Source organism: Janthinobacterium sp. NFX145, from assembly GCF_049810325.1.
Classification (GTDB): Bacteria; Pseudomonadota; Gammaproteobacteria; order Burkholderiales; family Burkholderiaceae_D; genus Janthinobacterium; species Janthinobacterium rivuli.
Window position 1 is genome coordinate 2,110,593 of the sequence record NZ_CP187360.1, and the last position, 114,744, is coordinate 2,225,336.

98 protein-coding genes and 1 tRNA gene (2 of these 99 running past the window's edge) are annotated in these 114,744 nt (G+C 63.6%); 54 read left to right on the top strand and 45 right to left on the bottom strand.

The genetic code is table 11. From position 1 onward, the window contains the following. From ACPJXG_RS09475 to ACPJXG_RS09495, 5 genes are all read left to right on the top strand, one after another. Positions 1-1,561 carry the 3' portion of a hypothetical protein gene (locus tag ACPJXG_RS09475; protein WP_425254054.1) on the top strand. It extends 239 nt beyond the left edge of the window, so 1,561 of the gene's 1,800 nt are visible here — the last part of the coding sequence; its start codon lies beyond the left edge, outside the window; its stop codon occupies positions 1,559-1,561. Positions 1,562-1,570: 9 nt separating this feature from the next. Continuing rightward, positions 1,571-2,215, top strand: a complete 645-nt coding sequence (locus ACPJXG_RS09480; protein ID WP_289916286.1) for an OmpA/MotB family protein — start codon at positions 1,571-1,573, stop codon at positions 2,213-2,215. 373 nt (positions 2,216-2,588) lie between these two features. Beyond that, a complete protein-coding gene (locus tag ACPJXG_RS09485) occupies positions 2,589-4,076 on the top strand; it encodes a SulP family inorganic anion transporter (protein ID WP_425254055.1) in 1,488 nt (495 codons plus the stop codon). Between the two features lie 33 nt (positions 4,077-4,109). Next, on the top strand, positions 4,110-4,562 hold the full coding sequence (locus tag ACPJXG_RS09490; protein ID WP_425254056.1) for a hypothetical protein: 453 nt from the start codon (positions 4,110-4,112) through the stop codon (positions 4,560-4,562). 71 nt (positions 4,563-4,633) lie between these two features. After that, positions 4,634-6,355, top strand: coding sequence for a S41 family peptidase (locus ACPJXG_RS09495; RefSeq protein ID WP_425254057.1), 1,722 nt, complete (start codon positions 4,634-4,636; stop codon positions 6,353-6,355). 22 nt (positions 6,356-6,377) lie between these two features. Here the strand turns inward: ACPJXG_RS09495 and ACPJXG_RS09500 are convergent, their stop codons facing one another. After that, the gene (locus ACPJXG_RS09500) at positions 6,378-8,090 is read right to left on the bottom strand and encodes a methyl-accepting chemotaxis protein (RefSeq protein WP_425254058.1); all 1,713 of its coding nucleotides are present in this window, start codon (positions 8,088-8,090) and stop codon (positions 6,378-6,380) included. Between the two features lie 382 nt (positions 8,091-8,472). Here ACPJXG_RS09500 and ACPJXG_RS09505 point away from each other — a divergent pair, with 382 nt between their 5' ends. The 9 genes from ACPJXG_RS09505 to ACPJXG_RS09545 all read left to right on the top strand — a co-directional run bounded on the left by ACPJXG_RS09505 (position 8,473) and on the right by ACPJXG_RS09545 (position 21,086). After that, on the top strand, positions 8,473-10,608 hold the full coding sequence (locus tag ACPJXG_RS09505; protein ID WP_425254059.1) for a TonB-dependent receptor: 2,136 nt from the start codon (positions 8,473-8,475) through the stop codon (positions 10,606-10,608). 269 nt (positions 10,609-10,877) lie between these two features. Then, positions 10,878-13,949, top strand: a complete 3,072-nt coding sequence (fdnG, locus tag ACPJXG_RS09510) for a formate dehydrogenase-N subunit alpha (RefSeq protein WP_081922499.1) — start codon at positions 10,878-10,880, stop codon at positions 13,947-13,949. A gap of 13 nt (positions 13,950-13,962) precedes the next feature. After that, on the top strand, positions 13,963-14,883 hold the full coding sequence (fdxH, locus tag ACPJXG_RS09515) for a formate dehydrogenase subunit beta (RefSeq protein ID WP_035820208.1): 921 nt from the start codon (positions 13,963-13,965) through the stop codon (positions 14,881-14,883). Continuing rightward, positions 14,873-15,544, top strand: a complete 672-nt coding sequence (locus tag ACPJXG_RS09520; RefSeq protein ID WP_425254060.1) for a formate dehydrogenase subunit gamma — start codon at positions 14,873-14,875, stop codon at positions 15,542-15,544. Before fdxH ends, ACPJXG_RS09520 begins: the two co-directional genes overlap by 11 nt. A 137-nt stretch (positions 15,545-15,681) precedes the next feature. Next, positions 15,682-16,737 carry a formate dehydrogenase accessory protein FdhE gene (fdhE, locus tag ACPJXG_RS09525; RefSeq protein WP_425254061.1) on the top strand — a complete coding sequence of 352 codons (1,056 nt, stop codon included), beginning with the start codon at positions 15,682-15,684 and terminating at the stop codon, positions 16,735-16,737. Further along, a complete protein-coding gene (gene selA, locus ACPJXG_RS09530) occupies positions 16,734-18,155 on the top strand; it encodes an L-seryl-tRNA(Sec) selenium transferase (RefSeq protein ID WP_425254062.1) in 1,422 nt (473 codons plus the stop codon). The genes fdhE and selA overlap by 4 nt, the downstream gene beginning before the upstream one ends. Next, on the top strand, positions 18,152-20,107 hold the full coding sequence (gene selB / locus ACPJXG_RS09535; RefSeq protein ID WP_425254063.1) for a selenocysteine-specific translation elongation factor: 1,956 nt from the start codon (positions 18,152-18,154) through the stop codon (positions 20,105-20,107). Before selA ends, selB begins: the two co-directional genes overlap by 4 nt. A 12-nt stretch (positions 20,108-20,119) precedes the next feature. Beyond that, positions 20,120-20,215 (top strand) — tRNA-Sec (locus tag ACPJXG_RS09540). 157 nt (positions 20,216-20,372) lie between these two features. Next, entirely contained in the window at positions 20,373-21,086 is a 714-nt protein-coding gene (locus tag ACPJXG_RS09545) for a substrate-binding periplasmic protein (protein WP_255206283.1), read from the top strand. A gap of 8 nt (positions 21,087-21,094) precedes the next feature. Here the strand turns inward: ACPJXG_RS09545 and ACPJXG_RS09550 are convergent, their stop codons facing one another. The 7 genes from ACPJXG_RS09550 to fur form a co-directional block, all read right to left on the bottom strand. Next, positions 21,095-21,835 (bottom strand): GGDEF domain-containing protein, encoded by a 741-nt coding sequence (locus ACPJXG_RS09550; protein ID WP_099400506.1) that lies wholly within the window; start codon positions 21,833-21,835, stop codon positions 21,095-21,097. Between the two features lie 3 nt (positions 21,836-21,838). Then, positions 21,839-22,237 carry a DUF1987 domain-containing protein gene (locus tag ACPJXG_RS09555; protein ID WP_034779193.1) on the bottom strand — a complete coding sequence of 133 codons (399 nt, stop codon included), beginning with the start codon at positions 22,235-22,237 and terminating at the stop codon, positions 21,839-21,841. A 22-nt stretch (positions 22,238-22,259) separates the two neighbouring features. Then, positions 22,260-22,817: a SiaB family protein kinase gene (locus ACPJXG_RS09560; RefSeq protein ID WP_034756676.1), complete on the bottom strand. Its 558-nt coding sequence runs from the start codon at positions 22,815-22,817 to the stop codon at positions 22,260-22,262. A 65-nt stretch (positions 22,818-22,882) separates the two neighbouring features. Next, positions 22,883-24,097 (bottom strand): SpoIIE family protein phosphatase, encoded by a 1,215-nt coding sequence (locus tag ACPJXG_RS09565; RefSeq protein WP_425254064.1) that lies wholly within the window; start codon positions 24,095-24,097, stop codon positions 22,883-22,885. A 172-nt stretch (positions 24,098-24,269) separates the two neighbouring features. Beyond that, complete coding sequence (locus ACPJXG_RS09570; RefSeq protein ID WP_425254065.1) at positions 24,270-24,860, bottom strand: NAD(P)H-dependent oxidoreductase; 591 nt, start codon at positions 24,858-24,860, stop codon at positions 24,270-24,272. A gap of 59 nt (positions 24,861-24,919) precedes the next feature. Continuing rightward, a complete protein-coding gene (locus ACPJXG_RS09575) occupies positions 24,920-25,285 on the bottom strand; it encodes a MerR family transcriptional regulator (protein WP_099400508.1) in 366 nt (121 codons plus the stop codon). Between the two features lie 74 nt (positions 25,286-25,359). Next, positions 25,360-25,800: a ferric iron uptake transcriptional regulator gene (gene fur / locus ACPJXG_RS09580; protein WP_035820181.1), complete on the bottom strand. Its 441-nt coding sequence runs from the start codon at positions 25,798-25,800 to the stop codon at positions 25,360-25,362. A gap of 351 nt (positions 25,801-26,151) precedes the next feature. Between fur and ACPJXG_RS09585 the strand changes: the two genes are divergently transcribed. Continuing rightward, a complete protein-coding gene (locus ACPJXG_RS09585; protein ID WP_425254066.1) occupies positions 26,152-26,769 on the top strand; it encodes an OmpW/AlkL family protein in 618 nt (205 codons plus the stop codon). An 89-nt stretch (positions 26,770-26,858) separates the two neighbouring features. Here the strand turns inward: ACPJXG_RS09585 and ACPJXG_RS09590 are convergent, their stop codons facing one another. The 9 genes from ACPJXG_RS09590 to ACPJXG_RS09630 form a co-directional block, all read right to left on the bottom strand. After that, on the bottom strand, positions 26,859-27,686 hold the full coding sequence (locus ACPJXG_RS09590) for a MetQ/NlpA family ABC transporter substrate-binding protein (protein WP_425254067.1): 828 nt from the start codon (positions 27,684-27,686) through the stop codon (positions 26,859-26,861). Between the two features lie 32 nt (positions 27,687-27,718). Then, on the bottom strand, positions 27,719-28,393 hold the full coding sequence (locus ACPJXG_RS09595; protein WP_278316437.1) for a methionine ABC transporter permease: 675 nt from the start codon (positions 28,391-28,393) through the stop codon (positions 27,719-27,721). Further along, positions 28,386-29,195 (bottom strand): methionine ABC transporter ATP-binding protein, encoded by an 810-nt coding sequence (locus ACPJXG_RS09600; RefSeq protein WP_035820171.1) that lies wholly within the window; start codon positions 29,193-29,195, stop codon positions 28,386-28,388. The genes ACPJXG_RS09595 and ACPJXG_RS09600 overlap by 8 nt, the downstream gene beginning before the upstream one ends. A gap of 185 nt (positions 29,196-29,380) precedes the next feature. Then, on the bottom strand, positions 29,381-30,523 hold the full coding sequence (locus ACPJXG_RS09605; protein WP_425254068.1) for a TonB family protein: 1,143 nt from the start codon (positions 30,521-30,523) through the stop codon (positions 29,381-29,383). Then, on the bottom strand, positions 30,523-31,137 hold the full coding sequence (locus tag ACPJXG_RS09610; protein ID WP_425254069.1) for a biliverdin-producing heme oxygenase: 615 nt from the start codon (positions 31,135-31,137) through the stop codon (positions 30,523-30,525). Before ACPJXG_RS09610 ends, ACPJXG_RS09605 begins: the two co-directional genes overlap by 1 nt. A gap of 35 nt (positions 31,138-31,172) precedes the next feature. Continuing rightward, a complete protein-coding gene (locus tag ACPJXG_RS09615; RefSeq protein ID WP_425254070.1) occupies positions 31,173-34,106 on the bottom strand; it encodes a TonB-dependent receptor domain-containing protein in 2,934 nt (977 codons plus the stop codon). 100 nt (positions 34,107-34,206) lie between these two features. After that, entirely contained in the window at positions 34,207-35,202 is a 996-nt protein-coding gene (locus ACPJXG_RS09620; RefSeq protein WP_425254071.1) for a FecR family protein, read from the bottom strand. 8 nt (positions 35,203-35,210) lie between these two features. Beyond that, a complete protein-coding gene (locus ACPJXG_RS09625) occupies positions 35,211-35,726 on the bottom strand; it encodes a sigma-70 family RNA polymerase sigma factor (RefSeq protein ID WP_035820169.1) in 516 nt (171 codons plus the stop codon). A 44-nt stretch (positions 35,727-35,770) separates the two neighbouring features. Continuing rightward, positions 35,771-35,998 (bottom strand): hypothetical protein, encoded by a 228-nt coding sequence (locus ACPJXG_RS09630; protein WP_425254072.1) that lies wholly within the window; start codon positions 35,996-35,998, stop codon positions 35,771-35,773. A 61-nt stretch (positions 35,999-36,059) separates the two neighbouring features. Here ACPJXG_RS09630 and ACPJXG_RS09635 point away from each other — a divergent pair, with 61 nt between their 5' ends. Beyond that, positions 36,060-36,626 carry a YceI family protein gene (locus ACPJXG_RS09635; protein ID WP_152282492.1) on the top strand — a complete coding sequence of 189 codons (567 nt, stop codon included), beginning with the start codon at positions 36,060-36,062 and terminating at the stop codon, positions 36,624-36,626. 131 nt (positions 36,627-36,757) lie between these two features. On the opposite strand, the gene ACPJXG_RS09640 is transcribed toward ACPJXG_RS09635, so the two are convergent. Both ACPJXG_RS09640 and ACPJXG_RS09645 read right to left on the bottom strand, forming a co-directional pair. Next, positions 36,758-38,566 (bottom strand): NAD(P)-binding domain-containing protein, encoded by a 1,809-nt coding sequence (locus ACPJXG_RS09640; protein WP_425254073.1) that lies wholly within the window; start codon positions 38,564-38,566, stop codon positions 36,758-36,760. A gap of 143 nt (positions 38,567-38,709) precedes the next feature. Then, positions 38,710-39,852: a helix-turn-helix domain-containing protein gene (locus ACPJXG_RS09645; RefSeq protein ID WP_425254074.1), complete on the bottom strand. Its 1,143-nt coding sequence runs from the start codon at positions 39,850-39,852 to the stop codon at positions 38,710-38,712. Positions 39,853-40,077: 225 nt separating this feature from the next. Here ACPJXG_RS09645 and ACPJXG_RS09650 point away from each other — a divergent pair, with 225 nt between their 5' ends. From ACPJXG_RS09650 to ACPJXG_RS09660, 3 genes are all read left to right on the top strand, one after another. Further along, positions 40,078-41,406 carry a serine hydrolase domain-containing protein gene (locus ACPJXG_RS09650; protein ID WP_425254075.1) on the top strand — a complete coding sequence of 443 codons (1,329 nt, stop codon included), beginning with the start codon at positions 40,078-40,080 and terminating at the stop codon, positions 41,404-41,406. A 120-nt stretch (positions 41,407-41,526) separates the two neighbouring features. Next, positions 41,527-43,068, top strand: a complete 1,542-nt coding sequence (locus tag ACPJXG_RS09655) for a CHASE2 domain-containing protein (protein ID WP_425254076.1) — start codon at positions 41,527-41,529, stop codon at positions 43,066-43,068. Positions 43,069-43,130: 62 nt separating this feature from the next. Further along, positions 43,131-43,526 (top strand): GFA family protein, encoded by a 396-nt coding sequence (locus tag ACPJXG_RS09660; RefSeq protein WP_225241826.1) that lies wholly within the window; start codon positions 43,131-43,133, stop codon positions 43,524-43,526. A 100-nt stretch (positions 43,527-43,626) separates the two neighbouring features. On the opposite strand, the gene ACPJXG_RS09665 is transcribed toward ACPJXG_RS09660, so the two are convergent. Genes ACPJXG_RS09665 through ACPJXG_RS09675 form a run of 3 tightly spaced genes read right to left on the bottom strand, consistent with a single transcriptional unit; the run spans position 43,627 to position 48,850 of the window. Continuing rightward, positions 43,627-46,398, bottom strand: a complete 2,772-nt coding sequence (locus ACPJXG_RS09665) for an Hsp70 family protein (protein WP_425254077.1) — start codon at positions 46,396-46,398, stop codon at positions 43,627-43,629. A 2-nt stretch (positions 46,399-46,400) separates the two neighbouring features. Then, positions 46,401-48,272: an Hsp70 family protein gene (locus ACPJXG_RS09670; RefSeq protein ID WP_176388442.1), complete on the bottom strand. Its 1,872-nt coding sequence runs from the start codon at positions 48,270-48,272 to the stop codon at positions 46,401-46,403. Further along, positions 48,269-48,850: a DUF2760 domain-containing protein gene (locus tag ACPJXG_RS09675; RefSeq protein WP_425254078.1), complete on the bottom strand. Its 582-nt coding sequence runs from the start codon at positions 48,848-48,850 to the stop codon at positions 48,269-48,271. The genes ACPJXG_RS09670 and ACPJXG_RS09675 overlap by 4 nt, the downstream gene beginning before the upstream one ends. 265 nt (positions 48,851-49,115) lie before the next feature. On the opposite strand from ACPJXG_RS09675, the gene ACPJXG_RS09680 reads away from it, so the two are divergent. The 7 genes from ACPJXG_RS09680 (at position 49,116) to urtE (ending at position 56,359) form a co-directional block, all read left to right on the top strand. Next, the gene (locus tag ACPJXG_RS09680; RefSeq protein ID WP_425254079.1) at positions 49,116-49,727 is read left to right on the top strand and encodes a transglutaminase-like domain-containing protein; all 612 of its coding nucleotides are present in this window, start codon (positions 49,116-49,118) and stop codon (positions 49,725-49,727) included. Positions 49,728-49,743: 16 nt separating this feature from the next. Beyond that, positions 49,744-50,532 (top strand): DUF4349 domain-containing protein, encoded by a 789-nt coding sequence (locus ACPJXG_RS09685; protein WP_425254080.1) that lies wholly within the window; start codon positions 49,744-49,746, stop codon positions 50,530-50,532. 198 nt (positions 50,533-50,730) lie between these two features. After that, complete coding sequence (urtA, locus tag ACPJXG_RS09690) at positions 50,731-51,984, top strand: urea ABC transporter substrate-binding protein (RefSeq protein WP_402718781.1); 1,254 nt, start codon at positions 50,731-50,733, stop codon at positions 51,982-51,984. Between the two features lie 141 nt (positions 51,985-52,125). Continuing rightward, a complete protein-coding gene (gene urtB / locus ACPJXG_RS09695) occupies positions 52,126-53,709 on the top strand; it encodes an urea ABC transporter permease subunit UrtB (protein ID WP_425254081.1) in 1,584 nt (527 codons plus the stop codon). Further along, positions 53,706-54,827 (top strand): urea ABC transporter permease subunit UrtC, encoded by a 1,122-nt coding sequence (urtC, locus tag ACPJXG_RS09700; protein WP_099400526.1) that lies wholly within the window; start codon positions 53,706-53,708, stop codon positions 54,825-54,827. The genes urtB and urtC overlap by 4 nt, the downstream gene beginning before the upstream one ends. Then, the gene (urtD, locus tag ACPJXG_RS09705) at positions 54,824-55,654 is read left to right on the top strand and encodes an urea ABC transporter ATP-binding protein UrtD (RefSeq protein WP_425254082.1); all 831 of its coding nucleotides are present in this window, start codon (positions 54,824-54,826) and stop codon (positions 55,652-55,654) included. Before urtC ends, urtD begins: the two co-directional genes overlap by 4 nt. Positions 55,655-55,660: 6 nt before the next feature. After that, entirely contained in the window at positions 55,661-56,359 is a 699-nt protein-coding gene (gene urtE, locus ACPJXG_RS09710) for an urea ABC transporter ATP-binding subunit UrtE (protein WP_425254083.1), read from the top strand. A gap of 2 nt (positions 56,360-56,361) precedes the next feature. Here urtE and ACPJXG_RS09715 read toward each other — a convergent pair whose 3' ends face one another. From ACPJXG_RS09715 to ACPJXG_RS09725, 3 genes are all read right to left on the bottom strand, one after another. Continuing rightward, positions 56,362-56,946 carry a chromate transporter gene (locus ACPJXG_RS09715; protein ID WP_035820135.1) on the bottom strand — a complete coding sequence of 195 codons (585 nt, stop codon included), beginning with the start codon at positions 56,944-56,946 and terminating at the stop codon, positions 56,362-56,364. Beyond that, entirely contained in the window at positions 56,943-57,530 is a 588-nt protein-coding gene (locus tag ACPJXG_RS09720; RefSeq protein ID WP_099400529.1) for a chromate transporter, read from the bottom strand. The genes ACPJXG_RS09715 and ACPJXG_RS09720 overlap by 4 nt, the downstream gene beginning before the upstream one ends. 80 nt (positions 57,531-57,610) lie before the next feature. Further along, entirely contained in the window at positions 57,611-57,787 is a 177-nt protein-coding gene (locus tag ACPJXG_RS09725; RefSeq protein ID WP_425254084.1) for a hypothetical protein, read from the bottom strand. Between the two features lie 262 nt (positions 57,788-58,049). Here ACPJXG_RS09725 and ACPJXG_RS09730 point away from each other — a divergent pair, with 262 nt between their 5' ends. After that, positions 58,050-58,271 carry a hypothetical protein gene (locus ACPJXG_RS09730; RefSeq protein WP_425254085.1) on the top strand — a complete coding sequence of 74 codons (222 nt, stop codon included), beginning with the start codon at positions 58,050-58,052 and terminating at the stop codon, positions 58,269-58,271. Between the two features lie 418 nt (positions 58,272-58,689). Here the strand turns inward: ACPJXG_RS09730 and ACPJXG_RS09735 are convergent, their stop codons facing one another. Both ACPJXG_RS09735 and ACPJXG_RS09740 read right to left on the bottom strand, forming a co-directional pair. Next, positions 58,690-59,289, bottom strand: a complete 600-nt coding sequence (locus ACPJXG_RS09735) for a hypothetical protein (protein ID WP_235211703.1) — start codon at positions 59,287-59,289, stop codon at positions 58,690-58,692. Positions 59,290-59,651: 362 nt separating this feature from the next. After that, complete coding sequence (locus ACPJXG_RS09740; protein ID WP_425254086.1) at positions 59,652-60,200, bottom strand: phosphohydrolase; 549 nt, start codon at positions 60,198-60,200, stop codon at positions 59,652-59,654. 199 nt (positions 60,201-60,399) lie between these two features. Here ACPJXG_RS09740 and ACPJXG_RS09745 point away from each other — a divergent pair, with 199 nt between their 5' ends. Then, entirely contained in the window at positions 60,400-63,555 is a 3,156-nt protein-coding gene (locus tag ACPJXG_RS09745; protein ID WP_425254087.1) for an NAD(P)-binding protein, read from the top strand. Then, positions 63,552-64,463 (top strand): alpha/beta hydrolase, encoded by a 912-nt coding sequence (locus ACPJXG_RS09750; protein WP_425254088.1) that lies wholly within the window; start codon positions 63,552-63,554, stop codon positions 64,461-64,463. Before ACPJXG_RS09745 ends, ACPJXG_RS09750 begins: the two co-directional genes overlap by 4 nt. Here ACPJXG_RS09750 and ACPJXG_RS09755 read toward each other — a convergent pair. Next, positions 64,448-67,339: an ATP-binding protein gene (locus ACPJXG_RS09755; protein WP_425254089.1), complete on the bottom strand. Its 2,892-nt coding sequence runs from the start codon at positions 67,337-67,339 to the stop codon at positions 64,448-64,450. The two genes, ACPJXG_RS09750 and ACPJXG_RS09755, sit on opposite strands and share 16 nt — an antisense overlap. A gap of 155 nt (positions 67,340-67,494) precedes the next feature. On the opposite strand from ACPJXG_RS09755, the gene ACPJXG_RS09760 reads away from it, so the two are divergent. Continuing rightward, positions 67,495-68,124 carry a LysE family translocator gene (locus ACPJXG_RS09760; protein ID WP_034754929.1) on the top strand — a complete coding sequence of 210 codons (630 nt, stop codon included), beginning with the start codon at positions 67,495-67,497 and terminating at the stop codon, positions 68,122-68,124. Here ACPJXG_RS09760 and ACPJXG_RS09765 read toward each other — a convergent pair. Together ACPJXG_RS09765 and ACPJXG_RS09770 are read right to left on the bottom strand one after the other, a co-directional pair. Beyond that, entirely contained in the window at positions 68,087-68,815 is a 729-nt protein-coding gene (locus ACPJXG_RS09765) for a YceI family protein (RefSeq protein WP_425254090.1), read from the bottom strand. The genes ACPJXG_RS09760 and ACPJXG_RS09765 overlap by 38 nt on opposite strands. A gap of 538 nt (positions 68,816-69,353) precedes the next feature. After that, positions 69,354-72,059: a M1 family metallopeptidase gene (locus tag ACPJXG_RS09770; protein WP_425254091.1), complete on the bottom strand. Its 2,706-nt coding sequence runs from the start codon at positions 72,057-72,059 to the stop codon at positions 69,354-69,356. A gap of 253 nt (positions 72,060-72,312) precedes the next feature. Here ACPJXG_RS09770 and ACPJXG_RS09775 point away from each other — a divergent pair, with 253 nt between their 5' ends. Beyond that, positions 72,313-72,936: a glutathione S-transferase family protein gene (locus ACPJXG_RS09775; protein ID WP_425254092.1), complete on the top strand. Its 624-nt coding sequence runs from the start codon at positions 72,313-72,315 to the stop codon at positions 72,934-72,936. Positions 72,937-73,086: 150 nt separating this feature from the next. Here the strand turns inward: ACPJXG_RS09775 and ACPJXG_RS09780 are convergent, their stop codons facing one another. The 4 genes from ACPJXG_RS09780 to ACPJXG_RS09795 all read right to left on the bottom strand — a co-directional run bounded on the left by ACPJXG_RS09780 (position 73,087) and on the right by ACPJXG_RS09795 (position 77,183). Further along, the gene (locus ACPJXG_RS09780) at positions 73,087-75,195 is read right to left on the bottom strand and encodes a prolyl oligopeptidase family serine peptidase (RefSeq protein WP_425254093.1); all 2,109 of its coding nucleotides are present in this window, start codon (positions 75,193-75,195) and stop codon (positions 73,087-73,089) included. Between the two features lie 178 nt (positions 75,196-75,373). Further along, entirely contained in the window at positions 75,374-76,033 is a 660-nt protein-coding gene (locus ACPJXG_RS09785; RefSeq protein WP_425254094.1) for a hypothetical protein, read from the bottom strand. After that, positions 76,026-76,661 (bottom strand): DUF4304 domain-containing protein, encoded by a 636-nt coding sequence (locus ACPJXG_RS09790; RefSeq protein WP_099400536.1) that lies wholly within the window; start codon positions 76,659-76,661, stop codon positions 76,026-76,028. Before ACPJXG_RS09790 ends, ACPJXG_RS09785 begins: the two co-directional genes overlap by 8 nt. Positions 76,662-76,787: 126 nt before the next feature. Then, on the bottom strand, positions 76,788-77,183 hold the full coding sequence (locus tag ACPJXG_RS09795; protein ID WP_425254728.1) for a RidA family protein: 396 nt from the start codon (positions 77,181-77,183) through the stop codon (positions 76,788-76,790). Positions 77,184-77,311: 128 nt separating this feature from the next. Between ACPJXG_RS09795 and ACPJXG_RS09800 the strand changes: the two genes are divergently transcribed. Next, on the top strand, positions 77,312-78,250 hold the full coding sequence (locus ACPJXG_RS09800) for a LysR family transcriptional regulator (RefSeq protein ID WP_425254095.1): 939 nt from the start codon (positions 77,312-77,314) through the stop codon (positions 78,248-78,250). On the opposite strand, the gene ACPJXG_RS09805 is transcribed toward ACPJXG_RS09800, so the two are convergent. Further along, positions 78,234-79,862 (bottom strand): CehA/McbA family metallohydrolase, encoded by a 1,629-nt coding sequence (locus ACPJXG_RS09805; protein ID WP_425254096.1) that lies wholly within the window; start codon positions 79,860-79,862, stop codon positions 78,234-78,236. The genes ACPJXG_RS09800 and ACPJXG_RS09805 overlap by 17 nt on opposite strands. A gap of 408 nt (positions 79,863-80,270) precedes the next feature. Here ACPJXG_RS09805 and ACPJXG_RS09810 point away from each other — a divergent pair, with 408 nt between their 5' ends. The 7 genes from ACPJXG_RS09810 (at position 80,271) to ACPJXG_RS09840 (ending at position 91,008) form a co-directional block, all read left to right on the top strand. Further along, positions 80,271-81,581 carry an MFS transporter gene (locus tag ACPJXG_RS09810; RefSeq protein ID WP_425254097.1) on the top strand — a complete coding sequence of 437 codons (1,311 nt, stop codon included), beginning with the start codon at positions 80,271-80,273 and terminating at the stop codon, positions 81,579-81,581. 10 nt (positions 81,582-81,591) lie between these two features. Then, positions 81,592-84,144, top strand: coding sequence for a nitrite reductase large subunit NirB (nirB, locus tag ACPJXG_RS09815; protein ID WP_425254098.1), 2,553 nt, complete (start codon positions 81,592-81,594; stop codon positions 84,142-84,144). Between the two features lie 12 nt (positions 84,145-84,156). Continuing rightward, positions 84,157-84,510, top strand: coding sequence for a nitrite reductase small subunit NirD (gene nirD, locus ACPJXG_RS09820; RefSeq protein ID WP_425254729.1), 354 nt, complete (start codon positions 84,157-84,159; stop codon positions 84,508-84,510). After that, positions 84,507-85,733: an NAD(P)/FAD-dependent oxidoreductase gene (locus tag ACPJXG_RS09825; protein WP_425254099.1), complete on the top strand. Its 1,227-nt coding sequence runs from the start codon at positions 84,507-84,509 to the stop codon at positions 85,731-85,733. The genes nirD and ACPJXG_RS09825 overlap by 4 nt, the downstream gene beginning before the upstream one ends. Before the next feature lie 12 nt (positions 85,734-85,745). Further along, entirely contained in the window at positions 85,746-88,415 is a 2,670-nt protein-coding gene (locus ACPJXG_RS09830; RefSeq protein WP_425254100.1) for a molybdopterin-dependent oxidoreductase, read from the top strand. Between the two features lie 62 nt (positions 88,416-88,477). After that, entirely contained in the window at positions 88,478-89,008 is a 531-nt protein-coding gene (gene cysC / locus ACPJXG_RS09835; RefSeq protein WP_425254101.1) for an adenylyl-sulfate kinase, read from the top strand. Further along, a complete protein-coding gene (locus ACPJXG_RS09840; protein ID WP_425254102.1) occupies positions 89,005-91,008 on the top strand; it encodes a diguanylate cyclase domain-containing protein in 2,004 nt (667 codons plus the stop codon). Before cysC ends, ACPJXG_RS09840 begins: the two co-directional genes overlap by 4 nt. Here ACPJXG_RS09840 and ACPJXG_RS09845 read toward each other — a convergent pair whose 3' ends face one another. The 3 genes from ACPJXG_RS09845 to ACPJXG_RS09855 form a co-directional block, all read right to left on the bottom strand. Next, positions 91,009-91,926, bottom strand: coding sequence for a pyridoxal-phosphate dependent enzyme (locus ACPJXG_RS09845; RefSeq protein ID WP_425254103.1), 918 nt, complete (start codon positions 91,924-91,926; stop codon positions 91,009-91,011). It abuts the gene before it with no gap. Positions 91,927-92,004: 78 nt separating this feature from the next. Next, positions 92,005-92,508 (bottom strand): MarR family winged helix-turn-helix transcriptional regulator, encoded by a 504-nt coding sequence (locus ACPJXG_RS09850; protein WP_051958782.1) that lies wholly within the window; start codon positions 92,506-92,508, stop codon positions 92,005-92,007. Positions 92,509-92,863: 355 nt separating this feature from the next. Beyond that, complete coding sequence (locus ACPJXG_RS09855) at positions 92,864-93,622, bottom strand: DeoR/GlpR family DNA-binding transcription regulator (RefSeq protein WP_425254104.1); 759 nt, start codon at positions 93,620-93,622, stop codon at positions 92,864-92,866. A gap of 191 nt (positions 93,623-93,813) precedes the next feature. On the opposite strand from ACPJXG_RS09855, the gene glpD reads away from it, so the two are divergent. The 8 genes from glpD (at position 93,814) to glpK (ending at position 103,007) form a co-directional block, all read left to right on the top strand. Further along, positions 93,814-95,382: a glycerol-3-phosphate dehydrogenase gene (glpD, locus tag ACPJXG_RS09860; RefSeq protein WP_425254105.1), complete on the top strand. Its 1,569-nt coding sequence runs from the start codon at positions 93,814-93,816 to the stop codon at positions 95,380-95,382. Positions 95,383-95,456: 74 nt separating this feature from the next. Beyond that, a complete protein-coding gene (locus ACPJXG_RS09865; RefSeq protein WP_425254106.1) occupies positions 95,457-96,551 on the top strand; it encodes an ABC transporter ATP-binding protein in 1,095 nt (364 codons plus the stop codon). 1 nt (position 96,552) lies between these two features. Next, positions 96,553-97,653 (top strand): ABC transporter ATP-binding protein, encoded by a 1,101-nt coding sequence (locus tag ACPJXG_RS09870; RefSeq protein WP_425254107.1) that lies wholly within the window; start codon positions 96,553-96,555, stop codon positions 97,651-97,653. Next, a complete protein-coding gene (locus ACPJXG_RS09875; RefSeq protein WP_034754965.1) occupies positions 97,653-98,537 on the top strand; it encodes a carbohydrate ABC transporter permease in 885 nt (294 codons plus the stop codon). The genes ACPJXG_RS09870 and ACPJXG_RS09875 overlap by 1 nt, the downstream gene beginning before the upstream one ends. After that, positions 98,534-99,340 carry a carbohydrate ABC transporter permease gene (locus ACPJXG_RS09880; RefSeq protein WP_099400550.1) on the top strand — a complete coding sequence of 269 codons (807 nt, stop codon included), beginning with the start codon at positions 98,534-98,536 and terminating at the stop codon, positions 99,338-99,340. Before ACPJXG_RS09875 ends, ACPJXG_RS09880 begins: the two co-directional genes overlap by 4 nt. A gap of 1 nt (position 99,341) precedes the next feature. Continuing rightward, positions 99,342-99,644, top strand: a complete 303-nt coding sequence (locus tag ACPJXG_RS09885) for a DUF2160 domain-containing protein (RefSeq protein ID WP_402718758.1) — start codon at positions 99,342-99,344, stop codon at positions 99,642-99,644. 63 nt (positions 99,645-99,707) lie between these two features. Beyond that, complete coding sequence (locus ACPJXG_RS09890; protein WP_034779106.1) at positions 99,708-101,435, top strand: ABC transporter substrate-binding protein; 1,728 nt, start codon at positions 99,708-99,710, stop codon at positions 101,433-101,435. A 78-nt stretch (positions 101,436-101,513) separates the two neighbouring features. Continuing rightward, on the top strand, positions 101,514-103,007 hold the full coding sequence (glpK, locus tag ACPJXG_RS09895; protein WP_425254108.1) for a glycerol kinase GlpK: 1,494 nt from the start codon (positions 101,514-101,516) through the stop codon (positions 103,005-103,007). A 7-nt stretch (positions 103,008-103,014) separates the two neighbouring features. Here glpK and ACPJXG_RS09900 read toward each other — a convergent pair whose 3' ends face one another. The 4 genes from ACPJXG_RS09900 to ACPJXG_RS09915 all read right to left on the bottom strand — a co-directional run bounded on the left by ACPJXG_RS09900 (position 103,015) and on the right by ACPJXG_RS09915 (position 106,304). Next, positions 103,015-103,575, bottom strand: coding sequence for a YdcF family protein (locus ACPJXG_RS09900; protein ID WP_425254109.1), 561 nt, complete (start codon positions 103,573-103,575; stop codon positions 103,015-103,017). Positions 103,576-103,671: 96 nt separating this feature from the next. Further along, on the bottom strand, positions 103,672-105,285 hold the full coding sequence (locus ACPJXG_RS09905) for a restriction endonuclease (RefSeq protein WP_425254110.1): 1,614 nt from the start codon (positions 105,283-105,285) through the stop codon (positions 103,672-103,674). A gap of 121 nt (positions 105,286-105,406) precedes the next feature. Next, entirely contained in the window at positions 105,407-105,634 is a 228-nt protein-coding gene (locus tag ACPJXG_RS09910; RefSeq protein WP_425254111.1) for a hypothetical protein, read from the bottom strand. A 31-nt stretch (positions 105,635-105,665) separates the two neighbouring features. Beyond that, positions 105,666-106,304 carry a cysteine hydrolase family protein gene (locus tag ACPJXG_RS09915; RefSeq protein WP_425254112.1) on the bottom strand — a complete coding sequence of 213 codons (639 nt, stop codon included), beginning with the start codon at positions 106,302-106,304 and terminating at the stop codon, positions 105,666-105,668. A 142-nt stretch (positions 106,305-106,446) separates the two neighbouring features. Here ACPJXG_RS09915 and ACPJXG_RS09920 point away from each other — a divergent pair, with 142 nt between their 5' ends. Next, positions 106,447-107,415, top strand: coding sequence for a GlxA family transcriptional regulator (locus ACPJXG_RS09920; protein ID WP_425254730.1), 969 nt, complete (start codon positions 106,447-106,449; stop codon positions 107,413-107,415). Here the strand turns inward: ACPJXG_RS09920 and ACPJXG_RS09925 are convergent. After that, the gene (locus tag ACPJXG_RS09925; protein ID WP_425254113.1) at positions 107,392-108,252 is read right to left on the bottom strand and encodes a tetratricopeptide repeat protein; all 861 of its coding nucleotides are present in this window, start codon (positions 108,250-108,252) and stop codon (positions 107,392-107,394) included. The genes ACPJXG_RS09920 and ACPJXG_RS09925 overlap by 24 nt on opposite strands. Positions 108,253-108,376: 124 nt before the next feature. On the opposite strand from ACPJXG_RS09925, the gene ACPJXG_RS09930 reads away from it, so the two are divergent. Together ACPJXG_RS09930 and ACPJXG_RS09935 are read left to right on the top strand one after the other, a co-directional pair. Then, on the top strand, positions 108,377-109,150 hold the full coding sequence (locus ACPJXG_RS09930; RefSeq protein ID WP_425254114.1) for a helix-turn-helix domain-containing protein: 774 nt from the start codon (positions 108,377-108,379) through the stop codon (positions 109,148-109,150). 58 nt (positions 109,151-109,208) lie between these two features. Next, positions 109,209-110,153 (top strand): DMT family transporter, encoded by a 945-nt coding sequence (locus ACPJXG_RS09935; protein ID WP_425254115.1) that lies wholly within the window; start codon positions 109,209-109,211, stop codon positions 110,151-110,153. Here ACPJXG_RS09935 and ACPJXG_RS09940 read toward each other — a convergent pair. Continuing rightward, positions 110,119-110,466: a hypothetical protein gene (locus tag ACPJXG_RS09940; RefSeq protein WP_425254116.1), complete on the bottom strand. Its 348-nt coding sequence runs from the start codon at positions 110,464-110,466 to the stop codon at positions 110,119-110,121. The two genes, ACPJXG_RS09935 and ACPJXG_RS09940, sit on opposite strands and share 35 nt — an antisense overlap. A gap of 148 nt (positions 110,467-110,614) precedes the next feature. Further along, complete coding sequence (locus ACPJXG_RS09945) at positions 110,615-111,115, bottom strand: Lrp/AsnC ligand binding domain-containing protein (RefSeq protein ID WP_034754979.1); 501 nt, start codon at positions 111,113-111,115, stop codon at positions 110,615-110,617. Between the two features lie 105 nt (positions 111,116-111,220). On the opposite strand from ACPJXG_RS09945, the gene ACPJXG_RS09950 reads away from it, so the two are divergent. From ACPJXG_RS09950 to ACPJXG_RS09965, 4 genes are all read left to right on the top strand, one after another. Continuing rightward, positions 111,221-112,510, top strand: a complete 1,290-nt coding sequence (locus ACPJXG_RS09950; protein ID WP_035820079.1) for a D-amino acid dehydrogenase — start codon at positions 111,221-111,223, stop codon at positions 112,508-112,510. A gap of 13 nt (positions 112,511-112,523) precedes the next feature. Then, a complete protein-coding gene (alr, locus tag ACPJXG_RS09955) occupies positions 112,524-113,642 on the top strand; it encodes an alanine racemase (RefSeq protein ID WP_425254117.1) in 1,119 nt (372 codons plus the stop codon). Positions 113,643-113,730: 88 nt separating this feature from the next. Next, entirely contained in the window at positions 113,731-114,288 is a 558-nt protein-coding gene (locus ACPJXG_RS09960) for an NADPH-dependent FMN reductase (protein WP_425254118.1), read from the top strand. Between the two features lie 142 nt (positions 114,289-114,430). Next, positions 114,431-114,744: the 5' end (the start) of a sensor domain-containing diguanylate cyclase gene (locus ACPJXG_RS09965; protein ID WP_402718749.1), read on the top strand. Its footprint extends 1,270 nt past the window's final position; 314 of the gene's 1,584 nt are visible here — the first part of the coding sequence; its start codon is at positions 114,431-114,433; its stop codon lies off the right edge, out of view.

Sequence of the window (114,744 nt, forward strand, 5' to 3'; positions counted from 1 at the left end):
GGAACGCTGGGCGGATATGTTGCCGGGCTTGCTGCTGGTATTTGGTTTGTTGGGCACATTCATCGGCCTTGGCCTCGCTTTGGTAGAGGCTGCAGGTGCGCTGGCGCCAGGCCAGGATGCACTCAATAGCTTGACTCCGATCATGAATTCTCTGGGATCCAAGTTTAAAACGTCGACCTGGGGCATTCTTGCTTTTCTGGTCCTGAAAGTATGGTTCATGCTGAAGCCATACGAAGAGGTGCGTCACGCCTGGGCAGCAAGCGAACTGAAGCAAATTACCGGCCGTCTCGCCGAACTGCAGCGCCTGGAACGCGACAAAGAGCGTACGCAGATGATTGACGCTATCGCCCAGTCCGGCAGCACCGTGGCCGCCGAGCAGCGCACTGCGGCGCAGAGGGCGGAACAGCAGCACGCGCAGTCATTGGCTGTGCTGCAAGAGTTGCTTCTCGGCAATGAGCGCGGACTGCAAGCCGCGCAGGCAGGCAGTGCGCTGCAACTGCAAACGCTGGAACGGATCGTCGAAAGGCTCGATGCGTCACAGCAGGGCCAGCAGGCATTGCTGAGCCCTATCGAGGTCATCGCAGGCCATGCCAAGGTGCAGAGCGAACAGGCGCTGCTGCAAAGTACGCGGCTCGGTGAACTGGCGGAGCACACGCAGGCAAGCCGCGCCGCCATGGAAGGTTTCGTGCGCAGCGTCTCGGAGAATATCAGTGAAATGGCAGTGGCCGCCAAGAGCATGTCCGTGGCCGCCCAATTGGCTGGCAACGCCAGCACCGAATTGGGCAGCGTAATTGAAGAGTTCCGCAATACCATGTCGTCAGTGCTGGCCAGCCTGAGAACCGAGTTGAAGGCAACGATCGATGACATGGGGGCAACCTTTGCCACGAATATGACAACAATGGCTGCGGACCTGTCAACGGCTACCACGCAGATTGAGCGGGTAATCGGCGAATTGTCGAATGGCGTGTCGACGACTCTCAATACCTTGCACACCATGGGCGAGGACACGCGCAAACGTCAGGAATCGGCGCAGGCCACATTTGCCGCATCGGGCGATGCCTTGAACGGGAAAGTCCATGCCATGACTGAATTCGTTTCTGCAATGCAAGAAAGCATTGAGAAGGGCTTGAATGCGATATCGACCTCGAATACCCGCATGATGCAATTTGCCAAGCATTTTGAAGCCAGTGATAAACGGGCGGCAAATCTGGTGGACAAGGTCGGTGAACTTGTTGTCGCGGTGAAAGACAGTAGTGCCAGCTTGGACCGGAACGCAACACTTGGTGACGAACTGCGCCAGTTGCTGGTACTTGTTGAGCGACAAGTGAAGGTTCAGGATACCGCCGCTGCCTCCCAGCAGCAGCAAGCGCAGGCAATGGAACAAATGTGCGTCGAGTTTCATGCTGTTGCCGATGCCGTAGCCAAGCTGCTTGTCGCATCGCCTGCGGCGGATGCACTGGGTAGCACGACCTTCCACCTCCCCAATGCGGAAATGGATTTGGTGGCCATGATGCCGCCACTGGAGCACGGCACCTCCCATTCCGCAACGAAAGCGGCATAAGGATGCGTCATGAAGGATAAAGCGAGTGAGTGGATCGTGATCGCCGATCTGATGTCGGGCGTAGTTGCCGTCGTCATGCTGATGCTGGTGGTATCTGTGGTGCAGAAACAAGCCGCGGAGCAACGTCATCATGCTGAGATGAACGAGGGCAGCGAGGCAAAGCGACGCCAGGTGGCAGTCGTGCTCGAACAGATGAAAATTGCTTTTGCGCGCGAGGGCGCTGCCAATTTTGTTGCCATCGATGCGGCGGCCGGCAAAGTGACGCTAAGCGAGAGCGTATTCAAGAGTGGTAGTGCCTGTATCGAGCCCAAAGCCCGTGCGGTCTTCGCCCAGGTCGAAGACAGTATTGCGGCCTATCTGATGCGAGTGGAGGGCGGACAGATTTATGTCGAGGGTCATACGGATAACAAACCGGTCAAGGCGCCTGTGACCGATATTCGTGAGTTTTGCACTGTGTACGACGATAATTTTACCTTGTCGGCTGCACGCGCCAGGGAGGCACGCCGCCTGATCATTGGGCAGAGTGGCGTTGATGCGGCAAGGCGCGTGGTCGTCGCCGGTTTTGGCGATTCGCATCCACTGCCAGGACTGGCACCGAGTGATCAGCGCAATCGCCGCGTGGAGCTGCGGTTTGGAAGCGAACCTGCCCACTAAGCATGTCGTGAAGACAAGGCTTCCGTCAAGACGCACGCTTGCTGCGCCTTGACGGGTAGCCGATCATTACATCATTACGCGCTGAATTGCGTGGCACCGGCTGCCGTACAAAAACAGCAGACAACCGGCAGAAAAGGCTGGCCATGCCTGGCTGCGCCGCTATTGGACGTTCTTGTATAATGCCGGCAAGCTCAGCCGCGCCGCCTGGCGCCTTGATGATTCTTCCCCTTTCCGCCATACCGATGTAGTCACTGACGACTTTCCTGCTCCGTTCGACCTCAGCGCAGCTTTTCTGTGACGCCCGCTGCATGGCTGCGCCTGATGATTGCCCATCAGGCCGGCATTTTCCTGTTCCGACTTTGGATACGACTCGATGATCAACGCAACTTTTCGGGATGAGTGGTTCTCGAACATACAAAAAAATGTCCTGGCCGGCCTGACCACCTCGTTTGCCCTGGTGCCTGAATGCATCGCCTTCGCTCTGGTGGCGCAATTGAATCCCCTGATGGGCCTGTACGGCGCCTTCATCATTTGCGCCTTCACGGCCATCTTTGGCGGGCGCCCCGGCATGATTTCGGGCGCCGCCGGTTCCATGGCCGTCGTCATCGTGGCGCTGGTGGCCCAGCATGGCGTGCAATACCTGCTGGCGACCGTGGTGCTGAGCGGCATCATCATGGCGCTGTTCGGCATCTTGCGTCTTGGGAAATTGATCCGCATGGTGCCCTACCCGGTGATGCTGGGCTTTGTGAATGGCCTGGCCATCGTCATCGCCATGGCCCAACTGGAGCATTTTCGGCAAGCCACGCCGCAAGGAGAAACATGGCTGCAAGGCACGCCCTTGCTTGTGATGGCTGGGCTGGTGCTGCTCACCATGGCCATCGTGTACGTGCTGCCGCGCCTGACAAAAGCCGTGCCGCCCGCGCTGGTGGCCATCCTGGGAGTGGGCGTGCTCAGCCATTTCCTGCACCTGCCCACGCGCACCCTGGGCGACCTCGCACATATCGCCGGCGGCTTGCCGGCCCTGCATTGGCCCACCGTGCCGCTGGACATGGCCACCTTGCACATCATCTTCCCGTATGCGGCGCTGATGGCCATGGTGGGCTTGCTGGAAACTTTGCTCACTTTTAATCTCACCGATGAGATGACTGAAACACGGGGCCAGCCTAACCGCGAATGCATCGCCCTGGGCGCGTCGAACGTGGTTTCGGGCCTGTTTGGCGGCATGGGCGGCTGCGCCATGATCGGGCAGACGATGATCAACCTGAGCTCGGGCGGCCGTTCGCGCCTGTCGGGCGTGACGGCCGGCGTGATGATTTTATTGTTCATCCTGTTTCTGTCGCCGCTGATCGAACGCATCCCGCTGGCCGCTCTGGTCGGCGTGATGTTCGTCGTGGCGCAGCAGACGTTTGCCTGGGGTTCCTTGCGCGTGCTGGGCAAGGTGCCGTTGCACGATGCGCTGGTGATCGTTGCCGTGACGGTGATCACGGTGTTCACGGACCTGGCGATGGCCGTGCTGTGCGGCATCGTCATCGCCGCCCTGAATTTTGCCTGGCAGCATGCACGCGACATGCGTGCCGACATCGATGACAGCAGTACTGGCGTGCGCGTCTACCTGCCGCACGGCACCCTGTTTTTTGCCTCCACCACGCATTTTCAGGAACTGTTCCAGTTGGCGTCGGACCCGGCCCGCGTCATCCTCGATTGCCGGCACCTGCACATGGCCGACCACTCGGCCATCGCCGCCATCGAATCCTTGTATGAACGCTATGACAAGGCCGGCAAGCACCTGCAGGTGACGCATCTGTCCGCTCGCAACCAGGCCTTGCTGCAGCGGGCCGGAGTCGATGTGGGCGTGGCGTAAAATAGGGGATTGTTGAATGTCTGTGGAGTGTGAATGCTGTCGAACGAACAAGAAAAATTACTGCAACAAAGCCAGGCGGATTTCGATGCCTACTATGACGCGCTGGGCGCCTCGCTGGTGAATTTCGTCGAGCGCCTGGGCATTCAGCCGGCGCACGAAGTGCTGACCAACGCGGCCGAATACCTGCCGTACATTGATGCTGCCATGCGCACCATCGTCATCCGCGACGAGAGCTGGCAGTGGGTGAAAACCATGCTGGGCTACTTTATCGGCGAATACTTCGTGCAGGGCCATGCGGGCTGCTGGTATGTGGAAACGTGGGCGGAATCGCCGCATTTTTGCCGTATCATGGTGGGCGGCTTCGAGCATGGCTTGCCGCTGGACGCGGCCATCGATCCGGAACAACTGGCGCTCGATTTCCTGGCGCAAGCGGTGCCGCGCGAGCTGGCCACCCTGGTCGCGGATGCGCAAGCGCGCCTGAGCTGAATGGCTGTCGTAACCCCTGTCAAGGAAGCTGGATGAAATGGATACCCTGTCTGAGACTGGCGCGCTGGTGCATGCCAGCCATTGCCTTTCTGTTCGTCGCTACGGCGCCGCCGGCTTTTTCGCAGGATGGCCGCCACACCGCGTTTGAAACGGATCACGCCTTCGATGCCGGCTCGCGCATCGCGCTCGATGCCGTGACGCCGGCACAAGTCGACAATCTCGCCGTGCTCGGCAAGGTATGGGGCTTCCTGAAATACCATCACCCCTTGATCACCGCAGGCGGGCGGCAGTGGGACTATGAACTCCTGCGTGTCATGCCGAAAATGCTGGACGCGCCCGACAGGGCGGCGGGCGATGCCGTGCTGCGGGACTGGATCGCCGGTCTGGGGCCGCTTGCCGGCTGCGACCCTTGTGCCGTCCCGGCACAGGGTGAGCTGCATTTGCGTCCCGCGCTGCAATGGATGGATGATGCGAGCTTGCTGGGTGCGGGCTTGCGCGCCGATCTGCGGCACATTTATCTGCACCGGCCGGCGTCGGCCAGCCAATTTTATCTGCGCATGCAGGAGCAGGTGGGCAATCCCGTTTTTGAACATGAACCAGCCTATCCGGACCTGGCGCTGCCCGATGCCGGCTTTCAGTTGCTGGCCTTGTTTCGCTTCTGGAATATCATCGAATACTGGGCGCCCTACCGCGATCTGACAGGGGAAAACTGGGATGACGTTTTGCACCAGTCGCTGCCGCGCATCGCGCTGGCCAGGGACCGCGCCAGCTATCAGCTGGAAATGATGGCGGTGATCGCGCGCCTGCACGATACCCATACTAATCTGTGGAGTTCGATGCACGTGCGTCCGCCTGTGGGGCAATGCCGGCTGCCAGTCAAGCTCCGCTTCATCGACACCAGCGCGGTGGTGGTGGGTTACCGGGAAGCCGAAGCCGGGGCGGCGACGCGCTTGCAGGTCGGCGATGTCATTGACAGCGTCGATGGCGTGCCGGTGGCGCAACTGGTCGCCACCTGGCGGCCCCACTATGCGGCATCGAATGAGGCGGCGCGCTTGCGCGACATGGCGGGCAGGCTGACGGCTGGCGCCTGCGGTGCAATCCGGCTGCAGGTGCGCCGCGGCCAGGAGACTGTGGAATTGACGGCGCAGCGCGTGCCAGCCGGGCGGCAAGCGGGCCAGGACACGCATGACAGGGAAGGGGAAACGTTTCAGCGCCTGGGCGACGATATCGCCTACCTCAAGCTGTCGAGCCTCAAGCGGGCCGACGTGGCGGCGCATATGGCAGCGGCGGCAGGCAGCCGCGGCCTGATTATCGATCTACGCAATTACCCGCGCGAGTTTGTCGTCTTTGCCCTGGGTGCTTACCTGGTCGAGCGGCCCACGGCGTTTGCCCGCTTTACCAAGGGCGACCTTGTCAACCCCGGCGCCTTCCACTGGACCCAGCCTGTGGCCTTGTACCCGCAAGCGCCGCGCTATGCGGGCAAGGTCATGCTGCTGGTCGATGAAGTGAGCCAGAGCCAGGCCGAATACACGGCCATGGCCTTGCGCGTGGCGCCGCGCGCGAAGGTGGTCGGCAGCACCACGGCTGGCGCGGATGGCAATATTTCGACGTTTTCGCTGCCTGGCGGCTTGAGCACCCTGATCAGCGGCATCGGCGTGTTTTATCCGGACCGGCGCCCCACGCAGCGCGTGGGCATCATTCCCGATATCGAGGTCAGGCCCACGCTTGCCGGCATACGGGCCGGGCGCGACGAGGTGCTGGAGGCAGCCATTGCCGAGATACGCCGGCAATAGCTGTTCTTGCTGTTGACGCGGATTAAAACTCTTCCCACTCGCCTTCGGCCGGCGCCGCCGCCTTGCCGCTGTTGCGCATCACGGGCAGGCGCAGGGCGGGGGTGGAGGCCTTGCGGGCTGGCGCGGCAGGGGCTGTCGCCACCGGCGCGCTGCGCTGTGCGGTTTTCACGCTGAAACGGTCGGTGGCCGCCGCATTGGCGTCGAGGCGGAAGACGCTGACCACTTGCGCCAGTTCACTCGCCTGTTCCTGCATCGCTTCGGCCGCTGCCGACGCTTCTTCCACCAGGGCCGCATTCTGCTGGGTCACTTGATCCATTTCGGAAATGGCCTGGTTGACTTGCTCGATGCCCGCGCTCTGTTCTTCGCTGGCGTTGCTGATCTCGCTCATGATGGACGTCACGAAGCCGATGCTTTGCACGATTTCTTCCATCGTCTTGCCGGCCTTGTCGACCAGGTCCGTGCCCACGTCGACTTTTTGCACGGAGTCGTCGATCAAGCCCTTGATCTCTTTTGCCGCCGCTGCCGAACGCTGCGCCAGGTTGCGCACTTCCGTGGCGACCACGGCAAAGCCGCGGCCCTGTTCGCCGGCGCGTGCCGCTTCCACGGCCGCGTTCAGGGCCAGGATGTTGGTCTGGAAGGCGATGCCGTCGATGACGGAAATGATGTCGACGATTTTCTTCGACGAGGTATTGATCTCGCCCATGGTGGCGACCACTTCGGCCACCACGGCGCCGCCGCGGCTGGCGATGCCGGCTGCGTCGCCGGCCAGTTTATTCGCCTGGCGCGCGTTGTCGGCATTCTGTTTCACGGTCGAGGTCAGTTCTTCCATCGACGAGGCCGTTTCTTCCAGCGAACTGGCTTGCTGCTCCGTGCGCGACGACAGGTCCTGGTTGCCGGCGGCGATTTCCGCGGACGCCGTGGCGATGGTGTCGGTGCCGCTGCGTACTTGTCCCACGATGCCGACGAGGCTGTCGTTCATGGTTTTCAGGGCGTGCATCAGCTGGCCCGTTTCATCGCGGCCTTGCGCCGTGATGACGCTGCTCAGGTCGCCCGCTGCCACGGTTTCCGCCACTTTCACGGCGGCGCGGATGGGGCCGGTGATCGAACGCGTGATCCACCAGGCGAAACCGATGCCCATCAGCACAGCCAGCACGCCCATGGTGATCAGGAAAACGCGGGTGCTGCTGTAGGCTTCGATGATGCTGTTGCCGACGCCGTCGGCGGCCTTGATCTGCATGCCGGCAAAGCGTTTCACTTCGGCCAGATAAGCCACGGTGATCGGCGCGACTTCCTTGTCGAACACGACCTTGGCGCCTGCCACGTCGCCGTCGGCCTTCATCTTGAAGGCGCGCGCGCGCGTCGTCACGTAGTCGGTGCGCACCTTGCGCACGACCTTGAATTGCTCGATCACGGCCGGGTTGAGCAGGGACGCGATGATGTCATCCTGCAGCTTGCTGGAACGCTCCGCATCGACTTTCAAGTCTTCCTCGATCTTGGCGCGCACGACGGGATCGGTGATTTCAAACGAGGCGACGCCGCGCACGCTGTTGAGTTCAATGATCTTCGACCATTCGGCCACCATGCGCTGGTTCTTGATGCTGGTATTGATGAGGCGGTAAGTCAGGTCGCTGGCCGTTTGCATGCGCACGAGGGCGGTGACGGTCAAGGCGGCAAGCAACAACAATACGACAGCAAAGCCGACGCCAAGGCGGCTGCCGATGTTCAGGTTTTTCATGTAATTCCTAACAGTTTAATAGTCATGATCGCCGCCGCCAGCAGGGGCGGACAGGCGCCGCAAGGCGCAGGGGATCGGGGTCTTCGGGTGCCGCGTGATGGCTGTGCGGCGCGCCACGCTGAGCGTGGCGATGGAGGTAAAGCAAGGGGCATGTCGGTCAGGCTGACCGTTGCCCAGCAAGCCGCAAGTATAGCATTGACGCAGGGAAATAGTTTTTCAAAGCAATTTTAATTGTTTTTTGATATTGATTTCCTGTTGTGTTTTTACATCAAGTACCTAGTCCATAAGTACTATCACTTACAGAAGTGCTTACTTTGCGCCGCACTGGCTGATAAAATACTAATGATAATCATTCGTATTAAAACATCGACCAGGGAATTGTATGCAGCAACAGCGCAAGCCAGGATGTAAACCGATCACCATCGCCGTACTGGGCGCCTTGACCTTCGGCGCCACGCCATTGGCAAGCTGGGCACAGGAAAGTTTGCCCGCCGTCACCGTGACGGCGTCGAAGGACAAGGAGGGCTATGTCGCCGCCACCTCGGCCAGCGGCACCAAGACGGAAATGGCCTTGCGCGACGTGCCGCAGACGATCAACGTGGTGCCGGCCGCCGTCATCCGCGACCAGAACGCCATGTCGATCCAGGACATCATGAAGAATATCCCCGGCGTGGGCTTGTCCACGGGCGACGGCCAGCGCGACCAGGTGTTCATCCGCGGCTTCACGGCCATCGGCGACCAGTTCGTCGACGGCTTCCGCGATGACGCCCTGTATTTCCGCGACCTGTCGAACGTGGAGCGTCTGGAAGTGATCAAGGGACCGGCCGCCGTGCTGTACGGCCGCGGTTCCTCGGGTGGCCTGGTGAACCGCATCACGAAGAAGCCAGGTATCGATATCACGGATCTGGCCCTGAGCCTGACGAATACAAAAGGGCGCCGTGGCGAAGTCGACGTGGGCCGCGTCGGCGAGACGGTGGACTGGCGTTTCACGGGCGCGCGCGAGTTGTCGGACAGCTACCGCGATCAGCAATTCATCAACCGCACGGCGCTGTCGCCTTCCGTGGCCATCCGCCTGTCCAGCGCCACCAAACTGTTGCTGCAGGGCGAGTACCTGGAAGACCGCCGCCTGACGGACTTCGGCATCCCGTCCTACCACGGCCGCCCGGTCGCTGTCGACGCGCGCACCTATTTTGGCGCCGCCAATGCGCGCGATGCGGACTTCAGCCAGTCGCGCGTGGTCTCCACGGCAGCCACCCTGACGCACAAGTTCAGCGATAGCTTGTCGCTGCGCAATGCCTTCCGCTATTACGATTACCACCTGGACCGCAACAACACGAATATTTCCGGCAACGTCAACGAGGTCAAAGGCACGATGAACCTCGGTCACGCCAAGCTGAACCGCGACGAGAGCGGCTGGTTCAACCAGACGGAACTGACGCAAAAGCTGGTCACAGGCACCTTGCGCCATGAAGTGCTGTACGGCGCCGAGTTCGGCAAGCAAAACAAGGATGCGTCGAGCTGGGCCTCGACCGCGGTGGCGTCGAACGTATCGATCTTCCATCCCGTCCTGCCGCAGGTCAGCCGCAGCAAGCTGGGCGCGCGCGGCGATACCTTCGGTACCTACGACACGGCCGCCGCCTACGTGCAGGACGCCATCAGCTTCAGCGACGAGTGGAAGGCGCTGGCCGGCCTGCGCTACGACCGCTACAAGCAGCAGTCGCGCCTGGCCAATGCGCTGGGCGCGACGACGGCGGACCTGTCGCGCACGGATTCGGCCTACAGCCCCCGCGCCGGCCTCGTCTGGCAACCGAGCGCCGTGCAATCGTACTACGCGTCGTGGAGCCGCTCGTTCCAGCCGAGCGGCGAAAACTTCGCCCTGGCCGCCAACAATGCCGACCTGGCGCCGGAAACCACGCGTAACACGGAAGTGGGCGCCAAGTACGACCTGTGGGGCGGCCGCGCCAACGCCACCGTGTCGCTGTTCCGCCTGGAGCGCGACAATATCAAGAGCAGCGAACCGATCACGAACCGTATCGTGCCCATCGGCACGCAGCGCACGGATGGGCTGGAACTGACCTTCAATGCGGACTTGCACGATGGCTGGAAAATGATGGCCGGCTACGCTTGGCTGGACGCCACCATCACGGACTCCATCGCCAAGGACACGAGCGTGAATGCGGCTGGCTCCGTTGACGTCAAAGGCAAGCGCGCCACCCTGACGGCACGCAACATGGCCAATGTGTGGCTGACGAAAGACCTGGGCCACGGCTTCACCGTGGGCGGCGGCGCGAATGCCGTCGGCAGCCGTTTCGCCAATGCCGGCAACACGGTGGTCTTGCCCGGCTACGTGACGGCCGACGCCATGGCCGCGTACCGCACGGGCCGCTATGAAGTGCAGCTGAACATCAACAATATCGGCGACACGCGCTACATCGTGTCGGGCCACGGTTCCAGCCCGAACCTGAGCTTGCCGGGCGCGCCGCGCAATGTGGCGCTGACCTTGCGCTACAGCCTGTAATTTTTATCGTTTCCTCACAACCCGCTCGCGAGCGGGTTTTTTTCATGGACGGGCGCTGCGCCGGGCAGGCTCGTATTGATTAGAGGAACTGTTCGGTACTGATAAAATAATGTTGACTATGTGCAATTTTTTAGGGCGGACTGAGCCTTGACTGAGTTTGAGGGGTAAAATAGTGTCATACGGCACAGGCATGGTGCTTATATCTTAGTGATATGACACGACCACGACGCCGTATGACTTTTATTTACTCACATCATAGAGGCCTGAATATGGTTCAGATGTCCAGGCGCCAGTTCCTTCGGGTAACTGGCGCGACCATTGCTGGTTCCAGCCTCGCCCTGCTCGGTTTCGCACCGGGCCAGGCGATGGCGGAAGTGCGGCAATACAAGCTGTCTCGCACCACCGAGACACGCAATACCTGTCCCTACTGTTCGGTAGGATGCGGCGTCCTGCTGTATGGACTGGGCGACGGCGCGAAAAATGCCGTCTCCAGCATCATCCACGTGGAAGGCGATGCCGATCACCCGGTGAACCGCGGCACCCTGTGCCCGAAAGGCGCCAGCCTGGTCGACTTCATCCACAGCCCGAACCGCCTGAAAGTGCCCGAATACCGCGCGCCGGGCGGCACGGAATGGCAACCGATCTCCTGGGATGTGGCGCTCGACAAGATCGCGCGCCTGATGAAGGATGACCGCGACGCCAACCTGATCGAAAAGAATGCCGACGGCAAGACCGTCAACCGCTGGCTCTCCACCGGCATGCTTGCCGCGTCCGCCGGCAGCAACGAGGTCGGTTACCTGACCCACAAGACAGTGCGCAGCATGGGGATGCTGACCTTTGATAATCAGGCGCGTGTATGACACGGACCGACGGTGGCAGGTCTTGCCCCGACGTTTGGCCGTGGCGCGATGACGAATCATTGGGTCGATATCAAGAATGCCGACGTGATCCTGGTCATGGGCGGCAATGCAGCAGAAGCACATCCTTGCGGATTCAAATGGGTAACGGAAGCGAAGGCGCATAACAAGGCCAAGCTGATCGTTGTCGATCCGCGTTTTACCCGTACCGCATCCGTGGCAGATTACTACTGCGCCACGCGTACCGGCACGGACATCGTCTTCCTCGGCGCGATCATCAATTATCTGCTGACGAACGACAAGATCCAGCATGAGTACGTGCGCAACTACACGGACATGCCCTTCATCGTGCGCGAAGACTATGCGTTCGAAGACGGCCTGTTCTCGGGTTTCGACAAGGAAAAAGGCAAGTACACCAACAAGGCCACCTGGGATTACGAGATCGGCGAAGACGGCTATGCCAAGGTCGACCCGACCCTGGAACACCCGCGCTGCGTCTACCAGATGATGAAGAAGCACTACGCGCGCTACACGACCGAAATGGTCGAACGTACGTGCGGCGTGTCGGCCGACAAGTTCCACAAAGTGGCGGAAGCCCTGGCTTCGACCGCCGTGCCGGGACGCGCCGGTACCATCCTATACGCGCTGGGCTGGACGCACCACTCGACGGGTGCGCAGACCATCCGCACGGGCGCCATGGTGCAACTGTTGCTGGGCAATATGGGCATCGCGGGCGGCGGCATGAACGCCTTGCGCGGCCACTCGAACATCCAGGGCTTGACCGATCTGGGCCTGATGTCGAACCTGTTGCCAGGTTACATGACCTTGCCGAACGAGGCCGAGCAGGATTTCGATGGCTATATCGCCGCGCGCGCCACCAAGCCGCTGCGGCCGAACCAGCTCAGCTACTGGAGCAATTACCGCAAATTCCACGTCAGCTTCATGAAGACGTGGTGGGGCGACTTTGCCACGGCGGAAAACAACTACGCCTTCGACTACCTGCCAAAGCTCGACAAGCCGTATGACTTGATGCAAGCCATCGAGAATATGCACCAAGGTAAGATGACGGGTTATATCTGCCAGGGCTTCAATGTGCTGGCGTCCGCGCCGAACAAGCAGAAGGTGACGGAAGCGCTGTCGAAGCTGAAGTTCCTCGTCATCATGGATCCGCTGGCCGTGGAAACGGGCGAATTCTGGAAGGCGCACGGGCAGTATCACGAAGTCGATCCCACCAAGATCATGACGGAAGTGTTCCGCCTGCCGACCAGCTGCTTCGCCGAAGAACGCGGTTCGCTCGTGAGTTCCTCGCGCGTGCTGCAATGGCACTGGCAGGCGGCCGAACCGCCGGGCCAGGCGCGCAGCGACCTGGAGATCATGTCGGGCCTGTTCCTGCGCATGCGCAGCATGTACCAGAAAGAGGGCGGCAAGTTCCCCGATCCGATTCTCAACCTGACGTGGAATTATGCGCAGCCGCATAACCCGCAGCCGGAAGAAATCGCCCGCGAATTCAACGGCAAGGCGCTGGTTGACTTGTACGATCTCAAGGATCCGACCAAGCTGCTGGTGAAAAAGGGCGAGCAGCTGGCCTCGTTTGCGCAATTGCGCGACGACGGCACGACCACCAGCGGTTGCTGGATTTTCGCCGGCAGCTGGACGCAGGCGGGCAACCAGATGGGACGGCGCGACAACAGCGACCCGACCGGCATCGGCCAGACGCTGGGCTGGGCCTGGGCGTGGCCGGCGAACCGCCGCGTGCTGTACAACCGCGCTTCGTGCGACTTGAAGGGCAAGCCTTTCGATCCGACCCGTAAGCTCATCGAGTGGAATGGCACGAACTGGAGCGGGGCCGATATTCCCGACTTCAAGGTCGACGAACCGCCGGAAAACGGCATGGGTCCGTTCATCATGCTGGGCGAGGGCGTGGCGCGCTTCTTTGCGCGCGGCGCCATGGCCGAAGGTCCGTTCCCCGAGCATTACGAGCCGTTCGAAAATCCGCTGGGCTACAACCCCATGCATCCGAAAAACCCGCAGGCGACCAGCAATCCGGCCGCGCGCGTGTTCGCCGATGACCGGAAAATGTTCGGCACGCATGAGGAGTATCCGCATGTGGCGACCAGCTACCGCCTGACCGAGCATTTCCATTACTGGACCAAGCATGCACGCCTGAATGCCATCATCCAGCCGCAGCAATTCGTTGAAATCGGCGAAGAGCTGGCCAAGAGCATCGGCGTCGTCGCCGGTGGCGAAGTGCGCGTCAGTTCCAAGCGGGGCCACATCATCGCCAAGGCCGTCGTCACCAAGCGCATCAAGGCCTTGACGATCGAGGGCAAGCAGGTGCATACCGTCGGCCTGCCGCTGCACTGGGGCTTTACGGGCGTGGCCAAGCCAGGGTATCTGATCAATACCCTGACGCCGGGCGTGGGGGATGCGAATTCGCAAACGCCGGAATTCAAGTCCTTCCTCGTGAAGGTGGAAAAAGCATGATGGGAGCTCAATAATGGCACTGCAATCCTTAGATATCCGGCGCCTGTCGGCGACCACGGTGACCCCGCCGCAAGCGCGCAGCCCGGTGACGGGCACCGTGGCCAAGCTGATCGATGTGTCGAAATGCATCGGCTGCAAGGCTTGCCAGACGGCGTGCATGGAATGGAACGACTTGCGCGATGAAGTCGGCGAAAACCATGGCACCTATGACAATCCGACGGACCTGACGCCGCAATCGTGGACGGTGATGCGTTTTGCCGAACACGAAAACAACGACGGCAACCTCGAATGGCTGATCCGCAAGGATGGCTGCATGCACTGCGAGGACCCGGGCTGCCTGAAAGCCTGTCCGGCGCCGGGCGCCATCGTGCAGTACACGAACGGCATCGTGGATTTCCACCAGGAAAACTGCATCGGCTGCGGCTACTGCGTGGCCGGCTGTCCTTTCGACGTGCCCCGCATTTCGAAAAAGGACGACCGCGCCTACAAGTGCACCCTGTGTTCGGACCGCGTCGCCGTGGGCCAGGAACCGGCCTGCGTGAAAACGTGCCCGACGGGCGCCATCGTGTTCGGCACCAAGGAAGACATGAAGGTGCATGCGGAAGAGCGCATCGTCGACCTGAAGTCGCGCGGTTTCGAGAACGCGGGCCTGTACGATCCGCTGGGCGTGGGCGGCACGCACGTGATGTACGTGCTGCACCATGCCGACAAGCCGAAGCTGTATTCGAACTTGCCGGAACGCCCGCGCATCAGCCCGATGGTGGGCTTCTGGAAGGGCTGGTCCAAGCCGCTGGCGGTGGCCGGCATGGCTGCCACGGCGCTGGCGGGCCTGTTCCACTACACGCGTGTCGGTCCGAACGAAGTGAGCAAGGATGAAGAGCACGAAGCGCTGGAAGAGGCCAAGCGCATCCGGGAGGAACAGCATGAAGCATAGTGAACTTCACGATGGCAAGCTGCGCGACAAGGATGGCAATCCCTTGATCGAACGCTACAACCCCAACGAGCGCACGAATCACTGGGTCACGGCCATCACCTTCGTCATGCTGGCCCTGTCCGGGCTGGCCATGTTCCATCCGTCGATGGCGTGGCTGGCGAATCTGTTTGGCGGCGGGCAATGGACGCGCATTTTGCATCCGTTTGCCGGCCTGGTGATGTTTGTCTCGTTCGCGATCCTCGTGGTGCGCTTCTGGCACCACAACAAGTTCGAGGACGGCGACAAGCAGTGGCTGAAACAGATGGACGACGTGCTCAACAACCGCGAAGAAAAGCTTCCGAAGATCGGCAAATACAATGCCGGCCAGAAGATCCTGTTCTTCGTGCTGCTGGTCAGCATGATCGGCTTGCTGCTGTCGGGCGTCGTGATCTGGCGCGCGTATTTCGCGTTCTATTTCCCGATCGACGTCGTGCGCTTTGCCGCCTTGCTGCATGCCGGTTGCGCGTTTGCCATCATCTGCGCCATCATCGTGCACATCTACGCGGCTATCTGGGTCAAGGGCTCGATCGGCGCCATGGTGCGCGGCACCGTCACCTACGGCTGGGCGCGCAAGCACCATCCGAAGTGGTTTGAGGCGGTTATTCGCAATACGAAGGACTAAGGCTCTTCGTAATCGTAATTAAACCCAACTGCAACTGCTGGGGTCAGACCCGAAGGGACTGACCCCTTTCTTTGCGGCTTGCCGCGACCGTATCGATTAAAATACTTTACATCCCCTTTTTTGATGGGAAAACTCCATTGGTACAACGCATACTCCAGCCAGGCGAAATCGAAGGCCTGGACCACAACGCGATTCCGCGCCTGCTGCTGCCGCAGCCTGACAGCCTGTTTACGGCGCGCGCCTTGCGCTTGCGCGAACTGGCGCAGGGTAAGATCAAGGGCATCCCCGTCGACGCGGGCATGCAGGGCTACCTGGTGCTGATGGCCGCGCTGGCCGATGCGCAAGCGGCCGTGGTGGGAAAACTGGCGCCCGGCGCCGTGCCTGCCGCCGACCCGGACGCGCTGCGCCGCGCCATCCAGCACCGCATGCCGGTGCTGCCCGTCAGCGGCGCCCGTCCGCCCGTCTGGCGCGACATCTTTGCCAGCCTGCTCGATGAACTGGCCGCCACGGCGGCAAGCCAGCCGGCATTGTCCGGTGGCCTGACGCAGGTGCTGGCGCAATTGCGCGCCCTCGACGCGCCAGCGCTGGACGCCTGCGCCGACGCCGTGCTCGATGAAAACGGCGACAACCTCAATCCCATGCATGCGCCATTCGTCGCGGCCGCCCTGCAAATCCTGTGGTCGGTGTCGGCCAGCGAACTGCGCGCCGCGCGCGTGCCGGACCTGGAAACGGGCACCCTGTGTCCCGTCTGCGGTTCGCACCCCGTCGCCAGCGTGATCCGCATCGGCGGCCAGTCGCAGGGTTACCGCTACCTGCACTGCGGCATTTGCGAAAGCGAATGGCATATGGTGCGCGTCAAGTGCTCGACCTGCGAACAGAATGGCAAGATCGCCTACCAGGGCCTGGACGCGGCCGACGCAAAGCCGTTCGACCCGGTGACGGCGAAGGACGACAAATTGCCCAACAAGGCGAACGATCCGAAAAAAGTGGCGCGCGCGGAAACCTGCGACGATTGCCATACCTATCGAAAAGTCTTCAACCAGGAACACGATTACAACGTCGAACCGCTGGCCGACGACCTGGCCAGCCTGATGCTCGACTTGCTGGTGGGCGAAGCGGGCTACCAGCGCGCCAGCGGCAACCCGCTGCTGTGGCTGGGGAAGAATGAAAACAGCGAGGGCCAGCAGTCATGACGACGGGGCAAACCGTGCGCCTGCCGTCGGTCGACCGCATCCTGGGCGACGCGGCTTGCCTGGCCCTGATCGCGCGCTACGGCCGCGTGCAGACTCTGGCCTGCGCGCGCGCCGTGCTGACCGAACTGCGCACGGCCATGCTGGCCGGCGCAGGGTTTGGTGAATGCGGCGAGGAGGGCGCATCGATTGCCGCCATCGCCGCGCAAATGGATGAACGGCTGCAGGCGCAAGCGCGCTCGCAGCTGCGCGCCGTGTTCAACCTGACGGGCACCGTGCTGCACACGAACCTGGGCCGCGCGCTGCTGCCAGATACGGCCGTGCAAGCCGTGGTGGAAGCGCTGCAGTGGCCGATGAATCTGGAATTCGACCTGGAGACGGGCAAGCGCGGCGACCGCGACGACCTGGTCGAGGAACTGCTGCGCGAACTGACGGGGGCCGAAGCGGCCACCATCGTCAACAACAATGCGGCCGCCGTGCTGCTGATGCTCAATACCCTGGCGCAGAACAAGGAGGTCGTCGTCTCGCGCGGCGAGCTGGTGGAAATCGGCGGCGCTTTCCGCATCCCCGACGTCATGACGCGCGCGGGCGCCGTACTGCGCGAAGTGGGCAGCACGAATCGCACGCACCTGGCCGATTACGCGAACGGGATCAACGAGAACACTGCCTTGCTGATGAAGGTCCACTGCAGCAATTACGCGATCACCGGTTTCACGAAAAGCGTGGAGCTGGACGAACTGGTGCCGCTGGCAGCAAAACATGCCATTCCCACGGCCGTCGACCTGGGTAGCGGCACCCTGGTCGACCTGGCGCAGTATGGTCTACCGCATGAAACGACGGTGCGCGAAACCATCGAAGCGGGCGCCGACCTGGTGACCTTCAGCGGCGATAAACTGCTGGGCGGCCCGCAATGCGGCGTCATCGTCGGGCGCGCCGATCTGATCGCGAAGATCAAGCGCAACCCGCTGAAACGCGCACTGCGGGTCGGCAAGCTGACCCTGGCCGCCTTGGCGCCGGTGCTGCAGCTGTATCGCGCGCCGGATTTGCTGGCCGAACGTCTGACCACTTTGCGCCTGTTGACGCGTCCCGCTTGCGCCATGCGCGCGCAGGCGCAAACCCTGCTGCCGCTGCTGCAAGGCGTTCTTGGTGCCGCCTATGTAGTCACCGCCGAAGCCATGAAAAGCCAGATCGGCAGCGGCGCCTTGCCCGTCGACCAGCTGCCCAGCTTTGGCCTGGCCATCCGCAGCGCGCCTGGCTCGCGTCTGAGCAATCCCCTGGGCGTGCTGGAACAGCGTTTGCGCGCCTTGCCGTGCCCCGTGATCGGGCGCATCGGGCAAGACACCCTGTGGCTCGATCTGCGCTGTCTGGAAGCGGCGCACGAGACGGCCTTCATCGCGCAGCTCGCCGAGTTGTCCGCATGATCGTCGGCACCGCAGGCCATATCGACCATGGCAAGACGACCCTGACGCGCGCGCTGACGGGCGTGCACACGGACCGCCTGAAGGAAGAGCAGGCGCGCGGCATTTCGATAGAACTTGGCTACGCCTATCTGCCGCTGGCAGATGGCACGGTGCTGGGCGTGATCGACGTGCCCGGTCACGAAAAATTCATCCGCACCATGGCCTCCGGCGTGACGGGCATCGATTTTGCCCTGCTCGTGGTGGCGGCCGACGACGGCATCATGCCGCAGACGCACGAACACCTGGCGATTTTGCAGCTGCTCGGCGTGACGCGCGGCGCCGTGGCGCTGACCAAGATCGACCGCGCCGATGGCGCCCGCGTGGCGCAGGTGGAGGCGGACATCGAAGCGCTGCTGGCCGGCACGCCGCTGGCGGGCAGCCCGATCTTTCCCACGGCCGCCAATCGCGACGACGATGCGGGCGTGGCCGCCTTGCTGGCGCACCTGACGCAAGTGGCGCGCAGCCTGCCGCAGCGTGACGAGCGGCGCCTGTTCCGCCTCGGCGTGGACCGCGTGTTCACCTTGTCGGGGCAGGGCACCATCGTCACCGGCACGGCGCTGGCGGGATGCGTACAGGTGGGCGACATGCTGCAGCTGGCGCCCGGCGATGCACAGGCGCGCGTGCGCAGCATCCATGCGCAGAACCGCGCAGCCGGGACGGGCATGGCGGGCCAGAGATTGGCGCTGAACCTGGCCGGCATCGACCGCGAACGCATCGAGCGGGGCAACTGGATCGTCGCGCCCGCGCTGGCGCAGTGTTCCGAACGCCTCGACGTGGAACTGACCCTGCTGCCAGACGCCGGCGTGCAGCTGAAAGCCTGGTCGCCGCTGCACGTGCACCTGGGCGCGGCGCACCAGCTGGCGCGCGCCGTCATGCTCGATGGCGAAACGCTGTCGCCGGGGCAGACGGGCAGGGTACAGCTGGTGTTCGACGCGCCGATGCACGGCGTGCCGGGCGACCGCTTCGTCGTGCGCAATGCGCAAGCGACGCAAACGGTGGGCGGCGGCATGGTGCTCGATCCCTTTGGCCCCGCGCGCAAGCGCCGCAGTCCGGCCAGGCTGGCGTGGCTCGATGCGCTGGCCGCGTTCATCGCGCAGGGCGACTATGCGGCCCTGCTGGCGCAAAGTCCGCTGGGCTTGCGCGAATCGCTGCTGGTGCGCCTGTCCCTGTTGCCGGCGGACGCCCTGGCGCTGCCGTCCGACACGCGGCGCATCGCCCTGCGCGGTGGCGACGCCCTGCTGCTGGCGCCGGCCGCGTTGCTGGCGCTGGAGGCGCGCGTGATGGCAGCATTGGAAACCTTCCATGCGCGCGCGCCCGACGAGGCGGGGCCGGAACTGTGGCGTTTGAAACGCATCGTCGACGCCGAGATGGAAGACGCCTTGTGGAGCCATCTGGTCGAAGGCTTGCTGGCACGTGGCGAGATCCTCGCGCGCGGCGCCAGCCTGCATTTGCCGGCGCACAGCGTGGAACTGACGCCGCAGGAGCAGGCGGTGGCCGAACCCTTGCTGGCCGGGTTGGAGCAGGGGCGCTTCGATCCACCGTGGACGCGCGACCTGGCGCGCGGCTTCGGCCTGGCCGAGGACGAGACGCGCAAGCTGTTACGCAAACTCGCCAAGGCAGGGCAGATCAGCCAGGTCGTGCACGACCTGTTCTACCATCCGTCGGCCCTGGCCGAGCTGGCGCAACTGGTGCGCGCCCTGGCCGAAAAAGCGGAGCTGGACGAGGGCCTGGCGCACGGTTCCGGCGCCGTGGGCGCGGCCACCTTCCGCGACGCCAGCGGCCTGGGCCGCAAGCGGGCGATCCAGGTCTTGGAATTCTTTGACCGCGTCGGTTATACTCGCCGTGTTGGCAATGGGCATCTATTACGCCCGCAAGCGCTGTGGTCCTATACGGCAGCCTTGCCCAGCAGCTAGCTCAGGCACCGCGGAAAGCACACTCATCCGGTGATGTGGCCGGGCTTCAAACCCGGTGGAGGGCGTCAGACGTTCTCCCGTAGGTTCGACTCCTACTGTTTTCCGCCAGTTACATTTCTCCCATCCCCTTCCGCATGGCGTTCTCCCGGCGTTGGCCTGTTGCCACGCTGCGGAAAATAAATGGTTTAACTGGCAATATGCGGCGATGCCAGGGTGAGCCGATGGTAACATCGGCTTCAATCCCCTGTAGCAGATGAAAGCAAGCATGAAACAAGCAAGCATGGCGTGGCTGCTGGCAGTGGCGCTGCTGATGCCGGCGCTGGCCGCGGCGGTAGACGTGCGCATCGTCGGCGAGCATTTGCCGCCGTCGAGCATGATGGAAGGCAATGTCGTCGTGGGACGGGAAACGCTCAAGGTGCGCGACATCATGGCGCGCGCCGGTCTTTCCTACCGCATCGAGCTGCTGCCGTGGAAGCGCGCGTACGCGCAGGCGCTGCGCGAGCCTGATACCTGCATCTTTTCCACCAGCCGCACGCAGGAGCGCGAAGCGCAATTTCGCTGGATCGGCCCCCTCAACGAAGCGGAATGGATACTCTACGGCCTGGCCGAGCGGCACCTGGCGCTGCGCACGCTCGATGATGCGCGCGGCCTGGTGATCGGCACGGTGCTCGGCGACGCGCGCGACGATTACCTGCGCCAGCGCGGCATGAACGTGGCGCCCGTGACGCAGGAGTGGCTCAATCCGCAAAAGCTGCTGCTCGGGCGCATCGACCTGTGGGCTGTGGGCCTGGCGGTGGGCAGCAAGCCTTTCGTCGGCAAGGAGTGGGAGGGCAAGGTGGTGCCGCTGCTGACTTTTAATCGCGTGCAGACTTACCTCGCTTGCAACAAGCAATTGCCCGAGGCGCAGGTGGCGGCCATGCAGCGCGCCGCGGCGGCCATGCGCCGCGACGGCAGCATGGCGCGCGAACATATCCGCTGAGGCCCGCTTCAGCTTTCCAGCCACTGGCGCACGCAGTTGCGTCCTTCGCGCTTGGCCTGGTACAGGGCCTGGTCGGCATGGCTATAGGCCGTTTCGAATGGCGTGCCGGCGCGGTTCCAGCTCAGGCCCACGCTGACGGTGATGGCGCGCGTGATGGGCGCCGCATGGCGCTGGCGGCCGACCGTCTCGCAGATGCGCTGCGCCACTTGCGCCGCGTCGTCGCGCGAGGAGGTGGGCCAGACGACGGAAAACTCTTCGCCGCCGACCCGGCCGATGGCCGTCTCCTGTCCCAATAGCCCCTTCAGGCAGTCCACCACGGCCTGGATCACGCCGTCGCCGGCCGGATGGCCGAAGTCGTCGTTGACCTGCTTGAACAGGTCGATGTCGAGCACGATCAGCGCCATGTCGCCCTGCGCCAGGCAGCGCGAGGCGTGGTCGATCACGGCGCCGCGGTTCAGGGCGCCCGTCAGCGGATCGTGCGTGGCGCGGTATTCGAGCTGGCCGGCCAGGGTTTGCAACTGGCGGTTCAGCAGATGCATGTCGCGCTCGGCGCGGTCGCTGCGGCCGATCAGGCGCCGCGTCTCGCGCATCAGCCGCTCGTAGTGGATGATCAGTTCACCGAGCACGCGCCGCTGTTCCGCGCCCGACGCGCTGGCGTCGGCGTGCATGCGGCGCGCGGCGGCCAGCGCCGCCGCTTCCACGGTGAACAGGTCTGGCTCCAGTCCAGCCTCGGAGATGGCGGCGCGCATGCCCTAGCTGCCCTGCACGGGATGGTCGCGGAAGTCCAGCGCCGTAAAGTCCTGCTGCAGCTCCTGGCCGAATTCCAGAATGGTGTCGTCATCCTCGTCGTGATACCAGTTCAGGCGCACCTGGTTGCCATCGACGGCCGCCTGGTTCAGGGTGTCGAACAGGGTAAACAGCATCTTCGTGCTGGAACTGTTGAAATAGGCCAGCGAGACGTTGACGGTGATGGCCGCCTCGCGGCAGCCTTCCAGGTAGGCGCGCACGGCGGCGATCAGCGGGCCATAGAAGGCGGCCGCGTTTTCCGGATACGACTCGCCCTTGATCGACAGGGTGTGCTGCTCGAAACGGAAGTCGATTTCGGGCGAACTCGGGGTCGCGGCGATGAACAGTGGTGACGGTAATTGCATATGCTTTCCTGAGTCGGCTCTTTCAAATGATGGCTTTGATGCAGAAGATGGTGTGGCCCGGTTCCTGGGGATCCTGGACGAATTCGAATTCCAGCGGCTCGCTGGCGTCGCGCGCCATGGTGAGAAACCCCAGGCCCGCGCCCTTGCTGTCGGCCGGCGCTTCCTCGCGCAAGGCCTTTTTGTAGGCGAGGCGGATTTCCTCCATCGTCATGGTGTGCAGCGGTTCCAGGCGGGCGCGGATCTGCGCCACGTTGTCCGTCGAGACGGGGTTGGCGCACAGCAGAAAAAAACTGTCGCCGCGCGTGCCGATACAGAATGAACCGCGCCGCATCTGCTGGTCCAGCTGCGCATCGGGCGTCAGGCTGTCGGCGGAATAATGCATGATGTTTTGCGACATCTCGATGAACGAGGAAAAGATGCGCCGCCGCGTGGGGCCGGCCGCGCCGGCCGTGTCGAGGCGCGCCTTGATGGTTTCGGAAATGGCGTTCACCACGTGCTGCGAGAAATAGCCCACGTAAAAAAAGATGATGTTGCGCTTGCGTGCCACATCCCAAAACTCGTTGAATTCTTCGTACAGCACGTCCGTGCTCCTGGCTAGCCGGTGACCCGGTTTCTTGTTGATAAGGTGGCTCGATGGCGCCAAAACTACAGGCGGAAACAGAAAAAGGTCAGGTCGTCGCGGCGCGGCTGTGCTCCCTGCCATGCCGCGCTGTCCTGCAGCAGGGCCGCCGCCACGTCGCCGGCGGGAGCGTCGCGCCGCGCCAGCAGCTGTTCGCGCATGCGGCGCTTGCCGTAGGCGATGTCGCGCGCGCCGCCGATCTGGTCGAGCAAGCCGTCGGTGGTGAGGAACAGCAGGCTGCCGGCGGGAATGGCGAGCGTCTCGTTGTGCCAGCAGTAGCCGGCCGGCGTGTCGACATAGCCCACGCCCATGCGCGCGCCGTCGATGGCGCGCACGCTGTCCTCGCCCGGCGCGACCACGTGCAGCGCCAGTTTCGCGCCCGCGAAACGCAGGCTGGCGCTGGCCGTGTCGTAGCACAGGAAGGCGCAATCCATGCCGTCGTTCGAGCCGGCGTGGCCAGCGTTGTCGCTGCCGGCGCCGTCCTGGCCCAGCAGGGTTTTGATGGAGCGGCTGACGGCGCCGATCAGGGCGGCCGGATCGTGCGGTCCCAGTTCGCGCAAGGCCTGGCTCAGGGCCGACGAGGCGATCAGGGTCATGAAGGCGCCCGGCACGCCGTGTCCGGTGCAGTCGGCGATGGCGGCGAACCAGCCGCCCGCATGGCGTTCGAAGAAGTAGAAGTCGCCGCCGACGACGTCGCGCGGCTGCCATTCCAGGTGCGCGTCGGGCAGGGTGGCGCGCAATTCCGCGCTTGATGTGCGCAGCAGGGCGCGCTGGATCACGCTGGCGTAATCGATGCTGTGCATGATCTGCCGGTTCTTTTCCGCCTGCATGGTGGCCACCACGTTCATCAGCTGCAAGCCGAAGCCCACGCCGGCGAGCGCGCCAGCCTCGGTGATGATGAAGCCGTCGGCCAGCGCCTTCTCGCCCGCTTCCACGGCGCGGAAGGTGAGGTCTTCGATGCTCATGGCGCCGTCGACGATCAGCGGTTCCTTGTCCATGAAGGCGATGCAGCTCTTCTTGCCGTACACCTCGTGATAAAAGGGCTTGGACATCTGCGACATGAAGATGTTGCGGCTGATTAAGCCGATAGGGCGCTGCTGCTCCGTGACGGGCAGACTCATCATGTCGCGCCGTTCCGTGAATAGTTCCAGCACGGCGAAATTGCTGGCGTCGGCCTGCACGGATTCCGTGGGGATGCACAGGTCAGCCGCCACGGACGTGCGATAACGGGGAAGATGCAATCGAGAAGCGTTGAACTCCACAGCGGCTACCTTTACATGACGATCGGACCCTTGTTGTCGCAACAGCAAGGCGACTGACAAACAGGCAATATCATCATGGTAGCCTTGGAATGTGACGGCTTGATTACCAGCTTGTCAAAACCGTATGCATGATGGCTACATGGCAAGCAACTTACAGGCGCCGGGCCAGCGCCTGTGCCTGTTCCAGCCAGCGCGCTCGCTGCGCTGCGGTGGAATCGATCATGGGACCAAAGCTGGCCACCTTGACGGGCTTGACGCCGCAAAATTCCAGGGTCGTCTTGCGCAGCTGGTGAATGCCGGGCATGTGGTAGACCCAGCGGAAATACCAGGGCGGCGTATCCATCGCCACCAGCAGCTGGGCCGTGCGGCCTTTCAGCAGCTGCGCCGGGAAAGCCTTGCCCGGGCGGTACTTGAAGGCAAAGCCGGGCAGGAAGATGCGGTCGACGAAGCCTTTCAGCAGGGCCGGCGCGCCGCCCCACCAGATCGGGTAGGCGAACACCAGGTGTTCGGCCCAGCTGATGGCTTCCTGCGCCGCCAGCAAGTCTGCTTCCAGCGGCTGCACCTGGCGGTAGCCTTCATGCAGGTTCTGGTCGAAGTCCAGCTGGCCCAGGCGCAGCTCACGCACCGTGTGGCCTGCGCTGCGGGCCGTGGCGGCGTAGGCATCGGCCAGGGTGGCGCAAAAGCTGTCGCTGGACGGGTGGCCGAGGAGTATCAAAATGCGCTTGGGTGTCGTCGTGGTCATGATGCAGGCTATCCATTAAAGAAGAGCTTGCATGCTAAAGCTTGCCCCTAGTGACAGAGTCAAGCGGCCTTTTGCAGACGCTGCTGCGCCAGGCAGTCGTGGATTTCCGTGTCGATGTCGGCCAGTTGCGCGTCGAGCTGGCGCAGGCGGGCGAACTCCTGCTGTATCTGTGTGCGCTTGTCAGCGATGTGCTGCGACAGGGCGGCCCAGTCGGTATCGTCGCCGGCCAGGATGGGCAGCAGTTCGGCCAGGCGGAAGCCCAGGGCCTGCGCCTGGCGTATCAATTTGACTTGCGCCAGGTCTTGCTGCGTGTAGACGCGATAGGCGCCCGAACGGCGCACATCGCCAAGCAAGCCCAGCGCTTCATAGTGGCGCAAGGCCTTGGGCGAGGTGCCCGCCAGGCGGGCGATTTCTCCGATGTACATGCTTCTTCCTTGTTGAACTGCGGCGCACGCAGTGTAGCGCAGGTGGCTTGCCAGGCGCTACCTTGCGCGCTGCCTCAGGAGGGCTTACGCGGCGGCACTTTTTTGGCAGTGCACTCGGCGCAGGTGCCGTACAGCGACAGCGCGTGCTCGTGCAGCACGAAGCCCCGCTCGGCGGCGATCTCGTTCTGGCGCAGTTCGATGCCTTCGTCGACGAATTCATCGACCTTGCCGCAACCCGTGCAGACCAGATGGTCGTGGTGCTGGCCTTCGTTCAGTTCGAAGACGGCGTGGCCCGATTCGAAATGGCGGCGAAACAGAATGCCCGCTTCGGCAAACTGCATCAGCACGCGGTAGATGGTGGCCAGGCCCACGTCGATTTTTTCGGCCAGCAAGAGTTTGTAGACATCGTCCGCACTCAGGTGCTTGATCGTGCCTTCTTGAAACAGCTGCAGAATCCGCAAGCGGGGGATGGTCACTTTCAAGCCCGATTCACGCAGTTCCCTCAATATATCCATGTCTCCCATTCCTTTTTGTAGTCGCCTAGCGAGGTCATTCATTATATCGCAAATGATAATCATTACTATTCTCATGTGTGAAGTGGAAGTATTATGCTGCGCAGGGAGGTGGCAATCCAGTGACATCGGCGCAAGTGGTGATTGCGTGGCGGGCAACTTGCGTCAGCATGGCGTGCCGACAAGGGGGCCGTGCATGCGGTCACGCTGCAATGCCGCATTTTCTTGATCTGGGCAAAGGAAAAAATGCCTCTAATGATGCCATCTAGCACTATTTGATGTGGATCAAAGTTTTTGTTGCACTGCACTCTTAGACTTCGCAGCGTTACTTAACGACAAAAAGAGGGAACTAGAATGAAAAAGTCCGCAACTGCAGCAGCAATCGTCCTGGCCGCCATCGGCGCATTCGCCGGCAACGCAATGGCACAGGAAAGCCCATGGCTGGTCCGTGCGCGCGCCGTGCATATCGATCCGGCCAACAAATCCACGCCGGTCTTTGGCGCTGGCGCATCGGACACGATACATGTCAGCAGCAAGACGATTCCCGAAATTGATATTTCGTATTTCTTCACCCCGAACATCGCTGCCGAGCTGATCCTGACGTATCCGCAAAAGCATGACGTCACCTTGGGTGGCCAGAATATCGGCACGTTCAAGCATTTGCCACCGACCCTGTCGCTGCAATACCACTTCATGCCTGAAAAACAGTTCAGCCCTTACGTGGGTGCCGGCGTGAACTACACGAATATCTCGGACGTGAAATTGCTGAATGGCGCCGGCCGCCTGGAGCATGACAGCTGGGGCTTCTCGCTGCAAGCCGGCGTCGACTACAAGCTGGACAAAAACTGGTCGCTGAACTTCGACATCAAGAAAGTGCAGATCCGCAGCGACGTACTGGCTGCTGGCGCCAAGATCAGCGAAGTCAAGGTTGATCCTGTCCTGATCGGTGTCGGTGTCGGCTACCGTTTCTAAGCATTGATCGACTGCGCCTCCGCGGCGCGGACAATAAAAAAGACGGCCAGGTGTGAACCTGGCCGTCTTTTTGCATTCCATGCGCCGTCTTATTTTTTCAGCGTCTTTTCCAGCGCCAGCTGGTAGTCCGTCTTTTCGTAGCCGGCCAAATACTTGTTCGTCGCGTCGAGGAAGGCGCGCGAGCGGTAGGCCGCTTCCAGGTCCTTGACCCATGGCTTGGCCTTGTCGGCCGTGCGGATGGCGACCAGGTTGATGTAGCTGTCCGAGATCTTTTCCACGCTAAGGGCCGACGTCAGCTTCATGCCGGCGGCCAGGGCGAAGTTACCGTTGACGAAAGCGTAGTCGGCATCGGCCAGCGAACGTGGCAGCTGCGCCGCTTCCAGCGGCACCAGTTTCAGCTTCTTCGGGTTGTCCAGTACGTCGCGTTCGGACGCGCGCAGCGGGTCGACGTTCGGTTTCAGCTTGATCCAGCCCATCTTGGCCAGCATCACCAGCGCGCGCGCCTGGTTGGTCGGGTCGTTCGGCATGGTGATGGTGGCGCCGTTCTTGACTTCCGCCAGCGTTTTCTGCTTGCCGCCGTACAGGCCGATCGGCATGGTCGGCACGGTGATCAGGGAGCTCAGTGGCAGCTTGTTATCGGTGGCGAACTTGGTCAGATACACGATGTGCTGGAACACGTTGGCGTCCAGCGAACCTTCGGCCAGCGCGTAGTTCGGCTGCACGTAGTCGTTGAATTCGACGATCTTGACCTTGTAGCCCTGTTTTTCCAGGATGGGTTTGATGCCCAGCTTCAGCTGGTCCGAATACGGGCCGGAGCTGGTGCCGATGACGAGTTCTTTCGGGTCCTTGGCGTGGGCGGCGGTGGCGAAGGCCAGGCTGGCGGCGGCCAGGAGCAGGTTGCGGCGAATATGGTTCATGCTTTTCCTTGTACTGAAATACTGAAGATGAATTAACGTTTGTCGAGGCGCTTGGCGATGCGCGTGCCGGCGAACTGGATGGTTTGCACCAGCACGATCAGGATGGCCACGGTGGCGACCATGATGTCCGTCTCGAAGCGGTAGTAGCCGTAGCGGATGGCCAGGTCGCCGATGCCGCCGCCGCCCACCACGCCGGCCACGGCCGAATACGACAGGAAGCTGATCGACAGCACGGTCAGGGCCAGCACGAGGCCGGAGCGCGCTTCCACCAGCAGCACGCGGAAGATGATCTGCATCTCGGACGCGCCCATGGCGTGCGCCGCCTCGATCACGCCGCGCGGCACTTCGCGCAGATTCTGTTCCACCAGGCGCGCCAGGTAGGGAATGGCGGCGAACGACAGCGGCACGGCGGCTGCCAGCGGGCCGATCGAGGTGCCCGCGATGATGCGCGTAAACGGCGTCAGGGCGACCAGCAAAATGATGAAGGGGAAGCTGCGCACGGTGTTTACCAGCCAGCCGAGGATCATCGACAGCGGACGGTTTTCCAGCGACTGGCCTTCCGAGACGAGGAACAGCAGGATGCCCAGCGGGCCGCCGATCAGGATGGCGGCCGTCAGTCCAATGCCCAGCATGGTCATGGTCTGGCCCAGCGCCACCCAGATTTCCGGCAGCAGCTTGATGACGTTATTGATCGATTCTTCAAACATGTGTTGCATCCTTCCATGCGGTGGCTTCAAACGCCTCGGTGCCGTAATACGCCAGCTCGCGCCCCAGCGCCGTCTTGCGCGGGGTGGCCGTGTCGCTCAACTCGAATTGTTCGGCGATGGCGCCGTTTTCCACGACGGCGACCCTGTTGCAGATGGCGCCCAGGACCGACAGCTCATGGCTGACGATGACGATGGTCACGCCCAGGCGCGCATTGATGTCGCGCAGGGTGTCGAGTAGGGCGCGCGTCGTTTCCGCGTCCAGCGCGGACGTCGGCTCGTCGCACAGCAGCACGTCGGGGTGGCTGGCCAGGGCGCGGGCGATTGCCACGCGCTGCTTTTGCCCGCCGGACAATTGCGCCGGGTAGCTGTGCAGCTTGTCGGACAGGCCCACCAGCGCCAGGCATTCCTCGACCCTGGCGGCGATGTCCTCGCCCTTGGTGGTGCCATGGATTTTCAGGGGGAAGGCGACGTTGTCGAAGACGCTGGCGTTTTGCAGCAGATTGAACTGCTGGAAAATCATGCCGATATTTTGGCGCGCGTCGCGCAATTCGCTCTTGCCCAGGCGCGTCAGTTCGCGTCCGGCCACGGTAATGGTGCCGCTGTCAGGGCGCTCGAGCAGGTTAATCAGGCGCAGCAAGGTCGATTTGCCGGCGCCGCTCTTGCCGATCAGGCCGAAAATATCACCGGGATAGACTTCCAGCGTGACCGATTTGACCGCGTGGAATTGTTCGCCTTTGGGCAGCGCGAAGGTCTTGTTTGCGCCATCGATGCGAATCACCGGCGTACGGTGTGGTGTGGTCATGCAGTGTTTCCTTTTTTATTGGACCGTGACAGGCGCGCTTGCAGGGGCCAAATCGCCCGGCCTGTTACGTCGGTTGCGTAGTATACCTCCGATCGTGTTATTACTCCTACGACAGAATCTTGCTTTGAATATGCAAATAATGTCTATATGGGTGTTTGGCGAGAGTAAACGCGGTTTTTGCGCGATCAGCCGATGGAAAATTCGACGGGAATCGATAATTCCAGCGGGTCCGGCCGTTCCTTGGGAATGCGTGGCAGCGGCGCCGCCCGTTGCAAAGTGTCGAGCGCGGCCTGATCCAGCGCTGCGGAACCGGAACTGCGCTCGATGGCGGCCGCCAGCACCTGGCCGTCGCGGTCGATGCGGCAGCGCAGATACACCACGCCCTGTTCCTGCTTCGCGCGCGACGCCGTCGGATAGCGGCGGAAGCGCTCCATGCGCGCCAAAACCTTGCCTTCCCAGCTAGATACGCCGCTGCGCAGCTCCTGCGGCGCGGGCGGCAGGGCAGGCGAGGGCGGCGCCGCCGCGATGGATGGCGCGGCCGCCGGTGCCGGCGTCACGGGGGCATGGCGCACCTCTACAACGGCTGCGATGCTCTCGGCTTGCGTCGCCATGGGCGCTGCCTCTGGCTGCGGCAGCACGAATTGTCTGATGGCGGGCGCTGCCTTTTTGGCAATGGCGGCGGATGGCGCGGCGGCTGCGCTGACCCGTTCAGCAAGATTCTGCTCCAAAGGTCGCGGCGGGGCAGCGGCCGGCAAGTACAGCATGGCCGGTTGCGCGGAGTCGGGCACGATGGCCAGCACGGGCGCCGCCGGCGCGCGCTGGTACAGCGCCCATCCCAGCAGGGCGCCATGCATGGCGAAGACGGTGGCGATGCTCAGCGGCTTGTGCCAGTCGGCCGGCGGCGTCTTTTCTGGCGCAGGCGCCGGGCCTTCCGGGCGGCGCAGCAGGTAGATGATGACGGCGATTTCCATCGTTGCCACGAGGACGATGACCCACCAGGGCGGATGGCCGAGGCACATGGCGACAAAGCCGATGGCCATGCCCAGGCAAGCGAGGACCTTGCCGCGGCGTGACACGGCGCGGTGTTCGCGCCACTGGCGCAGCGGCGCGCCGAAGCGCGGGTGGTGCAGCAGCCAGTGCTCCAGGCGCGGCGAGGCGCGGCTGAAGCACGCCAGCGCCAGGATCAGGAAGATCGTCGTCGGCATGACGGGCAGCATGGCGCCGATCACGCCCAGCGCCACCATCAGCATGCCGGCGCCCGTCCAGGCCCAGCGGCGCAGGCGTGCCGTATGCGCTTCCGCAGCTGCCTGGATGACTGGCTCCTCCATCAGGCGCAGGCCTCCACGTGGCCATGCATGCGCAGGAAGGCGGCGCGCGCGCCATCGATCACGCGCGCTTCACCGGCATCGTCAAGCACGGCCGTATCGAGCACGGACGTGAAATCGCGCCAGTGGCGCGCGCGTCCGTCCGGATGGCCGGCCAGGTGGCGCGCGCCATGGTGTTCATCGAGGCCGATTTTGCCGGCCAGTTTATACAGGATGGCCGCGCCCAGCTTCGAGCCTTCGCTCACGTACAGCCAGCCCAGCGCCGTGGCCAGGTCCAGTTGCGCGTCGAACGGCGGCGTGGCCACATCGGCCGGCAATGCTGTCTCGAGGTCGCGCAGGTCGGCCGCGATGCTGTCGTAACGGCGGCGCTGCTCCAGGTCCGGCAGCAGGGCGGCCAGCTGCGCGTTGTCGTACAGCGCGTCGACGTCGCGCAGGAAAGCGTACTGCGCCTGCAGGAAGCGCGCATAGTTCTCGCGGCTGGAAAACGGCGCGCTGGCCATGATGCGCTGGTCCAGCAATTCGTGGGTGGCCATGGTGTCGGCTTTCAGGCGCTGGCTGCGGGTCGGGGCCGCGTTGGTCGGAACGGCGTTCAAAGTGGTGTCGCTTGCTGCATGCATGGAATATCTGCTCTCTATTATAAGGATGAATCAAATCAGAAACGAAGGCCAAGCGTGACGCGCGCCGTGCGGCCCGGTCCCGGCATCAGGCTCAGGGTCAGCGGATCGAGGTAGTAGCGGTCCGTCAGGTTGTCCACCGCCACGTCGACGGTGGCGTTGGGCGTGATCTTGTAGCTGGCGAACAGGTCGGCCAGGGTGTAGGCCTGCGTCAGCACCTGCGGCGAGGTGCCCGTCCACGACTGCCACACGGCCTTGTCGTCCTGGCGCGCCAGCGGGTGGCCGACGTGCGTCAGGCGCGTGCCGACGGTGAGTTTTTCCTGCAGCCAGCGCGTGCCCAGGGTCAGGTTGGCGCTCAGCTTGGGCTGGATATGGTTGCTCACGTAAGAACTGCTAAAGCCGATGGGTGAGCAGTCTGGCGTGTTCCAGATCTCCGATTGCCACTTGCTGGCCTTGCGCAAATAGGCCGCCGTGGCCGCGTCGCAGATCAGGGTCTTGCGGTTCCAGGTACCGGAAAAGTCGGCAAACACGCTACCCCGGTCATATGACGACTGCAGTTCGACGCCCGAGACGCTGTATTTGTCGGTATTGGCCATCGAGAAATTCTGCGCGTGGGCCGGCAGGTCTGGAATCGGGCGGCGCGTGATGTAGCCGTGCGTGACGTTGTCGAAATACGCAAGGCGCAGGCGCAGCTTGTCGGCGGCGCTCCATACGCCATCCTTGATCACGCTCACGCCGATCTCGCGGTTGTGGCTGCGCTCGGCGTTCAGGGGCGACGAATAGGTGGCCGAGAAGCCCATCGTCGACTCGTACAGGCTGGGCATGCGCAAGCCGCGCGCGTCGCGCAAAAACACGCTGACGCTGTCGGACAGGCGCGCCGTCAGCGCAAACGTGGGCGCAAAACCGTGGTCCTTGCGGCGGATCGGCTTGCTGTAGGTGAACCGGCCGGGGATGGCGTCGCGGAAGACATAGTCGTTGCCGCTCCAGTCGGCGACCTGCGAGACGTCCAGCGGCGCCGCTTCCTCGCCATAGCGCTCCACCATGCCGCCCACCAGCGCGGGATTGGTGGCGGGCGTGAACTGGCCCTGCGCATCCTGGTACCATTTCGCGTCGCCGAGCTGATCGCCGTCCTTGTCCCACAGGGTGACCCATTGCCAGCCCTGCGGCTGGTATTGCTGTTCCGCGCGGCGGTTGCGGTCGCGCGAGTCGAAGCGCTGGAAGCGTCCGCCCGCCTCGACGGTCAGCCAGTCGCGCGCCTGCCACTGCAGCGAGGCGAATACGCTTTGCTCGTGGCGCTTGCCGTTGCGCAGGGTGTGGTTGGCATTCAGGTCGTCGTCGAGGATGGCTACGCTGTCGGCCGGACCGATATCCTCGTTCTGCAGCGACAAGCCGTAATCGAGCTTGAGCGCGCCCATGCCGGTGGCGAAGCGCGAAGTGTTCGCCAGGTCGGCGCCAACGCGGCGCGCCTGGTTCTTCGCCAGGTACAGCACTTCCACGCACTCCTTGCATTCATGGTCGCCCGGATTGGTCTTGCCTTCGAGCGGATTGCTGAAGATGTCGCCGTTGCGCGACTTGCTCTGCATGTCCGTCAGCCACAGGTTGGCCTTCAGGTCGATCAATTGCTGGCCTTCCGGTTTCCACTCGTAGCGCGCCGTCAGCGCGTTGGTGCGCACCTGGCTCGGGTCCCACTGGGGAATGCTGCCGGTGCTGTTGCGGTAGATTTGCGAGGGCATGATTTCGCCATAGCTGCTGTCGAAATAGCGGTAGCCCAGCTCCAGCTTCTGTTCGTGCGGCAGGCGCAGGCTGGCTTTCAGCAGGGCCGAGGTGGTGCGGTTGGCCGTGTTCAGCACTTCGTCGCCCTTCTTGAAGAACTGCGTCACGCCATTGTCGTCGCCCCATTCATTGAGCATCTGATAGCGTTCGAAGCCCCGTGTGCCGGAAAAATAATTGCCGATGCTGCGCTGGCTGATGGCGGCCACCAGGTCGTAGTCATCCTGGCGCGTGGCCACGGCGATGCTGCCAAAACCGCTGCGCGGGTTGCCCAGCTTGTTGCGCTGCGTGCGCGGCGTGCTGCCGAAATCGGCGGGCGCCGAGACGCTGTTGTCCTGGATGCCGCCGCGCAGGCGCACGCCCGTGCGCTGGCCTGGTCGCAAAATGTCTTCCGGCCGCAGGGTCTGCATGCTGACCATGCCGCCGATGGCGCCCGCGCCTTGCGCCGACAGGTTCGGGCCCTTGTCGATGCGGATGGCGCTGATCAGGTCCGGGTCGATGTAGCTGCGGTCGGCGATGCCCGCGTAGCCGCGGTAGACGGTCGATGATTGCAGGCTGCCGTCGATCAGCACGGGCACGCGGCCCTGGCCCTGCATGCCGCGCACGTTGACGTCGACGGCGCCGCTGTTGCGGCTGTCGCCCACCTGCACGCCGGCCACGCCCTTGAAGATGTCGGCCGGCGAGGTGCCGCGGAAGCGTTCGATCTGCTCACGGCCGATGTACACGGAGGCGGCTGGCGTGAGGTAGGGCAGGTCGGCCGGATCCGTGTCGTCCGCTTCGAACATGCCGCTGCCGCCCTGGCCATTCACGCGCAGCGTGCCGATCTGCACCGCGCCGGCAGAGACAGGCGCGGGCGCGCTGATGATGATGGTCGTGCCGCCTTGCAGCTGCGCCTGCAGGCCGCTGCCGGCCAGCAGCTGGCGCAGCGCCTCGGGCAGTGAATGCCGGCCTTGCAGCGGCGCGCTGTGGCGTCCCTGCGTCAGGCGCGCGTCGGCCAGCAGCACCATGCCGGCCTGGCGCGCCAGCTCGTTCAGCGCGCGGTTCAGCGGCTGCGCGGGAATCTGCCATTCCACCTGCGCCACCGGCGCGGCGGCGGCATGCATGGCGGGCGTGGCAAAGGCCAGGCCGATGGCCAGGAAGAGAGGGGACAGGCGGGGAGACAGGCGGGCGTGCAGGGGAGGGCGCGGTGGAGTCATATGCATGTTTTTCCTATGGTGATGTGGTGATCCTTCATAGTTAAAACGAATGAGTCTCATTTACCCTGACGTGCGGATGCATTTTATTTCGCGTCATGGGGATAAATCAGCGGGCGACGATATGCAGCTTGCCGTCCCGGCGCACCACGCGCACAGGCAAGGCCAGCGGCAGGGCGGTGGCAAATTGCGCCGGCAGCTTCGCGTCGAAGCTGCCGTTCAGGCGCAGGCCGGCCAGCGCCGGATCGCCGAGCACGAGGCCCGTATCGCCATAGCGCTCGAATTCGGCCAGCGCTTCGGCCAGGGTGGCGTCCTCGAAATCGAGGCGCCCGGCACGCCAGTTGCCCACCGCCTGCGCATTGACCCTGGCCAGCGCCTTCACGCCCTGGGGCGTGACGGTGACCGTGTCGCCCGCCTGCAGCACTTCGGCATGCGCGCCGGCTTCGCTTTCCACACGCACCGTGCCTTGCGCCACGCTCACCTGTGTCGTCGCGCCCACGTGGCGCACTGAAAAATGCGTGCCCAGCACCGTCGCCGTGGCCGCTCCCGCGATGACCTGGAACGGACGCGCAGGGTCGGCGTGGACATGGAACATGGCCTGGCCGCGCAGCAGGCGCACGCTGCGCCGGTCGCGGTACAGGGCCACGTCGACGGCGCTGCCGCTATCGAGTTCGATGCGGCTGCCGTCGGGCAGGACTTGCGTGGCGAACTGGCCGCGCGCCGTGCTGTAATCGTGCTGGAAGCCCGGTTGCTGCCAATGGCTGGCCAGCGGCCAGGCCAGCAGGCCGCACAGCAGCAGACAGCCGCCAGCCAGCGCGCCGCGTGGCGGGAAGGAGGCTGCCTGGCGCAGCCGCCGCAGCAGCGATGACGGCGTGTCCGCCGCCGGGGCAGGCTGGCTGAAGGCCGCCACGCGCTGCGCCGGCAGGCTGGCCAGCAGCGCATCGGTGCGGACCAGCGCCTGCCAGGCCTGCTGGTGGCGCGCGTCGGCGGCCAGCCATGCGTCCAGCGCCGCCAGTTCGTGCGCGGCCAGGCCCGCGTCGTGGCGCAGCAGCCATTGCGCCGCCAGGAAATCGATGTCGTCGGCCGTCGTGTCTTGTGATGTCATGCGCTGTTTCATAGCGTATCCCGCTCGGGCATGCCTTTTTTACAGGCGAGCATGCCGTTGATGATGTGTTTTTCCACCATGTTGACGGAGATGCCCATCTGGGCGGCGATCTCGATCTGGCTCAGGCCATCGAACTTGTACAGCGCGAACGCCTGGCGGCAGCGCGGCGGCAAGGCGTCGATGATGGCCAGCAGGCGCTCCATGGTTTGCCGGTCGTGCAGCCGTTGTTCGGGTTCGTCGGCGCGTGGCGCGCGCAGCTGGAAATGGGGCGTGTCGATGTCGTCGTGGGGGCGGCGCTGGTGCAAGCGCTGTTCGTCGATGGCGATGTTCTTTGCCGTCACGTACAGCAGCGCGCGCTGGCCGCTATCGGGCGCCGCGCCGCTGTGCAGGGCAGGTGCGCCGCCGAGCGGCTCGCGCGCCAGGATGCGGGCGTAGGCTTCCTGCACCACGTCCTGCGCCTTGTCGCGGCAGCCGGTGGAGCGCGAAATCAAGCGCAGCAATTCCTGGTAATAGCGTTCAAGCACCGCGCGTTTCCTCGTTGTCAAAGCCGGCAATAATAGCAAGCCCATCAAATAATAACAAGAATCATTCTCATCTGATGCCATATTCGAGGTGCTGGATAACGCTGGATATTTTTGGCAATGCAGACAATAATCGGCAGCTGAAGGCGCTGTCGCGGACCGTATTGCCCACTATTATCGATTTTTTCGATGCTAACTAGGTATATTTTCCGTTTTACATCGATCTTCATGCCATGCATAATCTGTTGCAACTGAAGCCAGACAATCAGCCGCATGGGCCCCCGCCTGCAGCTGCTTGCGGTGTTGACATCCTCCACTTTCTATCAGGAACCTACAATGAAAAAACTGCTCGCTTTTATCGCCGCCGCCGGCTTCTCGCTGTCCGCTGTTGCCGCGCCTGAAGTCTATGTCATCGATGGCAGCCACACTTTCCCCCGTTTCGAATACACCCACATGGGCTTCTCGACGCAGCAAAGCCGTTTCAATAACACCACCGGCAAGGTCACCCTGGACCGCGCCGCCAAGACGGGCGCCGTCGAAGTGCTGATCGATACCAAGTCCGTCGACACAGGTTCGACCCTGTTCAACTCGCACATCCAGGGCGAAGACTTCCTCGACACGGCCAAGTATCCTGTCGCCACCTACAAATCGACTAAGTTCAATTTCGATGGCGACAAGCTGGCCTCCGTTGAAGGCAACCTGACCCTGAAAGGCGTGACCAAGCCAGTCACCCTGACCGTCACCTCGTTCACCTGCGCACCGCACCCGATGCTGAAAAAAGACGCTTGCGGCGCCAACGCCACGGCCAAGATCAAGCGCTCGGAATTCAACGCCGGCAAATATGCGCCAGCGGTCAGCGATGATGTGACGTTGACGTTTGCGATCGAAGCCATCAAGCAGTAATTTTTAAACCCGACATCTGCACTGCCGGGGTCGGACCCTGAGGGGCCGACCCCAGTTTTTGCTCTTGGGTTGAAGCTGAAAAAAACGGCGGGCAAATAGCCCGCCGTTTTTTTTCGTCCAGGTAGTCGACATCACGCCAGGTGATGCACCTCCTGCTGCCCATACACGGGCGTGTTCAACCCTTCCATGCGCGCCTTCAGCTGCAGCGACAGGTACTGCGAATAGTGGCGCGACTGGTGCAGGTTACCGCCGTGGAACCACAGCGCTTGCTGTTGCGTGGGTTTCCACATATTGCGCTGTTCGCCCTCCCACGGGCCAGGGTCTTTCGTCGTGGACGAACCCAATCCCCATACCTTGCCCACTTTATTCGCTACTTCCGGCGAGATCAGGTCGGCCGCCCAGCCATTCATGGAGCCGTAGCCGGTGGCGTACACCACCAGGTCGGCCGGCAGTTCCGTGCCGTCGGACAGTACGATGGAACGGGCTTTCAGTTCCTGCACGCCGACGCCGCTTTTCAGCTTGATCTTGCCGTCGGCGACCAGCTCGGAGGCGCCCACGTCGATGTAGTAGCCGGAGCCGCGCCGCAGGTATTTCATGAACAGGCCGGAATCGTCGTCGCCAAAGTCCAGCATGAAGCCCCGTTCTTCCAGGCGCGCGTAAAAATCCGCATCGCGTTCGCGGATGGCCTTGAAGACGGGCTTCTGGAAGTCGGCCAATATCTTGTACGGAATCGAGGCGAACGTCAGGTCGGCCTTGGCGGTCGTCATGCCGGCCGCCAGCGCCCGTTCCGAATACAGGTCGCCCAGCGCCAGGTCCATCAGGGAATCGGACTTGACGATGTGCGTCGACGAGCGCTGCACCATGGTCACGTCCACGCCCGCTTCCCACAGTGCGGCGCAAATATCGTGCGCGGAATTGTTCGCGCCGATCACGACCACCTTCTTGCCCACATACGCGTCCGGCCCCGGATGCTGCGACGAGTGTTGCTGCTCGCCCTGGAACACGTCCATGCCCTTGAACTTCGGCATGTTCGCCTTGCCCGACATGCCGGTGGCCAGCACCAGTTGCTTGGGCTTGAGGGTAACGGGCTGGCCGTCGCGCAGCACTTGCACCGTCCACTCGCCGCTGGCTTCATCGAAGCTGGCCGATTCGCAGGACGTCGAGCCCCAGTAATTGAGTTCCATCACCTTGGTGTACATCTCCAGCCAGTCGCCGACCTTGTCCTTCGGCGTGAAGACGGGCCAGTTGTCGGGAAACGGGATGTAGGGCATGTGGTCGTACCAGACGGGGTCGTGCAGGCACAGAGACTTGTAGCGCTTGCGCCAGCTGTCGCCTGGGCGCGCATTTTTCTCGATGATGATGGTGGGGACGTTCAGCTGGCGCAGCCGCGCACCGAGCGCGATGCCGCCCTGACCGCCGCCGATGATGACGCAATAGGGCTGGCGCGTATAGCCCAGTTCCTTTGCATCCTGCTCGCGGTTTTCCAGCCAGCTGCTGCGGTTGGTGCGCGCGCCGTGTTCGGCGCCCATGGGGCGCCGGCCACCTTTGGCTTCTTCAAAACCCTTCAATTCGCTCATGGTGGTGAGCAGGGTCCAGATCTTGCCGTCGCGGATGCGGATGAAGCCCACGCCGCGCGCCACGTTCGTTTCCACCGTGATCCAGCTTTGCAGCACGCCGCCCGCTTCCACCGCATGTTCGCCATCGGCGATGCGGATGGAGACTGGCTGCACGGCGCCCAGCTGGGCGGCCAGCATGGCGGCGATCTGTTCGCGGCCCTCCAGCGTTTTCAGGTTCCAGGTAAACAGCACCAGGTCGCGCCAGTAGCCGTCCTGTTCGAACAGTTGCGCGGCGCCCGTGCCGTCGCTGGCGCGAAGACATCCTTCGAGCTGCTCCAGGATGCCGGCCACGGCCAGGTCGTGCGGGTTGTTATCGGTTTGCATCGTGTCTCCTCCAAGTCTGCTGACTTTATGATGGGATGCGGCTGTCTTGCCGCTGACGATGTTGTAACACTGGCGTTCCGGCGCCGCATTGCGCAGCGCAGCATGGCTGAATTTGAGACGGAAATCTCAGCTTTTCGGATGGCCTACTGGCGGTGCGGTGCCACGATGTGCAGCTGCTTGAGGCGCCGGTACAGGGTGGCGCGCGAGATGCCGAGCATGGCGGCCGCCTGCAGCGGGCGCCATTTGGCGGCGTTCATGGCGTGGACGATGCGTGTGCGTTCGGCCAGTTCCGGCGCCGTGTAGGCCACCACGTCTTGCGCGGCGGGCGCCTCGCGCATCGCGCGCGGACGCGCCTTGGCCGGTCGCAGCGGCGCGCGCACGCGGGCGTGCAGCCAGGTGCTGCCGCCGGCCAGGCGCAAGGACAGCAGACTGTGTCCCGCGCGCGCATCGAACAGCCGCTCGGCGCGCACTTCCAGCACTTCGCCGACAGGACGCGGCAGGGCGTCCAGGCCCCCGATGACGTCGCGCGCGCAGCGGTTGGCGGCGACGATGTCGCCATGTTCGTCGATCGCCAGCAGCATCTCCGGCTGCACTTCCACGAAGTGGCGGTTGCGGTGCGCCAGCAGGATGCAGCAATGGCTGTAGGATTTGAGAAAAAAACCGTCCTCGATCAGGGTCGCGCCTTGCCGCACCAGTTGCTTCACCAGGCGCTGGCTGTCGCGCGCGTCGGGCGAGTTCAAGGCCGACGCATCGAGCACGCCGATCAAGTCGCCGTGCGGCGAAAAAATCGGCGCCGCGCTGCAGGTCAGGCCCGTGAACGCGGCGCGAAAATGGTCGCTCTTGTGCACGGTGATGGCTTCATGGTCGAGCAGCACGGAGGCGATGCCGCACGTGCCTTCCTCTTCTTCCGACCAGCACGAGCCGGGATACAGGCCCGCCTTTTTGAAATCCTTGCGCTGGTCCGTGTCGACCATGTAATCGATCGTCACGCCGCGCGCATTGGCGAGGATGACGCAGTAGCCCGCTTCGCGCACCATGGCGTGCAGGCGCGGCAGGCACTGGCCCGTGGAGCGCAGAAAATCCTCCTCGGACTGCTGGATGGCGCGCAGTTCGGCGCCCGTCAGGATGCGCGGCCCCGTGGTGGACGCCGGATCGAGCCGGTAGTCGTCGAGCGAGCGCCGGTACGACGACGCCAGCCTGGCCGTATCGGCCCCTGGGTTGACGATGCGTCCGGCGATCATGTCGCGCACGCGGTCGATATGGCTGGTCTGGCGGACGTAGGGCATGGCGCTCTCCAGTGTCTCGTGTCTGTTTTTATGGTGTCTCCGTTTTTAGCACGAAGCGCGGGGCCGCGCATCCTGCGCTGCAGCATGGCGCGCGCGTGAGACGTTCGTCTCAGCGTGTGGTCCGCACAATAGGATGCCGCAGGACAAGATAAAAAGTTTCTCTGTTAGCATGCATCGCATGAAGCGAGCGCCGTTGCGGGCGCCAGCCATGACAGGAGAAGACGCATGAAGACATTGCCACCCATCCGCCGCCTGGCCCTGGCCGCAGCCTGCCTGGCGCTGGCCGCCGGCGCCCATGCGGCAGAGACGACGGTGCCGCTGTCGGCCTTCGCCAGCGACCCGGCCACGCTGAAATGGATGGTGGGCGCGCCGCCGCCGGCCGATAAAATCATCCGCTTCGACGATGGCAGCTATTTCAATTTTCCGCAGCTGCGCTGGAGCGTGTCGCATTTCCGCCAGCTGATGCCGACGGTGGAAGTGGCGCGCGGCTTGAAGGCGCCCGTGCCTTTGCCGCGCGCGCTGCGCAACGATATCGACAGCCTGCGCTTCACGCCCCTGGGCGCGAAGGACACGATGACGTGGGAGCAGTCGCTGGGCGCCAATTACACGGACGGCATCGTCGTGCTGCACCGGGGCCGCATCGTGTATGAACGCTATTTCGGTGTGTTGAAGGAGGGCGGCCAGCATGGCGCCATGTCGGTGACGAAGTCCGTGGTGGGCACCATCGGCGCGGCCCTGGTGGCCGAAGGCAAGCTCGATCCAGCCAAGAAAGTGGCCGAGTACGTGCCGGAACTGGCCAAATCCGCCTTTGGCGACGCCACCGTGCGCCAGGTGCTCGACATGACCACGGGCCTGAAATTCAGCGAAGATTACGCCGACCCGCAAGCGGAAGTGTGGCAGCACGCGGCTGCCGGAAGCCCGCTGCCCAAGCCCAAGGATTACACGGGGCCGCGCAGCTATTTCGAGTACCTGCAAACGGTGCGGCATGAGGGAAAACATGGCGAGGGTTTCGGCTACCGCACGGTCAACTCCGACGTGCTGGGCTGGATCATCGCCCGTGTCACGGGGCAGAGCGTCAACGACTACCTGTCCGAGCATGTGTGGCAAAAGCTGGGCGCCGAGCAGGATGCCTACATGACGGTCGATTCGACGGGCACGCCGTTTGCCGGCGGCGGCTTGAATGCGGGCTTGCGCGACCTGGCCCGCTTCGGCGAGATGCTGCGCAACGAAGGCCGCTACAACGGCCAGCAGATTTTGCCCAAGGCGGCCGTCGAGGATATCCGCCGTGGCGGCGACAAGCAGCTGTTCGCCAAGGGCGGCTACGATTTGCTCAAGGGCTGGAGCTACCGCGACATGTGGTGGGTCACGCATAACGACCATGGCGCCTACATGGCGCGCGGCGTGTACGGCCAGCGCATCTACATCGACCCGAAGGCGGAAATGGTGATCGTGCGTTTCGCCTCCACGCCGACGGCGGCCAATGCGGCCAACGACCCGACCACCACGCCAGCCTTCGAAGCGCTGGGCAAGCTGCTGCTGGCCAGGCCGCAGTAGGCTTCCAGGTTGACCCGTGCCAGTTGTGCGGCGAAACGGGCACAACTGCAATACACTATCCTTTTGTCATTATTTGTTGCCTGAGTGATAATTCATACATCGCACGCAAGGGAGCGCACCGTGGAAACCAGCCAGCCGGATCAACCGCGCCCGCCACTCTGGCGGCGCCTGCTGTGGCCGGCCGTGCAGCTTGGCTCGGCCTTCAAGCTGACGGGCACGCATCTGCTGCATCACGTGATCGGCGCCAGCCTGATCGCCGCGCTGATGCTGGCGCTGGAAGGGTTGCACGTGCTCGAATGGCTCGATGCGGCCATGCTGCGGGCCAGCGCGGCGCAGGAACAGCTGCTGGACCGTGGCAAGGACCCGGGCGCCGCTTACCGGCCCGGCATCATCGAAATCGACCAGCCCGCGTTCGAACAGGTCTTCGACGAGCGCGAACCGCTGGAACGTTCTCGCCTGGAGCAATTGATCGCCAGCGCCGCCGCGCGCGGCAGCAAGGTGCTGGCCATCGACCTGGACCTGGCGCCGGCCGTGTACGAACAGCACAAGGCGGGCGAGCGGCCGCTGGACCGCCTGCTCGACCAGCTGGCCGCCGATGGCCGGCAACTGGTGCTGATCCTGCCCGAACAATCGGACCGCAACGCCAACCTGCCGTGGATACGCGCGCGCTGCGCGGCCGGCATCCACTTTGCCAGCCCGCGCATCCGCGAACGCATGGGCGCCGTCACGCGCATCGAGCTGAAAAGCCCCGTGCTGGCGGCCGTGGCCTTCGAGCTGGCGCATGGCGCCGACGAGCAGGAGCAGAAGCAGCCCATGCCGGCCGCCCTGTCCGAGCAAAAGGAAGTGGTGGCGCTGGCCGGCCGCGTGTGCCAGCTGGCGCGGCGCACGGGTAGCGAAAAGGAATTGGCGCGCTGGGCGTTCGAACCCGTCATCCGCGGCGACGCCAAGGCGGCGGCCGAACAGAACGCCGTCACTGCGCCGTTTCACCCGGCCGCCGTGGCGCCGCAATTCCTGAACCCCACGCGCACGCGCGTCAAACTGAACGACGGCCAGGCCGGCGTGGATGCCGGGGCGCTGCGCAAGAACGTCGTGTATATCGGCAGCACGTATGACGTGCGCGACCGCTATACGACGGCCGAAGGCGAGCAGGCCGGCCTGCACCTGCATGCGGCCGCCCACACCTCGCTGGGCATCGGCACGGCCGACGTCAATAAATATGCGGTATTCGTGGCTGACATCGTCATTGGCGTGCTGCTGGGCTGCCTGTTCGGCGGCCTGTGGACCCTGTACGGCCGCGCCGAACTGGCCATCGACCAGCGCATGGAAGACCACGATGTCAGCCGCCTGCACCGCATGGGGACACTGGCGGAATTCTATGGCATCCGTTTGATACTGGTGCTGGTGTGGGCCTCGCCGTTTGCCATCGGCGCGCTGGCCATCTACCTGTCGCGCGGCTTGCTCGAGCAGGGCTGGTGGGTCAATCCCGGCCCCCTGATCGCCGGCATGTTCCTGCACGCGATGTCGCTGCGCGACGAAGCCCACCATCCGCACGAGGAAGTGCCGGGCCTGTCCGTGTGGGCACAGCTGCGCCGCACGCATCCGGGCATCGTGCTGGTGCAGGCGCCGCTGGCGGTGCTGCTGTTGATCGTCGCCCTGATCTAGCGCAAACCGTGGCGCCGCAGCGGCGCTAAACTGGGCGCCTTTTTCATTTGCAGGAGGATGCCATGCTGAGCGGAGGATGTTTATGCGGCGACGTGCGCTACGAGGCGGGCACGGGCGCCTTCCATGAAACGGCCTGCCATTGCTCGATGTGCCGCCGCGCGTCGGGCGCGCCGTTTGTCGCCTGGTTCAGTGTGCCACGGGCGAACTTTCGCTGGCTGCGGGGACAGGCCACGCCATACGCGTCCAGCGAACACTGCACGCGTAGTTTTTGCCCCCGCTGCGGCACGCAGCTGACGTTCGAGGATGCGCGCGACCCGGATGAGGTTGGCCTGACCACTGGCAGTCTCGATGAGCCAGGGCGCTTGCCGCCGCACAGCCATATTTATACGGACACGCAAGTGGAATGGGTGAAACTGGCAGATGGTTTGCCACGTTATCGCGGGGCGCGTAACGAGTAGGTCGGATTAGCGGCGGCACGCCGCGTAATCCGACAGGTGCTGCCGACGATGTTGTCGGATTACGCCCTTCGGGCTAATCCGACCTACGTGATCAATGATGTCAGTCGATCAACTTCAACCCCGGCGGCAGCGCCTCGCCCAGTATGCGGCGGGTAACAGCTTCGTCCAGCTGCGTCACTTCGCTGACCATCGCCTGCCACAGGGGCGGGGCGCCGACGGCTTTCAGGCGTGCCAGGATGGTGGCGCGCAGCGCGTCGCCGATGTCGCGCGAGCGGTCGCCCGTCATGCGTGCCAGGTGGGTGGCGGCAAACGCCGCCGGTTCCGTCTTTTTCCAGTCCAGCGCCAGCAGCACGTGCAGCCAGTCGGCCACGGTGGCGCTGTCGACCACTTCATGCGCGCTGCCGTGGAAGGGCTGGCGCGCGCCGACCCTGGCCAGCGCCCACAGCGTGTTCGTGTCCGCCACTTCGCCCTTTTTATCAGCCTTCTGCAGACGCTTGATCAGCCAGGCGCCCACTTCGGCCTTGTAGGCGCCGGGGATGCGCTCGAGCGAGGCGCCCAGGCGCAGCATGTCGTCATCGCAGCCGTTCACGAGGGTGACGGGGCGGCTGCCGCGCTGGGCCGCATCGGCTTGCAGGTTGAAGGCGAAGTCGTCGAGCAGGCGCAGTTGCTGCTCCGTGCTCAAGCCGCCGGCCACGCGGCGCCACAGGGTCCACCATTCGGCGCACACCTGATTGTCCTTGTGATGCTGCACGCCCGCGTCGAACATGGCCCACAGCTGCTCGATGCGCCACGGATCGAGCGCATCGCCATAGCCGGGACGCAAACAGTAGCCGGCCAGGTTCAGCCACACCCGCTCATGCTCGGCGGAGCGGCGCCGGCCACGGGCGCGCAGCAGCAAGGCGTCGAACAGCTGGCGCAGCAGGGGAGTGTCCCAGCTTTCGCGTCCGCCCAGCCCCCGTTCCAGGTGCTGGCGCAGCTGGCGCACTTCCTTGACGTCGACCTTTTGCGCCTTGCCGCCGAAGATGCGCTCGATCTTCTCGATGGCTTCTTTCACGCGTGGTGATACGCTGGACGTTTCGCTTGCTACGTCCTCTTCGCCTCGCAGCTGGAATTCCAGCAGCCAGCGCTGGTTCGCATCGGCTTCGGCCACGCAATGCACTTCCAAAGTCCCTACCTCGGTCATGACTGTCACCAGTTGCACGGTGATGTCGCGCTTGTCGCCACTTTCCGCTTGCAGCACGCTGGCCAGCGGCGGCAGGCGCAGATACTCGCCCGCATCCAGGTCGACGATCTCGCCCAGCTTGGGCGGCGTGCCCGCCTCAAAGAGGGACGTGGCCAGGTGGAAGCGCACGGGCCGACCCAGGCGCAGCGCGAACAGGCGCTCCGTCAGGCGGATTTCTTCGCCGCTGGCGCTGCCACGGGGCAGGATGCAGACGGCGCGCTTGTCCTTGCCCGCCTCGCCCAGCACGAGGAAGTAGCTGCGCGGCGAGCCGCCGCCGATGCGCGGCGTCTGGCCACGGCGGGCCAGCGCGTAGGCGACGGCGCCACGGGCCACGGCCACGTCGGGATTATCGTTATGCAGGATGGTCAGGGGCTGACCCCGCCAGTGCGCCAAGGTTTCTGCCAGGCGGCGCGCCAGCGCGTCGGCGCGGAACACGCCGCCATTGAGCAGTAGGGTATCGGGCAGTGCCCCTTGATGCTGTTGTAAAAAGCTGGCCAGGTGGCGCGTGATGGCCGCATCCTGCGCATACGGCAGGCCGAATTCGACGATGCCGGCGCGGCCTTTTTTCGCCGTCTCGGTGAGTTCCACCTTCGGAAAGAAGCCGTCGACCACCATGGCCGCCACTTCCTCGCGCGTGACGTCGGCGGAACGGCTGCCGCCAATCAGGCGCGAGCCTGCGCCCAGCAGGGTGACGGTAGCCTTGTCGGGTGCATCGCTGGAGAGCAGCAATTCCTTGGCGGCGCGGCAGCGTTCCATCAGCTGTGACAAGCGCGCGGCCGATAGCTTCATGCCGCCTTCGCTGCCAGCGGCCATGCGCGTTTCCACCAGGTGGGCCAGCGCCAGGTCCATATTGTCGCCGCCCAGTATCAAGTGGTTGCCCACGCTGCTGCGCGTGAGCTGCGGTTCGCCGTCGCCATCGAAGGCCACGTCGATCAGGCTGAAATCCGTAGTGCCGCCGCCCACGTCGCAGACTAAAATGCGGCGCGTGTCGGCCAGGTCTGCGCGCAGGGTAGTGCGCTGGCGCTGCAGAAAGTCATAAAAAGCCGCCTGCGGTTCTTCCACCAGCCGCAAGGTGGGTAAACCCGCCATGCGCGCCGCTTCCAGGGTGAGTGCGCGCGCACCCTCGTCGAACGAGGCGGGGATGGTCAGCACCAGTTCCTGCTCTTCGAGCGGAGCATGCGGGAAGCGGTGATGCCACGCGGCGCGTACATACGCGAGGTAGCTGGCGCTGGCAGCTACAGGCGACACCTTGGCCACGTCGGCATCGGCGCCCCACGGCAGGATGGGCGCCTGGCGGTCGACGTTCGCATGCGACAGCCAGCTCTTCGCGCTGGAAACGAGCCGGCCCGGGACCTGGGCGCCGAGCTGGCGCGCCAGGGCGCCCAGTACTGCATGGTCGACGCTCGCTGGGTCCTGCTGCGGCCACGGCAGCTGCAAGTCGCCCGCCGCCAGTTCGCCGGCGGCAGGGTGGTAGCGCAAGGAGGGCAGCAGGGGGCGTGCGCCCACTTCGCCGGGGGCGACCAGTTGCTCGATGGCGAACAGGTTTATTTCAGCCTGCGCATCATTGGCCTTGGCATAGGCGACCACCGTGTTGGTGGTGCCCAGGTCGATGCCGACCAGGAAGGCCGGCTGCACCTTCGCGCCGCGCATGCTTATGGCTGCGGCGTGCCGCGCACGTCGAATTCCACTTTCCAGCGCTCGGCGCCGTCAGGGGACACGGCCAGCAGTTCCAGCGTGCCCGCCTCCGTGACTCTGGCGTGCAGTTTCACCTGCACCACGTCGCCGGCCGACCGGCCTTCGGCGGACAAGGTCGCCTGGATTTCGCTCAGTTCCTGCAATTCATCGGGACCCCAGAAATCGAGCAAGTCGCCGATCTGGTCGTTGCGGCGCGTGGACGAGGCGAAGAAGCGGAAGTGCACGGGCTCGCCCACGACGAGGCCGAATTGCTGGCCCGGCAGTTCCAGTTCGCTGCCTTCTTCCATGCCGAACGGCGCCACGCACAGGGCCTGGATCGGCGGTTCCATGCCGGGGATGGCGGGCATGGCCGATTCGATGGCCACGTAGAACGAGCTGGCCGTGCCGCCGCGGATGCGCACGCCATGGCCACGCCGCACGTAGCTGTAATAGGCCGCGCCGCGCGCGACGGCCAGGTCCAGGTCGGCCCCGGCCAGCATGCGCGCCGGTTCCGCGCCTTCCATGTACAGCCAGTCGTTGACGGTCGCCATGATGCGCTGCACCAGCAAGTCGGACTTGAAGACGCCGCCGTTGAACAGCACGGCCGTCGGGTGCAAGAAGCTGGCGCCGTCCGCCTGGCGGCCCGCAAAGCCTTCCAGTTCGCTGGTGGCCGCCACTTGCCGGCCCAAAAACGCGGCCAGGTGGCGCGTGATGGCCGCGTCCTGCGCATACGGCAAGCCCAGTTGCGTGAGGCCCGCGCGCGTGCGCACGGCAGGGCGGCTCGATGCTTCCACCTGCGGGAAGAAGCCGTCGAGGATGAAGGTGGACACTTCCGCGCGCGTCAGTTCCGTGCGGATGGAGCCGCCGATCAATTTCGAGCCGCGGCTCGGCACGACGATCGGCGCCGTTTCCATGCCGCTGTCGGCCAGCAGGCTTTCCTTGGCGCTGCGGCAGCCATACGTGAGCGCGCGCATTTGCCAGGCGTCGAGCTGGGTGCCGTTGGCGGCCAGCTTGCGGGCCACCAGGTGGGCCAGCGCCAGGTCCATATTGTCGCCACCGAGCAGGATGTGTTCACCGACGGCGACCCTGTGCGGTTCCAGCACGCCGTCGCGCTCCAAAACGGCGATCAGCGAAAAGTCGCTGGTGCCGCCGCCCACGTCGACGACCAGGATGATGTCGCCCGGCTTGACTTCCTTGCGCCAGCGGCCTTCGCTGGTCTGGATCCAGCTGTACAGGGCCGCTTGCGGCTCTTCCAGCAAGGTCAATGAGGTGTAGCCGGCCGCCTGCGCCGCTTCCATCGTCAGCTCGCGCGCGGCCGGGTCGAACGAGGCGGGAATCGTCACGGTGATTTCCTGCTGCGCGAACGGCGCTTGCGGGTGGGCGTTGTCCCAGGCCTGGCGCAAGTGCGTCAGGTAGCGCGTGGCGGCCGTAATCGGCGAAATGCGCGCCACTTCGGCCGGCGCGTCGTTCGGCAGGATGGCTGCGCGGCGGTCCACGCCCGGGTGGCACAACCAGCTTTTCGCGCTCGACACCAGACGGATCGGCGTGGTGGCGCCGCGGCTGCGGGCCATTTCGCCGACGACGAACGGCGCTTCGGCTTCCTCGGTAACCCAGGGCAGGGCCAAGTCGCCCGCCGCCACTTCATCGGCGTGCGGCAGATAGACGAACGACGGCAGCAAGGAAAGCTCTTCGACGGTGCCCGGCGCCGACAGTTGCGGCACTTTCAGCACGCCGTGGCTGGATTGCTCGCCGTCGCTCTCGACCAGGTTCACATACGACAGGGCGCTGTGGGTGGTGCCCAGGTCGATGCCGATGGCGTAGCGCGGGGTGTTGTTCGTTGTGTCGTTCACAGTTCCACCTCGGCCGGTGCCAGGATGGCGGCGTCGTGCTGCTCGCTCAGTTTCGGCAGGCGCACGCTGGACGCGCGCCAGCCACGATGGCTCAATGTACCCGTGAATGGCGCTGAACCGACGACGTTGCCCGTCAGGCGTACTTGCGCGCTGTCAAAACCTTCCTGCAGGACGATGCGGCTGCCTTCGGCTTCCTGGCGCACGGCGTCGATGGTGAAATATTCGCGCATGACCTTGGCGCAGCCTTCATGCACGACGCGGGCGGCAGCACCGATGTCGGCATCGGCATGGCTGCCCAGGTTTTCCTGGGTGAAGTCGATCAATCGCGCTTCGCGTTGCAGCAGGGCCAGCAATTGCAGGGCGGCGTCTGGCGTCGCTTCTTTCAAAATGATGGGTGCGGCGGCTGGCGTCGGCACGGGCGCTGGCGCAGGTGCCACTGGCGCGACGGGAGCGGCCTCGGGCAGGGACAGCTTTTCCACGCGGGCCGCATAGGCGGCGTCCGACAGGGTGCTGAAGAAGGCGCCGAAAGCCAGCGGGACACGGCGCCAGAACGATGGGTGGGACGATGATGTGCTCATAGGGAACTCGTTTCTCTGATCTGTAGGGAGGCGTCGGCGGCGCGCCCGGTGACGGGGCCGCTTCGCAGGGTAGTGCTTGTGCCGGGTCTATGTGGCCGGCTGCGTTTGCCCGCATGATACCAGCTACCGGGCCGGCGCCAAAGTCGCCGCCCCCCGCGCAGAGAGCCTGACGCGTGGATTTTCTTTGTTCCTGCGCAAGGAAACGCTCGATTTCATGCTGTTTCGTCTAGAATCGCGCATTATCTTTTTGCATGACCTGGATGCCATGTCTACCGACTTTTCCCCCGACTTTTCCATATATCTAGCCAGCAGCCTGTATATCGACAGCGACCATCCGGCCGTGCGCGCCAGGGCAGCCGCATTGGCGGCAGGCGCGGTGGGCGACGCCGCCATCGCTGCCCGCTGCTTTGCCTTTGTGCGCGACGAGGTGGCCCACAGCTGGGACTACCAGCGCAATCCCGTCACTTGCCGCGCTTCCGACGTCTTGCAGCATGGCACGGGTTACTGTTATGCGAAGAGCCATTTGCTGGCCGCATTGCTGCGCGCCAACGGCATTCCTGCCGGCCTGTGCTACCAGCGCCTGGCCATCGGCGAAGTGGGGCCGCCGTTTTGCCTGCATGGCTTGAACGCCGTGTACCTGCAGGAGTTTGGCTGGTACCGCGTCGATGCGCGCGGCAACAAGCCTGGCGTCGCGGCCGCTTTCACGCCGCCACGCGAGCAGCTGGCCTTTCCCGTGCTGGCGCCCGAGGAGCGCGACTTGCCGGAAATCTGGGCGGCACCGCTGCCGCAGGTGGTGGCGTCCCTGACCGGCCATGCGACGGTGCAGGACGTGGCGGCGCACTTGCCCGATATCGAATTGTTGCCTCTGCAAAAATAATCCATAGAAAGAAATCATGAAAAAAATCTGTATTGGCCTGATCGGCCTGATGTTGCTGGCCGGTTGCGGCAGCAAGGGCGAGAGCGGCGGGCAATCGAGCGCCGCGCGCCTTGATGGCAAGGAAAAGGGCAGCGAGTTTCTTGCCTATGAACATAATGTCAGCGTCGATACGAATGAGGCGCAAGTGCGGCCCCTGTATGAAAAGGTGGTCGCCGCCTGCAAGGCCGACACGGAAAACGGCTGTCTGCTGCTCGATTCCAGCGTCGACAGCGGCCGCTACGTGCATGCGCGCATCAGCATGCGCGCCAAGCCGGCCGGCATCAAGAAGCTCGTCGCGCTGGTCGCGGCCGAAGGCGACGTCACCAGCCAAGGCACCAAGGTGGAAGACTTGGGCCGTCCTGTGCTCGATAGCAAGAAACGCCTGGAAATGCTCAAGCAATACCAGGCGCAATTGCAAGACCTTGAAAAGCGTTCAGGCACGAACGTCGATGCCCTGATCAAGGTGAGCAAGGAACTGGCCACCGTGCAAGTGGAGCTGGAGCAGGCGACGGCGGCCAATGCGCTGTTGATGCAGCGCATAGACACGGATTTGCTGAACGTCGTCATCAGTGCTGAAGGCAAGCAATCGTTCTGGCGGCCCGTCAAGCGCGCGCTGGGCAATTTCACGGAAAACCTGTCGGAAGGCGTGGCCAACGCCATCACGGCCATGGCCTATATCCTGCCGTGGCTGATTGCTTTCGTGCTGCTGTTCCCGCTGGGACGCAAGGGCTGGCGCCGCCTGCGTGGAGTTCCTCGCAAGGATTGATGCCGGGATTGTTGCGTCCGGCGCACCGTTTTACGGCAATTTGAAACCTGACTGCACAGTCCTTGTGCAGCCAGGTTTTTTTTCGTGCGGCAAAAGCCGCATGCACCACGACGGACACCTGCTGGTGCTGGCATGCATTCTGCTTTAACAACATCGTATGCCCAGCTTTGACCCCACGAACCCATCACAGGAGTCCCCATGTCACGACGCATCATCCTGAAAGCGGCCGCCGCCGGCGCCCTGGCCCTGGCCACGTCCACTTATATGCAGGCAGCCCTGGCCGCCGATACGATCAAGGTGGGCATTTTGCACTCCCTGTCGGGCACCATGGCCATTTCCGAAACGTCGCTGAAAGACGTAGCCTTGATGACGATTGCCGAGATCAATGCCAAGGGTGGCGTGCTGGGCAAGAAGCTGGAAGCCGTCGTCGTCGACCCGGCGTCGAACTGGCCTTTGTTCGCGGAAAAAGCGCGCCAGCTGGTGGCGCAGGATAAAGTAGCTGTCGTGTTTGGCTGCTGGACATCCGTGTCGCGCAAGTCGGTTTTACCCGTGTTCAAGGAACTCAACAGTCTGCTGTTTTACCCGGTGCAATACGAGGGCGAGGAACTGGAAAAGAACGTGTTTTATACGGGCGCGGCACCGAACCAGCAGGCGATCCCGGCCGTCGAATACCTGATGAGCAAGGATGGCGGCGGCGCCAAGCGCTTCGTGCTGCTGGGCACGGATTACGTGTATCCGCGCACCACCAACAAGATCCTGCGCGCCTTCCTGAAAAGCAAGGGAGTCAAGGATAGCGATATCAGCGAGGTCTACACGCCGTTCGGCCACGCCGACTATCAAACCATCGTCGCCAACATCAAGAAGTTTTCCGCGGGCGGCAAGACGGCCGTCATTTCCACCATCAATGGCGATTCGAACGTGCCGTTTTACAAGGAGCTGGGCAATGCCGGCTTGAAAGCCACGGACGTGCCCGTCGTCGCGTTTTCCGTGGGCGAGGAAGAGCTGCGCGGCATCGATACCAAGCCCTTGCTGGGGCATTTGGCGGCGTGGAATTACTTTGAATCCGTCAAGAACCCAGTGAATACGGCCTTCATCAAGCAGTGGAAAGCGTATGCCGTGGCGCAAAAGCTGCCGAACGCGGGTTCGGTCGTGACGAACGACCCGATGGAAGCGACCTATGTCGGCATCCACATGTGGGCGCAAGCTGTGGAAAAGGCGAAATCGACGGACACGGACAAGGTGATCGCCGCCATGGCCGGCCAGAGCGTCAAGGCGCCGTCGGGCTTCACCCTGACCATGGATGCGACCAATCACCACCTGCACAAGCCCGTGATGATCGGCGAGATCAAGGCCGATGGGCAATTCAATGTCGTGTGGAAAACAAAGGAACCGATACGCGCCCAGCCGTGGAGCCCGTTCATCAAGGGGAATGAGGGCAAGCAGAAGTTATGAGTTAGCGGCCAAAAGGCCGGGGTCAGTCGCTTCGCGATCGGAATTCGTCCCATTGGGACGAATTCCCCCGACGGGACTTGGTGTCCCTGTCTGACCCCAGATTTTCGCTCGGGCTGAAATAACGATGAGAGGTCTTTCCGCATGCGTCTGCTACGTCGTATTTTGTTATTACTTTGCCTGTTGCCTCTGTCTGCGCAGGCCGCCATTCCCCCCGATCTGCTGAAGCCCCTCTCCGGCGACGACCCCGACACAAGGGTCGCCGCCGTCGCCCAGATCGCCGCCCTGGCCACGCCCGAGGCTGCCAAGGTGCTGCAAGCCTTGCAGGACGATCAGTTATATGCCGCGCCCGACGGCAAGGTGTATATCGTCGATGGCGAGCAGGCGGTTGACCCGGCAAGCGGCCAGAACGTGCCGATGCCGGAAGGCATCGATGGCGTGATGGTCAACAACCGCTTGCGCTCGGCCGTGGCGGGCGCCTTGTCGGGCTTGCAGCTGCTGGCGCCGGAGCGGGCCACGCGCCTGGCCGCCGCGCAAGCTTTGCAAAAGGCGGTCGATCCCGCGCAAATCCCCCTGATCCGCACGGCGCTGGCGCGGGAAAACGATGCTGAAATTAAACAACTATTGCAAGTGCTGATCGCCAGCGCCAACCTGCATGCGCCCGATGCGGCCACGCGCAAGCAAGCCGTGCAGGAACTGGCCGGCAGCAGCGATGCGCGCTTGCTGCCCGTGCTGCAAGCCATGCTGGACAAAGGGGGCGAGCTGGACGAAGCCGTGCAACTGGCCGCCATCGAAACCATGCGCCAGATCAAGGGACGAGTATCGCGCATGGAATTGGCCGGCACTGTGTTTTACGGCATCTCGCTGGGCAGCGTGCTGCTGCTGGCCGCCTTGGGCCTGGCCATTACGTTTGGCTTGATGGGCATCATCAACATGGCACATGGCGAATTGCTGATGATAGGCGCTTACACGACGTATCTGTGCCAGCTGTTTTTTCGCAGCTACTTGCCTGGCCTGCAGGATGCGTATCTGCTGGCCGCCTTGCCGGCCGCCTTTGTTGTTGCCGGCCTGGTGGGCGTGGCGCTGGAACGCACGGTGATTCGCTGGCTATATGGTCGGCCGCTGGAAACCCTGCTGGCCACCTGGGGCATCAGCCTGATCCTGATGCAGGCCGTGCGCACGATCTTCGGCGCGCAAAACGTGGAAGTGGCCAATCCGGCCTGGATGTCGGGCGGCGTCACCGTGCTGGGCGGTCTCGTGCTGCCGTATAACCGCCTCGCCATCATCGGCTTTGCCGTCGTTGTCGTGGTGGCCGTGTGGCTGATTTTGAACAAGACACGGCTGGGCCTGTTCGTGCGGGCCGTAACACAAAACCGCCGCATGGCCGATTGCGTGGGCGTGGCCACGGGCAAGGTCGACATGCTGACCTTCGGCCTCGGTTCCGGCATCGCCGGGCTCGGCGGCGTGGCCCTGTCGCAGCTGGGCAATGTGGGGCCGGACCTGGGCCAAAGCTACATCGTCGATTCCTTCATGGTGGTGGTGCTCGGTGGCGTGGGCCAGTTGGCCGGCACCGTGATCGCCGCGCTGGGCCTGGGCGAAGTGAACAAATTTCTCGAACCGGTGGCGGGCGCCGTGCTGGCGAAGATCGCCATTCTCGTGTTCATCATCATTTTCATCCAGCGCCGGCCGCAGGGCCTGTTTGCCATGAAGGGACGCAGCGTCGAATGACTACCTCCTATCCGATAAAGCAGGGCCTGTTCACGCGGCCCGTCTGGCTGGCCATTGCCGCCTGCACGCTGCTGGCGGCGCTATTGCCGATGTTTAATCTGGCGTTTGCCGAAGGCCATGCGCTGCACGTGTCCGCCTACACGGTGGCGCTGGTGGGCAAGTTCATGTGCTACGCGCTGGCCGCGCTGGCGCTGGACCTCGTCTGGGGCTACACGGGCATCCTGTCCCTGGGGCACGGCGTGTTCTTTGCGCTGGGCGCGTATGCGCACGGCATGTATCTGATGCGCGCCATCGGCGACCAGGGCCAGTACCACAGCAGCTTGCCCGATTTCATGGTCTTTCTCGACTGGAAAACCTACCCGTGGTACTGGGCGTTCACGGAACATTTCTGGTATTGCATGGCGCTCGTCGTGCTGGTGCCCGGCGTGCTGGCGTTTGTCTTCGGTTATTTTGCGTTTCGCTCGCGCATCAAGGGCGTGTATTTTTCCATCATCACGCAAGCGATGACGTATGCCTTCATGCTCTTGTTCTTCCGCAATGACACGGGCTTTGGCGGCAACAACGGTTTCACGGATTTCAAGACCATCCTCGGCCATAGCATCACGGCGCCCGCCACCCGGGCCGTGCTGTTCCTGCTGACCCTGGCCTTCCTGCTGGCCGCCTTGATCGGCGCGCGCGCCATCGTCCGCTCGAAACTGGGCCGGGTCCTGCAGGGCGTGCGTGACAGCGAAGCGAGGCTGATGTTTCTCGGCTACAACCCGCTGTGGTTCAAGCTGTTCGTCTGGACCTTGTCGGCCGTGCTGTGCGGCATCGCTGGCGCCTTGTACGTGCCGCAAGTGGGCATCATCAACCCGTCCGAAATGTCACCGGCAAATTCCATCGAGATGGTCGTGTGGGTGGCTGTCGGTGGGCGGGGCACCTTGATCGGTCCCATCCTGGGCGCCTTCACCGTCAATGGCTTGAAAAGCTGGTTCACGGCCGCCTTGCCGGAACTGTGGCTGTTCGCGCTGGGGCTGCTGTTCATCGTCGTGACCCTGTTCATGCAGCAGGGCATGTTGGGCGTGTTGAGCAAGCTCAAACGTAAAAAGGCGGCCGTCGTGGCAGAGGAGGCCGCATGAGCATCCGCATGTTGCCCGGAATGGCCAGCACCGAGGCTGGCGCCACGTATTCGCGCGTGAAAAGCGAGGGCGTCGATACGACGCATGGCGCGATTTTGTACCTCGAAGACATCAGCGTATCGTTCGACGGCTTCAAGGCCATCAACAAGCTCAGTCTCGATATTTCTGTGGGCGAGTTGCGCTGTATCATTGGTCCGAATGGCGCGGGCAAGACGACGATGATGGATGTGATTACCGGCAAGACGCGGCCCACGTCCGGCACGGCCTGGTTCGGCCAGACCATGAACCTGGCCACCATGACGGAAGCGCAAATCGCCCACGCGGGCATTGGCCGCAAGTTCCAGCGCCCCACCGTGTTCGAGCAGCACACGGTGTTCGACAACCTGGAACTAGCGATGAAGATGGACAAGCGCGTGGCGCCCACCCTGTTTGCACGCCTCATGTCGGAGCAGGCAGGCAAGATCGAAGCGATATTGCGCTTGATCCGCCTCAACGGCCAGGAAGCGCGGCCGGCCGGCTTGCTGTCGCACGGGCAAAAGCAGTGGCTGGAAATCGGCATGCTCTTGATGCAGGAGCCGCAGCTGATTCTATTGGACGAACCGGTGGCCGGCATGTCGGATGCGGAAACGGCGCGCACGGCGGAATTGCTCAATGAATTGCGCGGCAAGCATTCCATCATGGTGGTCGAGCACGACATGGGTTTTGTCACGGAAATTGCCCAGCAAGGTATCGTTACCGTGCTGCATGAAGGGTCCGTGCTGGCGCAGGGCCGCATGGAAGAAGTGCAGGCCGACGAGCGCGTCATCGAAGTCTATCTGGGAAGGTGAATACATATGCTGGAAGTCGAGCAATTGAATCAATACTATGGTTCCTCGCACACCTTGCGCGGCATCAATCTGTCGGCGCGCAAGGGCGAATGTCTGGCTTTGCTGGGCCGCAATGGCGTGGGCAAGACGACCTTGTTGAAATGCCTGATGGGCGTGCTGCCCGTGGCGCAGGGCACGGTGGTGTTCCAGGGGCGCAACATCACGAAGCTGACGCCGCATGCGCGAGCCAAGCTGGGCATCGCTTACGTGCCGCAGGGGCGCGACATCTTTGCGCGTTTGACGGTCGAGGAAAACTTGCTGATGGGCATGGCGGTGAAGCGGGGCAGGCAAGCGTCGCGCATCGATCCCCACGTGTATGAACTGTTTCCGGTGCTCAAAGAGATGCTGCAGCGGCGCGGCGGCGATTTGTCCGGCGGACAACAGCAGCAGCTGGCGATTGCCCGCGCCCTGCTGGCCGAGCCGCAATTAATCATCTTCGACGAGCCGACGGAGGGTATTCAGCCCTCCGTCATCAAGGATATCGGCAGGGTCATTTCTTTGTTGAAACAGCGCGGCGACATGGCCATCGTGCTATGCGAACAATATTTCGATTTTGCCCGCGAGCTGGCCGACGAATTCATCGTCCTGTCGCGCGGCAGTGTCGTCGCCAGCGGACTGGCGGAACAGATGGATGGCGAGGACGTGAAGCGGCACCTGGCCGTGTAAGGTCAGACGAGCTGGAACCAGCCCAGCACGGCGCCGGCCGCCAGCAGCCACAGCAAATGGATCTTCGTGCGCCAGATGATCAGGCCAGCCACGATGGACAGGCTCCACAGGGGCCAGTCGGTGCGGATGTCATGGTTGGCGCCGCCCAAAATCATGCCGGTGGAAATCAGGAGCGCGACGACGATGGGCGCCATGCCTTGCTTGAAGGCGCGCACGGGGAGCAGGTCGCGGTTGCGGTAGCCCCATTGGGCCGCCACGTAGGTGAGGGTGGTGCTGGGCAGCATGATGCCCACCATGGTGATGAACACGCCCAGGTAGGCGGCTGTGTAGCTGCCCGCGTTCATGCCCACGTTCCAGCCCATCAGGGCGACGAACAGCACGTTCGGGCCCGGCGCGGCCTGGGCGATGGCGATCGACTCGTTGAATTGCGCCTGCGTCAGCCAGCCATGCTGTTCGACGAGGAAGCGGTGCATTTCGGAAGTGGTGGAAATGGCGCCGCCGATCGACATCAGCGACAGCATCAGGTAGTGGCCGAAGAGGTTCAGCCAGTCGCCCGTGCTCAACACCAGTTGCAAGGGCGGATTCATGGGGACAGCTTTCGATAGGTGAGCAGGCAGCCGATGCCGCCCAGGCCCAGCAGGATGTACAGCAGGGGCCAGCGCAAGATCGCCACCATCAGCACGCCCAGCACGGTGATGGACAAGGTCAGCCAAAGGGGCAGCGGATGCTTGGTCAGCGCGGTCGCCAGTTTCACGCCCGTGGCGGCGATCATGCCGGCCGACACGGCCGCCATGCCGCGCAAGGCGCCCGCCATCTGCGGATTGTCGCCAAAGCGCGTGTACAGCACACCCAGCACCAGCACGATGATGAGGGGCGCGGCCAGCATGCCGGCCAGCGCCGTCAGCGCGCCCTTCAAGCCGAAATAGCGCCCGCCCACCATCAGCGACAGGTTGACGACATTTGGCCCGGGCATGATTTGCGCCACGGCCCAGTCTTCCAGGAATTCCTCCTGCGTCAGCCAGCGCTTGCGCTCGACCATCTCGCGCTGGATCACGGCCAGCACGCCGCCAAAGCCTTGCAGGGCCAGCCAGGTGAACGAGAAGAACAGGTCGGCAAGCGAAGCGGGTTGCGGACGGGGCAGGTCGGGCGGAAGGGTGGGAGGTGCGGGCATGGCTGATTATCGCCGTGCCTGCTTTGCCTTGTCCATGCTTATGTCCGCACTTATTTCCCTTGCCCTTGTTCAGGCATGGCTCAGCCCCCACCGATGCCGGCGATAACCACGCCCGTGCCCCCGCACATGGGACAGGGCTGGCCATCGGCCCTGGCGCCCCGGCCCTGGCAATGCGTGCACACGTTTTCACCGGTGCCGGGGGTGCCGGAAGGGGCGATGTCGCCGGGATTGCTGGCCGGCTCGGGTGTTGTATTCATGTCGTGTCTCCTCGTTGATGCAACGCGAATGCCGCGTGATGGCAGAAAATCCATACTAGGCTGGCCACAGGTGCGGCGTTTGATCTGCCTTAGGCGTGCGGCCTTGTGTATCAGAAAAAAACTGCATTGGAATACCTGCCTGGCATTGACATCGCGCGTTTTTCGGCAATACTTTCGCTGTCACTCTTCCACGCAGCCATCCCGGCGCCGTTCTCCGCTGCCGTTTCCCGCCACGTCCACCTTCCCGCAGGAGTCATTCATCATGCCGAGTTCCCAAGCAACCTTGCACATGCCTGTCATACCGGTCGTGCGCCATGTGCGCGTTGACCAGAAGATGTGCGATATCGTCAATCTGGGCATTGCCGTGCAGGCCGCCTTCAGCACCTTGTGCGCGCTGGAATACCTGAAGTCATACAATGTCGCCCCCGAACTGATCGAGAGAGTGCTGCTGCACCCGGAGCAGCGCCGCCAGAGCCTGCATTGAATATCCGCACGGCAACTGTGTTGCCGGTAGCGTTAGCCTGGTGTTGTCGGTTTGATCATTACGGCTCAGTTATGCACAAATGATGGGATAACGAAATTGACGAAATAATTTTCCCGTGATTATGTGTGAGTTTATAAGTGTTTGATTTTAATGGATTTTATTTTTGCTGTTTGATTGGGCAGTTTATTGAAAGCCGCATGGGCTGTGGCTTTGAAGGCTGTCAATAGGCCCTTATCCACAAAGATATCCACAGTCCGTGTGGATATCTGAAAAAGCGCTTAACAATCCGCCACTTAGGAAATTAGCGCCGCTCAGCACACGCCATCGGCGGGAAAAAGGGGCCAAAACGGGGCATGCCGCAAGCCTGTATGCCTATCCAGTGTTCTTGTTTTTTATGACTGAAAGTAGCGGCCAATGCTCAGGGCGTGCCGCCGGCTGGCGCCGCTGGCGTGTTGCCGCACTGGGCCAGGGCGGCGGCCAGTTCGGCGACTTGCTGCTCCGCTTCGCGCAAGGTGGCGTAGGTGCGCAGCGAGGCGATCACGGTGGTAAACAACTTGCGCGTGGTGAGGTCGGTTTTGCACCAGAAATCGTTGATGTCGTAGTCGATGATGATGCGGTGCTCGAGCGCCTGGCCAGGCTGGCCCGTACGCAGGATGATGCGCACGGCGCTGTTGTGCAATTCTTCGCGGACCTGGCGCGCCACTTGCAGGCCGGCATCCTGGGTTTCCATGATCACATCGAGCAGCACGACGGCGATATCGGGCGTGCCGCGCAGCAAGCTGAGGGCCTCGGCACCCGAATACGCGTGCAAAAAGCTCAGCCGGCGCCCCTGGAAGCTGGCCTGGCTGAGGGCGAACTTGGTGACCACATGCACGTCGACATCGTCATCAACGATCAGCACGCGCCATGGCGCCGCGGTGGCAGGCTCTGCCGTCGCGTCTGTCCGTTCCAGCGGCTCATCGACCAGCCAGTCCGGTTCGTCCGCCCCCTTGGCGGCGCTATCGCTATCCATGTTCATGCGTTTATCCACCGTTGATCGTGCTCGCTACTCCACACTATGCCAGTCTGCGGGGTTTGTCAAAACAATGCGGTTCAAGCAAGACGCCGTGTCGCCAGGAATGCTTATGCACAGAAAAATATATTTTCATGGTGGCAGAGTAAGTTTGCTCAAGCGCAAATTCATGATTGCAAGTCATTGATTTCATTGGGGTAAAAAATTGCCTGTGAAATCAGCAAATTGTTGAAACCCGCATCAATACTGGTGTTGCGGCTTGTCAAGAGGGGCTTATCAACAACTTTATCCACAGTTGCTGTGGATATCTAAAAAAGCCGTGCAAAAACCGGGGCTTAGCGTCCGTTCGTGCGGCAAGGTGCCAGCATTCATGCGGCGAGGCCAAGTCCGCTCAACCGGGCAAAGGCGTGCAGGAAGCGCTGCTTGGCTTCGGCCGGACCCATGGCTTCGATTATACCGGGCAAGGGGGCGATGCCGTCAAGGTAAGCCCAGCGCTCGGCCGAGTGCGGCATCAGGTCGCGCTTTTCTGTCGCCAGCGCGATCAGGTCGGCCTGCTTGATGGGCGCGTAATCGGAAAAGTCCAGGTCATAGGTGGCGGCGATGATGGCGCTGACCTTGTCTTCCAGCACGGCAAACTCCGGCAGCAGCACTTTCAAGGGTTTCACCATGTCGCCCAGGTAGGCTTCGGCCGCGTCGTGCAGCAGGGCGGCCAGGCGCAAATGGGGCGGCACCAGTTCGGCGACGATCAGGCTGTGCTGGGCGACCGAATAAAACACTTGCGTCTGTCCATTGAAGCGGCACTGGTAAGCGAGGCCGTGGGCGATGTCCTCGATGGCGACCTTGTCGATATGCGGGCGCAAGGGGTAAAAACGGTTGCCTAAATAAGTGGAAACGTAGTCGGTGGTAATCATTGCCATGGCATGGTGCTCGTAACGCTCAAGATGCTGCATCGTACACCCGATGGCATGGACTTGCCCCGGCCGACGTGCGCAGGCAGCTTTCCGGATGAGCCTATGCATCTTGGCAAATCCTTTAATTTATTTCATATCATTCATTGATCTTTCTCAAATACACTGTAGAAATCTTGTTTGACTGAAACTTAAAGGGGACAGGGCAATGACGGCGACACCTTCGGCAAGACCTTCGTATATCTATCAGGGCGGTTCGGTGATGATGCACTCGCCGCTGCAATTGAAACAGTCGGAAATGTACGGCTATTTCGTCCGGGGCGACCTGGTGAAACTGCAAGCGACCGTGAATACCACCCTGAACCAGGTGGCGGGCAGCAAGATGACCCTGAAAGCCCTGTCGCCGTATGTGATGCTGACCTTTACGCGCGTCAACCATGCGGACTCCGCCAACCCCGTCGACCAGGCCAAGGGCTGGATCACGGAAGTCGACATCGTCACCTGGATCATGGTCGGCCAGATGGATGACGCGGGCAAGCTCGCGCATATCTATTGGTACCCGTGCCATATTTTCGTCGATGACGCGATGGCCCTGATTAACGGGCGCGAACTGTTCGGCTATCCGAAATACCTGTGCGACTACGAAATTCCCGCCGCCGGCAGCGAGCCGCTGCGCTGCTCCGTGGCCGCCAAGGGCTTCCAGCATTTTTCGCCGGAAACGAAACTGGCGCTGCACCCGTTGCTGGAAGTCAACGCCACCGTGCAGACGGGGCCGCACAAACCCATCAACAGTTTCCTGGAACTCATCGAGCAGGCATTCCAGATTTTCCTCTCCATCCCCGATTTCTTCGACATGGACCAAGCTGGCTGGGCCGATATTCTGTCCTTGCTGCGCAAGCCCCGCATCGACCAGATTTTCCTCAAACAATTCCCCGACAGCGCGGGCGTGAAAGCCGTGTACCAGGCCCTGGTGACCGCGCCGGCCGAGATCAACCGCCTGCACAGCGCGCGCCTGCTCGGCTATGAATACGAATGTACCTTGCACGCGTTCGACAGCTTCCCGCTGGACCAGACCCTGGGTTTGCAACTGGGGCCGCAGGCGGCGATCTTGCCGTTCAATGTGAACTTCGATTTCACGGCCATGCCGGGCGAGGAACTGGTCGACAATTCCCGCATCGCGCCGGAAAGGATCGCCATCCTCGGCGGCGGCGTGGCGGCCATGACCACCGCGTATTACTTGACGAACCAGCCGGGCTGGCAAAACAGGCATGCCATCACCGTCTACCAGCTGGGCTGGCGCCTGGGCGGCAAGGGCGCCAGCGGGCGCAATGCGCAAGTGGGCCAGCGCATCGAGGAGCACGGCTTGCACATCTGGTTCGGCTTCTACGCGAACGCTTTCAAGATGATCAAGGAAGCGTATGCGAGCCTGGAGCGTCCGCCGGGCGCGCCGCTGGCCACCTGGCGCGACGCTTTCAAACAGCACGATTACGTGGCCCTGTCGGAAGACGTCAAGGGCAAGTGGCGCAACTGGTCCATCGTCTTTCCCACCTTGCCGGGCGAGCCGGGCGAGGGCGGCGAAGACATCACCCTGTGGCAGATGGCCATCGCCATGGTGGGCTGGATCGAGCAGTGGCTGCGCCAGATACGCCTGGTGGCGGACGCCGACGCGCGCATAGAGCGTGCCAGTGCCAGCGCCAGCGCCTCGCAGGGAGAGGGCGTGTGGCCCGGCTGGCTGCGCCGCCTGGCCGATGAAGTGGTGGGGCAGGCCGACGAACTGGGGCTGGACGTGGGCTTGTCCGTGGGCGCCCTGGTGGCCTTGGTGGCGGACCTGGCGCCCGACTCCACGCGCCACGACCAGGCGCGCCACCAGCTGCTGGCCAGCACCCTGAACGGCATCCGCGCGTGGCTGCGCCTGCGCTACCGGGCCCTGATCGATGGCGACGATGAATTGCGCCGCCTGTTCATTTGCCTGGACCTGGGCATCACGGTCATGAAAGGCATGTTCGAGGATGGCGTGTTCAAGCACGGCTTTGACGTCATCAACGACATCGACTTCCGTGCCTGGCTGAGAAAACATGGTGGCGACGAGCAGTTCAGCGTCAACTCGGCGCCCGTGCGCGGCTTTTACGACCTCGTCTTCGCCTATGAAGGCGGCGATTTTTCGAAACCGAACATCGAGGCGGGGACGCTCTTGCGCTCGATGGCGCGCATCGGCCTGGCCTACAAGGGCGGCATCATGTTCAAGATGCAGGCCGGCATGGGCGACACGATTTTCACGCCGCTGTACCAAGTGCTCGCCAAGCGGGGCGTGGAATTCAAATTCTTCCAGCGCGTGGAAGAACTGGTGCCGGGCGCGGGCGACATAGCCAGCATCCGCATCACGCAGCAGGTGCAATTGAAAGACCCCGGCGCCGGCTACGCGCCGCTGGTGGACGTGAAGGGCCTGGCTTGCTGGCCCAGCGCGCCCGATTACGCGCAGATCGAACCGGCCCAGGCCGCGCTGCTGCAGGCGCAGGACGTCAACCTGGAATCGTACTGGAGCGGCTGGCCGCAGCAGTACCAGCAGGCGTTCGGCCGCGCGCTGCCCGCCACGGTGTTGAAGAAGGGCGTCGATTTCGACAAGGTGGTGTTCGGCATTTCCATCGGTTCGCTGCAAGCCCTGTGCCCGCAACTGCTGGCGCAAAGCCCGGCCCTGCAACTGGCGGCCGACAAGGTAAAAACCGTGGCCACGCAGGCCTATCAGGTCTGGCTCAACAAGAACCTGGCGCAGATGGGCTGGACCACGCAGCCCAAGGGCCAGCAGCCGGTGCTGTCGGCTTTTACTGAGCCGTACGACACGTGGGCGCCGATGGACCAGTTATTGGCGCACGAGGACTGGCCGGCGGGGCTGGAGCCAAAAAACGTCTCGTATTTTTGCAGCGCCTTCCCCGTCGACAGTTACCCGCCCGTCACCGACACGGATTTCCCCGCCCGCTGCGCGGCCAGGGCGAAGCAGGGCGCCGTGCACCAGTTGGAGCGCGAGATCGGCGCGCTGTGGCCCGAGGCGGGCGCGCCGGGCGCGTTTCCGTGGCAATGGCTGGTCGACGCAAAAGAGGGGGCGGGGCCGGCGCGCTTCGACAGCCAGTACTGGCGCGCCAACGTCGACCCGTCCGAGCGTTACGTGATGTCGGTGGTGGGCAGCACCCAGTACCGGCTGGCCACCGACCAGTCGGGTTTTTCCAACCTGTTCCTGACGGGCGACTGGATCAGGACGGGCCTCAACGCGGGTTGCGTGGAGGCGGCCGTGATGGCGGGCATGCAGACGTCGCGCGCCATGACCGGCTATCCGGCCGTGATCCAGGGCGAGACGGATTTCAAGGCATGAAACGCCTGATGCTGGTGTGCCTGGTCCAGCTCCACCTGCACGCGGGCGCCGCGCCGGCCGGTGCACTATTCCTGTGGCCCGGCGCGCCACCCGGTGGCGCGGCGCCGGGTCCGCAGCACGACAGCGCCAAAGGCTCCATCACGCAGGTGGAACAACCGTATCTGATCGCGCACCGCCCGGCGCAGCCGAACGGTATCGCCATGCTCGTGGTCAGCGGCGGCGGCTATGCGCATATCGAGGCGGGCAAGGAGAGCGGCCCCGCCGCCGGCTGGCTGCAGGCGCACGGCGTCACGGCGTTTGAACTCGTGTACCGCCTGCCGCAGGAGGGCGGCGGGGTGGCCGCGCCATTCCAGGATGGCCAGCGGGCCATGCGCGTGATCCGTGCGCGCGCGGCTGAATGGGGCATCGACCCGGCGCGCATCGGCATGCTGGGTTTTTCCGCCGGCGCGCACCTGGCTGGCATGACGGCCGTCCTGCCGGACGCGCCCCGCTATGCGCCCGTCGATGCGATTGATGGCATATCGGCGCGGCCCGACTTTGCCGTGCTGCTGTACCCCGTGCTGACCATGCAGCGTCCATTCGACACGACACATGCGAAAAAGCAGCTGCTGGGCGCCCATCCCGCGCAGGCGCCGCGCGACGCCTTGTCGGTGGAATTGCACGTCGATGCGCGCACGCCGCCCACCTTCATCGCGCAGGCGCTCGACGACCGCGTGTCGCCGCCCGAGAACAGTGCATTGATGGCCGCCGCCCTGCGCCGCGCGGGCGTGCCCGTCGAGCTGCACCAGTTCCAGCACGGCGGCCATGGCTGGGGCCTGGGCAAGCCGGGCAGCGAACCGGCCGCGTGGCCGCAACTGCTGCTGGCGTGGCTGCAAGCACAGGGCTGGATGGCTCAGCCGGCGGGCTGAGCTTCCAGGTCGCGCCGCGCCGAATCGAGCGCCGCCTGCAGCTGCGGCAGGAACTGCTCCACGTTGTCGAGCTGGCCGTTCGACGCCAGGGTTTCCATCTGGTGGCACAGGCCGTGCAGGGTGGGTCGGCTCAGGTAGCCGGCGCTGCCCTTCAAGGCGTGGAAGGCGGCAGCGGCGGCGCTGGCGTTGCCATCGCGTACGGCGTGGCAGGCCAGGTCCAGGCGCCGTGGCGCTTCCGTCAGGAACGCTTGCGCGATGCGCTGCAAGTGCTGCGGCGACAGGCCTGCCAGCGGCAGAATGTGCACGGGCGCCGTCATGGGATCGGCCGGTGCGGGCGGCTCGTCGTTGGCGTCGTCCAGACCGAACTGGCGCGCCAGGGCGTCATCTTCGACGGGCGCGGCCGGCGGCAGCGCTTGGCCGCGCGCCAGCAGCAGGTCGATGAGGGCGTCGATTTTTTCGAACAGCAGCGCTTCGTCGACGGGTTTGCTGAGGAAATCGTCCATGCCGCAAGCCAGATAGCGTTGCCGGTCATGTTCGCTGGCGTTGGCCGTCAGCGCGAGGATGGGGATGTGCGCGTCGGGAATGGGGAATTGCGCGTTGCCGCCGTCGCGGATCAGGCGTGCGGCCTGTTCGCCATCCATCAGCGGCATGCGGCCATCCATCAGCACGCAATCGTAGGGTTCCGTGCCCAGCGCGCGCAGCGCCTGCTCGCCGTTTTCCACGATGGTCACGGCATGCCCCATGCTTTCGAGCAGGGTGCCGATGATGATCTGGTTGGTGCGCACGTCTTCGGCGCACAGGATGCGCAGGCGGCAGGCGTGGCGCGCCTGGCGTGCCGGCCGGCGCGCGTCGGCCGCCGGCGCGCTGCCCGGCGTCAGCGGCAAGGTGAAATGGAAGCGCGAGCCGATGCCGACCCGGCTTTCCACGCCGATCGTGCCTTGCATCAGTTCGACCAGTTCCTTGCAGATGGCCAGGCCCAGGCCCGTGCCGCCGTAGCGGCGCGTGGTGGAGTGGTCGGCCTGCTCGAATTTCTGGAACAGGCGCGGCAAGGTGTCCGCGTCGATGCCGGTACCCGTATCGCTGATGATGAATTCGATCTCGCTGCGCCCGTCGTGGCGCGGCGGCGTGCGGGCGCGCCGCACTTCCAGCAGCACTTCGCCATTGGCTGTGAATTTCAGCGCATTCCCCAGCAGGTTGATGAGGATTTGCCGCAGGCGCGTCGGGTCGGCGCGCACGTAGCGCGGCAGGTCCAGCGCCAGTTCGCGGCGCAGCAGCAGGCTCTTGGCGTCGGCCTGGCCCTGCACGATGCCGGCCGCGTCGCCGATCAGCGCCAGCAAGTCGAAGTCCACGGTTTCCAGGGTCAGCTTGCCCGCGTCGATCTTCGAGAAATCGAGGATGTCGTTGAGGATGGTCAGGAGCGACACGCCATTGTGCAGGCCGATGCGCAGGTATTCCTGCGTGCGGCCACGCACGGACTGGTCGCGCAGGGCGAATTTCAGCATGCCGATCACGCCGGCCAGCGGCGTGCGGATGTCGTGGCTCATGGCGGACAGAAAATCGATGCGGTGGCGGCTGACCACTTCCGCGTGCTCCTTGGCCTTCAGCAAGGCGTCGTTGCTGAGGGTGAGCGCCAGGGTGCGTTCCTGCACCCGCTGTTCCAGGTTGTTGCGCAGCAATCGGATCTGGTCGGCCAGGGCAAAGGCCAGCAGCAAGCCATCAAACGTGCCGCCCAGCAGTGTCACCAGCTGGGCGTTGGCCACCATGGCCGGCATCAGGCCCAGGTTGGCCGGCAGGATCAGAAAGCCGGGCAGCATCAGGGCGACGAAGGCCAGCACGAAGAAGCGCGCCGGCTGGTAGCCGCGGCACCAGACGACGATGCCGCAGATCAGCGCCATCAGCATCCAGATGCTGATGGCGATGGTGGCCAGGGTGTGCGCATACGACAGGGCGAAGAAGCAGCTGGGTAGTAGCAGCAAAGGCAGCACCAGGTTGACCTTGCTGATGCGGTACAGCAGGGGCGAGTAGTCGCGCAGGCGCAGAAAATGCATGTAGAACAGGGTGCTGAAGACGGGCAGCAGGAAAAACGGCACGTAATGGAGCTGCAGCCAATGCCAGTCGAACAGGTCGGCAAAGACGTGGAAAGTCATGGCCCAGGCCAGGCCATAGGTCAGCACGTACAGCGCGTAATAGGCCGAGGCTTTTTCCAGGGTGATGGAAAAGATGAAAAAATTGAACAGGCCCAGCGCCAGCAGGGCGCCGATGGAGGCCACCATCAGGAAGTTTTCCTTGCCCACCAGCTTGCGGTAGTCCTGCTGCGTCTTGACGCCGAACAGGGGGGCGCGCGCGTAATACGGGCTGGAAAAGCGGATCAGGATGTCATACGTGGCGCCCGGCGCCAGCTGCACGTTCCTGCCGTAGTGCAACAAGTACTCGTGCGGGCGCTGGTAGCCCGTCAGCAAGGTCCGCGGCGCCGTGTGCGGTCCGGGGCCATACACGTGCAGGTCGACCAGGTCGATCAGGGTGTCGTTCGGGTCGATGACCCAGGCCGCTTCGCTGCTGTCGTTGCGCACCCGCGCATGCAGCCAGTAGGCGCCGCCGAGCAGGTCGACCTGTTCGGCTGGACGCTGGCGTGCCAGCCAGGCGGGCAGGGCGGCTGCATCGGCAGGCGCGGCGTCACCGCCGGCGAGAAACAGTTGTCCACCGTTACCCAGATGCTGGATGCCTTGCTTGCTCAGGGGCAAAGGATCCGCCTGCGCCGCGCCCGCCAGGCCCAGCAGGCCGAGCAGCAGGCCGATCAGCAGCGGCCAGCCGCCTAGCCAGGCGCTGGCGCGGAAGCTGGAAGCGCGGTGGCGCAAAAGGGGCGGGTGGGCTGGCATCGATGGGTTGGGTAATGGTCGCGCGGAAACCGGCGGCAACGCCGTTTGCTGTGGAGTACCCATTTTAATCGACTCTCGGTGACATACGGCAATTTCATGTCCTGCCGGCATGGCGTCCGCTCCGGTATCATGGCGCCTTTGCCCGCGAGATATTCATGCTCAGTCCCGACCAGTTCCTGGCCTTCCTGGCCGCCGCCGTTTTGATCACCGCCAGTCCCGGTCCCGACAACCTGATGGTGCTGGGCGTGGGCATGTCGCGCGGGCGCCGCCAGGGCATGGCGTTCGGCCTGGGCTGCGCCCTTGGCTGCCTCACGCACACGGTGCTGGCGACCATCGGCGTGTCGGCCCTGCTGGCCGCCTCGCCCACGGCATTTACGGCGCTGAAAGTGGCCGGCGGGCTATATCTGGTGTGGCTGGGCATCGGCGCCTTGCGTAGCCGCGGCGGCGCCAGAGTCGATGGCGCGGCGGCCTTGCCCGACGAATCCTTGCTGCGCCTGTTCGGCAAGGGATTGTTTGCCAACAGTATCAATCCGAAAGTCGTGCTGTTTTTCCTGTCGTTCCTGCCGCAGTTTATCGTCGCGGGCCAGGGCAATGCCAGCTGGCAGACGGCGCAGCTGGGCCTGGTCTTCACGGCGCAGGCTTGCGTGCTGTTCGGCCTGCTCGGCTACTTTTCCGGCGCCGTCGGCCTGTGGCTCAACCGCCGCCCGCGCGCCGGCCTGTGGCTCGACCGGGTGGCCGGCACGATTTTCATCGGCCTGGGCTTGCGCCTGATCCTGGCGCGCTGACCTCTTGCCGGGCGGTAATGCGAAAAGCCAGCTCCATCTGATCCTGCACGGCCATGGCGCCGCCCAGGACGGCGAAGGGCACGATGCCGAAGTCGCTCTGTTTTAATAGCAGGCTGCCGCTGGCCTGCAGGCGGCGGCCATCGACCGTTTGCTCGATGCGCACCGGCAGCCGTAGCGTGCGTGTCACGCCATGCAGGGTGATGTCGGCCTCGAACACCTCCTTGTCGCCCGTGCGCCGGGCGTCGATGCTCACCCACGGATAGCGTTCCGCCTCGAGCACGCGCACCAGCATGTTGTGGCGCGTGCCGGCGATGGCGTCGGCCGACGGCGCCGTCGTCAGGCCGGCCGCCTGGCGCAGGCTTGCTTCATCCACGCTCATTGCGTCGAGCCGGAAGCGGAACTGCGCGCGTCCCAGCGCGGGCGCCACCACGCCTTGCAGGCTGCGGCTGGCCACCACGTGGTCATGCCCGAGCCGCGCCAGCGCGCCGCCACGGCGCACGGTGATGGTCAGCAGCGATTCTTCGGGCGCGATGTGCAGCAGCTGCACGCCTTGTCGCTGCCACGCTGGCGCGGGCATGGCGGCAGGGGTAGCCGGCGTGGAAGCCGGGGCAGGGGCGGGCGGCAAGGGCGTGCAAGCGGCCAGCATGGCGCAGGCAAGCAGAAAAACGGTGCGAAGGTGCAGTCTGAACATGGGGCGGCAGGAACAAGGGCGATGGGGGAATGGTACGCGATCCACGCGGCGGCGCGCGCGCAATGTTAGAGCTACGTCATAAGGCGGTCATATGGCGCTGTTATGATGCTTTCGTTGGCACACAGCATGCGGTGCGCAAGTCACTACGTTCCGGGAGCGATAGGATGCAGGCATGACTCAACAGCTTAGCCGGTGAGCTCAACCATCGGCACCAGACAGGCTGGCGCAGCGTGAAATTGCTGCGATGGCAAGGCATGCGGGGTAAAAGCGGGAAAATACGGGGGCTTTAATGAAGTCCTAAGCCTGCCCGAGGGAAGGACTGGCATAGTGGATACATGGCGCACGGAAATCCCGGGCGCAAGGTTGCCGGACACCTCAATGACCGGCACGATTTCCACTTTTTCATGTGTTTTCCGTTTTATCCCTGCGCTCTGATACAGCGTTTCAACCGGCTACCGCACTTTGCGAAGCCGGTTTTTTTTTGCCTGCGATTTCTTCCTCCCGACGCCAGGCGCCGGGAGGTTGGTTTGCTCCCCTGTCAACCCGTTTGCTTCGCCAGCCACGCATCGACGGCAGGCAGGCGCTCGGCGCGCACCTTGATGCGGTACTTGATGCCGGCCACGGAACTGTCGGCGTCGCCGCGCGCGCCGGCCGGCAGGTTGGCCTGTGCATACGCTTCCAGCTTGGCGATCATGTCCGGCTGCGCCGAACCGGCCGCCAGGCGCGGGAAGTAGCGGCTGCGCGAGCTGGCGTCGATGCGCGCATTGACTTGCTCCAGGTGCGCCAGCGCGAAGTCGAAGGCCAGTTCCGGATGCGTGCGCGACACGCGCGAGATCATGGCGGGGCTGTTGGTCACGCCCGGTTCATCCGTCAACGCCAGCGCCAGTGCGCGCTGCGCCAGGGCCGCATCGTCGGTCGACGCCAGCAGGTCGTACAGCTGGTTCTTGACCAGCGGCGTCTTTTCCTGCTGCGCCTTGGCGTGCAGCTGCTCCCAGGTGGCGGCGTCCGCATGCTGGGCCACGACGCCCAGGATGGTGCGGCGCAGCGGCGCGGGCATGGCGGACGGATTTTGCTCACCTGCCTGTTCGCTGGCTGCGTAGCGGCGGCGCGCTTCCGCGATCACGCCCGGTTCGCCCATGTCGCCGAGGATGGCAATCAGACGCCCGCGCAGGGTTGCCACGCTCGACGCTTCGCCGGCGCGCGCTTCCCAGCCCGTCTGCGCCATCATCGGCGCCAGGCGCGCCATGGCGAAGCGGCCGAAAGCCTGCTGGCGCGCGGCATCGCCGGCGTACTGCTCATACAGGCTGTTCAGCGAAGCGGCCACCCGGCCCAGCACTTGCGGATCGGCCGACAGTGGCGTGGCTTTCACCAGTTCCAGGAAGCCGGCCGGGTCCTGCAAGCCCGCCATGCCCAGCGACTGGCTGTCTGCCAGCAAGCCCAGCTGGTCGATCGGCGCCAGGCGCGCGAAGCTGCCCGCCAGCGCGCGCGTGCCGGCTGGCGCGTACAGGGTGCGGTAGTAGCCGCTCTGGCCCGCGTTCACCAGCAGGGCGCCGCAACCGGGCACGTTCAGGGTCGCCTTGCCATCCTTGAGCACCACCTTGGCCAGCTTGCCGTTGCCGACCGTCGAGGCGATCACCGGCACTTTCCACGACAGCGGCTTCTTGTCCGGCTGATCCTTGGAAAACTCCGTCTGTGTCAAGGTCACGCGCGTACTGCCCTTGCTGCATACGGCGTCGCTCACGGTGATCATCGGCACGCCCGGCTGCAGGGTGAAATCATGGGCGATGGCGCTGACGGGCTTGCCGGCGGCCGCATCGACTTCGCGCCACAGGTCGTCCGACACCGTATTGCCGTACGCATGCTTGCGCATGTAGTTGCGCACGGCCGTGCGCCACGTGTCGGCGCCGACATACGCTTCGAGCATGCGGATCACCGCTTCGCCTTTTTGATAGGTGATGCCGTCGAAGGCCTGGCTGGCCTGTTCCACGGTGGCGATGCGCTGCACCACCGGGTGCGTGGTGCGCAGCGCATCCTGGCTCATGGCCGATTCGCGCCCGCCGACGTTGGACAGGGCCGTGTTCCACTCGGGGTGCAGACGCTCCGTCGTGCGGCTTTCCATCCACGACGCAAAGCCTTCGTTGAGCCACAGGTCGTCCCACCAGCGCATGGTGACCAGGTCGCCGAACCACTGGTGCGCCATTTCATGCGACAGGGTGGTGTAGATGTTTTCCTTGTCGGTCTGCGTCGAGATGGTCGGGTCGAGCAGCAGGCCGTATTCGAAGGTGAAGACGGCGCCCCAGTTTTCCATGGCGCCGAAGAACTGGCTGCGGCCCGGCGCGGCGATGTTGTCGAGCTTGGGCAGCGGGTAGCGCACGCCGAAATAATCGTTGTATTCGCGCAGCAGGGCGGCTGATTCGTCGAGCGCGAAGCGGCTTTGCGCCAGCGCGCCCTTCTTCGTGATGACGCCTATTTCCGTGCCGTCGCTCATGGCCGTGGCGCGCTCGAAGTCGCCCAGGCCGAAGAACAGCAGATACGTCGACATGCGCGGCGTGGTGGCGAAGCGCACGTGCTTGGTGCCATTGCCCAGGTCTTCGCTGCTGGCGACGGGCATGTTGCCGACGGCCATCTGGCTGCTCGGGACGATCACGTCCAGCGCGAAGGTGGCCTTGTAGTCCGGTTCATCCCACGACGGCAGCATGCTGCGCGCGTCCGAATTTTCGAACTGCGTGTACAGCGCGCGCTGGCGTCCTTGCGGCGTGTCGTAGTCGAGCGAGAACAGGCCCGTGGCCTGCGTGCCGATCTTGCCGCTGTAGTCGATGCGCAACAGGTACTCGCCCTTGGCCAGCGGCTGGGCGAAATGCACGGTGGCCGTCTGCTTGTCCGCATCGATATCGATCTTGCGCATCACCTGCTTGCTGCCGCCCGCGCCTTCGATGGCGGCGCCGGAAAACGCCAGGTTCAGGGCATTGAAGGTGATGCTGCTGGTCGGCGCGTCGACGGCGACCTTGATGGCGGCTGCGCCCTTGAAGGTCGAGGCGGCGGCATCCGGCGTGATCGACAGCGCATAGTGCAAGGGCGTGACGCCGCGCGGCAGCTGCGTGGTGGTGCCGAGGGCGTGGCTGGCCGAGGCGTATTTGGCGGCGGGGGCGGCGTGGCCCGTGGTAAAGGCGGTAACGGCGGTCAGTGCCAGGACGGCGGCGGCCAGTTGGCTGCGGCGGAAACGCGGAGTCGGTGTGCGATGCATGGTATGCCCTTCGTTCATGGGTAAAACGCCCGCCAGCCGGGTAGGCCGCGAGCGTGGATGGCGGTAGCGGGACATCGCTGAACTGACAGCCAGCGTTCCCGTACAGCAATCTAAGTGGAAACGGGGGCAAAGTCAACGCGCCAGAGATGCCGCACCATGGCGGTGCGCTGGTATGATGGGCGCCTGGCTGCATTGCCACAGGCTGGTGCCGCAGCCGATAGTCCAACACCATAACGAGACGAGACCCAAGCACATGAAACTGACCATCAGCCCCCGCACGCCCAATCCGCGCCGCGTCACCATGTTCATCGCCGAGAAGGGCATCACCGGCATCGAGGAAGTGGCGCTCGACCTGATGGCGGGCCAGCACCGCGATCCCGCCTTCCTGGCGAAAAACCCGCTGGGCCGCGTGCCGGTGCTGGAGTTGGCGGACGGGCGCGTGCTGACCGAGACGCGCGCCATCTGCACTTACCTGGAAGGCTTGCAGCCGCAACCGAACCTGATGGGCGAAGGCTTCGAGGAGCGCGCGTTTATCGAGATGGCCGACCGCCGCGTGGAACTGCATTTGTTCAGCGCCGCCGCCAACTGGGTGCGCCACGGCCATCCGGCCCTGGTGGCGCTGGAAAACCCGCAGTTTCCCGATTTCGCCACGGCGCAGGCGGGCAAGCTGCGCGAGACGGCGCTATGGCTGGACCAGGTGCTGGCGCAGCAGCCGTACATCGCCGGCGACCGGTTTACGATTGCCGACATCACGGCCTTCTGCGCGCTGGAATTCGCGCGCGGCCTGATGAAGTACCGGCCAGGCGCGGAAGGCTTGGCCAACCTGCAGGCCTATCGCGACCGCATCGCGGAACGCCCCAGCGCGCAGGCGAAGTAAGGATATTTTGGCACCGGCCCAAGTCAACAATGTTTGTCGGGTTACGCCCGGTGGGCTAACCCGACCTACGGCTTTGACGGCCGATATGCCGGGTAGGTCGGATTAGCGGGGCCGCCGAGGCGCGTGAGCGCGTAATCCGACACCACCACTTTACTTCAGCTGCTCCAGCAGGAAGGTGTAGGTCAGCGCCCACATCAGCGCCTGCTGGTCGTTGTTGGCCGCGCCCGCATGGCCGCCTTCCGTGTTTTCCCAGTACAGCACGTCGTGGCCTTGCTCTTCCATCTTCGCCACCATCTTGCGTGCATGGCCGGGGTGGACCCGGTCGTCACGCGTCGAGGTGGTAAACAGCACGCGCGGATATTTCTTGTCCTTGAAGACGTTCTGGTACGGCGAGTACTTGCTGATGTAGGCCCATTGCTCCGCCACGTCCGGGTCGCCGTATTCTCCCATCCACGAGGCGCCCGCCAGCATCTTGTTATAGCGGCGCATGTCAAGCAGCGGCACCTGGCTGACGACGGCGTTGAACAGGTCGGGACGCTGCACCAGCACGGCGCCCGTCAGCAGGCCGCCATTGCTGCCGCCCATGATGCCCAGGTGGCGCGGGCTGGTGACCTTGCGCTTGATCAGGTCTTGCGCCACCGAGATGAAATCGTCATACGCGCGCTGGCGGTTTTCCTTCAGCGCCGCCTGGTGCCAGCGGGGACCGAATTCGCCACCGCCGCGGATATTCGCCAGCACGTACACGCCGCCTTTTTCCAGCCACGCCACGCCCGTGGTGCCGCTGTAGCTCGGTTTCAGCGACACTTCGAAGCCGCCATAGCCATACAGCACGGTGGGGTTGCTGCCGTCGAACTTCGTTTTCTTGCCCATGATGGCGAAATACGGCACCTTGGTGCCATCCTTCGACGTCGATTCGAACTGCTCCACCTTGTATGGCGCCGCGTCGTAGTAGGCGGGCAGCGACTTGATTTTCGTGCGCTTGTCGCTTTGCGCCGTGGCCAGGTAGAGGGTGGTCGGGTTGAGGAAGTCGGTCACCGTCAGGAAGTACTGGTCCGATTCGACCGGGTCGAGCGCGCTGACGGCCAGGGTGCCCAGCTTCGGCGCATCGACGGCGCGGCGCTGCCACTTGCCGTTCACGTGGCGCAGTTCCGTCAGGCGGTTTTTCACTTTGTCCAGGGTGGTCACGAGGATGGCCGATTTCGTCGCCGTGACATTGTCCAGCGACGACGTGGCCGTGGGCGCGTACAGCACTTCCAGCGCCTGCTTGCCCTGCATGAATGCCTTGAAATCCGTGGCCAGCAAGGAGCCTTGCACATAGGTCTTGCCATTGACCTTCCAGTCCGAGCGCAGGGTGATGACCAGCTGGTCGCGCACGGTGAAGGCCGTGGAGTCGTCCGGTTTCGGCACTTTTTTCAATTCGGCGCCGTCGCGCAGGAACATTTCGCCGCTATAGAAATCGATTTGCCGCTCGATGAACTGGTGTTCGTGGCCGGGCGTGAAATCCTTGTAGGCGCCGGCGCTCAGGTCGTCGGGCTTGGCTTCATACAGCGTTTGCGCCTGCGCCAGCGGCGTGCCGCGCTGCCACTGCTTGATGATGCGCGGGTAGCCGGAGCTGGTCATCGAGCCGGGGCCGAAATCGGTGGAGACGAACAGGGTATCCTGGTCGATCCAGCTGGCGCTGCCTTTCGCTTCGGGCAGGGTGAAGCCGCCGTCGACAAAGGCGCGCTTGGCCACGTCGTATTCGCGCACCACCTTGGCGTCGCCGCCGCCGCGCGACAGGGAAATGAGGCAGCGTTCGCCCTTCGGATACAGGCAGGAGGCGCCGCCCCAGACCCAGTTTTCACTCTCGCCGGCGGCCAGCTGGTCGAGGTCGATCACGGTTTCCCAGGCGGGTTCGGCCAATTGATACTGCGCCAGGGTGGTGCGGCGCCAGATGCCGCGCACGTGCTGGGCATCGCGCCAGAAGTTGTAGTAAAACTCGCCTTCCTTGCTGACGTAGGGAATGCGTTCCTTCGAGTTGAGGATGGTCTTCAGGCGCGCCTGCAGGGCCGGGAAGCCGGGCTGGGCTTCCAGCTCTTTGGTGGCGACGGCGTTGTGTTGCCTGACCCAGGCCAGCGGCTTGTCGCCGAGGACTTCTTCCAGCCACAAATGGGGATCGGCCGGAGCAGCGGCGGCGGGGGAAGGAGCTTGCGCATGGGCAATGCCCGCTGCGGCCAGGCCGAGCAGCATGCTGCCGGCGAGAGTGCGATATGACGACATAGAGGGTTCCTGGTTGGTCCGATGGAGGCCGCGTTGCAGGCAAAACGGCGCATCCATGGTGCCATGGATTGCTGCGGGGAACCAGTGTCTATGAACGACTATTTTAAAAATAACATGTTTTTCAAATATTGTTTGCTGGAATAGAGTCAGGCCGCAGAATCTGCGGCGTGTTGCGCCCTCAAGGGGCGCCAGGCCCGAGCAATGCACTCACTGTGAGCCGCGTCCTGTCGACATCGCCGCCGTCAGGGTGATAAATCCACAATGTATCGTTGTCGCGGCTGTCGATGAACAGGATGCGGGTGGCTTCCTCGCCGATGGCCAGGCAAGCCGCCAGCTCGGCAGGACTGAATGGTGCCGCCTGCTTCGAAGCCGTTCCCGCCGCTTGCGCCAGGGCCAGCGCAAAGCCTGCCAGCTGCCGGACTGCCAGATACTTGGTTCCATCCACCTCGACGTCCTGACACAGCTGGTCCAGTCTGTACAGCGTGAAGTGATCTTCATCCGTGAAAATCGCCACATCGGAACGCGATTTTCCACTGCGCAGGTGCTCGAGATAGGCCAGGGGCAGGGCCACTTTTTCCCTTGCCAGCAATTTTTCCAGCTGCTTGCCGCTTTTCTTCGCTACCCGCGCGGCCTTCGGCGCGACGGCCTCGCAAGCCTGCGCTGTCCAGGCGACTGGATTGAACTGGAACATCCTTGCACATGCGGGGCAGTGCAGGAACATGAAGGTCATTTTTTTGGCGATGGCCGTTGTTAAAAACGCGCCATCCGCGGCATCCATTGCGCTGGGGGCGAAGCGGCGCCCGCAGTCGCCGTCGTAGGGGCACGTGATTTCAAGCATAGGCGTATTTCTCCATCCGCAAAGCGATCTCCTCTTTTTCTTGCGGATAAGATGCCTTGGGGTTTCTTTCCCAGTAGGCAATGCCTTCGTTCAAGGCCCACAAGGCTTGTTCCTGCTTGCCGGCCATCAGATAAAAATCGCAGGCTCTGGCATGCGAGTCATGCGCTTCGACCAGGGCCAGGGCGGCATTTTCCCAGTTGGAATGGTGGTCTAGCCAGGGAAGGGCCAACTCCAGCAGATTGTCCCGCAGGCAGGCCATGACTGTTGCCCGATGGGCCGGATCGACGAGCTGGTGTTCTTTGTCCTGTTTGCCATCGATGACAGGGAATTGCCAGTTTTTGATATTCCAGTCCGCCACCTCGCCAACGATATTGTTGACAGGTTCATAGCCGTAACGCGCCTTGTGCCAGCTTGTACAGGCTCTGGACGAGACCTGATAGTGGCTCCAGAATGCTGCGCAGACATCCTCTTCGTTATGGCGGTTGGCCTGGAAATGGATGGCCTGGACGAATTCGTCCTGTGCTCGCTTGAAGGTCAGCTGGCTAGGCGAGAACTTGAAGCCAGCTGCGCTCAGCGGCTCCAGCAAGTACGCTTCAATATTGGCGATGATCAGCGCTTTTGGTTTCATTCCATTTCCTGGCATGGGGCGGTTGCGCAATGTTGCCATAGATCAGTGCCAGCGCACCTTGCGGCGGGCAATCGTGCGAGCGAAAACCTGCCGCTATTTCTCCTGCGCGCCTCCGGACGCAGAGTGCTAGCCAGGCAGCTTTGCCACCACCTTGATCTCGAACTGGAAACCATACAGCCACGTCACGCCCACAGCCGTGACCGTCGGGTGCGGCGCCTGGCCCCAATACTCTGCCTGCACGACATCCCAGATGCGCTGGAAGTTAGCTTGCGGGTCGACGATAAAAATGGTCACGTCCTGCACGTCGTCGAAAGTGCAGCCGGCGGCTTGCAAGATGGCGTTCAGGTTGTCGAAGGCGCGCCGGACCTGGGCCTCGAGTCCGGGTTCGGGCGAGCCGTCTTCGCGGCTGCCGACCTGGCCGGAGACAAACAGCAGGCCGTTGGCGCGCACGGCGGGCGAATACCGGTTCTGTTCATACAGGGCTTGGCGGCCCGGAGGGAATACGACGTCGCGTTTCATCAGCTTTCCTTTGTTGATGCAGCGAAGTTGCTGCCTGGAGAACACTTTATCTGCTGCCGGCGTGCTGATAAAGCGGCCAGAATCATCTGCACTGTTTGTATAATCCAAACAATCGAATGACGGAGGTGCGGATGGGCAGGTTTGATGCGATGAAGGCGTTCGTGCGGGTGGTCGAGACGGGCAGTTTTACGCGGGCGGCCGCGACCTTGCACATGAGCCGCACCACGGTGACGCAGCTGGTGCAGCAGCTCGAGGCGCGGCTGCGCCTGAAACTGCTGAACCGCACCACGCGCAAGGTCAATGTGACGGCCGATGGCGCCGCCTACTACGAGCGCATCGTGCAGGTGCTCGATACCCTGGAAGAAATCGAAACGAGCTTGCCGCACGCCGCCGCTTTGCCGCGGGGCCAGTTGCGGGTGGACGTGCCCAGTCCGCTCGCCGCCTTGCTGCTGGTGCCGGCGCTGCCCACGTTTCATGCGCTGTATTCCGATATCGTGCTCGACATGGGCGCCAGCGACCGCATGGTCGACGTGATCGCCGACAATGTCGATTGCGTGATACGCGGCGGTGCCATCACCGACCAGTCGCTGATGGCGCGCAAGCTCGCCGACTTGCCGCTGGGCGTGTATGCGGCGCCGGCCTACCTGCAACGGGTGGGCACGCCTTTGCATCCGCTGGACTTGCAGGACAGCGCGCACCGCATCGTGCGCTTTCGCTGGGGACGCAGCGGCAACGGCAACGGCTTTCCCTACGTGATGCACCGCGAGGGCCAGAGCGTCAAGATCCATGGCCAGTACGTGCTGTCGATCGACGACGGCAACGCCTACCTGGCGGCCGGGGTGGCGGGGCTGGGCGTGCTGTGGCTGCCCGATTATATGGCGCGCGCGCACGTGGCCAGGGGCGAACTGCTGCCGCTGTTCCCGGCATGGACGGTCGATCCCATGCCGCTCTATCTTGCCTATCCGCCGAACCGCCATGTCAGCAAGAAACTGCGCGTCTTTATCGACTGGGTGGCCGAATTGATGGCCCAGCATGCCGCCCGCCCTGCCGCCATCACGGCAACTGATTGACCCACACGGGTGCCGACCAGACGATGTTGCCATCGTCTTGCGTCAGGCGCGCGTAATAGAAATGGGGGCCGGGCGCGGGCGTGACGGTGAGCTCGGCCTGGTCCGAGATGGGGGTAACGGAACCGTTGCCGCCCGGTACGCCGTGGAAGATGGCGACGTCGGCCGCTTGCCGTCCCGCGCTGTTGCTGAAATGGGTGGCCAGGCGCAGGGGGCCGTGGTTGTCGAAGCGCTCACCCATCAGCCTGCCATTCGCCGTGAACAGCAGTTGCGCGTGCTTGTCCATGGTGGCGTAGACGCGGCGCGCGCGCAGCGCGTCGAGGAAGCTGTCGCGTGAAACGGGCGTGCCGGCGGCCGGGCTGGCCACCAGCACGGCCGTGCGGTTGCCATACGACGCCCCCCAGTTGGCGCAGTGGTTGTCCTGGTTGCTGCTGAAAGCCACGTGGTAGCCGGCCGTCAGGGCCCGGTTGCAGGCCGCCTCGTAATTGCTGCGCCGGTTTTCCGTTTCCGCGTCATTCGTGGAAAACGCGGACGTGTTCATGACTTCGCACAGCACCATGGCCGCGTCGCCGTCCGGCGTGTAGCCGAGCGGCTGGCCGTTGACGAGAAACTGGCCCGCTGGCGCCGGGTGGTTGAACTGGCCGATCCAGCCCCGTTCGCGCATCAAGCGGTACAGGCCCGCGTAATCGCCCTTCGGCGTTTCCACGTCGGCCAGCAATTCGCCCAGGGCATTGCGTTCCCAGCCCAGCAATTGCTCGCTATTGAAAATGTTCAGGTGGCCGCCCTTGTTGATGACGCCCCATTCCATGCCGTACAGGGCCAGAAAGCCGGGGTGGGCGGCCGAATACGCGGCCGCTTCGGCCAGGCCCGTCTGGTACAGGGCTGTCGCTTCGGCGGCAGTGGCAGCGGCGTTGGTGCCGTCCGAGCCGTCGTACATGTGATTGTGCTCGGATGTCAGCAGGGCGTCGAGTCCGTGTTCTTGCGCATATTTATAGGCATCGATGGGGCCGAAGGGCGCCGTTTGCGGGTCTTGCGCGCTACGGCAGGCGTCGAGCGCCGCGCCGCCGTCGCTGTGGCGCGTCTGGCTGTGCAGGTTGGCGTAGACGATGCGGTAGGCGGGCTGGCCTTCCAGGCTGGGCAGTTGTTGCAGGCCGGCCTGGAAGGCGCTCACCTTGGGCGCCGTGCTGGCGCCCCGCCGCACCTGGATGGGCCATTGCTGTTCCACCTGCGCCTCCTGCGGCGTGCCCGCATCGGCCACGGCCAGCAAGCGCAATTGGTATAGGCCGTCGGGCGCCAGCACCCTGCGTTCGCGCGCATCGGCGTCGGCGCGGCCATCCCAGGGCAAGTTCACGCTTTTGCCGTCAGCCCCCACCTGTTCCGTGCCCGACCAGCGCCGCAGCACCGCGCCTTGCGGCCCCGGGCCGGACAGGGTCAGGCTCCAGCGCACGGCATGCGAGCGCCCCTCGTCGGGATAGGCTAGGCGCAGGACAAATGTGCGCGCCTGCGTGACCCGCTCGCCGCGCGCGGCGTGAAAGGGCGCGACGACGGTGGCATCGAGTTCGCTGTGTTCCTTCGGCTCTTGCGCGGCGGCAGTGTTGCTCCACGTGATGAGCAACAGCCCGGCGCACGCACAAGCCAGCCATGGCGGCCAAGGTGGCCTTAAGCGTCGTCGTCGCAGTGTCTTGACCATCGTGGCCTCCCGCTACTGCTTCAGATGTGGTTTAGACAAGAAATGCCACGTACTGGTTCCCGCATGCACCAGCAAGTGGCGTGCTTGCACCGTGATTGGCCATGATCTGGCGCAAACCTCGTATCGATAAGGGCGTTTGCCCGTGCGGCAAGCTGGCACGGCGCTTGCTACACAAGAGTTACGGATCAACGGCGATCCCCTGAATAAACGCACAACGGTCCAACGACGGACCACATGGACAACGGCGTCCGCCCAGGCTGATTTTTCATCGGCGGGGGCGGGCGCCGTTTTTGTTTGCATTTTTGTTATTTTCGGGATACTTCGGGAACCTATATGGCCAGCCAAAAAGCAACGCGCATCGCGCTCTTCTCCCTCGCCACGCCACCCATGCGCGCATTCCACCTGACGTGGATGGCATTCTTCGTGTGTTTCTTCGCCTGGTTCGCCTGCGCTCCCCTGATGCCGGTCATCAAGGGAGAGTTCGGCCTTTCCTTGGCGCAAGTGGCGAACATCAATATCGCGGCCGTCGCCATCACCATCCTCGTGCGCCTGATCGTCGGGCCCTTGTGCGACCGCTACGGCCCGCGCAAGACCTACACGGGCTTGCTGCTGCTGGGCGCCATTCCCGTGCTGGGCGTGGCCGCTTCGCAAAGCTATGAAAGCTTTCTGTTCTTCCGCCTGGGCATCGGCGCCGTCGGCGCCAGCTTTGTCATCACGCAATATCACACCTCCGTGATGTTCGCCCCGCGTGTTGTCGGCACGGCGAATGCGGCCGCCGCCGGCTGGGGCAATGCGGGCGGCGGTGCGGCGCAGGCGCTGATGCCGCTGCTGCTGGGTGCCGTGCTGATGCTGGGCGTGTCCGAATCGTTGGGCTGGCGCGTGGCCCTGCTGGTGCCGGGCGTGCTGATGCTGGTGATGGCCGTTCTCTACTGGCGCTATACGCAGGATTGCCCTGAAGGGAATTACTCGGACTTGCGCGCCGCCGGCGTGGCCATCGAAGGTGGCAAGGCCGGACATGCTCCGGCCGGCGGCTGGGACAGCTTCAAGGCGGCCAGTTCCAATTACCGCGTCTGGCTGCTGTTCGTCACCTACGGCGCCTGCTTCGGCATCGAAATCTTCATCCACAATATCGCCGCCGTGTACTACGTCGACCATTTCGGCCTGTCATTGAAATCGGCCGGCCTGGCCGCCGGCAGCTTCGGCTTGCTGGCCCTGTTTGCCCGCGCCTTGGGCGGCTGGATGTCGGATAAATTGGCCCTGCGCGGCAACCTGAACAGCCGCGTCACCCTGCTGTTCATGCTGATGATCGGCGAAGGCGTGGGCCTGCTGTGGTTTGCCAAGGTCGATAGCGTCACCTGGGCCGTCATCGCCATGCTGGTCTTCGGCCTGTTCACTCACATGGCGTGCGGCGCGACCTACGCGCTGGTGCCTTTCATCGACAGCAAGGCCCTGGGCGGCGTGGCCGGCATCATCGGCGCGGGCGGCAACGTGGGCGCCGTGGCGGCCGGTTTCCTGATGAAGGGCACGGGCGACATCCGCCAGACCCTGATCATCCTGAGCGCCCTGGTCGTGATCTCGGCCCTGGGCGCCATCGCCGTGCGCTTTACCCGTGCAGCGGCCGAACCGAACATGGCCGCGGCCTGAGGAGACAAGCATGAACCACCCCTTGAACATCGTCGTCCTTGGCCATGGCATGGTCGGACATAAATTCCTTGAACGGCTGGCGCTGGAAAACAATACGCGCCTGTCCGTGACGGTCTTGTGCGAAGAGCCGCGCCCCGCCTACGACAGGGTGCATTTGTCCGAATTTTTCAGCGGAAAATCGGCCGAGGACCTTTCCCTGGTGGCGCCCGGCTTTTTCGACAAGGGCAACGTTGTCCTGAAACTCAATGCGCGCGCCGTGTCCATCGACCGCGCGGCCAAAACCGTCACGGCCAGCACGGGTGAAGTGCTGGCCTACGACAAGCTGGTGTTCGCCACCGGCTCGACGCCGTTCGTGCCGCCGCTGCCGGGCAAGGATAGAGATGGCTGCTTCGTCTACCGCACCATCGAAGACCTGGAAGCCATGCTGGCCTGGGGTGGAAAGTCCAAAACGGGCGTGGTGATCGGCGGGGGATTGCTGGGCCTTGAATGCGCGAAAGCCTTGCGCGATTTGAAGCTCGATACCCACGTGGTGGAATTCGCGCCGCGCCTGATGGCCGTGCAGGTCGACGAGGGCGGCGCACGCGTCCTGCGCCGCAAGATCGAGGAACTGGGCGTGACCGTGCACACGCAAAAGAACACCCTGGCCATCGTCGATGGCGAGGCTGCCACGCACCGCATGCAGTTCGCCGACGGCAGCCACCTGGAAGCGGACATGATCGTCTTCTCGGCAGGCATCCGCCCGCGCGACGAACTGGCGCGCGCCTGCGGCCTGGAGGTGGGACCGCGCGGCGGCATCGCCATCGACGACAGCTGCGTCACGTCCGATCCCGATATCTATGCGATCGGTGAATGCGCGCTGTGGGGCGGCCTGGTCTTCGGCCTGGTGGCGCCCGGCTACGAAATGGCCCGCATCGCGGCGCGCCATGTGCTCCAGGAAGAGGGCGAAGCCTCGTTCAAGGGCGCCGACATGAGCACCAAGCTCAAACTGATGGGCGTGGACGTGGCCAGCCTGGGCGACCCGCACGGCAATGCGCCGGGCAGCCGCTCCTACCAGTTCATGGATGAACGCAAGCAGATCTACAAGAAAATCGTCGTCTCCGATTGCGGCAAATATCTGCTGGGCGGCGTGATGGTGGGCGACGCCAGCGAATATGGCACCTTGCTGCAGATGATGCTCAATAAAATCGAGCTGCCCGAATTCCCCGAATTTCTCATTCTGCCGCAGGCCGACGGCCAGCAAAAGGTGGGCCTGGGCGTGGACGCCTTGCCCGAGTCGGCGCAAATCTGCTCGTGCAACGACGTGTCGAAAGGCGCGCTGTGCGCGGCCGTCGCCGATGGCGCCACCACCATCGGCGCCCTGAAAAGCTGCACGAAAGCCGGCACCGCTTGCGGCGGCTGCGTGCCTTTGGTCACGCAGATCATGAAGGCGGAAATGCAGAAGCAGGGCCTGGCCGTCAACAACCACGTGTGCGAGCACTTTGCGTACTCGCGCCAGGAATTGCACCACCTGGTACGCGTGGGCAAAATCCGCAGCTTCGGCGCGCTGCTGTCCGCCCATGGCCAGGGTCTCGGTTGCGACGTGTGCAAGCCCGTGGCGGCGAATATCCTCGCTTCGTGCTGGAACGATTTCGTGCTGTCGCCCGTGCACGCCAGCCTGCAGGACAGTAACGATTACTTCCTCGGCAATATCCAGAAGGATGGCACGTACTCGGTGGTGCCGCGCATGCCGGGCGGCGAAGTGACGGCCGACGGCTTGATCGCCGTGGGCATGGTGGCGAAAAAATATGATCTCTACACGAAAATCACGGGCGGCCAGCGGGTCGACCTGTTCGGCGCAAGAGTCGACCAGTTGCCGGCCATCTGGGAAGAACTGATCGCGGCCGGTTTCGAGTCGGGCCACGCCTACGGCAAGTCGCTGCGCACGGTGAAATCGTGCGTCGGCTCCACCTGGTGCCGCTATGGCGTGGCCGACAGCGTGGGTTTTGCCATCCAGCTGGAAAACCGCTACAAGGGCTTGCGCACGCCGCACAAGATCAAGTTCGGCGTCTCCGGCTGCACGCGCGAATGCGCCGAGGCGCAGGGCAAGGACATCGGCCTGATCGCCACGGAAAAGGGCTGGAATTTGTACGTGTGTGGCAATGGCGGCATGAAGCCGCGCCATGCGGAACTGATCGCCTCTGACCTCGATGAAGCCACCCTGGTGCGCTATGTCGACCGCTTCCTGATGTTTTACGTGCGCACGGCCGACCGCCTGCAACGCACCAGCGTATGGCGCGACAACCTGGAAGGCGGTCTCGATTATCTCAAGCGCGTCATCATCGACGACAGCCTGGGCATGGCGGCGGAACTGGAAGCGGACATGCAGCACGTGGTCGACACCTACGCCTGCGAGTGGAAGGAAGCCGTGTCCAACCCCGCCGTGCGCCAGCGCTTCCGCCATTTCGTCAACAGCGAAAAAATGGACGAGAACGTGGTGTTCGTCGAAGAGCGGGGCCAGATCCGGCCCGCCACTGAAACTGAACGCCGCAGCACCGTGATCCCCATCCTTGCCGTGGAGGCGTGAAGCATGAACGCGATGAATGAACTTTCCGGCGCCAGCGCCGACAACTGGGTCGCCATCTGTCCCTTGGCTGACATCGTGCCCGACACGGGCGTGTGTGCGCTGCTGAATGGGCGCCACGTGGCCGTCTTCCGCGTCGGCGATGCCGCGCCGCGCGTGTACGCCATCGACAATGTCGACCCGAACGCGGGCGCTTCCGTGCTCTCGCGGGGCCTGGTCGGCAGCATCGGCGAGCGCGTCGTCGTGGCCTCGCCCATCTACAAGCAGCACTTCGACCTGGCCAGCGGCGAGTGCATCGAAGCGCCCGAGCATTCCGTCGCCGCCTGGCCCGCGCGCGTGTTTGCCGACATGGTGTGGGTGGCCGTATGAACACCGCCGCGCGGCCGTCTTTAGTCGTGGTTGGCAACGGCATGGCCGGCATGCGCACGGTCGAGGAACTGTTGAAACTCGCGCCGGACCTGTACGACATCACCGTATTCGGCGCCGAACCGCACGGTAATTACAACCGCATCCTGCTCTCCCCCGTGCTGGCCGGCGAAAAGTCGGTGGACGACATCATGCTGCACACGCGCGACTGGTATGCGCACAACGGCATCACCCTGCATGCGGGCGACCCCGTGGTGCGCATCGACCGCAAGGCGCGCACCGTGCAAGCGCTGTCCGGCATCACGGTTGCCTATGACCGCCTGCTGCTGGCCACCGGTTCCACGCCCTTCATCGTGCCCGTGCCAGGCCACGACCTGCCCGGCGTGATCGGTTTTCGCGACATCAGCGACGTCGACACCATGCTGCAGGCGGCGCGCACGCACCGCCACGCGGTGGTCATCGGCGGCGGCTTGCTGGGACTGGAAGCGGCCAACGGCTTGCAGCGCCAGGGCATGGACGTCACCGTCGTGCACATGAGCGGCGCCCTGATGAACCAGCAGCTCGATGCGCCCGCGTCGATGCTGCTGAAATCGGCGCTGGAAGCGCGCGGCCTGCGGTTTTTGATGCAGGCGCAAACGGCTGAAATTGTCGGCACCGACCGCGTGCAGGGCGTGCGCTTTGCCGATGGCACGTCGATCCCCGCCGACCTGGTGGTGATGACGGCCGGCGTGCGCCCCAACATCGCCCTGGCGCAAGCGGCCGGCTTGCACTGCGAACGGGCCATCGTCGTCGACGACTGCCTGCAAAGCTACGACCCGCGCGTGTACGCCGTGGGCGAATGCGTGCAGCACCGGCGCGCCACCTTCGGCCTGGTCGCGCCGATCTGGGAACAGGCGCGTGTGTGCGGCGCGCACCTGGCCGGCGCGGGCCACCGGCGCTATGTGCAGCAAGCCAGCGCCACCAAACTGAAAGTGACGGGCATCGACCTGTATTCGGCCGGCGACATCATCGGCGGCGAGGGCAGCGAAGACCTGGTGCTGCGCGATCCGCGCCGCGGCGTCTACAAGCGCCTGGTGGTGCAGGGCAGCCGCCTGGCTGGCGCCGTGCTGTATGGCGACGTGCAGGACGGTCCCTGGTATTTCGACCTGATCCAGCAGCGCCGCGACATCAGCAAGCTGCGCGCCCATTTATTGTTTGGCCAGGCGCTGTGCGCCCAGGCCGCCTGACAGGACCTCCCCATGACAAGCTGCACGCCCGTAAAAACCACTTGCCCGTATTGCGGCGTCGGCTGCGGCGTGGAAGCGACACGCCTGCTCGACGGCGCCATCCGCATCGCCGGCGACACCAACCATGCGGCCAACGAGGGCCGCCTGTGCGTGAAAGGCTCGGCCCTGGGCGACACCCTGGACCTCGACAACCGTTTGCTGCAGCCGCAGGTGCGCGTCGATGGCGTCCTGCGGCGCGCTTCCTGGGATGCCGCGCTGGACCAGGTGGCCGGCGGCCTGCGCGCCATCATCGATGAACATGGCCCCGACGCCGTCGCCCTGTACGTCTCGGGCCAGCTGCTGACGGAAGACTATTACGTCGCCAATAAATTCATGAAGGGCTATGTGGGCAGCGCGAATATCGACACCAATTCGCGCCTGTGCATGTCGTCGGCCGTGGCGGGCCACAAGCGCGCGTTCGGCGAGGATATCGTGCCGGGCTGCTATGAAGACCTGGAACTGGCGGACATGGTGGTGCTGGTGGGCTCGAACACGGCCTGGTGCCACCCGATCCTGTTCCAGCGCATCACGCGTATCAAGGAAAGCCGGCCGCACATGAAACTGGTGGTGATCGACCCGCGCCGCACGGCCACCTGCGAGCTGGCCGATTTGCATTTGCCCGTGAAACCGGGCACGGACGTATGGCTGTTCAACGGTTTGCTGTGCTATCTGGCGAAGGAGGGCGTGATCGCCGACGATTTCGTCACGCGGCACAGTTCGGGTCTCGACGAAGCGCTGGCGGCCGCCCACGTGGACTGCGGCGATCCCTTGCAGGTGGCGGCCATCTGCAAGGTCGACCCGCTTGCCTTGCTGGCGTTTTACCAGGCATTTGCCGCCACGCGCAAGGTCGTCACGGCCTTTTCGCAGGGCGTGAACCAGTCGTCTTCCGGCACGGACAAGGTCAACAGCATCATCAATTGTCATCTGGCGACGGGGCGCATCGGCCAGCCCGGCATGGGACCGTTTTCCCTCACGGGCCAGCCGAACGCCATGGGCGGGCGCGAAGTGGGCGGCCTGGCCAATATGCTGGCGGCGCACCTGGATCTCGAAAAACCGCTGCACCGCGAGGCCGTGCAAACCTTCTGGGACTCGCCGCGCATCGCCAGCCAGCCTGGCCTGAAGGCGGTCGACCTGTTCCACGCCATCGAGGCGGGTAAAGTGAAAGCTGTGTGGATCATCGCCACCAATCCGCTGGTCAGCATGCCGGACGCCGACCAGGTGCGCCGCGCGCTGGCCAAGTGCGAACTGGTGGTGGTGTCGGACATCAGCGCCGGGTCGGACACGAATGCGCATGCCGATGTGCTGCTGCCCGCGCTGGGCTGGGGCGAGAAGGATGGCACGGTGACCAATTCCGAGCGCCGCATCTCGCGTCAGCGGGCGTTTCTGCCGGCGCCCGGCGAAGCGCGCGCCGACTGGGACGTGCTGTGCGACGTGGCGCGCCGCATGGGGTATGCCGGCTTCGATTTCACGTCGCCGCAAGCCATCTTCGACGAACATGCGCGCCTGTCCGCCTTCCGCAACGGCGGGGACACAAAGCGCCTGTTCAATCTGGGCCACCTGGCCGGCCTGGATGCGGCGCGCTACGATGCCCTGGCGCCGCAGCAGTGGCCGCAGGACCAGGCGCGCCTGTTCGGCGACGGCCGCTTCGCGCATGCGGACGGCCGCGCGCGCTTCGTGCCGACGGCGCCGCGCGCGCCGAGGAACATGCCCGACGCAGACTATCCACTCATCCTCAATACAGGCCGGGTGCGCGACCAGTGGCACACGATGACGCGCACGGGCAAGGCGGCGAAACTGTCGGGCCACGTCGCCGAAGCATTCATCGATTTCCACCCGCAGGATGCGCTGCTGTACAGCGTGCGCGAAGGTGAGCTGGCGCGCATCACCAGCGCCTGGGGCGCGATGGTGGCGCGGGTCGTGCATGGCGGCGGTATCGCGCGCGGCCAGGTCTTCGTGCCGATCCACTGGAGCGACGCGAATGCGTCGGACGCGCGCGTGGGCGCCGTCGTCAACCCCGTCGTCGACCCCGTCTCGGGCGAACCGGAATTCAAGCATACGCCCGTGCGCATCGAGCAGTTCCGCGTGCACTGGCATGCGTTTGTGCTCAGCCGCACGCCCTTGAATCTGGACGGCGTGGCGCACTGGACGCGCATCCAGGGCGAGCAGTTCTTGCGCTACGAACTGGCCGGCCGCCAGCGTATCGAGGATCTGGGCGCCTGGGCGCGCGCGCTGCTCGGCGTCACGGACGACAATGCCGACTGGCTCGATTACGCGGACGCCAGCGCCGGCGTGTACCGCGCCGTGCACCTGGACGAGGGGCGCATCGCGCAATGCGTGTATGTCTCGCCGCGTCCCGACCTGCCGTCGCGCAGCTGGCTGGCGGGCCTGTTCGCGCACGCGCAAATGGATACGGCGGACCGCGCCGGCGTGCTGCTGGGCCAGCCCATCGGCAAGGGCATGGACGCCGGTCCCACCGTGTGTTCGTGCTTTGGCGTGGGGCGCAACACCATTTGCGCCGCCATTCAGGCGCAAAAACTGACGACGACGGCGCAGGTGACGGCCTGCGTCAAGGCGGGCGGCAATTGCGGCTCCTGCGTGCCCGAGATACGACAGTTGCTGCTGGAGGCGCGCAGCGCAGCCTGATAATCTGTCCTTTCCTGCGCGGCTTTGTTATATTGCCAGCTCTACAAAAGAGAGGCAGTGTGATGACAGCAGGACAACACCCCACGGTCTGGCTGACGGGCTTGAGCGGCGCCGGAAAATCCAGTATCGCCGAGGCGCTGGCGCGCCGGCTCAAGGCGCAGGGCCGCGCCGTGACGGTGCTCGACGGCGACCAGCTGCGCCATGGCTTGAACCGCGACCTCGGTTTTACGCCCGAAGACCGGCATGAAAACATCCGCCGCACGGCCGAAGTGGCGCGCCTGATGAACGGGGCGGGCCTGACCGTCATCGCCGCCTTCATCTCGCCCAGCCGCGCCGACCGGGCCATGGCCGCCGCCATCATCGGCGCGGCGCATTTCATCGAAGTCCACGTCAGCACGCCGCTGGCCGTGTGCGAGGCGCGCGACGTCAAGGGCCTGTACGCGAAGGCGCGCGCGGGGCAGATCGCCGAATTCACGGGCGTGTCGGCCCCCTATGAAGCGCCGCTGGCCGCCGCGCTGACCCTGGATACGGGCACCCTGGCGCTGGAAGAATCGGTCGAGCGCCTGTGCCGGCATTTGCAGCAGCGGCCGTGACGACCTGGCGCACATGGCTGCGCCGGCGCCTGCCCGCCAGTCTGAAGGCGCGCATGAGCGTGGTCGTCTTCCTGCTCGTGCTGGGCGCGGTGGCCTCGCTGGCGCTGGCCACCCTGGCCGTGGCCGAGCGCGGCATGCGCGACGTGACGGGGCGCCAGCAGTACGTCTCGCTGTCCAGCGCCGCCGTCTTCATCGATGAAGAACTCGACGCCAAGCGCAATGTGCTGCGCGCGATGGCAGACAGCCTGGCGGCCGGCGGCGCGCACGACGGCGCCAGCCTGCAGCGTTTCCTGGCCGCGCAAACGGTGCTGGGCAAGGAGTTTTATTCGGCCGGCGTGGTCGGCCTCGACGGCATCGTCCTGGCCAGCGTGAGTCCCTTCAAGCCGCAGGCGGGGCTGAACGTGAAGGGCCGTCCTTACTTTGAACAGACGCTGGCGACGCGGCGCTCGGTGATTTCCGCGCCGCTCAACGGCAGCATTTCCGGCATGCCCATCGTGGTGGTGACGCAGCCCGTGTTCGACGCGCAGGGCGGCGTGCGCTATGTGCTGGCGGCCAGCGTCAACTTGCGCCAGCCTGATTTCCTGGGCCGTCTCGGCGCCCTCAAGCCGGGTCCGGGCGGCTATCTGTACATCATGACCAGCGAAGGCGTCATCGTCGAGCATCCCGACAAGTCACGCATCATGCAGCATATCGAAGCTAATGGCCCCATCAGCGTGCCCACGCGGCGCGCCTTGCAGGGCTACGAGGGCTGGCTGACGGGTACCACCGCGCAAGGCGTCGACGCGCTGTTTGCCTATCACCGCATCGCCTCGACGGGCTGGATACTGGCGTCCGTGTATCCGATGCGCGACGCGTTCGCGCCGCTGCATGCCATCCGCAGCAAGATCCTGCTGGCCGCCGTGCTGCTGGCGGCGCTGGCGGGCCTGGCCGGCTGGCGCGTGGTGCTGCGCCTGTTGCAGCCATTGGCGCGCTTGCGCCACCAGGTGCATGAGATTCGCCGCCATCGCCTGGGGATCGACGTGCTGCAAATCGGGCGGCGCGACGAGATCGGCGACTTGAGCCGCGATTTCCATTCGCTGGTGGCCGAGCGTGAAATCGCCGAGGCGCAGACGCGCGACAGCGAGCGGCGTTTGAAACTGCTGACGGACCATGTGCCCGTGGTGATCGTCTACATCGACCGCGAGCACCGCTATCAGTTTATCAACGCGACGTTTGAAAAATGGTTCGGCAGGTCGCGGCAGGAAAGCATGATGCAGTCGATCCGCGAAGTGCTGGGCGAGGAAGCCTACCAGCTGCGCGAGGAGTACCTGCTGCGCGCCTTCGCGGGCGAGGAAGTCGAGTATGAATTCTCCATCGGCGGCGAGGGCGATGCCGGCCGGCGCGCCTTCCAGACCAGTTACGTGCCCGATGTGGGCGAGAGCGGCGCGGTGGAAGGCGTGTATGGCCTGATCCACGAAATCACCAAGACCAAGGCGGTGCACACGGCGCTGCAGTTCGCCGCCGCCACCGACACCCTGACGGGCATCGCCAACCGGCGCCGCTTCGACGAGCAACTGGCGCAAAGCATGCAGCGCACGCGTGCCGCGCGCGCGCCGATGGCGCTGGCCTATCTCGATATCGACCGCTTCAAGGCCATCAACGACAGCCTGGGGCACAAGGCGGGCGACGAGGTGCTGAAGGAATTCGCCGCGCGCCTGGTGCGCAGCGTGCGCGCCAGCGATCTGGTGGCGCGCCTGGCCGGCGATGAATTCGTGATCATTCTCGAAGGCGTGAACGGCGCGGCCGAAGTGCGCCAGGTCGGCGCCAAGATCATCGACGCCATCCGCCAGCCGTTCGCGCTGGCCAGCGGCCCGTTGCCGGTGACGACCAGCATCGGCATCGCCATCTTCCGCGAAGGCATGCTGACGCCGGCGCAGCTGCTGGACCTGGCCGACCAGGCCTTGTATGCGGCCAAGGGGCAGGGCCGCGATGGCGTGGCCCTGCTCGAGGCGGCACCCTAGCTACAGGGTGGCGCTCCAGTGGTCGAGCTGTTGCGTGGTGGCCGTCACGCCGCCGCAGACGATGACGAGCACATTGCGGTAGGGCGCCAGTGCCGGCGCCTTGCCGTAGACGGCGGCCAGCGCCGCGCCGCAGGCCGGCTCCACCACCAGGCGCTGGTCGGTGATGAAGCGTTGGCAGGCGTCGACGGCGGCCTGGTCCGACACCACCACGCTGTGCAGCAGGCGCGTCTGGCTGATGGCAAACGCCTGCGCGCACACCTGGCGCGCGGCCAGCGATGTGGCGATGCTCGTCACGGCCGGCAGGGCTACGTGTTCGCGTGCGGCCACGGCCGCCGCCAGCGAGGCCGCGCCTTGCGTTTCCACGGCCATGATGGCCACGTCATCCCAGCCGTTGCGCTGCAAGCCTTCGGCCACGCCGGCCAGCAGGCCGCCGCCGCCCACCGACAGCACCACGGCGTCCGGCTTCAGGCCCGCGCTGGCCACTTCATCGATCATGCCGGCGTGGCCCTGCCACAGCAGCGGATCGTCGAATGGGTGCAAAAAGGCGTCTTGCGGCGTGAGCATCGACTGCGCCAGCGCGTTCGCTTCCTGCCAGGCGGCGCCGTGCACGATGACTTCGGCGCCTTCCTGCGCGATCAGGGCCCTGGCCCGTTCGCTGGTCGTTTCAGGTACCACGACGATGACGGGAATGCCCAGCTGGCGTCCCGCATAGGCGACGGCGATGCCGGCATTGCCGCCGGAAGAGGAGATGAAACGGCTGGCGCCGCGCCGCGCGTATTCTTCGCAGGCGAGGCCGATGCCGCGGATCTTGAAGGAGCCGGGCGGCTGCAAGGCTTCGAGCTTGAGCCAGATGGCGCGTTCGCTGTGCAGGCTCAGGGCGCGCGAGTTGAGCAAGGGAGTTTCGATGTGCAGGGCCATGCGTGTTCCTGGTAAACAGTCAGGCCAGCATCATAGCCGAAGCGCCCGCGCCAGCGTGTCACCCTTGCCGGGATTGCCTTAGTTCAGCGGCGCGCTCTTGAGCTGATGCGTGCGCGCCACTTCTTTCATCGCTTCGAGCAGGTCGTCGCGCAGCTGGCGTGGCAGCTTGCCGAAGAATTCCTCGTCGTTCTGGTCGGCCATCCCGGCCAGCACGGGCACCAGCGCCTCGCCTTCCGTGGTCAGCTCGATCGAATGCTGGCGGCGGTCGGCCAGCAGGATCGATTTGCTGACCATGCCCTTGCTTTCCAGACGGTCGATCAGTTTCGAGACGGCGCCCTTGCTCATGCCGGACACTTGCGCCAGTACCGTGGGCGAGGTACAGCCCAGGCGGAACATTTCGCGCAGCACCACCCATTCGGAGACCGTCACGCCATTGGCTTCGGCTTTCTTCTGGAAGCTGTGGGAAACGTGGTTGGAAACGAAACGCAGCCAGTAACCGAGATGGGCTTCCAGCTCGCTGACGGGGACGCTGTTGGGATGGGCGGCTTGCGGCATGGCGGCCGTTTCAAAATTATGGCTCATTTCTTTTCCTTCACTGGGCGGCGTTGCCGGCATGGTTAAGGCCTTCACGCTTGCTGTCGAGTGGTTTGTTTGGGAACTATCATCGTGCTTGAGGTAGTTTTAACACTGTTTTCACAGGAAATCACTTACCGGCAAAGAGTTTTTCCTTTTTTCTTGCTCTGGATAGATAAAAAGCAATAACAAGCCAATAATCGTATTGCCGGAGAGGAAGATTAAAAAAATAACTCTTGTTGCATCAATGGTAACAGCATTTTTGCCGAATTGATAAATATTTCATATCATTGCGTGTGCTTGCCCACACACGGCGTATTGCCCACGCGACAGTGCGAGTTTTTCATGCAGAAACGTGGTCCGCTCAGGCCAGCACCACCTTCACGCCCGCTTCGCGCAATACTTCGGCAAAGCGGGGCGGCGGCGGCGCCTCCGTAAACAAGATGTCGACTTGCGCCAGGTCGGCCAGCCGCACCAGCGCCTTGCGGCCGAATTTGTGCTGGTCGGCCACCAGCCACACTTCGCGCGACTGCTCGATGATGGCTTGCGCCACCTTGACTTCGCGCGCGTCGAAATCGCGCAGGCTGCCGTCTTCGTCGATGCTGGAAATGCCGATGATGCCGATGTCGACCTTGAACTGGCGGATGAAGTCGATCGTCGCTTCGCCGACGATGCCGCGGTCGCGCCCGCGCACCACGCCGCCGGCCACGATGACTTCGCAGGCGGCGTTGTCGGCCAGGATGGCGGCCACGTTCAGGTTGTTCGTCACCACGTGCAAGCCCGTGTGCCGGCCCAGCGCGCGCGCCACTTCCTCGGTCGTCGTGCCGATATTGATCAGCAGCGAACAGCCGTGCGGCACTTGCGCGGCGACGGCGGCGGCAATGCGCCGCTTGGCGTCGCTGTTGAACACTTGGCGCTGGCTGTAATCGATGTTTTCCACGGACGAGGGCAAGCCGACGCCGCCGTGGTAGCGAGCCAGCAGGCGCGCTTCTTCCATCTGCTTGACGTCGCGGCGCACGGTTTGCGGCGTCACGGCCAGCTGCTGGGCCAGCTCTTCGACAGACATGGTGACTTTCTGGCGCACCACTTCGAGCAGGCGGCGCTGGCGGGGATTGAGGATCATGGTGCTCTCTTTAAAAATCAAAACGAACAGAAACGAACAAATAGTACTAAAAATATGTTGCTATGAGTTCGTATTCTGGCGTAACCTTATTCATATTGCATTCGTATTAGCTAAGTATTGATCTTAACGACAGTCGCCGGCGATGCCTAGTCTTTCCTCGCCGGCGTGTCCCCGACAGATACGGAGTCCCGATGGCCGCAGCACAGCAGGGTGTGGAGACAGCGATGGCATGCGACGTGCTGGTGGTGGGCGGCGGCATCAATGGCGCCGGCATCGCGCGCGACGCGGCGGGCCGCGGCCTGTCCGTGCTGCTGTGCGAAAAGGACGACCTGGCCGCGCACACTTCATCGGCATCGACCAAGCTAATACATGGCGGCCTGCGCTATCTCGAATACTATGAATTCGGCCTCGTGCGCAAGGCGCTGATCGAGCGCGAAGTGCTGCTGCGCTCGGCGCCGCACATCATGTGGCCCTTGCGCTTCGTCATGCCGCATGCCAAGGGCCAGCGCCCGGCCTGGCTGATACGCGCCGGCTTGTTCCTCTACGACATGCTGGCGAAGCGGGAAATCCTGCCGGCCTCCAGCGGCATCGACTTGACCCGCCACGCGGCCGGACAACCGTTAAAAACCGAGTTCAAGCGCGGCTTCGTGTATTCCGACGGCTGGGTCGACGATGCGCGCCTGGTGGTCCTGAACGCCATCGACGCGGCGGACAAGGGCGCACACGTGCTGACGCGCACGCGCTGCACGATGCTGGCGCGCGAAGGCGAAGGCGAAGGCGAGGGGGAGGGCGCTTCCTGGCTGGCCACCTTGCAAGATAGCGACGGGAAGCAGACGACCGTGCGGGCGCGCAGCGTCGTCAATGCGGCCGGGCCGTGGACGGCCGAGTTCCTGCAGCAGGCGGCGCCCGGTGGACAGGGACGCCATTTGCGCCTGATTAAGGGTAGCCATATCGTCGTCAAGCGCCTGTTCGCGCATGATCACGCGTATATCTTCCAGCATCCGGACGGGCGCATCGTGTTTGCCATTCCGTATGAGCACGATTTCACCCTGATCGGCACCACCGACCTCGACTACCAAGGCGACCGTGGCAAGGTGGAAATCGATGACGAGGAAATTCGTTACTTGTGCGAGCTTTCCAGTTACTATTTCAGCAAGCCCATCGTGCCGGCCGACGTGGTGTGGACGTATGCGGGCGTGCGTCCGCTGGTGGAAGACGCGGCGGCCGACGCCAAGGCCGTCACGCGCGATTACCGTTTCGAACTGGACCAGGAAGGTGCGCCGCTGCTGAGTATTTTCGGCGGCAAGATCACCACGTTTCGCAAGCTGGCCGAGGAAGCGATGGATATGCTGGCGCCCTTGCTGGGCAATACGCTGCCGGCCTGGACAGCCAGCGCCTGCCTGCCCGGCGGCGACGTGTACGGCAGCACGCCGCAGAATAGGGCCGTGCGCGAGTTCGGCCAGTTCGTGCAAGGCTTGCAGCGCGAGTATGCGTGGCTGCCGGCGGCGCTGGTGGCGCGCTATGCACGCGCCTACGGCACGCGCATCCATGTGCTGCTCGATGGCAGGGCGGACGTGGCGGCCATGGGCGAGGAAATCGCCGCCGGCCTGTACGCGGCGGAAGTTGACTATATGCGGCGCCATGAATGGGCCGTCAGCGCGGCCGACATCCTGTGGCGGCGCTCCAAGCTGGGCCTGCACCTGCCGCGCGAGACGGCGGACAGGCTCGATGCCTGGCTGTTGCAGCATCCGTTGTCATAAGTAGCACACGTTGGCGACCGCGTCCCGCAGAGGGTGCGGCGAAGAATAAGAAACCATCACTGGAGGAGAAGCGCGTGCAACTGGTACTGGACAAGATCAGCAGGAAGCAGGGGGCTGACGACTTTTTATATCCGATGTCGCTGGCCTTGGTGCCGGGCGCCATCAACGTCCTGCTGGGCACCACGCGTGCCGGCAAGACGACCCTGATGCGCGTGATGGCGGGCCTGGATAAGCCCAGCGGGGGCACCGTGACGGCCGATGGCGTTGATGTGACGGGCGTGCCCGTCAGCAAACGCAACCTGGCCATGGTGTACCAGCAATTCATCAACTATCCGGCCTTCACCGTCTACGACAATATCGCTTCGCCCTTGCGCTTGCGCAAGGAACCCGAGGAACAGATACGCACCAAGGTGCTGGCGCTGGCCGAGCGCCTGCACATCACGCCCTACCTGCAGCGCACGCCCGGAGAATTGTCGGGCGGACAGCAGCAGCGCACGGCGCTGGGACGCGCGCTGATCAAGGATGCGTCCCTGCTGCTGCTCGACGAGCCTTTGGTCAATCTCGACTACAAACTGCGCGAGGAATTGCGCCGCGAACTGACGGAACTGTTTTCCAGCGGCAGCACGACGGTCGTGTACGCCACCACGGAACCGCTGGAAGCGCTGCAGCTGGGCGGCCACGTGGCCGTGCTGCACGAGGGACGCTTGCTGCAGCAGGGGCCGACTCTGGACGTCTTCAACGCGCCCAATTCCATCGACGTGGCGCGCACCTTCAGCGACCCGCCCATCAATTTGATCCCCGCCCGCGTCGATGCTGCCGGCGTGGCGCAGGCGGCCGACGGCCTGGCCATCCGCCTGAGCGGTGAGCAGCGCGCCCGCCTGGGCGACAGCACGCAGGTGATCCTCGGCGTGCGCGCACACAGCCTGCATTTGTCGCCGCAGTCCGAGGGCGACGTGGCCATTGCGGCGCAGGTGGACCTGGCCGAAATCAGCGGCTCGGAAACCTATGTGCATGCGCGCCGGGGCGACCTGGCCCTGGTGGCGCAGCTCGGCGGCGTACATAACCTGGAGATCGGCAGCGCCTGCACCGTGTATTGCCAGCCGCATGCCTTGCTGATCTTCGCGCAAGACGGCGGCCTGCTGTTCGCTCCTGCGCAAGGAGGGGCATGACATGGCGCGCATCGAACTGGTCGACCTGGCCCACGCCTACAAACCCAATCCTTCCGCACCCGCCGACTATGCGCTGCGGCCGATGAGCATGGCGTGGCATGACGGCGGCGCCTACGCCTTGCTGGGGCCGTCCGGCTGCGGCAAGACGACCTTGCTCAACATTATCTCCGGCCTGGTAAAGCCGTCGCATGGCAAGGTGCTGTTCGATGGCAAGGACGTGACGCAACTGCCGACGGAAGCACGCAATATCGCGCAAGTGTTCCAGTTTCCCGTCATCTACGACACCATGACCGTGCACGACAACCTGGCGTTTCCGCTGCGCAATCGCGGCTGGAAAGAGACCGAGGTGAAAAAGCGCGTGCAGCAAGTGGCGCAGATGCTGGAATTGACGGGCGACTTGAAATTGCGCGCCAGCGGCCTGTCGGTGGACGCCAAGCAAAAGATTTCGCTGGGACGCGGTCTCGTGCGCCCCGACGTGGCGGCCGTGCTGTTCGACGAACCGCTGACGGTGATCGACCCGCATCTGAAATGGCTGTTGCGCAGAAAGTTGAAGGAAATCCACCACGAACTGAAATTGTCCCTGATCTATGTCACGCACGACCAGGTGGAAGCGCTGACCTTTGCCGACCAGGTGGTCGTCATGACGCAGGGCGAAGTGGTGCAGACAGGCAGTGCGCAAGCGCTGTTCGAGGAACCGGAACACACGTTTGTCGGCTACTTTATCGGTAACCCAGGCATGAACTTGCTCGATTGCATCTTGGACGACGGCGGCGTGCGCGTGGCGGGGCAACTGCTGGCCGTATCCGCTGCCGCGCGCGCGGCGCTGTCTGGCGCGCAAGGGAAAATCACGGTGGGCGTGCGGCCGGAGTTCGTCGAATGCGTGAAAGCGGGCGAGGGTGGCGACCATGGCGACCATTGCCTGGACGCCACGGTCACTGCCGTGCGCAACATGGGCACGCATTACCTGGCGGAATTCCAGCTGGGTAGCGCGACGGTGGCGGCCAAGCTGCGCGCCATCGATGCCGTCGCCGGAGCTGCTGTGCGGCTGCGCTTTCCGCCGCAACGCACCTTATTTTATGTCAACGATAAGCGGGTGGCCTGATGATACATAACGGTAAAACCGATAACAACCGCCGCGCCTGGCTATTGATCCTGCCCGTGCTGCTGTGCGTGGCCTTTTCCGCCATCCTGCCCCTGATGACGGTGGTGAACTATTCCGTGCAGGATATCCTGAGCCCCACGCAAAAGGTCTTCGTGGGCACGGAATGGTTCCGCATGGTCATGCTCGACGGTGACTTGCACAGCGCCTTGCTGCGCCAGCTGCTGTTTTCCGGCTCCGTGCTGGCGATCCAGATTCCGCTGGGTATTTTGATTGCCCTGTGCATGCCGGCCGATGGCTGGAAGGCGTCCCTTGCCTTGGTGCTGATCGCGCTGCCCCTCTTGATTCCCTGGAACGTCGTGGGCACCATCTGGCAAATCTTTGGCCGCGGCGACATCGGCCTGATGGGCTACACCCTGAATCAGCTGGGCTTTGACTACAATTACAACGGCAATTCGCTCGACGCGTGGCTGACGGTGATGGTGATGGATATCTGGCACTGGACGCCTCTCGTCGTGCTGCTGTGCTATGCGGGTTTGCGCGCCATTCCCGACGCGTATTACCAGGCGGCGCGCATCGACGGCGCCTCGCGCCTGGCCGTGTTCCGCTACATCCAGCTGCCGAAACTGCGCAATGTGCTGATGATCGCCGTGTTGCTGCGCTTCATGGACAGTTTCATGATCTACACGGAACCGTTCGTGCTGACGGGCGGCGGACCGGGCAATGCCACCACCTTTTTGTCGCAATACCTGACGCAAAAGGCCGTGGGCCAGTTCGACCTGGGGCCGGCGTCCGCGTTTTCCCTGATCTATTTCCTCATCATCCTGCTGTTCTGCTTTGTGCTGTACACGTGGATGCAGCGAGTCGGCACGGGAGACCAGAAATGATGCACAAGAAAATGAGCAGCGCCATCCTCGTCGTCTTCCTGCTGGCGTCATTGTTGCCCATCTACTGGATGCTCAACATGTCGCTCAAGACCAACGAGGAAATCGTCGGGGTCTTGAGCCTGTGGCCGCAGCAACTGACGTTTGCCAACTACCACACGATTTTTACCGACCGGTCCTGGTACAGCGGCTACATCAATTCCATGATCTACGTGGCCTTGAACATGGTCATGTCGGTCACGGTGGCCTTGCCGGCAGCTTATGCTTTCTCACGCTATAACTTTGTCGGTGACAAGCATTTGTTCTTCTGGCTGCTGACCAACCGCATGACGCCGCCCGCCGTCTTCCTCGTGCCGTTCTTCCAGCTGTATTCCACCGTCGGCCTGATGGATACGCACCTGGCCGTGGCGCTGGCGCACATGGTCTTCAACGTGCCGCTGGCCGTGTGGATACTGGAAGGTTTCATGTCCGGCGTGCCCAAGGAAATCGACGAAACGGCGTATATCGACGGCTACAGTTTCCCCCGCTTTTTCATCCGCATCTTCTTGCCGATGATCAAGTCAGGCGTGGGCGTGACGGCGTTTTTCTGCTTCATGTTCAGCTGGGTGGAACTGTTATTGGCGCGCACCTTGACGTCCGTCAATGCCAAGCCGATTGCCGCCACCATGACGCGCACCGTGTCGGCGGCCGGCATGGACTGGGGCGTGCTGGCGGCGGCCGGGGTGCTGACCATCGTGCCTGGCGCGCTGGTGATCTGGTTCGTGCGGCATTACATTGCCAAAGGTTTTGCGATGGGGAGGGTATGACATGGAAAATACCGATAGCACAGCCAGCCTGTTCGGCTGGATGGCGTGGACGCCGGAAGTGGCCATCTTCTTCATTTGCATCGGCCTGATGCTGGCCGGCATGACGGTGTGGCAAATCCGTTCGCCCAGCATAGCACGCAAGGGCTTTTTGCCCATGCCGACCACGCGCGGCGACCGCCTGTTCATCGGCTTGCTGACGGCCGCGTATGTCAACCTGGCGTGGGCGGGGTTCACGGAAATGCAGCAGGCGATTGGTGCCGGCATCAGTTTTGTAGTGTTGTTGGTGGTAATGCGTTGGGGATAAGTCGTAGATGAGAACACTGGCCCGCTATCGCAGGCCAGATGACAACTAAAAAGGAGATTCACGATGAAATTGAAGTTCACGGTCTTCGCGGCTGCGGCCATGCTCGTGTCGAATGCGGCCCTGGCCGACGCCAAGCAGGCGCAAACCTGGATCGACAAGGAATTCCAGCCGTCCAGCCTGAGCAAGCAGCAACAGCTTGCTGAAATGAAATGGTTCATCGATGCGGCGGCCAAGCTGAAAGCCAAGGGCATCAAGGAAATTTCTGTTGTTTCGGAAACCATCGACACCCACGTCTACGAATCGAAGACGCTGGCCAAGGCCTTCGAGGAAATCACGGGCATCAAGGTGCGCCACGACATCATCCAGGAAGGCGACGTGGTGGAAAAGCTGCAGACCTCGATGCAGTCCGGCAAGAGCATCTATGACGGCTGGATTTCCGATTCCGACCTGATCGGCACCCACTACCGCTACGGCGCCGTCGAGCCGCTGTCCGACTACATGGCGGCCAAGGGCAAGGAATTCACGAATCCCGGCCTGGACCTGAAGGATTTCATCGGCATCAGCTTTACCACGGCGCCGGATGGCAAGGTCTATCAGCTGCCCGACCAGCAGTTCGCCAACCTGTACTGGTTCCGCGCCGACTGGTTCGCGCGCAAGGATTTGCAAGCCAAGTTCAAGGCCAAATATGGCTACGAGCTGGGCGTGCCGCAAAACTGGTCCGCGTATGAAGACATCGCCGACTTTTTTACCAATGACGTGAAGGAACTGGACGGCAAGAAAGTCTATGGCCACATGGATTACGGCAAGAAAGATCCATCGCTGGGCTGGCGCTTCACCGATGCCTGGCTGTCGATGGCTGGCGCGGCCGATAAGGGCATTCCGAACGGCATGCCTGTCGACGAATGGGGCATCAAGGTGGCGGCCGACAAGTGCACGCCAGTGGGCGCCTCGATGTCGCGTGGCGGCGCCACCAATTCGCCGGCGGCCGTCTTTGCGCTGACGAAATATATCGACTGGATGAAGAAATACGCGCCGCCGCAGGCGAACGGCATGAATTTCTCGGAATCGGGCCCCGTGCCGGCGCAGGGCGAAATCGCCCAGCAAATCTTCTGGTACACGGCATTTACGGCCGGCATGACGAAACCAGGCTTGCCAGTGGTGAACAAGGATGGCACGCCAAAATGGCGTATGGCGCCGTCGCCGCACGGTCCGTACTGGAAAGAGGGCATGCAGAACGGCTACCAGGACGTCGGTTCCTGGTTCCTGTTCAAGTCCACGCCGGACGACCGCAAGGCGGCCGCCTGGCTGTACGCGCAATTCGTTACGTCGAAAACCGTGTCGCTGAAGAAATCGATCGTCGGCCTGACCTTCATCCGCGATTCCGACATCCGCCACGATTATTTTACGAAGCACGCGAACGAATACGGCGGCTTGATCGAGTTCTACCGTAGCCCGGCCAGAGTGGCGTGGACGCCGACGGGCAACAACGTGCCCGACTATCCGAAGCTGGCGCAGCTGTGGTGGAAGAACGTGGCCACGGCCATCACGGCGGAAAAAACGCCGCAAGCCGCCATGGATAACCTGGCCGAGGAAATGGACCAGGTCATGGCGCGCCTGCAGCGGGCCGGCATGAAGGCCTGCGCACCCAAGCTCAATCCGAAAGTTGATCCGAACCAGTATCTGTCGGACCAGCACGCTCCATGGAAAAAGCTGGCGAATGAAAAACCGAAGGGTGAAACGATTGCCTACGACAAGCTGCTGCAAGCCTGGAAAGAAGGCAAGGTAAGGTAAACTGCCTGCGCTGTCCTGAGGGCACGGAGTGAATCCGCTCCGTGCCTGTTTTTACCCGCTTTTCCGCACCACCAGACAATGACCAAATACATACTTGCTTTAGATCAGGGCACCACCAGTTCGCGCGCCATCCTGTTCGACCATGCGGGCCGGCCGCACGCCAGCGCGCAGCGCGAGTTCCGCCAGATTTTCCCGCAGCCTGGCTGGGTCGAGCATGACGCGAACGAAATCTGGGCTTCGCAAGAAGGCGTGCTGCAGCAGGTGCTGCGCGACAGCGGCGTGGCGGCTTCCGACGTGGCCGCCATCGGCGTGACCAACCAGCGTGAAACGACGGTGCTGTGGGACCGCGCCACGGGCGAACCCGTCGCCAACGCCATCGTCTGGCAAGACCGCAGAAACGCGGCCTATTGCGAGCAACTGGTCGAGCAGGGCAAGGCGGACATGATCCAGCAAAAGACGGGTCTCGTGCTGGACGCCTATTTTTCCGCCACCAAACTCAAATGGCTGCTCGACAACGTGGCCGGCGCCCGCACGCGCGCCGAGCGGGGCGAGCTGGCCTTCGGCACCGTCGACAGCTGGCTGATCTACAAGATGAGCGGCGCCCACTTGACGGACACGAGCAACGCGGCCCGCACCATGCTGTTCAATATCCACACCCTGCAATGGGACACGGATTTGCTGGCGCTGCTGGGCATTCCCCCCTCCCTGCTGCCCGACGTCGTGCCCTCGAGCGGCGTGGCGGCGCACACGCACGTTGACCTGCTGGGCGTGTCCGTGCCGATTGCCGGCATCGCGGGCGACCAGCAGGCCGCCACGTTCGGCCAGGCGTGCTTAAAACCGGGCATGGCGAAGAATACCTACGGCACGGGCTGCTTCATGCTGATGAACGTGGGCAAGCGCCCCTTGCCATCGAAAAACCGGCTGTTGACGACGGTGGGCTGGAGCCTGGGCGCGGGCAGCGACAAGACCGATTATTTGCTGGAAGGCAGCGCCTTCATCGCCGGTGCGGCCGTGCAATGGATGCGCGACGGCATCGGCATCATCCGCGACTCGTCCGAAGTGGAAGCGCTGGCCACCAGCGTGCCCGATTCGGGCGGCCTCGTCTTCGTGCCCGCGTTCGCGGGCCTCGGTGCGCCGTACTGGGATCCGTACGCGCGCGGCACCCTGATCGGCATCACGCGCGGCACGGGCAAGGCCCACATCGCACGCGCGGCGCTGGAGGGCGTGGCGTACCAGAACGTCGATGTGTTGTCCGCCATGCAGGATGACGCGGGCATTGCGCTTTCCGAATTGCGCGTCGACGGCGGCGCGGCCCGCAACGACATGCTGATGCAGTTCCAGGCCGACATATTAAATGTGCCCGTGGTACGCCCCGTGGTGACGGAAACGACGGCCCTGGGCGCCGCCTACCTGGCGGGCCTGGCCGTGGGTTTCTGGGAATCGCAGGAAGAAATCGCCGCCCAATGGCAGGTGGGACGCCGTTTCGAGCCGGCCATGGCGGCCGATGAACGCTTGAGCCGGCTGCACAAATGGCAGCGGGCCGTGGAGAGGTCGCGCGACTGGAGCGAGTGAACTGGTATCAATGGCGCATGAAATACACGGCATAACCTACCGTTTCGCGCGGTACCGAGTACAGGTCGCGTAGCTCGAAGTAGGGCGCGTGCACCTGGCCGCTGACGGTGATGCCGGCCCGCGCCAAAGCCAGCCGGAAGCGCGGTACATGAAAATATTGCGTGGCGACCATGGCCGTCTTCCAGCCGTGCTGGCGCATGAGAAGCGCGGCGTTGCGGGCCGTGGCGTCCGTGGTCCAGCCTTGATTATCTTCGATGATGGCGCTGGCAGGCACGCCGCGCGACTGCAGATAGCGGGCCATCGAAGCGGCCTCGTCAAAACCTTCCTTGCCCGTCGCCCCGCTGACGAGAATGCGCGGCGCCCTGTTTTCCTGGAACTGCTTGAGCGCCGCGTCGAGCCGCGCCTGCAGGCGGGGGCTGGGCGTGCCGTCAGGCAGGATCGTATTGCCGGGCACGACGATCACGTCGGCGGAGGCCGGCTTGTCGTTGAGTCCATCGAGCACCAGGGCCGCCGTGGCCAGCAGGAAAACAGCAAGACCGCTCAAGCTCAGGAGTATGATTTTTCGCATCGTTGATGATGAAACTTGTAGTGGACGCATCATACGCGTCCACTCCTGCATGTATCAGTTCTGCAGGCGCGGTAAATGGCCAAGTAAAGTTGCAATTTATCTCAGCGGGACAATCCTGGCATTCAAATCGGCGTGCTCACGCAACAGATACAGCAAAGCTGAGCCGTCTATAAGTTCAATCGGCTTATCAGATGAAAAGACATAGGCATCGGGGCCATAACGGCTGGTCGTGACCAATATACCTTTATTCGCGCCTTCATTTAACATGGTTCCGTATAAATCACGAACGGCGCTCACGCCAACCGCATCCTTATATCGCTTGGCTTGAATGACGACTTTGCCACCCAACACGGGACGGATATCAAATGCCACGGCGTCTACACCTCCGTCGCGCGAACTGCGGGTGAGCTTGGTTTCGAGTCCCATTTTGCTGAACAAATTGGCGACCAGGTCTTCAAATTGCGATGGGCTTAATTCGAGCAAGTTGGAGCGGTTTTCCAACTCGTTCAAGGAATTGCCCTGCAAAATGAAGCGCTTGTCGACCATGTTGAATTCGATGATAGGTTTGACCGCGAGCAGTTCCTCGGGACGGGGTGAAACATGGGCGCCCAAGGTGCGCAAGCATGCAACGGGATCCGCCCGCTGCAAATTTATGGCAAGAAACGTGTCACGCGCCGCACGTACCGAAATGACGGGAACGCGGATGTCATGGCCCGTTGCGGGGTCATGGGTATCAATGATTCCCGTAAAGGCGAGTACTTTGATTGCCGATGCCTGATCCGCCTCAAACAGTTCATGCATGGTGCGCAGGGCGATTTCAGCGATCAGTCGCCGGTAAATATCCTGAATTTCCGATGGCTTGCGGATCTTTGATTCGATGCTGTCCTTGCTTTTGACGTAGCGAAATTCGCTTGTCGTGGGCACGATGGAAATCAAGGGCAACTCATATTCGACAGCCAGTGTGCCATTCAAAGCGTCATAGGCGACGCGAAATTCCTGGGGAAAGTCGTTCAGTGGGTATTCTGATCTGGATAGCACCATGTCGCAATAGGTGACCACGGCATCGCAGTCGTGCGAGAAATATTCCGCCTTGAACTGATCAATTGCACTGTTCCTTTCGGCTTGGCCAGCATGGAAGGCCGCTTTTCGCGCATCGTATTCGCGACGTTCTTGATCTTTGAAAAATTGTTTGGCGATTTCCTGGATACTGAAAGCGATTAACTGCCGGTGATAGTTTTCTGTTGAATTTTTTATTTTTAGTTCATGACGTTTCGCTACATGGGGCATGAATGCTGACCATGAAGGAGGCGGGTGGTGCAGAACTTCCTCCGGAGCGGAGGTGCTGAATAAACGGGGGGATATTTCAAACGGGGCGAATTTTTCTGTTGGCCGAAGACTGTCGAAACTGATCGTATCGTCGACATCAAGGGTATGGGCCAGCACGCCGCGCAAACCAGCGAGGCAATCCTCAATCTCTTCATTCTTGTCTGCGACCTCCTGTTGCCTCAAATCCAGATAGTCGATCTTTGCCTGCTTTTCTGCCGCCTTTGTATCGCGCATCGATTGCGCAGCAGCCATGCGTTCGTGGCGTTCATGAACCCGCCGTATCGTGGCTGCGCCTCGTGCTTGTCTTGCTTGCTCTCTCTCGGCAGCTGCGATAGCTCTACTCGTGGCACGGATGAAACCTTCCAATCCAGAGCGTCGGCCCATGTCATATCCCTAGTTCATTGTGGTAATAATAGAATACCGCAAGAAAGTTTTTATCTGGACAATAAATTGATATTCCCAAGTGATCATTGCATTTTTACCATATGCCCAGGAGCCCGCGAGGTTAACTAGGTGTATCTGCATTCAAAATGGATGAAGCGATTGCACCCAAAGACCCTGGCCTGCGATCAGGAATGACCTCCGGATGGATATCCTCATCGGCCGCGATGACATCCGTGGCCCGTTCCAGCTCAATAGCCTGAACCGTCCCGCCGTGGTGATCAACCGCCGCAGCGGCGTGATCACGGTAGATGGCATGTTCAGCGGGTGCAGCGACGCCGATGGCTGGCACCGGCGCTTTTTACTTCCGCACGCCTCCGTGCTTATGCACCGGCCGCCTTGCGCGCGCGCTGGTTCGACAGATAAATATTATCTATTTCCAGCGGCTTGCCCTCGCGCACGGCATTGAGCCAGTCCTGCGTGCTGGCGACGGCGGCGAAGTTTGAATGGAAGACGGCGCTGAAGACGCGGTGGATTTCCTCGGCGCTGGCCGTGCCGCCTGCGTTGGCGTAGGGCAGGGTGCCGGTGGCGTCCTGCAGGAATTCCACTTGCAAGCCATCGTGCGCGGCGTGGTAGATGGTGGCGGCGTCGCAGTTGTGCGTCATGTAGCCGATCACGCTCAAGGTGTCGATGTTGTGGCTATCGAGCCAGGCGCGCAGATCCGTGCCCGCAAAGGCGCTGCCCATGCTCTTGTTGATGCGGTGGTCGGCGGCAAAGGAGGCCACTTGCGGATGCAGCTGCCAGCCGTCGCTGCCCTTGGCGAAGATGGGGGACGCTTCCGGCGCATCGTGCTGGACGACGATCACGGGCACGCCGGCGGCGCGGGCGGCGGCCATGGCCTGGACGATGTTGGGCAGGGAAATGTCGACGGACGGGTATTCGATGGGCATGTCGCCCGTAAAATATTCATTTTGCACATCGATGACGAGCAGGGCGCGACGTGGGGCGGTAGTGTTGGACATGCGTGACTCCTGAATGGTTGAAAGGGGAAGGGCTTCCCCGATACCGTCATTGTCTGCCCGCATGCTGTCAATAAAAAGTGGCCCGAAGGCCTATATGCGATAAAATCGGGCCATGACGACTATTCCTGTTGCTTCCTCCCCCTTGAGCGTGGCCGTGATCGCCTTCGACGGCATGACGCCGTTTCATCTCTCCGTGCCTTGCCTCGTGTTTGGCGCCCAGACGGACGAGGCTGATCTACCGCCTTTTCACGTGCGCGTGTGCGCCGCCGACCCGCTACCCTTGCGCACGGCGGCCGGCTTCGGCATCACGCCCGAATTCGGCCTGGAAGGACTGGAGGATGCCGATATCGTTATCATGCCGGCCTGGCACGACGATTGCCGTGATGCGGCGGCGCCGCTGGTCGCGGCGTTGCAGGCGGCCAGCCGGCGCGGCGCGCGCATGGTGGGGCTATGTTTGGGCGCGTTTCCCCTGGCACAGGCGGGCTTGTTGGATGGCAAGAGCGCGGCCACGCACTGGGGCATGGCGGACCGGCTGGCGGCCCGCTATCCCAAGGTCAGGGTGGACCGGGAAGTGTTGTACGTGGACGATGGCGACGTGCTGACGTCGGCCGGCGTGGCGGCCGGCCTCGATTGCTGCCTGTATCTGCTGCGCCAGCTGGCGGGCGCCGAAGTGGCGAACCGGGTGGCGCGCCGGTTGCTGGTGGCGCCGCACCGCCAGGGCGGGCAGGCGCAATTCATCGCGCGTCCCTTGCCCGTGTCCGGCAGCGAAGGGCGTTTTGCCGAGGTGCTGGCCAGCGTGACGGCCAGCCTGGGCCAGGCGCACAGCATCGACGCGCTGGCCGAACGGGCCGCCATGAGCCGGCGCAATTTCACGCGCCATTTCCGCCAGGCTATGGGCACCTCGTTCAAGCAGTGGCTGCTGAACCAGCGCCTGGCGCATGCACAAGGCATGCTGGAAAAGAGCGCGGCCTCGATCGATATCGTGGCGCAAGAGGCCGGCTTCGGCACGGCATTGTCGCTGCGCCAGCATTTCCGTACCAGCCTGCAGACGTCGCCATCGGCATATCGCAAGCTGTTTCGGCAGCAATCAAGCCAGGTCGCCTGGCCATAGCGTGGCAGGGTCGCGGCTGCCCTGGGGCAGCATCGCGCTGACGGCGATTTGCCGCCCGATGAAAGCGCTGGCATCGAAGCCGTAGCGTTCCTGGAAGGACACGGTTTCCGCGCTCATCAATTCGGCATACGTTTGCATCAGGGTCGAGGCGCCAACATGGTTGTCTTGCGCCAGGTAGCTGGCGATGGCGGTCATTAGCACGGGGTAATCTGCATTCTCCTTGCTGCCGCCAAAGTTGAACGATAACTGCCCGCAGGCGCGCCAGATGGGGTCAATTTCCCCGTTCGGCATCGGCTGCGCGCGCAGCCATTGCAAGGCTTTCAGGGGCGGGCCGCCAAAGGACGGTGGCGAAATGATCGCCTGGATGGCCACCTTGATGGCATCATCGGTTCTTCCCGCGCGCACATACTGGCCATGCAGCAGCACCAGCGCGTCCGTATATTCGGGCACGATGGCCAGCGCCGCTTCCAGCAGGGCGATGGCCGCCTCCGGCTTGCGCTGCGCGATCTGTTCCTTGGCTTCCAGGAAGGCGGCGCGCGGCGAGGCGGGGTCGTCGGCCAGTGTTGGCGTGCCGACATACTCGTCTTCCGCTGCCGCGTGGGCTTGCAGGAAGGCCGCCAGGCTGGAAAAGTGCGGCTGGATGCGCCACTCGTCGTGCCACGTTTCGACGACGATCGGTTCGGACGCTTCGCGGCCGATGGGCCAGTACAGGCCGAAGGTGTCGCCATTGCCCAGCGCGCCTTCGGCAAACGGGATAAATCCGAGCGGTGGATATGGTGTTGTGTGTTGCCAGTCTGGCTGCACCGAGATGGAAGTGACGTTCGATGGTAGTTGCATGGATGCACCGCATGATAAAACGCCAGTGTAGGGCAAGTGGGCGGCGCCAGGCGCGCGCATCGGCGCATCGGCAATGGATCACTGAACTGATAAAATGGACGCTTCTTCGCCCGGGCGGCTCGCCATGTCCAGCACACCACATCCCGCAATCGACCTCAGCTTTCGCAGCTATGCGCACATCGGCGCGCCGGACCGCCACGATTTCGTGCAGCTGGTGCTGCCCATCAGCGGACAGCTGTTGCTGGAAATCGACGGCAGGCAGGGGAAAGTCGATACGCAGCTGGGCGTGGTGATCCCGGCGCACGCCTGGCATGCCCAGCATAGCCAGGTGGCCAATCACTCCATCATCGTCGACGTGGATGCGGCCGCCGTGGCGCGCAGCGGCTGGCAGCGCCTGCTGGACGGATCCTACACGGCGATCGGGCCGGGCGCCCGCAAGCTGATGGATTACCTTGGCGTCATGGCGGGGCAGCGGGCGCTGACGCCGGCCATCGTCACGGGCTGGACGCCGCTATTGCTCGATACCTTGTTGCTGGGGACGCCGCAGCCCCGTTCGCGCCTGGGCGCGCTGCTTGCTCGTGTGCAAGCCGAGCCGGGCTTGCCGTGGTCAACGGCGTCGATGGCGCACTTTGCCAATCTCAGCGTCAGCCGCCTGCACGCGCTGTTCCGCGAGGAAGTGGATGCCAGCCCGCATGCCTGGCTATTGCAGCAGCGCATAGGACGCGCCTGCGACTTGCTTGCCGCCAGCGATGCCAGCCTTGCCGAGATCGCATTGGCGGCCGGCTTTTCCGAACAGAGCGCATTGACGCGCGCCATGCGCGACGGCATGGATGTCACGCCTGCCGCCTACCGGCGCGCATCTCGCGATAAATGGGAGAAATGGTCAACAAGGCAGTAGCTGGCGCCAAGAAAGGACGCGGCAGACTTGCCACAATCTCCTTTTCAGGAGATTGACCATGCATCAAGAAAACAAGAGCCGGCTGGGCATGCTAGCCGGCATCGCCGCGGGCGCGCTGTGGGGGCTGGTATTCCTGGCGCCGGCGCTGACCCCCGCCTTCCAGCCGCTGGAACTGTCCGTGGGGCGCTACCTGGCGTACGGCCTGATCGCGGCCGTGCTGGTCGCGCCATCGTGGCGGCGCCTGCTGCGCACCTTGACCTGGCGCGAATGGCGCGGACTGATCTGGCTCAGCCTGACAGGCAATATCATCTATTACGTGCTCCTGGCCAGCGCCGTGCAGACGGGCGGCGTGGCCATGACGTCGATGGTGATCGGCTTGCTGCCGCTGGTCGTCACTCTGGTGGGCAGCCGCGACCGGCATGCCGTGCCTTTGCGCAAACTGATCCCTTCACTGCTGCTGAGCGCGGGCGGGCTGGCCTGCATCAGCTGGCAGTCGCTGGCCAGCCCGCGCCATGCATCCCTGCTGGGGCTGTTGTGTGCGCTGGCGGCGCTGCTGTCGTGGACGGTGTATGCGGTTGGCAACAGCCGCTGGCTGGGGCGGTTGCGCTCGGTCTCGGCGCAGGAGTGGAATTTGCTCACGGGCGTGGTCACGGGCGCTGCCGCGCTGCTGCTGGCCATTCCCGTCGCGCTTGTCACACCTGGTACGCATGGCGGCACGGCCTGGCTGCAGTTTACAGGCGTCGTCACGGGTGTCGCGCTGCTGTGTTCCGTCGTCGGCAATGGTCTGTGGAACCATGCCAGCCGCGTGTTGCCGCTGACCCTGATGGGGCAGATGATCGTGTTTGAATTCCTGTTTGCCTTGCTGTACGGTTACTTATGGGAGCAGCGCTGGCCCACGCTGGCCGAGGCGGCGGCCACCATGTTGTTGCTGGCGGGCGTGGCGGCATGCGCCGCGGCGCACCGGCCGCCTAGTTGCGCGGCTCGTGGATGCGGAATTTCTTGACGATACCGGCCTGGTCGAACATGACGGCCACTTCGCGCGTGCCTTTTTCGCCCAGCAGGGGAATCAGGCGCGTCACCTTGGGCGCTTGCAGTTGGTTCTTGTAGACCCAGACTTCATAGCCGGGATCGAAGCTGACGACGGTGGCGTTGCCCAGGGCCGCGTCGAGGTCGAGGCGGGTGGTCTTGCCGACCTTGATGTTCTGATAGATGGCGCCATTGTCCGGCGCGCGGTTGACTTTGTATTCACTGGCGGTGCACATGGCCACGGCCAGTCCCGCGAGGCAGGAAGCTGCCAGTTTTATCAATGTGTTCATACGGACTCCCAATGTGCATCACTGCTTCCAATCTCAGAGGGGACGGGCGTGATGTCAGGAGGGCAGTGTGCTTGCGTGGCCCCGAATGTGCTACCAGATTATACAAAGGCGCAAGAAACGATGCCTTTGGTGCCGGCTGGCGGTACTTTTACCGGCTCTGCAATACGTCGGTCGACAGCGCCAGGGTTTCCTTGATTTCTTCCATCACCACATAGCTTTTCGATTGCGCGGCGCCCGGCAGCTGCAACAGCATGTCGCCCAGCAATTTGCGGTACTCGGCCATTTCATGGATGCGCGCCTTGATCAGGTAATCGAAGTCGCCCGACACCAGGTGGCATTCCTGCACTTCGGGAATTTGCAGCACTTCGCGGCGGAATTGTTCGAAGGCGGACGCGGATTTTTGATTGAGCGTAATCTCCACAAAGACCAGCAGCTTGGCGCCCAGCGCGGCCGGGTTCACCTTGGCGTGGTAGCCCGTGATGACGCCGTCGCGCTCCATGCGCTTGACCCGCTCGATGCAGGGCGTGATGGACAGTCCCACCTGTTCACCGAGGTCTTTCATCGAGATGCGGCCATCCTGTTGCAGGATGCGCAGGATGTGGCGATCCAGCTTGTCGAGGCCACGTGCCGATTCTTTAAGGATTCTCATGATTTATTGCTGAATATCTCGATTTATACGTGAACAAATACTGGCTCTTTCCCAATATGATAGCGGTTAATCTGGCGTCAGCCTAAAAAATATAATGAGGAAACTATGCGTATCGTGATTCTGGGTAGCGGCGTCATCGGCGTCACCAGTGCTTACTATCTGGCCAAGGCAGGACATGAGGTGACCGTCATCGACCGCCAGCCGGGCCCGGCACTGGAAACCAGCTTCGCGAATGCGGGGCAAATCTCGCCCGGCTACGCTTCGCCATGGGCTGCGCCCGGCATTCCCCTGAAAGCCGTGAAGTGGATGATGCAGCGCCACGCGCCGCTGGCCATCTCGCTCGACGGCAGCGCCGCCCAGCTCAAATGGATGTGGCAGATGTTGCGTAATTGCACACCGGAAGCGTATGCCGTGAACAAGGAACGCATGGTGCGCCTGGCCGAATACAGCCGCGACTGCTTCAAGGTGCTGCGCGCCGAGGCGGGCATCACCTATGAAGGCCGCCAGCAAGGCACGATGCAATTGTTCCGCACTGAAAAACAATACAACGATGCCGCCAAGGATATCGAAGTATTGAAAGACGCTGGTGTGCCGTATGAAGTGCTGCAGCGTAACGAGCTGTCGCGCGCCGAGCCGGCCTTGGAAGCGGTCAAGGATAAACTGTTCGGCGGCCTGCGCCTGCCCAACGATGAAACGGGCGACTGCCAGCTGTTTACCACGCGCCTGTCCGAGATGGCCGAGGCGCTGGGCGTGAAGTTCCGCTATGGCGTGTCCATCGATGCCTTGCTGACGCAGGGCGACGAAATCGCTGGCGTGCAATGTGGCGCGGAAATCGTCAAGGCCGATTCCTATGTCGTGGCGCTTGGTTCCTATTCGACGGGCTTCATGAAGCCGCTGCTCGATATTCCCGTGTATCCATTGAAGGGCTATTCGATCACCGTGCCTATCGTCAACGCGGCCAAAGCGCCCGTATCGACCATCCTCGATGAAACTTACAAAATTGCCGTGACGCGTTTCGACGACCGCATCCGCGTGGGCGGCATGGCGGAAATCGCCGGCTACAACCTGAACCTGAACCCGCGCCGCCGCGAAACCCTGGAAATGGTCGTCAACGACCTGTTCCCCGGCGGCGGCAACACGGCGGAAGCGACTTTCTGGACGGGCTTGCGCCCGATGACGCCGGACGGCACGCCGATCGTCGGCCGCACGCCGCTGCGCAACCTGTTCCTCAACACGGGTCACGGCACCCTGGGCTGGACCATGTCCTGCGGCTCGGCGCAATTGCTGGCCGACCTGATGTCGTCGAAAAAGCCGGCCATCCTGGCCGACGACCTGTCCGTCAGCCGCTACAGCGGCGCGCAGGGCCAGGGCAAACTGCAGCACGCGGCGGCCTGAGATGGCGGCCAGCATGCCTCCCAAGGAACGTAGCGGCGCCATCCTGACGGTGGACCTGGATGCCGTGCGCGCCAACTACCGCTTGCTGCGCGACAAGGCGCACCCGGCCGCCTGCTCGGCCGTCGTGAAGTCCGACGCGTATGGCCTGGGCGCCGCGCAAGTGGGTGCGGCCCTGTATGAAGAAGGTTGCCGGCACTTTTTTGTGGCGCACCTGGAAGAGGGCATCAGCCTGCGCCCGCACGTGGCGCCGGACGCGGCCATCTTCGTGCTGCACGGTCCGCCCGTCGGCACGGAAGGCGAATTCACGGCCCATGGCCTGATTCCCGTGCTCAACAGCGAGCCGCAGGTGGCCGGCTGGCGCGCGCATGCGAAGGCGCTGGGCAAAACCTTGGAAGCGAATGTGCAAGTCGATACGGGCATGTCGCGCATGGGCCTGTCGCCGCGGGAAGTCGACGCCTGGCTGCTGGACCCGCACTTTCTCGACGGCATCCAGGTGCGCTACATCATGAGCCACCTGGCGTGCGCCGACGAGCGCGGCAACCCCATGAATGGCGAGCAGTTGGCCCGTTTCATCGCCATCCGCGCCCGTTTGCCGCAATACCGCGCCAGCCTGGCCAATTCCTCGGGCATCTTCTTGTCGCCCGATTATCACTTTGACCTGGTGCGCCCCGGCGCGGCCCTGTACGGCATCGGTCCGCAGGGTGGCGAACCGAATCCCCTGCGCTCCGTGGTGCGCCTGCAAGGCAAGGTGCTGCAGACGCGCACGATTGCCGCCGGCGACCACGTGGGCTACAGCCGCCGCTATACGGCCAGCGAGCCGCGCCAGGTGGCGACTGTTTCCGTCGGTTATGCCGACGGCTGGCTGCGCAGCATGAGCAACCAGGGCCTGGCCATCGTCGACGGCGTGAAAGTGCCGCAGATCGGCGCCATCTCGATGGATTCCATCACGCTCGACGTGAGCGCCATCGCCGAAGAGCGCGTCGCGCCGGGCAGCCTGGTCGACCTGATCTGCGCCGAACACCCGGTCGATGCCGTGGCGGCCATGGCCAATACCATCGGCTACGAGGTACTGACCAATCTGGGCGGACGTTACTACCGCGAGTACCAGGGTCTTGCCCAAGCCGCACGCTAAACAGCGCAAATCCGATGATTGTGTGGCAAGATAGCCCTGGCGTGAGCTTCACTCCAGGGCTTTCTATTAACCAAGATCGGGGATTTATATGAGTCAATATAACGTTGCTATCATCGTCGGCAGCCTGCGCAAGGATTCCTTCAACCGCAAGCTGGCCGATGCGCTCGTCAAGCTGGCGCCGCCCGAGTTTTCCTTCAAGCACATCGACATCGGCGACTTGCCGCTGTATAACCAGGATGACGATGGCGCGCAGTCCGAGCAGGTGCTGCGCCTCAAATCTGACATTTCCGCTTCGCAAGCCTTGCTCTTCCTCACCCCCGAATACAACCGCTCGATTCCCGGCGTGCTGAAAAACGCCCTCGACCACGGTTCGCGTCCGTATGGCCAGAGCGTGTGGGGCGGCAAGCCGGGCGCCGTGCTGGGCGTTTCCGTCGGCGCCACGGGCACGGCCCTGGCGCAGCAGCATTTACGCAATGTGCTGTCCTACCTGGACGTGCCGCTGCTGAGCCAGCCTGAAATGTTTATCCAGGCCAAGGACGGCCTGTTCGACGAACATGGCGGCATCGGACCGGCCAGCCTGGGCTTTTTCCAGGGCTGGATGCAGCGCTACGTGGACTGGGTTCGCAAGCACGCCATCCACGCTTGATGTAAGTCAAAGCGGCAGCGCTCTGCGTTGCCGCTTGTACACTTTCTTTGACCATGGATGCCAAGATTTCAATATTGGCACGGGCCTCTCGGTATAATGCGCTCTTTCTTTAGCGCAATACTTTCCAAATCTTGCCAACCCCATGTGGACTAAACCTGTTCTGCGCATGAATTTGCGCCGTTTGATCGTGCTCGTGGCCTTTGCCAGCGCCCTGGTGTCCCTGGCCAATACCTTCTATGCCAGCTACAGCGTGCAGCGCCAGCTGCTGATCGATACCACCCTGGAAGCGAACCACGCGTACGCGAGCAAATTGGCGAGCACGGCCGAGGATTTCCTGCAGTCGGCGCGCCAGCAGCTGGCCTACAGCGCCGGCAGCCTGCCATCGCGCCTGGGCGACGAGCAATGGCTGACGGACGAGGCACAGCGCCTGCGCCTGCAAACGAACAGTTTCAATTC

What these genes read in the sequence shown, in the direction of transcription:
- ACPJXG_RS09480 (WP_289916286.1), top strand. Translation starts at nt 1,571, where the DNA reads ATGAAGGATAAAGCGAGTGAGTGGATCGTGATCGCCGATCTGATGTCG.
- ACPJXG_RS09485 (WP_425254055.1), top strand. Translation starts at nt 2,589, where the DNA reads ATGATCAACGCAACTTTTCGGGATGAGTGGTTCTCGAACATACAAAAA.
- ACPJXG_RS09490 (WP_425254056.1), top strand. Translation starts at nt 4,110, where the DNA reads ATGCTGTCGAACGAACAAGAAAAATTACTGCAACAAAGCCAGGCGGAT.
- ACPJXG_RS09495 (WP_425254057.1), top strand. Translation starts at nt 4,634, where the DNA reads ATGCCAGCCATTGCCTTTCTGTTCGTCGCTACGGCGCCGCCGGCTTTT.
- ACPJXG_RS09500 (WP_425254058.1), bottom strand. Translation starts at nt 8,090, where the DNA reads ATGAAAAACCTGAACATCGGCAGCCGCCTTGGCGTCGGCTTTGCTGTC.
- ACPJXG_RS09505 (WP_425254059.1), top strand. Translation starts at nt 8,473, where the DNA reads ATGCAGCAACAGCGCAAGCCAGGATGTAAACCGATCACCATCGCCGTA.
- fdxH (WP_035820208.1), top strand. Translation starts at nt 13,963, where the DNA reads ATGGCACTGCAATCCTTAGATATCCGGCGCCTGTCGGCGACCACGGTG.
- ACPJXG_RS09520 (WP_425254060.1), top strand. Translation starts at nt 14,873, where the DNA reads ATGAAGCATAGTGAACTTCACGATGGCAAGCTGCGCGACAAGGATGGC.
- selA (WP_425254062.1), top strand. Translation starts at nt 16,734, where the DNA reads ATGACGACGGGGCAAACCGTGCGCCTGCCGTCGGTCGACCGCATCCTG.
- selB (WP_425254063.1), top strand. Translation starts at nt 18,152, where the DNA reads ATGATCGTCGGCACCGCAGGCCATATCGACCATGGCAAGACGACCCTG.
- ACPJXG_RS09545 (WP_255206283.1), top strand. Translation starts at nt 20,373, where the DNA reads ATGAAACAAGCAAGCATGGCGTGGCTGCTGGCAGTGGCGCTGCTGATG.
- ACPJXG_RS09550 (WP_099400506.1), bottom strand. Translation starts at nt 21,835, where the DNA reads ATGCGCGCCGCCATCTCCGAGGCTGGACTGGAGCCAGACCTGTTCACC.
- ACPJXG_RS09555 (WP_034779193.1), bottom strand. Translation starts at nt 22,237, where the DNA reads ATGCAATTACCGTCACCACTGTTCATCGCCGCGACCCCGAGTTCGCCC.
- ACPJXG_RS09570 (WP_425254065.1), bottom strand. Translation starts at nt 24,860, where the DNA reads ATGACCACGACGACACCCAAGCGCATTTTGATACTCCTCGGCCACCCG.
- ACPJXG_RS09575 (WP_099400508.1), bottom strand. Translation starts at nt 25,285, where the DNA reads ATGTACATCGGAGAAATCGCCCGCCTGGCGGGCACCTCGCCCAAGGCC.
- fur (WP_035820181.1), bottom strand. Translation starts at nt 25,800, where the DNA reads ATGGATATATTGAGGGAACTGCGTGAATCGGGCTTGAAAGTGACCATC.
- ACPJXG_RS09585 (WP_425254066.1), top strand. Translation starts at nt 26,152, where the DNA reads ATGAAAAAGTCCGCAACTGCAGCAGCAATCGTCCTGGCCGCCATCGGC.
- ACPJXG_RS09590 (WP_425254067.1), bottom strand. Translation starts at nt 27,686, where the DNA reads ATGAACCATATTCGCCGCAACCTGCTCCTGGCCGCCGCCAGCCTGGCC.
- ACPJXG_RS09595 (WP_278316437.1), bottom strand. Translation starts at nt 28,393, where the DNA reads ATGTTTGAAGAATCGATCAATAACGTCATCAAGCTGCTGCCGGAAATC.
- ACPJXG_RS09600 (WP_035820171.1), bottom strand. Translation starts at nt 29,195, where the DNA reads ATGACCACACCACACCGTACGCCGGTGATTCGCATCGATGGCGCAAAC.
- ACPJXG_RS09605 (WP_425254068.1), bottom strand. Translation starts at nt 30,523, where the DNA reads ATGGAGGAGCCAGTCATCCAGGCAGCTGCGGAAGCGCATACGGCACGC.
- ACPJXG_RS09610 (WP_425254069.1), bottom strand. Translation starts at nt 31,137, where the DNA reads ATGCATGCAGCAAGCGACACCACTTTGAACGCCGTTCCGACCAACGCG.
- ACPJXG_RS09615 (WP_425254070.1), bottom strand. Translation starts at nt 34,106, where the DNA reads ATGCATATGACTCCACCGCGCCCTCCCCTGCACGCCCGCCTGTCTCCC.
- ACPJXG_RS09620 (WP_425254071.1), bottom strand. Translation starts at nt 35,202, where the DNA reads ATGACATCACAAGACACGACGGCCGACGACATCGATTTCCTGGCGGCG.
- ACPJXG_RS09630 (WP_425254072.1), bottom strand. Translation starts at nt 35,998, where the DNA reads ATGCGGCTGATTGTCTGGCTTCAGTTGCAACAGATTATGCATGGCATG.
- ACPJXG_RS09635 (WP_152282492.1), top strand. Translation starts at nt 36,060, where the DNA reads ATGAAAAAACTGCTCGCTTTTATCGCCGCCGCCGGCTTCTCGCTGTCC.
- ACPJXG_RS09640 (WP_425254073.1), bottom strand. Translation starts at nt 38,566, where the DNA reads ATGCAAACCGATAACAACCCGCACGACCTGGCCGTGGCCGGCATCCTG.
- ACPJXG_RS09645 (WP_425254074.1), bottom strand. Translation starts at nt 39,852, where the DNA reads ATGCCCTACGTCCGCCAGACCAGCCATATCGACCGCGTGCGCGACATG.
- ACPJXG_RS09650 (WP_425254075.1), top strand. Translation starts at nt 40,078, where the DNA reads ATGAAGACATTGCCACCCATCCGCCGCCTGGCCCTGGCCGCAGCCTGC.
- ACPJXG_RS09660 (WP_225241826.1), top strand. Translation starts at nt 43,131, where the DNA reads ATGCTGAGCGGAGGATGTTTATGCGGCGACGTGCGCTACGAGGCGGGC.
- ACPJXG_RS09665 (WP_425254077.1), bottom strand. Translation starts at nt 46,398, where the DNA reads ATGCGCGGCGCGAAGGTGCAGCCGGCCTTCCTGGTCGGCATCGACCTG.
- ACPJXG_RS09675 (WP_425254078.1), bottom strand. Translation starts at nt 48,850, where the DNA reads ATGAGCACATCATCGTCCCACCCATCGTTCTGGCGCCGTGTCCCGCTG.
- ACPJXG_RS09680 (WP_425254079.1), top strand. Translation starts at nt 49,116, where the DNA reads ATGTCTACCGACTTTTCCCCCGACTTTTCCATATATCTAGCCAGCAGC.
- ACPJXG_RS09685 (WP_425254080.1), top strand. Translation starts at nt 49,744, where the DNA reads ATGAAAAAAATCTGTATTGGCCTGATCGGCCTGATGTTGCTGGCCGGT.
- urtA (WP_402718781.1), top strand. Translation starts at nt 50,731, where the DNA reads ATGTCACGACGCATCATCCTGAAAGCGGCCGCCGCCGGCGCCCTGGCC.
- urtB (WP_425254081.1), top strand. Translation starts at nt 52,126, where the DNA reads ATGCGTCTGCTACGTCGTATTTTGTTATTACTTTGCCTGTTGCCTCTG.
- urtC (WP_099400526.1), top strand. Translation starts at nt 53,706, where the DNA reads ATGACTACCTCCTATCCGATAAAGCAGGGCCTGTTCACGCGGCCCGTC.
- urtD (WP_425254082.1), top strand. Translation starts at nt 54,824, where the DNA reads ATGAGCATCCGCATGTTGCCCGGAATGGCCAGCACCGAGGCTGGCGCC.
- urtE (WP_425254083.1), top strand. Translation starts at nt 55,661, where the DNA reads ATGCTGGAAGTCGAGCAATTGAATCAATACTATGGTTCCTCGCACACC.
- ACPJXG_RS09715 (WP_035820135.1), bottom strand. Translation starts at nt 56,946, where the DNA reads ATGAATCCGCCCTTGCAACTGGTGTTGAGCACGGGCGACTGGCTGAAC.
- ACPJXG_RS09720 (WP_099400529.1), bottom strand. Translation starts at nt 57,530, where the DNA reads ATGCCCGCACCTCCCACCCTTCCGCCCGACCTGCCCCGTCCGCAACCC.
- ACPJXG_RS09725 (WP_425254084.1), bottom strand. Translation starts at nt 57,787, where the DNA reads ATGAATACAACACCCGAGCCGGCCAGCAATCCCGGCGACATCGCCCCT.
- ACPJXG_RS09730 (WP_425254085.1), top strand. Translation starts at nt 58,050, where the DNA reads ATGCCGAGTTCCCAAGCAACCTTGCACATGCCTGTCATACCGGTCGTG.
- ACPJXG_RS09735 (WP_235211703.1), bottom strand. Translation starts at nt 59,289, where the DNA reads ATGAACATGGATAGCGATAGCGCCGCCAAGGGGGCGGACGAACCGGAC.
- ACPJXG_RS09740 (WP_425254086.1), bottom strand. Translation starts at nt 60,200, where the DNA reads ATGGCAATGATTACCACCGACTACGTTTCCACTTATTTAGGCAACCGT.
- ACPJXG_RS09745 (WP_425254087.1), top strand. Translation starts at nt 60,400, where the DNA reads ATGACGGCGACACCTTCGGCAAGACCTTCGTATATCTATCAGGGCGGT.
- ACPJXG_RS09750 (WP_425254088.1), top strand. Translation starts at nt 63,552, where the DNA reads ATGAAACGCCTGATGCTGGTGTGCCTGGTCCAGCTCCACCTGCACGCG.
- ACPJXG_RS09755 (WP_425254089.1), bottom strand. Translation starts at nt 67,339, where the DNA reads ATGCCAGCCCACCCGCCCCTTTTGCGCCACCGCGCTTCCAGCTTCCGC.
- ACPJXG_RS09760 (WP_034754929.1), top strand. Translation starts at nt 67,495, where the DNA reads ATGCTCAGTCCCGACCAGTTCCTGGCCTTCCTGGCCGCCGCCGTTTTG.
- ACPJXG_RS09765 (WP_425254090.1), bottom strand. Translation starts at nt 68,815, where the DNA reads ATGTTCAGACTGCACCTTCGCACCGTTTTTCTGCTTGCCTGCGCCATG.
- ACPJXG_RS09770 (WP_425254091.1), bottom strand. Translation starts at nt 72,059, where the DNA reads ATGCATCGCACACCGACTCCGCGTTTCCGCCGCAGCCAACTGGCCGCC.
- ACPJXG_RS09775 (WP_425254092.1), top strand. Translation starts at nt 72,313, where the DNA reads ATGAAACTGACCATCAGCCCCCGCACGCCCAATCCGCGCCGCGTCACC.
- ACPJXG_RS09780 (WP_425254093.1), bottom strand. Translation starts at nt 75,195, where the DNA reads ATGTCGTCATATCGCACTCTCGCCGGCAGCATGCTGCTCGGCCTGGCC.
- ACPJXG_RS09785 (WP_425254094.1), bottom strand. Translation starts at nt 76,033, where the DNA reads ATGCTTGAAATCACGTGCCCCTACGACGGCGACTGCGGGCGCCGCTTC.
- ACPJXG_RS09790 (WP_099400536.1), bottom strand. Translation starts at nt 76,661, where the DNA reads ATGAAACCAAAAGCGCTGATCATCGCCAATATTGAAGCGTACTTGCTG.
- ACPJXG_RS09800 (WP_425254095.1), top strand. Translation starts at nt 77,312, where the DNA reads ATGGGCAGGTTTGATGCGATGAAGGCGTTCGTGCGGGTGGTCGAGACG.
- ACPJXG_RS09810 (WP_425254097.1), top strand. Translation starts at nt 80,271, where the DNA reads ATGGCCAGCCAAAAAGCAACGCGCATCGCGCTCTTCTCCCTCGCCACG.
- nirB (WP_425254098.1), top strand. Translation starts at nt 81,592, where the DNA reads ATGAACCACCCCTTGAACATCGTCGTCCTTGGCCATGGCATGGTCGGA.
- nirD (WP_425254729.1), top strand. Translation starts at nt 84,157, where the DNA reads ATGAATGAACTTTCCGGCGCCAGCGCCGACAACTGGGTCGCCATCTGT.
- ACPJXG_RS09825 (WP_425254099.1), top strand. Translation starts at nt 84,507, where the DNA reads ATGAACACCGCCGCGCGGCCGTCTTTAGTCGTGGTTGGCAACGGCATG.
- ACPJXG_RS09830 (WP_425254100.1), top strand. Translation starts at nt 85,746, where the DNA reads ATGACAAGCTGCACGCCCGTAAAAACCACTTGCCCGTATTGCGGCGTC.
- cysC (WP_425254101.1), top strand. Translation starts at nt 88,478, where the DNA reads ATGACAGCAGGACAACACCCCACGGTCTGGCTGACGGGCTTGAGCGGC.
- ACPJXG_RS09845 (WP_425254103.1), bottom strand. Translation starts at nt 91,926, where the DNA reads ATGGCCCTGCACATCGAAACTCCCTTGCTCAACTCGCGCGCCCTGAGC.
- ACPJXG_RS09850 (WP_051958782.1), bottom strand. Translation starts at nt 92,508, where the DNA reads ATGAGCCATAATTTTGAAACGGCCGCCATGCCGCAAGCCGCCCATCCC.
- ACPJXG_RS09855 (WP_425254104.1), bottom strand. Translation starts at nt 93,622, where the DNA reads ATGATCCTCAATCCCCGCCAGCGCCGCCTGCTCGAAGTGGTGCGCCAG.
- glpD (WP_425254105.1), top strand. Translation starts at nt 93,814, where the DNA reads ATGGCCGCAGCACAGCAGGGTGTGGAGACAGCGATGGCATGCGACGTG.
- ACPJXG_RS09870 (WP_425254107.1), top strand. Translation starts at nt 96,553, where the DNA reads ATGGCGCGCATCGAACTGGTCGACCTGGCCCACGCCTACAAACCCAAT.
- ACPJXG_RS09875 (WP_034754965.1), top strand. Translation starts at nt 97,653, where the DNA reads ATGATACATAACGGTAAAACCGATAACAACCGCCGCGCCTGGCTATTG.
- ACPJXG_RS09880 (WP_099400550.1), top strand. Translation starts at nt 98,534, where the DNA reads ATGATGCACAAGAAAATGAGCAGCGCCATCCTCGTCGTCTTCCTGCTG.
- ACPJXG_RS09885 (WP_402718758.1), top strand. Translation starts at nt 99,342, where the DNA reads ATGGAAAATACCGATAGCACAGCCAGCCTGTTCGGCTGGATGGCGTGG.
- ACPJXG_RS09890 (WP_034779106.1), top strand. Translation starts at nt 99,708, where the DNA reads ATGAAATTGAAGTTCACGGTCTTCGCGGCTGCGGCCATGCTCGTGTCG.
- glpK (WP_425254108.1), top strand. Translation starts at nt 101,514, where the DNA reads ATGACCAAATACATACTTGCTTTAGATCAGGGCACCACCAGTTCGCGC.
- ACPJXG_RS09900 (WP_425254109.1), bottom strand. Translation starts at nt 103,575, where the DNA reads ATGCGAAAAATCATACTCCTGAGCTTGAGCGGTCTTGCTGTTTTCCTG.
- ACPJXG_RS09905 (WP_425254110.1), bottom strand. Translation starts at nt 105,285, where the DNA reads ATGGGCCGACGCTCTGGATTGGAAGGTTTCATCCGTGCCACGAGTAGA.
- ACPJXG_RS09915 (WP_425254112.1), bottom strand. Translation starts at nt 106,304, where the DNA reads ATGTCCAACACTACCGCCCCACGTCGCGCCCTGCTCGTCATCGATGTG.
- ACPJXG_RS09925 (WP_425254113.1), bottom strand. Translation starts at nt 108,252, where the DNA reads ATGCAACTACCATCGAACGTCACTTCCATCTCGGTGCAGCCAGACTGG.
- ACPJXG_RS09930 (WP_425254114.1), top strand. Translation starts at nt 108,377, where the DNA reads ATGTCCAGCACACCACATCCCGCAATCGACCTCAGCTTTCGCAGCTAT.
- ACPJXG_RS09935 (WP_425254115.1), top strand. Translation starts at nt 109,209, where the DNA reads ATGCATCAAGAAAACAAGAGCCGGCTGGGCATGCTAGCCGGCATCGCC.
- ACPJXG_RS09940 (WP_425254116.1), bottom strand. Translation starts at nt 110,466, where the DNA reads ATGAACACATTGATAAAACTGGCAGCTTCCTGCCTCGCGGGACTGGCC.
- ACPJXG_RS09945 (WP_034754979.1), bottom strand. Translation starts at nt 111,115, where the DNA reads ATGAGAATCCTTAAAGAATCGGCACGTGGCCTCGACAAGCTGGATCGC.
- ACPJXG_RS09950 (WP_035820079.1), top strand. Translation starts at nt 111,221, where the DNA reads ATGCGTATCGTGATTCTGGGTAGCGGCGTCATCGGCGTCACCAGTGCT.
- alr (WP_425254117.1), top strand. Translation starts at nt 112,524, where the DNA reads ATGCCTCCCAAGGAACGTAGCGGCGCCATCCTGACGGTGGACCTGGAT.
- ACPJXG_RS09960 (WP_425254118.1), top strand. Translation starts at nt 113,731, where the DNA reads ATGAGTCAATATAACGTTGCTATCATCGTCGGCAGCCTGCGCAAGGAT.